We start from the raw sequence: 111,076 nt of genomic DNA on the forward strand, positions 1-111,076 counted from the left end.
GCGACGATGAAACCATCAAGACGCTGAACGACGGCGAGTTGATGGAGCTTGGCAAGAACCTGAGCCACGGCGTGCCGATCGCAACCCCGGTGTTCGACGGCGCCAAGGAAGCCGACATCGAGGAGATGCTGAAGCTCGCGGGCTTCGACGCCTCCGGCCAGTCGACCGTCTATGACGGCCGCACCGGCGATGCCTTCGACCGCAAGGTGACGGTGGGCTACATCTACATGCTCAAGCTGCACCATCTGGTCGACGACAAGATCCACGCGCGTTCGATCGGACCGTACTCGCTCGTCACCCAGCAGCCGCTGGGCGGCAAGGCGCAGTTCGGTGGCCAGCGCTTCGGCGAAATGGAGGTGTGGGCGCTGGAAGCTTACGGCGCGGCCTACACGCTGCAGGAAATGCTGACCGTGAAGTCGGACGACGTCGCCGGCCGTACCAAGGTGTACGAGGCGATCGTGCGCGGCGACGACACGTTCGAGGCGGGTATTCCGGAATCGTTCAACGTGCTGGTCAAGGAAATGCGCTCGCTCGGCCTCAACGTCGACCTGCACAATTCCAAGGTGGGGCCGGCGACCACGTCCGAGGCGGCTGAGTAACGCTTAAAGATTCCATGTCCGGCCAGGAGCGCGAAGCATGTCTTCGCGCAGATCGGCCGGGCATTCGCGCTCCTCTCGGACGTTGGGCGGGGCGCGCACCAAAAAAGAATTTCGAATTTGCTGCCGGTGACGATCGGCACGCGAGGAGAAGACGATGAACCAAGAAATTATGAATCTCTTCAATCCGACGACCCCGGCCCAGGTCTTCGACCAGATCCGGATCTCGATTGCGTCCCCGGAGAAGATTCTGTCCTGGTCCTACGGCGAGATCAAAAAGCCGGAGACCATCAACTATCGGACCTTCAAGCCGGAGCGCGACGGCCTGTTCTGCGCCCGCATCTTCGGGCCGATCAAGGATTACGAGTGCTTGTGCGGCAAGTACAAGCGGATGAAGTACAAGGGCATCATCTGCGAAAAGTGCTCGGTCGAAGTGACGCTGTCGCGCGTCCGGCGCGAGCGCATGGGCCATATCGAACTGGCCGCGCCCGTTGCCCACATCTGGTTCCTGAAGTCGCTGCCGTCCCGCATCGGCCTTCTGCTCGACATGACGCTGAAGGATCTCGAGCGGATTCTGTACTTCGAATATTACGTCGTGCTCGAGCCCGGCCTGACCGCGCTCAAGGACCGTCAGTTGCTGTCGGAAGACGAGTACCTGAAGGCGCAGGACGAATACGGCCAGGATTCGTTCACCGCCATGATCGGCGCCGAAGCGATCCGCGAACTGCTGAAGGGGCTTGAGCTCGAAAAGCTCGAGCAGTCCCTGCGCGCGGAAATGCACGAGACCGAATCCGACATCAAGCACAAGAAGCTCGCCAAGCGGCTGAAGATCGTCGAGGCCTTCCGCTATTCCGGCAACAAGCCGGAGTGGATGATCCTGACCGTGGTGCCGGTGATTCCGCCGGACCTGCGTCCGCTGGTGCCGCTCGACGGCGGTCGCTTCGCGACGTCGGATCTCAACGACCTCTACCGCCGCGTCATCAACCGCAACAACCGTTTGAAGCGGCTGATGGAACTGCGCGCGCCCGACATCATCATCCGCAACGAAAAGCGCATGCTGCAGGAGGCCGTCGACGCATTGTTCGACAACGGCCGCCGCGGCCGCGTCATCACCGGCGCCAACAAGCGGCCGCTGAAGTCGCTGGCCGACATGCTCAAGGGCAAGCAGGGCCGCTTCCGGCAGAACCTGCTCGGCAAGCGCGTCGACTATTCGGGCCGCTCGGTGATCGTGGTCGGTCCCGAACTGCGCCTGCATCAGTGCGGCCTGCCGAAGAAGATGGCGCTCGAACTGTTCAAGCCGTTCATTTATTCGCGGCTCGACGCCAAGGGCCTGTCCACCACCGTGAAGCAGGCGAAGAAGCTGGTCGAGAAGGAGCGTCCCGAGGTCTGGGATATTCTCGATGAGGTGATCCGCGAGCATCCGGTGCTGTTGAACCGCGCGCCGACGCTGCATCGCCTCGGCATTCAGGCGTTCGAGCCGGTCCTGATCGAGGGCAAGGCGATCCAGCTCCATCCGCTGGTTTGCGCCGCGTTCAACGCCGACTTCGACGGCGACCAGATGGCCGTGCACGTTCCGCTGTCGCTGGAAGCGCAGCTCGAAGCGCGCGTCCTGATGATGTCGACCAACAACATCCTGCACCCGGCGAACGGCCAGCCGATCATCGTGCCGTCGCAGGACATCGTGCTCGGCCTCTACTACGTGTCGATCATGCGCGAAGGCCTGCCCGGCGAGGGCAAGATCTTCGGCGACATGGCCGAACTCGAGCACGCCCTGCATTCGAAGGTCATCCACCTCCACACCAAGATCAAGTACCGGTGGGAGGGCACCGACGAAACCGGCAAGACCACCAGGCGCTGGATCGAAACCACCGCGGGCCGCGTCATGCTCGGCACCTTGCTGCCGAAGAACCAGAAGATCTCGTACGACATCATCAACAAGCTGATGACCAAGCGCGAAATCTCCGGCGTGATCGACCAGGTCTACCGTCACTGCGGCCAGAAGGAGACGGTGATCTTCTGCGACCGCATCATGGCGCTCGGCTTCTACAATGCGTTCAAGGCCGGCATCTCGTTCGGCAAGGACGACATGGTGGTGCCGCACTCAAAGTGGAAGATCGTCGACACCACCCGTACGCTGGCGAAGGATTTCGAGCAGCAGTACAATGACGGCCTGATCACCCATGGCGAGAAGTACAACAAGGTGGTCGACGCCTGGTCGAAGGCGACCGAAGAAATCGCCAAGGAGATGATGAAGGAAATCTCCTCGACCAAGAAGACGCCGAAGGGCGCCGACGCCGACATCAACTCGATCTACATGATGGCGCATTCGGGCGCGCGCGGCTCGCCGGCCCAGATGCGTCAGCTCGCCGGTATGCGCGGCCTGATGGCGAAGCCGTCGGGTGAAATCATCGAGACGCCGATCATTTCCAACTTCAAGGAAGGTCTGTCGGTGCTCGAATACTTCAACTCGACCCACGGCGCCCGCAAGGGCCTCGCGGACACCGCGTTGAAGACCGCGAACTCCGGTTACCTGACCCGCCGTCTGGTCGACGTGGCGCAGGACTGCATCATCACGCAGGACGATTGCGGCACCAAGCTCGGCATCAAGATGCGCGCCATCGTCGATGCCGGCACTGTCGTCGCTTCGCTGGCGTCGCGTATCCTCGGCCGCACCACGGGCGAGGACCTGCGCGATCCCGCGACCAACAAGGTCGTGGTCAAGCGCGGCACGCTGATGGAAGAGACGCATGTCGACGCCATCCAGCAGGCCGGCATCCAGGAAGTGAAGATCCGTTCGGCCCTGACCTGCGAACTCGTCAACGGCATCTGCGGCAAGTGCTACGGCCGCGATTTGGCCCGCGGCACGCCGGTCAACCACGGCGAGGCGGTCGGCGTCATCGCCGCTCAGTCGATCGGTGAACCCGGCACGCAGCTGACGATGCGCACGTTCCACATCGGCGGCGCGGCGCAGATCAACGAGCAGTCGTTCGTGGAGTCGAACTTCGACGGCAAGGTGACCATCAAGAACAAGGCCATCGCCCGGAACAGCGAAGGTCATCTGGTCGCGATGGTTCGCAACATGGTGTTTGCGATCACCGATGCCGACGGCACCGAGCGTGCGACCCACCGCATTCAGTACGGCGCGCGCGTGCACGTCGATGAAGGCGACATGGTCAAGCGCGGCCAGCGCATCGCGGAGTGGGATCCGTACTCGCGGCCGGTTCTCACCGAAGTCGAAGGCACCATCGGGTTCGAGGATCTGGTCGAAGGCCAGTCGATCTCGGAAACGCTGGACGAATCGACCGGTATCGCCAAGCGCGTCGTCATCGATTGGCGCGCGTCGCGGGGCGGGGCGGATCTGCGCCCGGCCATCGTCGTCAAGGGCAAGGACGGCAAGGTGCTGAAGCTCGCACGTGGCGGCGATGCCCGCTACATGCTGTCGGTCGACGGCATTCTGTCGGTCGACGTCGGCGCCAAGGTCAAGGCCGGCGACATCCTGGCGCGTATCTCCACGGAAAGCGCCAAGACCCGCGACATCACCGGCGGTCTGCCGCGGGTGGCCGAACTGTTCGAGGCCCGCAAGCCAAAGGACGCGGCGATCATCGCGGAAATCGCGGGCACCATCCGCTTCGGCCGCGACTACAAGAACAAGCGCCGCATCTCGATCGAGCCGATGGACAAGACCGAGGAGACCAGGGAGTACCTGATCCCGAAGGGCAAGCACATCCATCTGCAGGACGGCGACATCGTCGAAAAGGGCGATTTCATCGTCGAAGGCAATCCGGCTCCGCACGACATCCTGGCGATCAAGGGCATCGAGGAACTCGCTGCCTATCTGGTCAACGAAATCCAGGAAGTCTACCGGCTGCAGGGCGTGCTCATCAACGACAAGCACATCGAGGTGATTGTCCGTCAGATGCTGCAGAAGGTCGAGGTCACCGACCAGGGCGACACCGACATGATCTCGGGCGAGCAGGTCGACAAGATCGAGTTCGACGCGCTCAACCTGAAGGCCAAGGAAGAGGGCAAGAAGCCCGCCACGGGAACGCCGGTTCTGCTCGGCATCACCAAGGCGAGCCTGCAGACCCGCTCGTTCTTCTCGGCGGCCTCGTTCCAGGAGACCACCCGCGTGCTCACCGAAGCCGCCGTCAACGGCAAGGTGGACCCGCTGGAAGGCCTCAAGGAGAACGTCATTGTCGGCCGGCTGATCCCGGCGGGCACCGGCGCCTCGATGGCCAAGATCCGCGAAGTCGCGGTCAAGCGCGACAAGCTGATCCTCGACGAGCGCGAGAAGCAGGCGACGATCGTGCCGACCGCTCCGGAAGCGGAGCCGCTGGCCCTGCCGCCGGCGGAGTAAGGGTTCCGTTCCACCTGGTTCCTATCAACAACAAAAGCCGGCTGCGAAGCCGGCTTTTCCTTTTTTGACGGCGCGACCCGTGCTTCACCCATAAGGGTGATACGTGCTACCAGCTCACGGTGTGCAGTCCGGCCATGTTGACGATCCCCTTCGATTCCCCATGAACGCATCAATTGATCCAGAACGCCTGATCGATCGCATTTATGAGGCCGGACTCATCCCCTCGCTTTGGCCAGCCCTGCTTGGCGAACTCGGTGCGGCGGTCGGCGGCAATGGCGGTTTTCTGTTCGGCGTGCGGGATGGCTACACAAGCGCGGTCAATTCTGTCGAATATGACGCGCTCATGCCGGTTTTCCTGACAGAGGGATGGAGCGAACGCGATCCTAACCTGCCGCGCGCCATCGCGCTGAATCGTGCAGGCTTCGTCACTGACTATGACCTCCTCTCGGAGGAGGAGATTGCGACCAACGAAGTCTACTGCAACTTTTACCGCAAACATGGCCTCGGCTACCGGGCCGGGACGATCATTCCGATGCCGAGCGGCGATTCAATCGCGATTGTGCTGCCGCGGCATCAGGATCACGGCCCGGTGCCGCAACAGGTCGTCGATCTGCTGGATGGATTGCGGCCGCATCTGGCCCGGGCTTCCCTTGCAGCAAACCGCCTTGGCTTCGAGCGCGCACTTGCTCAGGTTGATGCATTGCAGGCGCTCGGCCTGCCGGGCGCGGTGCTGCGCGGGCCCGGCCGGGTGTTCGCGGCGAACGGCCTGTTCGATACGCTGATGCCTTCGCTGTTTCAGGATCGCGCCCAGCGCGTGATGATGACGGACGTTGCGGCGGATGCGCTGCTCGCCGAAGCGCTCGGTACGCTGCCTCTTGCCGGCAGCCGGACCGTGAAATCCATACCGGTCGCCGCGACGGTGGATCACGTGCCGATGGTGCTGCATGTCATCCCGGTACGCGGCGCCGCCCGCGATATCTTCACCCAGGCCACCGCGCTGCTGGTGGTGACGCCGGTCGACCGCGCCGCGGTGCCGACCGCGGAAGTCCTGCAAGGCCTGTTCGACCTGACACCGGCGGAAGCGCGCGTGGCGCGAGGCATTGGCCAGGCCGAAACCGTTGATGCACTTGCCGACGCGACAGGCGTCAATCGGGAGACGGTGCGCAGCCAGCTCAAGGCCGTGCTGTCCAAGACCGGCCTGTCGCGCCAGCAGGAGCTGGTCAGCCTGCTGGCCGGCAAGGCGTTCCGTGGCGGTTAGACAGCCGCGCCCAGGGCTGCGGAGGTGGACCCTCCGGGCGCCCGTGCCGACGGAATAGGGCTTCCGCAAGAATACGGTGCGAAGACAAAAGGCCGGCACAAGCCGGCCATTTTGCTGCTTTCTTTCATTGCTGCGTTGCGAGGACCTGCTTTGTTCATCTTCCCTTCAGGGTGAAAAGCGATTTTGGTAATGTGGTTTAGACCGGCTGCTTCCCGAAGGCAGGGGGCCGGAGGGCGACGGAAAAGACATGTTGGATCTTGCAATCGTAGGCGGCGGCCCGGGTGGGCTGATGAGCGCGTGGTACTTGAAGAAAAAGCTCGGCGATCTCTGCCGCGTCACGATCTACGAGGCATCCGACCGGGTCGGCGGCAAGATCGTCTCGCGGAAGTTCGATTCCGCGCCGGCGATGTATGAGGCCGGCGTCGCCGAAATCTACGATTATTCGATGACCGGCCCGGATCCGCTGCGGGAACTGATCCAGCATTTCGGCCTGCAGACGATACCGATGGACGCCGAGCAGGTGCACCTCGATGGCGAGCTGCTCAACGACGTGCCGGGCATGCGCCGCAAGTATGGCGAGAGGACCGCGGCTGCGATCGAGGCGTTCCGCAAGCGCTGCAGCGATATGGTATCGCCGATCGAGTATTATGAGGGCGTCGGCGCCCACGACAACGAGCATCCCTGGGCCTACATGACCTGCGAGGAAGTGCTGGACGAGGAGGTCGACGATCCGATCGCCAAGCGCTTCTTCAAGGTGATGGCACGTTCCGATATCGCGACCGAAAGCCACAATACCAACGGGCTGAACGCGCTGAAGAACTTCGTGATGGATGTCGACGGCTATATCGGCCTGTATTCGATCCAGAACGGCAATGAGCAGTTGATCGAGTGCCTGCGCTCGGAAGTCGATGCCAACATCCAGCTCAATCACCGCGTGCTCAAGGTCGGCAAGACCGATAGCGGCCGCTATCAGCTCAACATGATGAACGGGAAGGGGCCGGAGACACGGGATTTCGATCTGGTGCTGATGTGTCTGCCGCATTCTTGGCTCGCCACCATGCGCTGGGATGGCGAAGAGCTGCGCAAGTCGATGGTCAAGCACGTCGCCTATTTCGACAAACCGGCGCATTATCTGCGGGTTTCGATCCTGTTCGACGAACCGTTCTGGGGCGAGAAGATACAAGGCGCCTGGTTCATGTCGGAAGCGTTCGGCGGCTGCTGCGTCTACAACGAAGGCGCACGCCATGACGTCGGCCGGCACGGCGTGCTGAACTGGCTGATCGCCGGTTCCGATGCGCTGGCATATGCCAATCTGAGCGACCAGGAACTGATCGATGCCGCGTTGAAGTCGCTTCCGGCGTCCTTCGGCGACGCGCGCGACCATTTTCTGGAAGGCAAGATCCACCGCTGGCTGTCTTCGGTGAATGCGCTGCCGGGCGGCCTGCCGGTGCGCGACGTCATGACCAACCACCGGCCGGAGCCAAAGCAGCATCCGGGAATCGTCGTGGTCGGCGACTATCTGTTCGATTCGACGCTGAACGGCCTGCTCGACTCCTCCGACGCCGCCACCGATATCATCTTGACCGAGATGATGCGGCTGCGCCGCGCCCGCGCACAAGAGGACGGGATATCGTCCGACAAGATCGACCGCAGCTATTTCGAGAATTACCGTGGCGTCGGCCCCTACAGCGAAGTCTGGAGCCGGTTTACCGATCCGGCCTATCTGACGGACCTGATCAAGATCGTCTGGAACAGGGCCAAGGGCTACAAGCTGCTGGTTGCCGGCTCCGCCAGCGGCGAACTGGTCGGCGCGCTGCGCGAGCGCGGCATCGATGCCTGGGGTATCGAAAACAACAAGGCGATCCACGCCAAAACCCCGAAGGCGCTGAAAAAGTACAACAAGCTCGGCTCCATCGTCGACATGCCGTTCAAGGATGGCGAATTCGATTTCGTGTTCGAGACCAGCCTGTGTCACGTCGCCGAAAAGCAGGTCCCGCGGGCGGTGCGCGAACTCAACCGCGTCGTGAAGACCGGGCTGCTGTTCGGATCGGTGACGTCGGACATGGCCCCCGCGCTGATCGACCGTTACGACCTGTTGCGCGGCGTGAAGAAGCTCGGCACCTGGTGGGAATGGTCTGAATTGTTCTTCGGCAGCGGCTTCGACCTCTCGATGCACCGCCGCGACTGCACCGATGCGGTGTGGGCGGCGACGCTGGCTGCCAACAAGGGGCCGGGGCAGTGGTACGCCGACGCCGACAGCCTGCGCTATTCGTTCTTCGACAAGGTCGAATCGGACGATTGAGGTCCGAACGGTGTATTAAGGCGCGACCGGCTCTGATGAATCAGCGCGGGTTGCGCCAAATGTTTGCCGAATTGATCCCGATCGCATAGAATCCGCACGGGTAGCGCTCGCCGCTGCCGCGTTCGATTTGCGGTCAAGCCGGCCGTGCAGCATCGGTTGGTTTCATGGCGCCCAAGCCTCCTTCCTCGGATGATCTGAATCCCGCGCCGGCGGACGATCCTGAGCTGACGAAGAAGCTCGTGTTGGAGGCTGTCGCGCCGCTTTCCGGCGGTAAGGGGGCCGGCGCGCCCCCCGACGATGACAAGGACGACCAAAAGGACGAGCTGGAGCTCGACGACGATGATGATGACGAGGACCTCGTCGTCTTCACCGCCAAGGAAGCCGCCGGCGCGATGGCGACCATCTACGGCTTCGTCAGGCCGTATCTCGGCAATTACAGGAAGCTGCTCGTCTTCGTGACCTTCGGCGTTCTCGTTGAGACGCTGTTCAACGTCATCATGCCGCTGAGCCTCAAATTCCTGATCGACGACGCGCTCGGCGAAGAGGACTTTCAGGCGCTCTACAAGATCCTCGGCGTGCTGGCGGTCGCCGGCATCATCACCTCGATTATCGCGGTCTGGTATGAACGCTGGGATGCGCGGCTGGCGGCGTGCATCATTGCCGACGTGCGGAGCCGGCTGTTCGAGCACGTCCAGAACCTGCCGGCGTCGTATTTTGCCCGCACCAAGCGCGGCGAGATTCTCTCACGCTTTTCGATCGACCTTGCGGCCTTCGAAGGCTCGGTCAAGACCTTCGCCAACAGCGCGGCGCTGCCGTTCCTGGAACTGATAGCCGGCATCATCCTGATGCTGTTTTTGAACTGGCAGCTCGCGGCAGTCGCCTTGCTGGTATTCCCGATCACGCTGATCGGGCCGCGGATCCTGACGCCGAAGGCGGTGCAGGCGAATTACGAGCAGAAGCTCAACGAATCGGCGCTGCTCGGTACGGTGCAGGAAAATGTGGCCGCGCAGGCGGTGATCAAGGCGTTCAGCCTGCAGCGCCGCACGCTGGGTTGGTTCACCATGCGCAACCAGGAAGTGCGCATCAAGACCGCGTCCGCCGTCTTCCTCTCCACGATGGTGGAGCGCACCGTCACCATTTCAGTATTGCTGCTGCACCTCGTGGTGCTGGCGATCGGCGCCTATCTCGCCACCAAGGGCCAGATCACCATCGGCACCTTCGTCACCTTCGAGAGCGCGTTCTGGGAGGTGTCCTACAACATCGCCCATCTGATGCATTTCATTCCGGTGTCGATCCAGTCGGCGGCGGCGGTGCGGCACATCCAGGAACTGCTGGATGAGCCGACGCGGGGCGCCGATCGCCCGGGCGCGCCCGATATGCCGCGCATCACCAACGACATCACCTTCGACCGCGTTACCTTTGCTTACGAGGGCAGCGACACGCCGGTGCTCGACAATTTCAGCCTCAAGCTCGGCGTCGGCAAGCGCATCGCGATCGTCGGCCCCAGCGGCTCGGGCAAGAGCACGCTGCTCAACCTGATCCTGCGTCTTTACACGCCGGACGAGGGGCGCGTGGCCATCGACGGCGTCGATATCCGCCGCGTGACCCGCGAATCCCTGCGCAGCGGTATGGCGGTCGTGTTCCAGGAGAACATGCTATTCAACATGTCGATCCGGGAGAACATCCGGCTCGGCAAGGAAGGCGCCAGCGACGAGGAGGTCGAGGAAGCGGCGCGCAAGGCCGAGATCCACAGCTACATCATGAGCCTGCCGCAGAAATACGACACGCCGGTCGGCGAGCGCGGCGACACGCTGTCGGGCGGCCAGCGCCAGCGCATCGCAATCGCGCGCGCGATCATCCGCAATCCCTCGCTGCTGCTGCTCGATGAGGCGACCTCGGCGCTCGATCAGACCACGGAAGCCGCGATCAACCGCACGCTTCTCAACGTGGCGGAGGGCCGCACCATGATCTGGTCGACCCACCGTCTGACGTCGGTGGTCGAGATGGACGAGATCATCGTGATTTCAGGCGGCAAGGCGATCGAGCGGGGCTCGCATACGCAGTTGCTCGCGGCCAACGGCGTTTATCGCAAGCTCTGGGACGACCAGGGCCACAGGCAGCATGACGCCGCCGGTCAGGCCGACGACGACAATGAAGACGACGACGATGATGAGGATGACGACGAGGAGTGAGCGCGGCGGCTTGACCCCGCGCTGATTCCGTTTCGCATCCGCCGCAGGGCGCCTTCACCGAACCACGCCAGGAAGCGCGCCCAGCGCTGCGCACGCCAGTAGAGCCCGTTCTCGATCGTGAGCTTGCGGAAGCTTATGGCTTTCGCCATCGACCAGGTATCGCAAGCCTGCTTGACCGGATCGTCGTAAAAGGAAGCGATCTTGTCCGCGCCCATGCCCTCGGTCGCAAGCCAGGCGGGGATATGGACGTTGCAGAGCTGGGCTATGTCGGTGAACACCTTGTCGGTGCCGGTGCCGGTAACCGGGCAGGTGGCCGCAAAGGCGTCGCCGACCAGCACGACGCCCGCTTGGCGATGGCCGGTTGAGACATAGAGATCGGCGGGCCTGATCTTGACGTCGCCGGCAACGCCGTATTCGCCGGTGATGCGGCGCAGCCTGGGCAGCGCGGCGTTCATGGTTTCGACCGGCCTGTGACGCATCTCGCGCAGCCAGGGGTCGTCGACCTCGCGGTAGACGAAAAGGTTGGCCCGCATCCGGCTTCCGACAGGGAAGAGCGTTACATAGGCGACGTGCTCCTTTACCCGTTCCGAAAAATAGGTGAGGGCGGGAAATTCGAAGGCCGGGCGTCCGACCGGCACCAGGTTGAATCCGATCGAGATGGAATGGCTGACGCTGAGGACCTGGCGCTCGATGCCGAGATTGCGGCGCAGCCCGACACTCAGGCCATTGGCCAGCACCACCAGCCGCGCCGAGATGGTTTCGCCGTTGGACAGCGTGAGATTCTGCCGCTCTGCGCTGGTCGAGACATCGGTCACCTTGGCGTAGATCAGTTCGGCGGGGGACGGGATTTCGGCGCGGATCGCGCCGATCAGCGCGTCATACATGATGCCGTATTGGCGGCTCGGCTTCTTGTCGAGCAGGTAGCCGAATCGCGCGATCCAGTTTTCGCCGTCATGGGTGGCCGAGCGAAGCACCGAATCGGCGATTCCGGTCTGATAAAAACGATCGAGCTGCTCGTCGCCGCTGATTTTTTCGACGCGGAAGTCGAATGGATAGACCTGATGCGGATCGATCAGAACCGTCGGAATTCCCGCACGTCCAAGCATGGCGGCCGCGGTCGAGCCGGCAAGGCCGCCGCCGATGATCGCGATATCGGTATACTTCATGGGGGATTCCCGGTCTCGAAGCGGTAGTTTTGCGCCCCGAAAGGCAAACAAAAGCTTAGCCGGGAAAAAGTGGAACCAGTATTTAGTGTTTTTGGATATTTTTATCCGGGTAAAATTAGCGGCTGGCGCGACTCAAGTGAGGGCGGGGCACCGCTATTTCGAGCTTGCCGAATTCGCGCGAAGCACTGAATCCGCAGACGCCATAGGCGTTTCCAGCGTTCTCGTTTCGCTTGACTTAGCTATCCACCGCTTATAGAAGACGGCCACTTAACGACAGGCGGTGAGCAACGCCAGCGTCGGAACGGAACACCCTTTCAAATCCTTACGGAAGTTTCCTAAAGGACCTGGACGGGCACCAACCTCGACGAATGCCGCTCAAACGCTGTCGATCATATTGCTAGGCAATGCCAGGACGATTTTAGTTCTCTTGAGCACGTCCTCTTGAGAGTGAACTCGGATGCATGACCACGGTAGCAGGCCGGACAGCGAACGCTGATCGGCCTTTATTCGCGGTCCTCTGCGGCGTCGAAGCGCTTTCCGCTCAGCGATGGGTGGTTGGCGCGATTTCGCTTTGCGTGGATGTTTTTCACGCAAGGCGGGCCGAACGGAACGGCTAGTTCCGAGAAGAATTTGCGAAAGCCATTCTAGGTTTCGCGCGAACTAAAGGGTGAAGGCTGACATGCCGACGATCAACCAGCTGATCGCAAAACCGCGTGCGGTGCAGAAGTCACGCAAGAAGGTGCCGGCGCTGCAGCAGTCGCCGCAGAAGCGCGGCGTTTGCACGCGCGTCTACACCACGACCCCGAAGAAGCCGAACTCGGCGCTTCGTAAGGTTGCCAAGGTGCGCCTGACCAACGGCTTCGAAGTGATCGGTTACATCCCGGGTGAAGGCCATAACCTTCAGGAGCACTCGGTGGTCATGATCCGCGGCGGCCGCGTCAAGGACTTGCCCGGCGTGCGCTACCACATCCTCCGCGGCGTCCTCGATACCCAGGGCGTCAAGAACCGTAAGCAGCGTCGTTCGAAGTACGGCGCGAAGCGTCCGAAGTAAGCGGGAACAGATCAGATGTCTCGTCGCCATTCTGCTGAAAAGCGTGAAGTGAATCCGGATCCGAAGTTCGGGAACGTCATCATCACGAAGTTCATGAACTCGATCATGTACGACGGCAAGAAGTCCGCCGCCGAGAGCATCGTCTACGGCGCGCTCGCCATGATCGAAACCAAGACCAAGCAGGGCCCGCTGCCGGTTTTCGAACAGGCGTTGGAAAACGTCATGCCGACCATCGAAGTGCGGTCGCGTCGCGTCGGCGGCGCCACCTACCAGGTGCCGGTCGAAGTGCGCTCGGTTCGCCGCCAGGCGCTGGGCATTCGCTGGATCATCACGGCAGCGCGCGATCGCAACGAAAAGACGATGACGGAGCGGCTTTCGGCCGAGCTGCTCGACGCATCGAATAACCGGGGGAACGCCGTCAAGAAGCGTGAAGACGTGCACCGGATGGCGGAAGCCAACCGCGCCTTCTCGCACTATCGCTGGTAACGGCGAAACACGGATTTTAAGGAACAGCCCATGCCCCGCGTTCATGCCATAGAGAATTACCGCAACTTCGGTATTATGGCGCATATTGATGCCGGCAAGACCACGACCACCGAGCGCATCCTCTATTACACCGGCAAGAGCCACAAGATCGGCGAAGTGCACGAAGGTGCCGCGACGATGGACTGGATGGAGCAGGAGCAGGAGCGTGGCATCACGATCACCTCCGCTGCGACCACCGCATTCTGGAACGGCAAGCGTCTGAATATCATCGACACCCCCGGCCACGTCGACTTCACCATCGAAGTCGAGCGTTCGCTGCGCGTGCTCGACGGCGCCGTGTGCGTGCTCGATTCCAACCAGGGCGTCGAACCGCAGACCGAAACCGTCTGGCGTCAGGGCGACAAGTACAAGGTTCCGCGCATCGTCTTCGCCAACAAGATGGACAAGACCGGCGCGGACTTCTTCAAGTGTCTCGCCGACATCGTTGACCGCCTCGGCGCCAAGCCGATCGCGATCCAGCTTCCGATCGGCGCCGAGAACAATTTCAAGGGCCTCGTCGACCTCGTGAAGATGCAGGGCATCATCTGGAACGATGAATCGCTCGGTGCGAAGTTTGACTACGTCGATATTCCGGCCGACATGGTCGACCAGGCCAAGGAGTATCGCGAGAAGATGGTGGAAGCCGCCGTCGAGCTCGATGATGACGCCTTGGCTGCCTTCCTTGACGGCAAGGAGCCGGACGAGGCGACGCTGAAGCGGCTGATCCGCAAGGCCGTGCTGACCGGCGCGTTCTATCCCGTGCTGTGCGGTTCGGCGTTCAAGAACAAGGGCGTGCAGCCGCTGCTCGACGCCGTCGTCGACTATCTGCCGTCGCCGGTCGACGTGCCCGCGATCAAAGGCATGGATGATGACGGCAACGAAGTGCTGCGCAAGGCCGACGACAAGGAGCCGCTCGCTCTGCTCGCGTTCAAGATCATGGACGACCCGTTCGTCGGCACCATCACTTTCTGCCGCATCTATTCGGGCGTCCTGCAGAGCGGCACCGGTGTCGTCAATTCGACCCGCGAAAAGAAAGAGCGTATCGGCCGTATGCTTTTGATGCATGCGAACAACCGCGAAGACATCAAGGAAGCCTATGCCGGCGACATCGTCGCGTTGGCGGGCCTGAAGGAAGCGCGCACCGGTGACACGCTGTGCGATCCCGACAAGCAGGTGATCCTCGAAAAGATGGAATTCCCGGAGCCGGTGATCGAAATCGCGATCGAGCCGAAGTCGAAGGCCGACCAGGAAAAGCTCGGCGTGGCGCTGGCCAAGCTCGCCGCCGAAGATCCGTCGTTCCGCGTGTCGACCGACCAGGAGTCCGGCCAGACCATTCTCAAGGGCATGGGCGAACTCCATCTCGACATCAAGGTCGACATCCTCCGCCGCACCTACAAGGTGGACGCCAACATCGGCGCGCCGCAGGTGGCGTTCCGCGAGCGGGTCACCAAGCGCGCTGAAGTCAAGTACACGCACAAGAAGCAGACCGGCGGTACCGGTCAGTTCGCCGAAGTGTCGATCATCGTCGAGCCGAACGAGCCCGGCAAGGGCTACGAGTTCGAATCGAAGATCGTCGGCGGCGCGGTGCCGAAGGAATACATCCCCGGCGTCGAAAAGGGCCTCAACAGCGTGATGGGCTCGGGCGTGGTCGCCGGCTTCCCGGTGGTGGACGTCAAGGTCCAGCTGGTCGACGGCAAGTATCACGACGTCGACTCTTCGGCGCTGGCCTTCGAAATCGCATCGCGCGCGGCATTCCGCGAAGCGCTGCAGAAGGGCAAGTCCGTTCTGCTCGAGCCGATCATGAAGGTCGAGGTGGTGACCCCGGAAGACTATACCGGTTCGGTCATTGGCGACCTGAATTCGCGGCGCGGCCAGATCCAGGGCCAGGACATGCGCGGCAACGCCAACGTCATCAATGCGATGGTGCCGCTCATGAACATGTTCGGGTACGTGAATAACCTGCGCTCGATGAGCCAGGGACGCGCGACCTTTACGATGCAATTCGATCACTACGCTGAAGCGCCGGCGAACGTGTCGGCAGAAGTCCAGAAGAAGTTTGCCTGATTGTCGTTGGTTCAAAGCTAACGACTGAACGGAGAGTCAAATGGCCAAAGCAAAGTTTGAACGTAATAAACCGCACTGCAACATCGGAACCATCGGTCACGTCGACCATGGCAAGACATCGCTGACCGCAGCGATCACCAAGGTGCTGGCTGAAACCGGCGGTGCGACGTTCACGGCGTACGACCAGATCGACAAGGCGCCGGAAGAGAAGGCGCGCGGCATCACGATCTCGACCGCCCACGTCGAATACGAAACCACCAACCGGCACTACGCCCACGTCGACTGTCCGGGCCACGCCGACTACGTGAAGAACATGATCACCGGCGCAGCCCAGATGGATGGCGCGATCCTGGTCGTGTCGGCCGCCGACGGCCCGATGCCGCAGACCCGCGAGCACATCCTGCTCGCCCGTCAGGTCGGCGTTCCCGCGCTCGTCGTGTTCCTGAACAAGTGCGACATGGTCGACGATCCGGAACTGCTCGAACTCGTTGAGCTCGAAGTTCGCGAACTGCTTTCGAAGTACGAATTCCCGGGCGACACCATTCCGATCATCAAGGGCTCGGCGCTGGCCGCCCTCGAAGACAAGGACAAGGCGCTCGGTCACGACGCGATCCTCGAACTGATGAAGCAGGTCGACGCGTACATTCCGCAGCCGGAGCGTCCGATTGACCAGCCGTTCCTGATGCCGGTCGAAGACGTGTTCTCGATCTCGGGTCGCGGCACCGTTGTGACCGGTCGCGTCGAGCGCGGCATCGTCAAGGTCGGCGAGGAAATCGAAATCGTCGGTCTGCGCGACACCCAGAAGACCATCGTCACCGGCGTCGAAATGTTCCGCAAGCTGCTCGATCAGGGCCAGGCCGGCGACAACATCGGTGCGCTGCTCCGCGGCACCAAGCGTGAGGAAGTCGAGCGTGGCCAGGTGCTGTGCAAGCCGGGTTCGGTCAAGCCGCACACCAAGTTCAAGGCTGAGGCCTACATCCTGACCAAGGAAGAGGGCGGTCGTCACACCCCGTTCTTCACCAACTACCGGCCCCAGTTCTACTTCCGCACCACCGACGTGACCGGCGTCGTGCATCTGCCCGAAGGCACCGAAATGGTGATGCCGGGCGACAACATCGCGATGGAAGTGCACCTGATCGTGCCGATCGCGATGGAAGAAAAGCTGCGCTTCGCGATCCGTGAAGGCGGCCGCACCGTCGGTGCCGGCGTCGTCGCAAGCATCATCGAGTAAAGAGAAAACGAAAAGCGGATAGCGAATGGTTTCATTCGCTATTCGCCGCTCACTACTCGCATCAAGCGACGAAGAAAGAGACAACGGCAATGAACGGCCAAAATATTCGCATCCGTCTCAAGGCGTTCGACCATCGTATCCTCGATACGTCGACCCGCGAGATCGTGAACACGGCGAAACGTACCGGTGCCCAGGTTCGCGGTCCCATTCCGCTGCCCACCCGCATCGAGAAGTTCACCGTCAACCGTTCACCGCACGTCGACAAGAAGAGCCGCGAGCAATTCGAGATGCGCACCCACAAGCGCCTTCTCGACATCGTCGATCCGACCCCGCAGACCGTCGATGCTTTGATGAAGCTCGACCTGGCCGCCGGTGTCGACGTCGAGATCAAGCTCTAAGATTTTCAGGATCGTCCGAAGTTAGCGGACAGAAAGAACAGGAAGCACGCCGATGCGCTCCGGAGTGATCGCACAAAAGGTCGGGATGACGCGGGTCTTTACGGAGACCGGCGAACATATTCCTGTGACCGTGCTGAAGCTGGGCAATTGCCAGGTGCTGGGCCACCGCACGACCGAGAAGAACGGTTATGTTGCGCTGCAGCTCGGTTCGGGTACCCGCAAGACCGTCTATCTGCCGAAGGCAGAGCGCGGCCAGTTTGCGGTCGCCAAGGTCGAGCCCAAGCGTAAGGTCACCGAGTTCCGCGTGTCGGAAGACGCGCTGATCCCGGTTGGCGCCGAGATTCAGGCGGACCATTTCGTGGTCGGCCAGTTCGTCGACGTCACCGGCACCTCGGTCGGTAAGGGTTTTGCCGGCGGCATGAAGCGCTGGAATTTCGGCGGTCTGCGCGCCACCCACGGTGTGTCGGTGTCGCATCGTTCGATCGGTTCGACCGGCGGACGTCAGGATCCCGGCAAGACCTTCAAGAACAAGAAGATGCCCGGTCACATGGGTGTCGATCGCATCACCACGCTCAATCTGCGTGTGGTGCAGACCGACGTCGAGCGCGGCCTGATCCTCGTCGAAGGCGCCGTTCCCGGCTCCAAGGGCGGCTGGATCTCGGTGCGCGATGCTGTCAAGAAGCCGCTGCCGAAGGAAGCTCCGAAGCCCGGCAAGTTCAAGGTTGCCGGCGGTGAGCAGGCTCAGGCTCCGGCCGAGCAGGAGGGCGCGTGAGATGGAACTGAAAGTCACGACCCTTGAAGGCAAGGAAGCTGGTTCGGTCCAGCTCTCGGACGCGATCTTCGGCCTCGAGCCGCGCGCCGACATCATCCAGCGTTGCGTGCAATGGCAGCTCAACAAGCGCCAGGCCGGAACGCACAAGACGCAGGGTCGCGCCGACGTCTGGCGCACCGGCAAGAAGATGTACAAGCAGAAGGGCACCGGCGGCGCCCGTCACGGCTCGGCCCGCGTGCCGCAGTTCCGCGGCGGTGGCCGTGCGTTCGGTCCGGTGGTTCGCTCGCACGCGACCGACCTGCCGAAGAAGGTGCGCGCGCTGGCGCTCAAGCATGCCTTGTCGGCGAAGGCCAAGGACGGCGGCCTGATCGTGATCGACAATGCGCAGGTCAAGGACGCCAAGACCAAGGCGCTGGTCGGTCATTTCTCAGGGTTGGGCCTGACCAATGCGCTGATCATCGACGGCGCCGAGGTGCATGCCGGTTTCGCGACCGCTGCGCGCAACATTCCGAATATCGACGTGCTGCCGATCCAGGGCATCAACGTCTATGACATTCTGCGTCGTCAGAAGCTCGTGCTGACGAAGGCGGCAGTCGATGCGCTGGAGGCGCGCTTCAAATGAAGAATATCGATCCGCGCCATTACGACGTGATCGTCGCACCCGTCGTCACCGAAAAGGCGACGGTTGCGTCCGAGCACAACAAGGTCGTGTTCAGGGTCGCCAGCAAGGCGACCAAGCCGCAAATCAAGGAAGCCGTCGAAAAGCTGTTCGACGTCAAGGTGAAGCGTGTGAACACGCTGGTCCGCAAGGGCAAGACCAAGGTGTTCCGCGGCAATTTCGGTTCGCAGTCGGACGTGAAGCGGGCTGTCGTGACCCTCGAAGAGGGCCACCGCATCGACGTCACTACCGGACTATAAGGCGACACAGCGATGGCATTGAAAACATACAATCCGACGACGCCGGGCCAGCGCCAGCTGGTGATGGTCGACCGTTCGGCGCTCTATAAGGGCAAGCCGGTCAAGGCGTTGACCGAGGGCAAGATCAGCAATGGCGGCCGCAACAACACCGGCCGTATCACGGTGCGTTTCCGCGGCGGTGGCCACAAGAAGGCCTACCGCATGGTGGACTTCAAGCGGAACAAGGTCGACGTTCCCGCCGTCGTCGAGCGGCTGGAGTACGATCCGAACCGCACCGCGTTCATCGCGCTGATCAAGTATCAGGACGGCGAGCAGGCCTACATCCTGGCGCCGCAGCGTCTGGCTGCGGGCGACACCGTGGTTGCCGGCAACTATGTCGACGTCAAGCCCGGCAATGTCATGCCCATGGGCAACATGCCGGTCGGCACCATCATCCATAATATCGAGATGAAGATCGGGAAGGGCGGCCAGATCGCGCGTTCGGCCGGCACCTACGCCCAGATCGTCGGCCGCGACCAGGACTACGTCATTCTGCGCCTGAACTCGGGCGAGCAGCGCCTGGTGCACGGCCGTTGCCGCGGCACCATCGGTGCGGTGTCGAACCCCGATCACATGAACATCTCGATCGGCAAGGCCGGCCGTACCCGCTGGCTCGGCTGGCGTCCGCATAACCGCGGCGTCGTCATGAACCCGATCGACCATCCGCACGGCGGCGGCGAAGGCCGCACCTCGGGCGGCCGCCACCCGGTCACCCCGTGGGGCAAGCCGACCAAGGGCAAGAAGACCCGTTCGAACAAGTCGACCAATCGATTCATCCTCCTAAGCCGCCACAAGCGGAAGAAGTAAGGAACGCCGGACATGGTACGTTCAGTCTGGAAAGGCCCGTTCGTCGAAGCCTCTCTGCTCAAGAAGGCAGATGCTGCGCGCGCGTCGGGCCGTCACGACGTCATCAAGATCTGGAGCCGCCGCTCGACCATCCTGCCGCAGTTCGTCGGCCTGGTTTTCGGCGTCTACAACGGCCAGAAGCATGTGCCGGTATCGATCAACGAGGAAATGGTGGGTCACAAGTTCGGCGAGTTCTCGCCGACCCGTACCTTCCATGGCCATTCTGGCGACAAGAAAGCCAAGAAGGCTTGAGGAATAGACGATGAGCAAACCAAAGCGCGAACGTGTCCTCGCGGACAACGAGGCCAAGGCAGTTGCCCGGATGCTGCGCGTCAGCCCGCAGAAGCTCAATCTTGTCGCGCAGCTGATCCGCGGCCGGAAGGCGTCTTCTGCGCTCGCCGACCTGCAGTTTTCGCGCAAGCGGATCGCGGTCGACGTCAAGAAGTGCCTGGAATCGGCGATCGCGAACGCCGAGAACAACCACGACCTCGAGGTCGACGATCTCGTCGTCGCCGAGGCGCATGTCGGCAACGGCATCGTGATGAAGCGTTTTTCGCCGCGCGGCCGTGGCCGTTCGGGCCGTATCTACAAACCATTCTCGCAGCTGACGATCGTTGTGCGTCAGGTCGAAGCCGAGGCGAGCGCTTAAGCGCGCAGGAGAAAACGATGGGTCAAAAGATCAATCCAATCGGACTGCGTCTCGGCATCAACCGCACGTGGGATTCCCGTTGGTTCGCCGGCAAGAACGAGTACGGCAAGCTGTTGCATGAAGACGTCAAGATCCGCGAGATTCTGCACAAGGAACTCAAGCAGGCGGCCGTCGCCCGCATCGTGATCGAGCGTCCGCACAAGAAGTGCCGCGTGACGATCCACTCGGCGCGTCCGGGTGTGGTGATCGGCAAGAAGGGCGCCGACATCGACAAGCTGCGCAAGCGGGTTGCCGACATCACGGCTTCCGACGTCGTCATCAACATCGTCGAAATCCGCAAGCCGGAGCTCGACGCTACCCTGGTCGCCGAATCGATCGCCCAGCAGCTCGAGCGCCGCGTCGCTTTCCGCCGCGCCATGAAGCGGGCGGTGCAGTCGGCGATGCGTCTCGGCGCCGAAGGCATTCGTATCAATTGCTCGGGCCGTCTCGGCGGCGCCGAAATCGCGCGCATGGAGTGGTATCGCGAGGGCCGCGTGCCGTTGCACACGCTGCGCGCCGACGTCGATTACGGCGTGGCGACCGCGTTCACCACGTTCGGTACCTGCGGCGTCAAGGTCTGGATCTTCAAGGGTGAGATCCTCGAGCACGATCCGATGGCCCAGGACAAGAAGATGGCCGAAGGCGACACCGCACGTCCGCGCCGCGACGCAGCGTGAGACATCAGAAGAAGGTTTGAGGGCTTAAAGCCATGATGCAACCAAAGAAAACGAAGTTCCGGAAGGCGCATAAGGGCCGTATCCACGGCGTTGCGACTTCGGGTGCGACGTTGTCGTTCGGTCAATTCGGCCTGAAGGCGATGGCGCCCGAGCGCATCACCGCCCGCCAGATCGAAGCCGCGCGCCGCGCGCTGACCCGTCACATGAAGCGCGCCGGCCGCGTCTGGATCCGCGTGTTTCCGGACCTGCCGGTGTCGAAGAAGCCCGCCGAAGTCCGCATGGGCTCCGGCAAGGGTACGCCGGAACTGTGGGTGGCGCGGGTCAAGCCGGGCCGCGTGATTTTCGAGATCGACGGTGTCACGGTGCAGACCGCCAAGGAGGCGCTCTCGCTCGCCGCCGCCAAGCTGCCGATCAAGACGCGCTTCGTCGCGCGCATTGCGGAGTAACCGTCATGGCCCCGATGAAAGTTGAAGACATCCGCGCGATGAGCGACGACCAGAGGGAGGACGCCGTCCTCAATCTGAAGAAGGAGCGTTTTAATCTGCGTTTCCAGCGCGCCACCGGGCAGCTGGAGAACACCTCGCGGCTGCGTGAAGCCCGCCGCGACATCGCCCGCATCAAGACCATCGCCGCGCAAACGCGCGCGAAGAAGAAGTAAGAGGCCGTATTATGCCGAAACGTACCCTTCAAGGCGTGGTCGTGAGCGACAAGCAAGCCAAGACGGTGGTGGTGCGCGTCGATCGCCGCTTCACCCATCCGATCTACAAGAAGACGATCCGCCGCTCCAAGAACTACCACGCGCACGACGAGAACAGCGAGTTCAAGCCGGGCGACATGGTGTGGATCGAGGAGAGCAAGCCGATCTCCAAGTTGAAGCGCTGGACCGTGGTCCGGGGCGAGCAGAAGAAAACCGCCTGAGTTCGTTCGGCTTGGCCGGACGGGTAATCAGGAAAAATTTTAGGCGCTAATTCGAGCGCAACAGAAAGAGGACGAGGTGCATCAATGATTCAGATGCAGACCAACCTCGACGTGGCCGACAATTCAGGCGCACGCCGTGTCATGTGCATTAAGGTGCTCGGGGGCTCCAAGCGCCGCTATGCCACCGTGGGCGACGTTATCGTCGTGTCGATCAAGGAAGCGATTCCGCGCGGCAAGGTGAAGAAGGGCGATGTGATGAAGGCCGTCGTGGTGCGGGTCCGCAAGGACATCCGCCGCGCCGACGGCTCGGTCATCCGCTTCGACCGCAACGCCGCCGTGTTGATCAACAACCAGTCGGAGCCGGTCGGCACCCGTATCTTCGGGCCCGTGCCGCGCGAGCTGCGCGCCAAGAACCACATGAAAATCATCTCGCTTGCGCCGGAGGTGCTGTGATGGCTGCCAAGATCCGGAAAGGTGACAAGGTCATCGTGCTGAACGGCCGCGACAAGGGCCGCACCGGCGAAGTATTCGAGGTCCGCCCCGCCGAGAACAAGGCGCTGGTGCGCGGCGTCAACCTGGTGAAGCGTCACCAGAAGCAGACCCAGAACCAGGAAGGCGGCATCATCTCCAAGGAGTCGCCGATCCACCTGTCCAACATCGCCTATGTCGGCAAGGACGGCAAGCCGACCCGCGTGGGCTTCAAGATTCAGGCTGATGGCAAGAAGGTACGTATTGCCAAGAGCTCGGGAGCAGAGATCGATGGCTGATACCGCTTACACGCCGCGGCTGCGCGCGCAATTCGACAAGGAAATCCGCGGCAAGCTGACCGAACAGTTCGGCTATGCCAACGTCATGCAGGTGCCGCGGCTGGACAAGGTCGTGCTCAACATGGGCGTCGGCGATGCCGTCAACGACCGCAAGAAGGCCGAGACCGCGGCTGGCGAACTGACCCAGATCGCCGGCCAGAAGGCGATCGTGACCTATTCGCGCGTTGCGATCGCGACCTTCAAGCTGCGTGAAAACCAGCCGATCGGCTGCAAGGTCACGCTGCGCAAGGCCAAGATGTACGAGTTCATCGATCGTCTCGTGAACGTGGCGCTGCCGCGCGTGCGCGACTTCCGTGGCCTCAATCCGAAGAGCTTCGATGGTCGCGGCAATTACTCGCTCGGCCTCAAGGAGCACATCATTTTCCCCGAAATCGATTTCGACAAGGTTTCGGAGGCCCGCGGCATGGACATCACGGTCTGCACCACGGCGAAGACCGACGACGAGGCGCGTGCCTTGTTGACCGCATTCAATTTCCCGTTCCGGCAGTGAGAAGCCACTAAAGCCTCTCAAACGCGGAAACCCAGGAGCCAAAGCATGGCAAAGAAGAGTTCGATCGAGAAGAACAACCGGCGCAAGCGGATGACGAAGAACGCCGCCCCGCAGCGTGCGAAGCTGAAGGCGATCATCGCTGACAAGACCCGGCCGATGGAAGAGCGGTTCGCGGCGACGCTGAAGCTCGCCCAGATGCCGCGCAATTCGTCGGCGACGCGCATCCGCAACCGCTGCGAACTGACCGGCCGTCCGCGCTCGATTTATCGCAAGAACAAGCTTTCCCGCATCGCGCTGCGTGAACTCGGCTCCAAGGGCCTGGTTCCCGGGCTCGTGAAGTCGAGCTGGTAAGGAGGGTCGTCAAGATGTCAACGCACGATCCGATCAGCGATCTCATCACCCGCATCCGCAACGCGCAGATGCGTTCGAAGTCCAAGGTTTCGACCCCGGGCTCGAAGATGCGCGCCAGCGTGCTCGAAGTGCTGAAGTCCGAGGGCTACATCCGCGGCTACGCCAGTGTCGAACATGCCTCGGGCCGCAGCGAGCTCGAGATCGAGCTGAAATATTTCGACGGCGAGCCCGTCATTCGCGAGATCGAGCGGGTCTCCAAGCCGGGCCGTCGGGTTTACGCCTCGGTGAAGAACCTGCCGCGCGTGAACAACGGTCTCGGTATTTCGGTGTTGTCGACGCCGAAGGGAATCATGGCTGACCACGCCGCGCGTGACGCGAATGTGGGCGGCGAAATTCTCTTCACGGTGTTCTGAGGAAGGATTTAGAGCCATGTCACGTGTTGGCAAACGGCCTGTGGCGGTCCCGTCCGGTGTGACGGCGAGCGTCGAAGGGCAGACCGTCAAGATGAAGGGGCCGAAGGGTCAGCTTCAGTTCGTCGTGCATGACGACGTTGAAGTGAAGTTCGAGAGCGGCGAGGTCAAGGTCGCACCGAAGTTCAAGACCAACCGGGCCCAGGCGATGTACGGCACTGCGCGCGCGCAGGTCGCCAATCTGGTCGAGGGCGTCACCAAGGGTTTCGAGAAGAAGCTCGAGATCACCGGCGTCGGTTACCGTGCTGCGCTGCAGGGCAAGAGCCTGCAGCTCGCGCTCGGCTACAGCCACGACGTCGTCTACGCGATCCCGGAAGGCATCACCATCGTGGTGCCGAAGCCGACCGAGATCACGATCACGGGCACCGATTCCCAGCGCGTCGGCCAGGTCGCCGCGGAAATCCGCGCCTACCGTCCGCCGGAGCCCTACAAGGGCAAGGGCGTGAAGTACGCCAACGAATTCATCTTCCGCAAGGAAGGCAAGAAGAAGTAACGGAGCCGGTCATGTCACTCAAGGTCACGAATGCCCGGCGCAAGCAGCGCGTGCGGAACTCGCTGCGCCGGACCGCCAATGGACGTCCGCGTCTGTCGGTGTTCCGTTCGTCGAAGCACATCTACGCCCAGGTCATCGACGACCTGAAGGGCGAAACGCTCGCTTCCGCCTCGTCGCTGGAAAAGACCATGCGCGATGGCGGCAATACGGGCGCCAACATCGATGCGGCCAAGGCCGTCGGTAAGCTGCTGGCGGAACGCGCCGTGCAGAAGGGCGTCAAGGAAGTGGTGTTCGATCGCGGTCAGTATCTCTATCACGGGCGCGTCAAGGCGCTCGCGGATGCGGCCCGCGAGAGCGGCCTCAGCTTCTAACGAACCGTTTTGGATAATTACGAGGACAGGGGCTTTACTCCCCTAAAGATTGGAAAACACCATGGCAGGTGAACGCGAACGCGGCGGACGCGAACGGAGCAGGGATCGCGAAGAGCGCGACAGCGAGTTCGTCGACAAGCTCGTCCACATCAATCGCGTGGCGAAGGTCGTCAAGGGCGGCAAGCGCTTCGGCTTTGCGGCGCTGGTCGTGATCGGCGACCAGAAGGGCCGGGTCGGTTTCGGCCACGGCAAGGCGCGCGAAGTGCCCGAGGCGATCCGCAAGGCGACCGAGTCGGCGAAGCGCAACCTGACGCGCGTAGCACTGCGCGAAGGCCGCACGCTGCATCACGACATCGCCGGCCGCCACGGCGCCGGCCGCGTCTACCTGCGCGCCGCTCCGGCCGGTACCGGCATCATCGCCGGCGGCCCGATGCGCGCGGTGTTCGAAACGCTCGGCATCCAGGACGTGGTGGCGAAGTCGATCGGCTCGTCGAATCCCTACAACATGGTTCGCGCCACCTTCGACGCGCTGAAGCATCAGGATTCGCCGCGTTCGGTGGCCGCACGCCGCAACATCAAGGTGTCCACGCTGCAGTCGCGCCGCGTCGGCGGCGATGCCGAAGTGGTGGCTGAATAACCGGCGCGATTTTCAAGCGCTCTTTGGAGTTAAGAAGATGGCCAAGGCCGCAAAGACGATCAAGGTCGAGCAGACCGGCAGCGCGATCCGCCGCCACCACTCGCAGCGTGCGACGCTGATCGGCCTCAAGCTCAACAAGATCGGTCGTGTCACCGAGCTGCAGGACACGCCTGCAATTCGCGGCATGATCGCCAAGGTTCAACATCTCGTCCGCGTCGTCGGCGAGAAGTAAGATCGGAGCATGATCCCGAAAAGCGGGTACCGGTTTTCGGCTAAGATCATGCTCCAAGGATAAGGGAAACTAACGATGAAGCTCAGCGATATCGCCGACAACGCCGGCTCGCGCAAGAAGCGCATGCGCGTCGGCCGTGGCATCGGTTCGGGCAAGGGCAAGACTTCGGGCCGCGGCGGCAAGGGCCAGACCGCGCGTTCGGGCGTGCGCATCAAGGGCTTCGAGGGCGGCCAGATGCCGCTGCATCGCCGCCTGCCGAAGCGCGGCTTCAACAATATCTTCCGGCTCGACTTCGCCGAGATCAATCTCGACCGGCTGCAGGAGGCGATCGACGCCAAGCTGGTCGACGCCAAGGAAACCGTCACCGTCGAATCGCTGGTGAAGGCCGGCGTGATCCGTCGCGCCAAGGACGGCCTGCGGCTGCTCGGCCGCGGCGAACTCAAGGCCAAGCTCGCGATCGAGGTGCATGGCGCCTCGAAATCCGCGGTCGCGGCGGTCGAGAAGGCCGGCGGAACGGTGAAGATCCTGGCCCCGGCCAAGAAGGACGAAGGCGAGGCGGCGTAACATCTGCGTCATCGCCCGTTTTGTCGCGGGCGATCCGCACGTGAGAGCAATGGACTTATCGAAGCCGAGCACCAAATAATGTCCGGCGTCTGCCGATCGCCCCGGGGGAGGGGCGGCGGTTTGAGGGGCGGCGGGAGAAAGCCTGAACATGGTCTCAGCAGCAGAACAACTTGCGGCAAACCTCAATTTCGGCGCCTTGGCGAAAGCCGACGAACTGAAGAAGCGCATCTGGTTCACGCTGGGTGCGCTGCTTGTTTATCGGCTCGGCACCTATATCCCGCTGCCCGGCATCGATCCCGCGGTCTGGGAGCAGGTGTTCAAGTCGCAGGCCGGCGGCATTCTCGGCATGTTCAACATGTTCGCCGGCGGCGGTATCAACCGCATGGCGATCTTCGCGCTGAACATCATGCCGTACATCTCGGCATCGATCATCATCCAGCTCCTGACGACGGTATCGCCCAAGCTCGAAGCCTTGAAAAAGGAAGGCGAGGCGGGACGCAAGACGCTGAACCAGTATACCCGCTACCTCACGGTGGTTCTCGCCACGTTCCAGGCCTACGGCATCGCGATCGGACTTCAGGGCGCCGGCAACGTCGTCAGCGACCCCGGGATGTTCTTCCTGATCTCCACCACGGTCACGCTGACCGGCGGCACCATGTTTCTGATGTGGCTCGGCGAGCAGATCACCTCGCGCGGCATCGGCAACGGCATTTCGCTGATCATTCTGGCCGGCATCGTCGCCGAGCTGCCCTCGGCGCTGGCCAACATGCTGGAACTGGGACGCCAGGGCGCGCTGTCGACCGCCCTGATCCTGGTCGTGATCGTGATGGCGGTCGCCGTGATCGCCTTCATCGTGTTCATGGAGCGCGCGCAGCGCAGGCTCCTGATCCAGTATCCGAAGCGACAGGTCGGCAACAAGATGTTCGAGGGCCAGTCCTCGCATCTGCCGCTCAAGCTCAATACGTCAGGCGTGATCCCGCCTATCTTCGCCTCGTCGCTGTTGCTGCTGCCGGCCACCGTCGCAAACTTCAACGCCGGCCAGGGCCCGGAATGGTTCCAGTGGATCAACACCCAGCTCAGCCACGGCCGTCCGCTGTTCCTGATCCTCTACCTGAGCCTGATCGTGTTCTTTGCGTTCTTCTACACCGCGATCGTGTTCAACCCGACCGAGACCGCCGACAATCTGAAGAAACATGGCGGCTTCATCCCGGGCATCCGGCCGGGCGAGCGCACTGCCGAATATATCGATTACGTGCTGTCGCGCGTTACCGTGCTCGGCGCGATCTATCTGGCGATCGTCTGTCTGATTCCCGAGATCCTGATTTCCTACGCGTCGGTCCCGTTCTATTTCGGCGGCACCTCGCTCCTGATCGTCGTCAGCGTGACCATGGATACGGTGGCGCAGGTGCAGGGCTATCTGCTGGCCCATCAGTATGAGGGGTTGATCAGGAAATCCAAGCTGAGGGGCCGCCGCCGCTGATCTCGCGGAAACGCTGCGGTCTGAATTTCAATAAGAGGGTGTGCGGCATTTCGCTCACCAAGCCGGGGGGCGAAAAGTCATGAGATTGATCCTTTTGGGTCCGCCGGGTGCGGGTAAGGGAACCCAGGCACAGCGGCTGGTTCAGAAGTACGGCATCATCCAGCTCTCGACCGGCGAGATGCTGCGCGCGGCGGTCGCATCCCAAACGCCGGTCGGCCTGCAGGCCAAGGACATCATGGCGAGCGGTGCGCTGGTGCCGGATGAGATCGTGATCGGGATCATCTCCGACCGTCTCGACCAGCCTGACATGAAGAACGGTTTCATCCTCGACGGCTTTCCCCGCACGGTGCCGCAGGCGGCCGCCCTCGACGAATTGCTGAAGAAGAAGCACATCAAGCTCGACGCCGTGGTCGAACTGCGCGTCAACGAGAGCGCGCTGCTGGACCGCGTCGAGACGCGCGTCGCCGAGATGCGGGCCCGTGGCGAGGAAGTGCGAATCGACGACACCCCGGAAGTGCTGTCGAAGCGGCTGGCGAACTACCGTTCGCTGACCGAGCCGCTGATTCACTATTATTCCGAGCGCCGGAAGCTCCTGACGGTCGACGGGATGATGACCATCGAGCACGTCACCCGCGAGATCAACCGGATCCTGTCCGCGATCGGCGCGGTGGAACCCAGAGCGGCGGCGCCGGCCCGGAAGGCCAGGGGAGCCGCCAGGAAGACTGCCGGGCTCGCGGGCAAAAAAGCCGCCAAAACCGCCAAGAAGGCCGTCAGAACGGCCCGTAAGGCCACCAAACCGGCTTCCAGGGCGGCTAGTAAGGCCGCTTCGCTGGCCAAGGGGCGGGGAACCGCCAAGGCCAAAAAGGCAGCAAAAAAGACCACTTCGAGGCCTGCCAAAAAGGTCACGAAAAAGCGAGCTAAGCGATAGAGGCGGTTGACGAAACCGAGTTGAATCCTTTAATAAGCCCCGCATCCAAGTCGGATAGTTTTTGACGATGCCGGGCCCCGAAGCAGATGAGGGGAAGGGCGTCGTGTTCGCGTTTGCGGAAACCTGCCCGAGATAGCAAGAACTTAAGGCCGGCCCATGAGGGATCGGCGACAGGAGAGAAGTCCGTGGCCCGTATTGCCGGCGTGAATATCCCGACCAACAAGCGCGTTCTGATCGCGCTCCAGTACATTCATGGCATCGGCCAGAAGAACGCGGCCGAGATCGTCGAGAAGGTCAAGATCCCGCTGGATCGTCGCGTCAGCCAGCTGAGCGACCAGGAAGTCCTGCAGATCCGCGAAGTGATCGACCGCGACTACCTCGTCGAAGGCGACCTTCGCCGTGAGACCGGTATCAACATCAAGCGGCTGATGGACCTCGGCTGCTATCGCGGCCTGCGTCATCGTCGCGGTCTGCCGGTGCGCGGTCAGCGCACCCACACCAACGCGCGCACGCGCAAGGGCCCGGCCAAGTCGATCGCCGGCAAGAAGAAGTAATTTTTCGAATAGCAGATGGTGAGCAGCGAATAGAACTATTCGCCGCTCACCGTTCGCTTCTTAGGTGTAGCCGCTGGCAGTACGGCGGCGTTTGAGATCACAGGAAGGTTTTAGGTAATGGGCAAGGAAGCCACCCGCGTACGCCGTCGCGAACGCAAGAACATCGCCTCGGGCATCGCGCACGTCAATTCGTCGTTCAACAACACGACCATCACCATCACCGACGCGCAGGGCAACACCATTGCCTGGTCGTCGGCCGGCACGATGGGTTTCAAGGGCTCGCGCAAGTCGACCCCCTATGCCGCGCAGGTCGCGGCCGAAGACGTTTCCAAGAAGGCGCAGGAACACGGCATGCGCACGCTGGAAGTGGAAGTTGCCGGCCCCGGTTCGGGCCGCGAATCGGCGCTTCGTGCGCTGCAGGCGGCGGGCTTCACCGTGACGTCGATCCGCGACGTGACGACGATCCCGCACAATGGTTGCCGTCCGCGCAAGCGCCGGCGCGTCTGATGTTCGATTGCGGGCGGTTTTGCTGCCCGCAGTCGCTTTTGGAATTTTCCGCGGACTGATCCGCGATCTCCAACGCCGGTGATTTGAAGGCAGATCGACTGGCCCATGGGTGACAAAGTGACGATCCAGAAAAATTGGCAAGAACTTATTCGACCGAACAAGCTGCAGGTATCGCCGGGCACCGACGCGACCCGGTTCGCGACTGTGGTCGCCGAGCCGCTCGAGCGCGGCTTCGGCCAGACGCTCGGTAACGCGCTGCGCCGCATCCTGCTGTCGTCGCTGCAGGGCGCCGCCGTGCAGTCGGTGCACATCGACGGCGTGCTGCACGAGTTCTCCTCGATCGCGGGCGTTCGCGAGGACGTCACCGACATCGTGCTCAACATCAAGGACATCTCGATCAAGATGCAGGGCGAAGGCCCCAAGCGCATGGTCGTCAAGAAGTCCGGCCCGGGCGTTGTCACCGCCGGCGACATCCAGACCGTCGGCGACGTCGTGGTGCTCAATCCCGACCTGCAGATCTGCACGTTGGACGAGGGCGCGGAAATCCGCATGGAGTTCACGGTCGCCGCCGGCAAGGGTTATGTCGCCGCCGAGCGTAACCGGCCCGAGGACGCGCCGATCGGCCTGATCCCGGTCGACAGCCTGTTTTCGCCCGTGCGCAAGGTCTCCTACAAGGTCGAGAACACCCGCGAAGGCCAGATCCTCGACTACGACAAGCTGACCATGACGATCGAGACCAACGGCGCGATCTCGCCGGAGGACGCGGTGGCTTATGCCGCCCGCATCCTGCAGGACCAGCTCAACGTGTTCGTGAACTTCGAAGAGCCGCGCAAGGAAGTGGCGCAGGAGATCATCCCCGATCTCGCCTTCAACCCGGCGTTCCTCAAGAAGGTCGACGAACTCGAACTGTCGGTGCGTTCGGCAAACTGCCTGAAGAACGACAACATCGTCTACATCGGCGACCTCGTGCAGAAGTCGGAAGCGGAAATGCTCCGCACCCCGAACTTCGGCCGCAAGTCGCTAAACGAGATCAAGGAAGTGCTGGCCCAGATGGGTCTGCATCTCGGCATGGAAGTGCCGGGCTGGCCGCCGGAGAACATCGACGAGCTCGCCAAGCGCTTCGAAGATCACTACTGATCGAATAACAAGCCAGAGCGCGATGATGTTTCGTCGCGCTTTTTAACGGGCGAACGCAGGCAGCCCACCTGAGCAACAAGTCCGACGAACCGTCGCGACGAATAGAAGGAATAGTTCAATGCGTCACGGCAAGGTTCATCGTAAGCTCAACCGCACCGCCGAGCATCGCAAGGCGATGTTCGCCAACATGTGCGCGGCGCTGATCAAGCACGAGCAGATCGTCACCACGCTGCCGAAGGCGAAGGAATTGCGCCCGATCGTCGAGAAGCTGGTCACCCTCGGCAAGAAGGGTGGCCTCGCCATGCGCCGCCAGGCGATCTCGGAAATGCGCGACAAGGATCAGGTCAAGAAGCTGTTCGACGTGCTGGCGCCCCGCTACAAGGACCGCCAGGGCGGCTACACCCGCATCATCAAGGCCGGCTTCCGCTACGGCGACAACGCGCCGATGGCCGTGATCGAGTTCGTCGACCGCGACGTCGATGCCAAGGGCCAGGACTCCGGCCCGGTGCAGGAAAAGGAAGCCGAAGCGGCGTAAGCTCCGCCTACATTCGTTTCGAAAGCGGCGCCCCCCGGGGCGCCGCTTTTTATTTGCGCATCTGACGCGCGCTGGCTGCAATTGTGATCGTATCCGCCGCTCCCGATATCGCTGTCATCAACGATGGAGATGACGGATGAAAATCGATCTTTCGGGCAAGACGGCGCTGGTGACTGGCTCCACCTCCGGTATCGGCCACGCAATTGCCAAGGGCCTCTTGGCTGCCGGCGCGGACGTGGTGATCAATGGCCGGACGCAAGCCAAGGTCGATGCCGTGGCTGCCGCGCCCGGCAAGACCGCTGATAAGGCCGGCGGCAAGGTGCGGGGAGTTGCCGCTGATGTCTCGACGGCGGCGGGATGCAAGGCCCTGGCTGCGGCGCTGTCTGATGTCGACATTCTCATCAATAACGCCGGCATCTTCGAGCCCAAAAACTTCTTCGATATTCCGGATGAAGACTGGAGCCGCTTTTTCGATGTCAACGTGATGTCCGGCATCCGTTTGTCGCGCGCCTACATGCCGGGCATGCTGAAGCGGAATTGGGGCCGTATCGTTTTCATCGCCTCGGAGTCGGCGCTGATGATTCCCAGGGAGATGATCCATTACGGCATGACCAAGACGGCGCAGCTCGCAGTTTCGCGCGGCCTTGCCGAGTTGACCCGGGGTACCGCTGTTACCGTCAATTCAGTGATGCCGGGGCCGACCATGTCCGAAGGCGTCGAGACTTTCGTTGCCGATCTCGCCAGGCAGAACGGCCAGTCCGAGCAGGATGCGGCCGCGCAGTTCATCAAGCAGCATCGCCCCGGATCGCTGATCCAGCGCTTTGCCAGCGTCGAGGAGATCGCCAATATGGTGATCTACGTCAGTTCGAAAGAGGCTTCCGCCACCAACGGCGCCGCGCTGCGGGCAGAAGGCGGATTGATTCAGACCATCGCGTGAGGTGCGAGATGTCGGCCTATATTATTTCCGAAGTCGATGTGCGCGATGCGGCAAGCTTCGAGGCTTATCGCTATGGCGGCCGCTATCTGGTCCGCGGCGGCGGCGCAAACTTGATCGAAGGCGGCCCGCCGCCGAAAACCATCATTGTCGTCGAATTTCCGACGATGCAACGTTTACGCGAATGGTACGCATCGCCGGAATATGCGGAGGCCTGAAAGTGCGGCAGACGGCGCTCGATCGCCGGCTGATCTTCGTTGAGGGCGTCGCGCCAGTTTGAGCTTGCAGTGCAATGTCGCGCTGAAAGCGGCGCGTCAGCGATATCTTTGCATGTTCAATGTGTTGCGGTGCTCCATTCTGCTCGGAACAAGAGCGTGAAAAATCTGTTTTTCCCGTAGCCGCGCTGACGCGGTTTGAGGAGGAACTGATGAAGAAGCTGTTCATACTTGCGGCCGCCGCTTCGCTGCTTGCGACGATGGCGAATGCTCAGACGACGACCGTAGAAACTACGACCGGCGCTGCGGGCGCTACGATTAGGATCGAGCCGGAATATCGCACCAAGATCAAGAGCTATGTGACCGAGCACAAGATCCGTCCGGTGGAAACACGGGAACGGATCGTGGTTGGCGCCACGGTGCCGACCGACGTCGAACTCGCGCCGGTGCCTTCGGATTGGGGCCCGTCAGTGACGAAGTATCGCTATGTCTACTCGAACGACCGCGTGATGCTGGTTGATCCCAGCACACGCACCGTGGTGCATGAAATCGACTGACGCGCGCTTGCCCTACCAATCAAAAAGGGCCGCCATGTTGGCGGCCCTTTCGATTCGATGCATCACCAGCGACGCCAGTAGCCGCCGTAGTACCGCGGACCATAGAATCGCGGACCGCCATAGTAGGCGTACGCCGGGCGGATCACGCGACGATAGCGAACCACGGGATAGTAGGGATCGCCGTAATACCCACCATAGTAAGCCGGCGCGTACCCGCCGTAATAGCCCGGGTAGCCGCCATAATATCCGTAACCCGGACCATAGGCGTAAGCGCTGGATGCGATGCCGCCGATTATCGCTCCCGCCAAAAGTCCGCCGGCCAAGCCTGGTCCCCATCCCCCTCCGCGCCAGTGGGCTTCCGCCGGCGATGGCGCCGTTACGGCCGTCATGCCCAGGACCGCCGCAGCAGCCAGAGCTAAAGGTGCTTTCCTCATGGACCACTCCTTTCCTTAAAGACAGACGCCAGCCACATTACATTCGAGCGAAGTTCATTCTTTTGCAAAAACAGACATTCGCTAAACACATTCGAGTGAAGTTCGTTGCCTAAGTGCCGGCTTCCAAACGGCTTTGGCGGCAGATTTAATTTTCATGAATGGGTGTTCAGGCGACGGGGAAGGGAGACGCCGTCGCGAAGCACCATTTTTTCACGGTCCGGAACCCGTTGCAGCGCGAGAATACTGCTCGCGCTGCGCTGCGAACATCGGCCATCACGCCAGGCCGATCTTGCCGCGCGACACGCCGGTTTCCAGCAAGCGAGCCACGGACGAATATCGCCTCAGTCGAAATCCAGAAAACCCGGCCGGCCGGAAATCGGCGGCTGGCGGCGCAGCCAGGCGAGATCGGGGACGGGGCGGGCCGTCTCCGGATTGGCGGCAAGCAGCGCCTCGATCTCGCGGGCAACGGCAAGCGTTGCGACATCGCCGCCGCGCGGGCCGATGATCTGGATACCGAACGGCAATCCGGCGCCGTCGCGGCCGGCCGGTATCGCCACCACCGGATGTCCGGCATTGGTGACGGCATAGGCCAGCGCCAGCCAGTGGAAATAGCTTTTGGTCGGCGTGCCGTCGATCATGGCTGGGTAGAGCTCCGACCACGGCCGCGGGCTGATCGTGACCGTTGGCGCGATGACAAAATCATGCTCGCCGAAGAATGTCTGCCAGCTCCGATAGAGCGCGGTCTGCAGCGACAGCGCACGCGCCACGTCGAGCGCGGAATAGCCGAGCCCCTCGGCAACATTGTCGCGAATATTGGGACCCACTCTGTCCGGATATTTCTCGGCGAGTTCACGGTGACGCCCCAGAAATGCAACGGCGCGCAGGATCCGGAACACCTCGTCGGCATGGCTGCAATCCGGATGGGTCCATTCGAGGCTGCGAAATGCCGATCCGAACGTCGCGAGTTTCTTCTCGAACGTCTCGGCGATGGCGCGCTCCGTCGGCGCAAATCCGAAATCGAATGTCGCTGCGATCCGCGAGGTAGCGAGATCGACCCTTGGCGGATTGCGATAGGTCTCGCGCACGGGCGTTCCGCCGGCGTGAAGGATGGCCGACAGCGGATCGCGCGCGTCGCGATCCAGCATGCAGGACAGCATCAGGCACGCGTCCGATACATTTCTCGCCATCGGTCCAAGCTGCGAGATTTGCAGCCAGGCCATGTTGCGGCTGTTGCTGGCGATCAGCCCGGGCGAGGGGCGGAAACCGACGACACCGCAAAACGCGGCGGGGTTTCGCACTGAGCCTCCCGTGTCCGAACCGGTCGCGAGCGGCACCATGCCGGTGGCAAGCGCCACCGCCGATCCGCCGGATGAACCGGCGGCGGAGCGTTCGGGATCGAACGGATTACCGGTCGCGCCATGAAGCGCGTTGCGGGTGTTGCCACCCGCGCCCCATTCGGGGACGTTGGTCTTGCCGACGACGATCGCGCCCGCGCGCTTGAGCATTGCGACGATTGCCTCGTCCTCGGCCGCGATGTTGTCCGCGAATAGCACGCTGCCAAAACTCGTCGGCAGCCCCTTGGCGTCGATCAGGTCCTTCACCCCGAGCGGAAGCCCGTGCAGCGGGCCGAGCGCATCGCCGCGCATCACGGCAGCCTCGCTCTCCCGCGCCGCTGCGCGCGCGGACTCGAACGAGCGTGCGATGACCGCGTTGACGGCGGGATCGACCTCTTCGATCCGCCGGATGCAACTGTCCATCAGTTCGACCGGCGAAAGCTTGCGCTCGCCGATCAGCGCCCGGGCCGTTACCGCGGGCAGATCGCACGGCTCGGTCATATCAGGATTACTCTTCCTTGATCCCGCCCTTGCGGGCCAGTTCCTTCATCTCGGCCGTTTCCCTGGCGATGAAACCCGGCCAGTCCGAATAGCGCTTGAAGCCGGCTTCGTACCCGACCTTCTTAAAGCGCTCGATCACCGCAGGGCTTGCGATCGCCTCTTCCAGCACCGAGGTCAGCCGATCGCGAATGGCCGGCGGGACTCCCTTCGGCACGACCACGGTACCCCAGGAGACAAGGTCGATATTGGGATAACCGAGTTCGGCGAGCGTCGGAACGTCGGGAAGGAACTGCGAGCGCTTGGCGGAGAACACCGCCAGCGGGCGAACCGTGCCGGCTTCGATCTGCGGCCTGATCGCGATCACGGTATCGACGTGGTACTCGATGTGCTTGCCCATCAGGTCGTTCATCGCCGGCGCGCTGCCCCTGTAGGGCAGGTGCACCATCTTGATGCCGGCACTCGATTTGAACAGCTCGCCGGCAAAATGCGAAATGGTCGCCACGCCAAAGGAAGCCAGCGATAGCTTGTCTGGATTGGCCTTGGCCGCCGCAACCAGCGCAGCAACGTCCTTGATCGGATTATCGCGATTGGTGACCAGCACCATCGTTATGGTGCCGGTCTGGGCGATCGGCTCGAAATCCTTCGCGCTGTCATACGGCACATTCTCCTTCACCGCATTCTGCAAGGTGAAGGTCGAATTCGAGCTGGAGAACAGGGTGTAGCCATCGGGAGCGGCGATGGCGACCTCCTTGGCGGCGATCGTGGTGCCGCCGCCGGGGCGATTGATCACGATGACGGGCTTGCCCAGACGGGTCTCGAGCTCGCCGGCAAGGATGCGCCCGACGACGTCGGAGGCGCCGCCTGCCGGAAAGGGCACGATCAACTGCAGCGGTTTTTCGGGGTAGCTACCTTGCGCTGTTGCGATCGAAGCACAGCCCACCACACAGGCCGACGCTATCGCGGCCGTCAGAAACATCCGTATCATGTCGAAACAGGTCTCCTGTCTTCCGTGTTCCCCGGCAATTCGCGCCGGGGTTTTCGGCGACAGCCGGCCCGGATCGATGAAACAGCGTCCCTTGAATCGACGTCCCGATCAACCCTGTTGTTGGGCTGCTACCATCCCTCCAGCACGATTTTGCCCCGCGATTTGCCTGACTCTAGCAACGCGTGCGCCCGCTTCAGATTGGCCGCGTTGATGGTGCCAAAAGTCTGGTCAAGGGTGGTGCGCAGGACGCCTTTGTCGATCAGGTCTGCCACATCGTTGAGCAGATGATGCTGGGCGATCATGTCAGCCGTCTGGAACGACGAGCGCGTGAACATCGATTCCCAATGGATCGAGACCGCTTTGCCCTTGAACGCGCTGACGGTGAATTCCGGGGGATCGTCGATCAGGCCGAACTTGCCCTGCGGCGCGATGAAATCGGCGATCGCCTTGTAGTGCTGGTCGGTGAAGGTGAGGCTCGCGACCAGCGCCACCGGCGGCACTTTCAGCTTCTCGATCTGCGCCTTCATCGGTTGGGAATGGTCGATCACGGCATGCGCGCCGAGGTCGAGGCACCATTTTTGCGACTCCGGCCGCGTGGCGGTGGCGACCACCGTCAGCCCGGTGAGGCGGCGCACGAGCTGGATCAGGATCGAACCGACGCCGCCGGCGCCGCCAGTGATCAACAGCGTGCGCGGATCGACGCTCTTCCCCGGCACGGCGCCGAGTCGGTCGAACAGCAACTCCCAAGCGGTGATCGAAGTGAGCGGCAGCGCGGCGGCCTGCGCGAACGAAAGCGATTTCGGCTTCTTGCCGACGATCCGTTCGTCGACCAGATGAAATTCCGCATTCGTGCCCTGACGCAGGATCGAGCCGGCGTAGAATACTTCATCACCCGGCTTGAACAGGGTTACGTCGGGACCGACGGCATCGACGATTCCGGCGGCGTCGTAGCCGAGGATTTTGGTCTCGCCCTCTGGCGGGGCGGCGCGCTTGCGGACCTTGTAGTCGACCGGGTTGGCCGAGATCGCCTTGACGGCGACCCTGATGTCGCGGCCCTTCGGTTCCGGCTTGGCGGTTTCGAAATCGATCAGCGAATCCGCGTCCTCAATGGGGAGCGATTTTCGGTATCCGACGGCTTTCATGCCACGTCTCCTGCCTGTTTGAACGGGTGGATGCCTAACTGTCGCGCTAGCATCAAATTGGCAAGTACTGTAAATTCGGGGAACTAGTCCCTGTTTGTATACTATTGGGAAAAATCCATGAAACGGCGGAATTTTGCCCACCGGCCGGGTTGCGCGGTCGAAGCAACGCTCGATCTGATCGACGGCAAGTGGAAGGGCGTCATCCTGTTCCACTTGCAGGCCGGCACCCAGCGGTTCGGGGAGTTGCGGCGGCGGATGCCCGGGATTACCCAGCGCATGCTGACCAAGCAGCTTCGGGCGCTCGAGGACGACAAGCTAGTGATCCGCAAGGTCTATGCCGAGGTGCCGCCGCGGGTGGAATACACGCTGTCGGACATTGGCGAGAGCCTGCGGCCCGTGATCGAGACGCTGCGGGCGTGGGGCGAGGGCCACCAGGAACGGCTATCCTGCGCGCCTGCACCGGACGCCGTCAAAACGCCCGATCGTGCGGCCTGACTGCCGGTATTGTATCCACGTTATCTTCTCTCGTTGCCGCCTCGCATCTATATGTGAGGCGCCAAATTCCAGGATTTTCGCATGAATTTGATCCGCTTCTTCGCCCTGCTGCTGGCCTCGGCAGCCGTTGCAACGCCTGCGCCGGCGCAGGACCGGCGCGTGCCGTCCTCGGGCGCCGAGCTCCGGCTGTCCTACGCGCCGATCGTGCAGCGCGCGCAGCCGGCAGTGGTGAACGTCTATGCCGCCAAGACCGTGCAGAACCGCAACCCGCTCTTGGACGACCCGGTCTTCCGCCGCTTCTTCGGCGTCCCCGGCCAGCAGCCCGAGCAGATGCAGCGCTCGCTCGGATCGGGCGTGATGGTCGATCCCACAGGCCTCGTGGTCACCAACAACCACGTCATCGAGGGTGCCGATCAGGTCAAGATTTCGCTCGCCGACAAGCGCGAGTTCGAGGCCGAGATCGTGCTCAAGGACAGCCGCACCGATCTGGCCGTGCTGCGCGTGAAGGACGGCAGGGAGAAATTCGCCACGCTGGAGTTCGCCAATTCGGATGAACTGCTGGTCGGCGACGTCGTGCTCGCGATCGGCAATCCCTTCGGCGTCGGCCAGACCGTCACCCACGGCATCGTTTCGGCACTGGCCCGCACCAAAGTCGGCATCACCGACTACCAGTTCTTCATCCAGACCGATGCGGCGATCAATCCCGGCAATTCCGGCGGCGCGCTGGTCGACATGACCGGCAAACTCGTCGGCATCAACACCGCGATCTTTTCGCGCTCCGGCGGCTCGCAGGGCATCGGCTTTGCTATCCCGGCCAACATGGTGCGCGTGGTGGTGGCGTCGGCCAAGAGCGGCGGCAAGGCCGTCAAGCGGCCGTGGCTGGGCGCGAAACTGCAGGCGGTGACGCCCGAAATCGCCGAGACGCTGGGGCTGAAACTGCCGAACGGCGCCCTGGTCGCCAATGTCGCGCCGAACAGTCCGGCTGCCCGCGCCGGGCTGAAGCCTTCGGATCTGATTGTAGCGATCGAAGGCCAGACGATCGACGAGCCTAACGCGTTCGACTACCGCTTCGCTACAAGGCAGCTCGGCGGCGCTGCGCAGATCGACGTGCAGCGCGCCGGCAAGACCGTGAAATTGACGGTGCCGCTGGAGACGGCACCCGACACCAACCGCGATGAAATCGTGCTCACCGCGCGCTCGCCGTTCCAGGGCGCCAAGGTCGCCAATATTTCGCCGGCGATTGCCGACGAGCTGCATCTGGATTCCCAGACCGAGGGCGTCGTGGTGATCGATCTCGCCGATGGCGGCACTGCGGCCAGCGTCGGGTTCCAGAAGGGCGACATCATCCTTGCGGTCAACAGCCAGAAGATCGCCAAGACCAGCGACCTCGACAAGGCGTCGAAAGTATCGTCGAGGCTCTGGCGCATCGTCGTGGTGCGCGGCGGCCAGCAGATCAACGTGACGCTGGGCGGATGAGCCCGAAACAACCTCGCGAGGCGACCAACCTCTTCGCCGCGGCGGGGATGGAGCAGGATGCGCCGCGTCCGCTGCCCGACCGGCTGCGCCCGCGCACGCTCGCCGACGTCGTCGGCCAGGATCATATCCTTGGTGCCGACGGCGCGCTGACGCGCATGCTGGCGACGCGCACGCTGGGCTCGCTGGTGTTCTGGGGGCCGCCCGGCACCGGCAAGACCACGGTGGCACGGCTGCTGGCTGATGCCACCGAACTGCATTTTGAGCAGATTTCGGCAGTGTTTTCCGGCGTCGCCGACCTCAAGAAGGTGTTCGACGCGGCGCGCGCCCGCCGCGAGATGGGCAAGGGCACGCTGTTGTTCGTCGACGAGGTGCATCGTTTCAACCGCGCCCAGCAGGATTCGTTTCTGCCCGTGATGGAAGACGGCACCGTGGTGCTGGTCGGCGCCACCACGGAAAACCCGTCGTTTGAACTCAACGCCGCGCTTCTGTCACGGGCGCGGGTGCTGGTGTTTCATTCGCTCGATGCCTCCGCGATCGAAAAACTGTTTGCGCATGCCGAAAAGATCGAGGGCCGGAAACTACCGCTCGATCCGGAGGCGCGCGCCGTGCTGGTGCGGATGGCCGATGGCGACGGTCGCGCCGCGCTGACGCTGGCCGAAGAGGTCTGGCGCGCCGCGCGCAAGGATGAAATCTTCAACGCCGCGCAGCTGCAGGAAATTTTGCAGCGCCGCGCGCCGATCTACGACAAATCCGCCGACGGCCATTACAATCTGATCTCCGCGCTGCACAAATCGGTGCGCGGCTCCGACCCGGATGCGGCGCTGTATTATCTCGCGCGCATGCTGGATGCCGGCGAGGATCCGCTGTTCCTGGCGCGGCGCGTGGTGCGGATGGCGGTCGAGGATATCGGCCTTGCCGATCCACAGGCACTGGTGATCTGCAATGCCGCCAAGGATGCGTTCGATTTTCTTGGGTCTCCCGAAGGCGAACTCGCGATCGCGCAGGCCGTGATCTATCTCGCCACCGCGCCGAAATCGAACGCCGCCTACAAGGCCTTTGGCGCTGCGATGCGCACGGCGAAGGAGGGCGGTTCGCTGCTGCCGCCAAAACATATTCTCAATTCGCCGACCAAGCTGATGAAGTCGGAAGGCTATGGCTCCGGCTATGAATACGACCACGACGCGCCGGACGCGTTCTCCGGGCAGGACTACTTTCCGGAAGCGCTGGGGCGGAAAACCTTCTACGATCCGCCGGATCGCGGTTTTGAGCGCGAAATCCGCAAGCGGCTGGATTACTGGGCGAAGTTGCGAAGGGAACGTGAGCGCGAATGAACAGTTTCGGGAACTATCTTGCACAGACCATTCGCGCCACGGCCTTTGTGGCGGCGCTGGCGTCCACGCTTGCGGCTGCTGCCGAGACCGTCGAGGTCGTGCCGGGCGTGCAAGTGACGAAGCGGACATATTCCGCGCCGGTCAACGAGCAGCCATTTTTTGGATTCGCGGTCAAGAGTCCGGAGGAGAAGGCCGCCGATGAAAAATTTGTAGACGCCATCGTGGGAGCCGCCGGTTCGCGTGAAAAGGCTTTCGACGAAACGACTATGCGTGGCTGGAGAGCGATAAATACCGGCAAGATCAAGGAAGCCGCGGTGCGATTTAATCAGGCGTATCTGATTTTGCCTGAACAGAGCCGCGTCTATCATGGCTTCGCGGTGGTTGCCCAAGCGCGATTCAATGACCTGGATGCCGCGGACGAGTTCTTCAGGATCGCGCTGGAGCGGCCCAACCCGGTAAAGGCCCTCAAGGCCGATTATGGCCGCTTCCTGCTGGTCGCCAAACGGCCGCGCGATGCGCAGTCCGTGCTGGAGCAGGCGGTCAAGGACGCGCCGGATTTCGGCGACGCCTGGACCAATCTCGCCTGGGCGCGCTTCCAGAACGGCGACGCGGCGGCGGCCTGCGCGGCGGCGGAGGAGGCTGCCAAGCGCCGTCCGTCCAACAATTCCATGGGCGATCTGACGGCGGTCAGAAACGTCGCGCAGTGCAAGTAGCTCGAGTGCAAATAGCTCGAGCCGCTTGGACCAGCCGGGCGACGCGGTTGTCATGCCGCAGCCGAAACGGCGCATCGGCAATGCCGCTGAACCGCGCCGTTCGCTGCAACGTCTTTCGCGTCAAGCCGACCTTACTTCGTAGACACGAATGCTCGAAATGTAGGGGTTGCCTTGGGCCATCTTCTCGGCGTCGTCGAGATTTGCCGCGTTGACGATCGTGAAGCCGGTGATGGAGTCGGGCCCGAGCGAAAGGTCCTTCGTTCCGCCCTTCGAGATTTCGCGACCATTGCCGAAGCCGCCCATGTCAACGGTATGCGGCTTGGTTGCTTCAAACCATTTGCCCCAGGCAGCCATGATTTCCGGGGTGGGCTTCTCAAATCCGTAATGCAACAGCACAAACTTCTTCATGCTCGACTCCTCTTCACCGATAGGGGCATTTGCTTTCTCTTCGGGGATTTCGCCTTCGGCGCGATAGCTTCGGCATACCGCAGCGAAAGATTGATCCAGGATGCGCGCCTGCGCGGGTCGGCCATCAGTTCGTCGGGCAATCGCACATATTCACGCATCGGCCGGCCCGGCATGGGCTCGAAGCGCCGTTCGCCGAATTCGGCGCTGAACCGGGCGCGATCCTTCTCCGATAGCCGTATAATGAAATCGTTCTGATGCAGCCCGATAAAGAGGTTTCCGTTGGCGAAGGCCGCCGGGTAGCCGAACATCTTGCGGCGGGAAACGCTTGTGCCTGACGGAACCGACTTCTCGAACAGATCGATCAGCGACCGTGGTGATTTCGTCCAGGCCACCGGTCCCTCCCGTCAGTTTGCAGCGGGCGCGATACGCCGGCGATCCGCGAGGTCGAACAGAAGGGGAAGCTTGCGGACGAGCGCGATTGTGCCGCTTACTCTGGCGCGCTTCGCCTCAATCGCATCCTGAAGCGATACGCTCATGCCGACAATCTGCAGCACCGCGTCGAACGGGGCTTCCAGCGTCCCCTTGCAATCGGTGAGGCCTCTCTGAATCGTTGTCCCGACGCCGCTGCCCGCGACGGTGAAGCCGGCCGATTTCTTGCCATGGGTGACCACGAGGCCGACCCTGATTTCCGGCACGGGTGAGCGCTTCGCAATGGCATCAAGGCCGAGCAGCACCCAATCCGGCTCGAACGTGTCGCCCGGCACCGGCGGAAACAGGAAGCGGCCGCCCCAGCGGATCAACTCCCGGATCGCGGGCTGAATCTCCCGGCCGATCTCCGTCAGCTCGTACACCTGCGCATTGACCGGAGGCGGCAAGGCGGTCCGCCGCACGACGTTGCATTCGGTCAGGGCGGTGAGGCGCGTTGTCAGCAAGGTTGGGCTCATGCCGTCAAGATGATCCAGGAGATCGCCAAATCGCTTCGGCCCGAGAAGAAGCTCCCGAATAATCAGGAGAGTCCATCGCTCGCCGATGATTTCCGCCGCGCGGGCAAGCGCGCAGAATTGCGGATAGTGAAGGTTGCTCATGCCTCTAGGTCGGTTTCCTCCGCATCATCTTCGGTAGGCAAGCGCGATCAAGGGCCCCACGATGGCGAATTGGAGGATCGTGAACGCGGTTTCGAGCAGCACAAAATCTGGCACCGAAACCATCACATTCTTGGCTCCGACCGCGAGCGTGGTGAATGACCACGACAGCAGGCCCGCGCCAAGACCATACAAGAGCCCGTCCTTCACGAAGGAGCCGCTACTTTGCATGAATACGCGCGGGAACAACCACGAGAAGATCGCGCCCTGGATGATCATCGAAGCCAGTCCGAAGGCGATCACCGGCTCGTCGCGATAGATCTGTAGCGCGTGGTACTTCTGCTCGAACAGGACGAGATGCCAGACGAAGGCGATCGGAAAGGACGGAAGCAGATAGGCGGCAAATCCAAGCCAAAAGCTGCGGACGCCGGTTGGGCGGGCGACATCGGATGCTGCTGACATCGGAAAGCTCCAGCTCACTACATTTTTTATAGTACATACTATAAAATCTGGAGTCAAATCGCGGCAGCTTCGCTGTAACGGCGTTCCGGGCGCAAGGCCGTAATGCGCCCTGAACTCCGTCGCTATTTTCCGGTCTTCACGAATTCCAGGATCTGATCGGTCAGCCGGGTGTCGGCGGTGTTGATCGAATACACCTCGGACATGTGGCTGTGCTGCGGCAGCAGGAAAGTGCGCGCGCATCCGCCAGCGCGTTTGCAGCTTGCATCTTTCGCTAGATCGAATTGCAGCACGAAGCCTTCCGGATCCAGTTCGGCGGCAGCCATCATCAGCGGGATATCCGTTGTTGCCAAACCGGACAGCGAGGATCGTTCGGCGTAGCGTGCGGGATCGGCGCCGAAATAGGCGCGCCCGGTATCGGCGAGCGGTGTCGCGGTCAGGTCGTAAATTCCCGAGAGCATGATCGCGCCGGCCAGGCCACCACCCTTCACCTTGTGGAATTCGGGATGCGAGACATAGTTTGCGACGTGAACCGCGCCGGCGGAATGTCCCATCAGGTAGATGCGCGCGGGATTGCCGCCACGCTCGCCGATCTTGTCGGTGATCCACTTGACCGCGGTGGCGATATCCTCGGTGCCCGCCGGCCAGGGTGCCAGTGGCGCGAGCCGATAGGTGACGTTGACGCCAACGAAGCCGCTCCTTGCCGCCCATAGCATGATGTTGTCGTAGAACGGGCTGGTCGGTGTGGTCCGCTTGTTGCCGCCGACGAATGCGCCGCCATGGACAAAGATCAGCACCGGCCGGGCCGACGTCGCCGTATCCGGCACGAAAATGTCGAGCAGATTGCGATCGGCCGGACCGTATTTGACGTCCCGCTCGACCTTGACGCCCTGATAGGGCTCTTTTTCCTGCAGCGGCGCGTAGAGCTCCACGGTCTTCGGCGGGTCGATGACGCGGCCGAGTTCCAGGAGCTTCCAGGCCAGATCCTCCGGCATCTGCGCCCACGTCGTGCTAGCGACCATTGCCGCCAGAACGGTCAAAGCCGATCTTGGTAATTTCATCCGGACTACCCCACGTTTCTTGGTTGTTTGGCCTAACTTGGCCGATCCGGTGCCTGATTTGTACTGAATTCGCCGTGACGATTCGCTGCTTTTGCGCTACGCAACCGCATAACTTTCGGAGCCGCAGCCATCATGAGCCGACGCGTCAAGAGACCTCTCCGCCCCGCGGGCGATCGCCCGAAGGGCGCGCGTCCTTATCGAGGCTCGTCAGCCGAGCGGCCGGCGGCACATCGCCCGGGCGGCAAGCCTCCGGCGCGGTTTCCGGCTTCGCCGCCCCGTGCGGCGAAGCCTTTTGTGCCTGAGCCCGAGAAGATCGTCGCCGAGCTGCCGCCGCTCCCGACCAAGGTTCAGACCGTCGTCGTCACCGCCGATGAGAACAACATGCGCGTCGACCGCTTCCTCGAGGCGCGCTTTCCGGGGCTTTCGTTCTCCCACATCCAGCGCATCGTTCGCAAAGGCGAGCTGCGCGTCAACGGCAAGCGCGCCGACAGCAAGGATCGGCTCGAAGAAGGCCAGAGCGTTCGCATTCCGCCGCTCAAGCTCGACACGCCGAAAGGCGCGGGCCCGCTGTCCGAAGCCGCCACCAAAACACTGAAGGCGCTGAAGGAGATGATCATCTTCGAGGACGCCGACGTCATCGTGCTGAACAAGCCGGCGGGGCTTGCCGTGCAGGGCGGCTCCGGCATCACGCGAAATGTCGACGACATGCTGGAAGTGATGCGCGACGCCAAGGGACAGAAGCCGCGGCTGGTGCACCGGCTGGACCGGGAAACGTCGGGCTGTCTGCTGATCGCGAAAACCCGCTTTGCCGCGACCGCCTTGACCGGCTCATTCCGCCATCGCTCGGCGCGCAAGATTTACTGGGCGCTGGTGGCCGGCGTGCCGAAGCCGAAGCAGGGCCGCATCTCGACCTATCTTGCCAAGGAAGAGAGCGAAGAGGACAGCATCATGCGGGTGGCAAAACACGGCGACGAGGGCGCAAGCCACGCGGTGACCTACTATGCCGTGGTCGAGACCTCCGCTCAAAAACTGGCCTGGGTGTCGCTGAAGCCGGTCACCGGGCGAACCCATCAATTGCGCGCCCATATGGCCCATATCGACCACGCCATCGTCGGCGATCCCAAATATTTCAACAAGGAGAACTGGGCGCTGCCGGGCGGCCTGCAGAACCGGCTGCATCTGCTGGCGCGGCGGATCGTGATCCCGCACCCGCGCGGCGGCGTCATCGACGTCAGCGCGCCGCTGCCGCCGCACATGCTGCAATCCTGGAATCTGCTGGGACTGGAGCACGACCGGTTCGATCCGATCGAGAACGCGCCGGAGGAATAACACAGATACGTGACCCGCGGGTCTGCGCAACAACTGTCAAACCGGAAGCGCACGCATCGGGTATGGTTCGGCGGTGTCATCCAATTGAGGGCTCCGCATGATTGGAAATCTGCTCCGCACCGCGCTTTTCCATTGCCTTCTTGCGGCGACCGCCGGCATCGGCGCTACGGCCAACGCGCAGACCCTCGCCCTCGTCGGCGGCAAGGTCTACGCGTCGCCTGACGCCGCGCCGCTCGACGATGCGGTCGTCGTCACGGCTAACGGCGTCATCACCTCGATCGGAAGCCGCAGCGACGTACAAATTCCCTCCGATGCGCGCATCATTGATTGCGCCGGCATGACGGTGGTTGCGGGCTTCTGGAACAGCCACGTCCACTTCACGCAAGCGGTATGGAAAAACGCAGGCTCCGCTCCCGCCGCACCGTTGCAGGAGCATATGCGGGAGATGCTGACGCGGTGGGGTTTTACGACCGTCTGGGATATTGGCTCCGACCCAAGCGATACCCTGCCGTTGCGCCGCCGGATCAATTCCGGGGAAGTGCCGGGCCCAGATATCCATGCGGCGGGCAGTGTCTTTCCGAAAGGCGGCCATCCCGCCTATCTGCCACCGGAGATGCAACTCCCCGAAGCTGCGACGCCCGACGAGGCCGCGCAAATGGCGCGCGGCTATCTGCGGGCGGGCCTCGACGGCGTAAAGCTGTTCACCGGCTCCTTCAAGGGCTCCGGCAAGCCGGTCGTGAATATGGATCCGGCCATCGCCAAGGCAGCCGTCGATGTGGCGCATGCCGTGGGCAAGCCGGTATTCGCCCATCCGCAGAACATGGCGGGCGTGGACGCCGTGATCGCGGCCGGCGTCGACATCATGGCTCACACGGTACCCGGCGAGCCGGTCTATTCGCCCGAGCAACTCGCGCGGTTCAAGCAGCAGGGCATTGCCCTGGTTCCGACGCTGTCGCTGTTTGCAAAACTCCCGGTCGCGCCCGATATCGCTGCGCGCCTCGTTACGACGACCGTCAATCAGGTCAAGGCGTTTTCCGACAATGGCGGTCCGGTCCTGTTCGGCACCGATGTCGGCTTCACCACGATCTACGACACCACGCTCGAATATGAGCTGATGCACCGCGTGATGTCCGCGCGCCAGATCCTGGCGTCGCTGACGACCAACCCCGCGCAGTATTTCAAGGCCGCGAAGAAGGGGCGGGTCGAGAAGGGATTTGACGCCGACGTCGTAGTGCTCGACGGCGATCCCACAGCCGACGTCACCAACCTCGCCAAGGTCGCCTACACGATCCGGGCGGGCAAGGTGATCTATCAAAAGCCGTGACGTCGGTTGGAACCCGGTATCCGCGTTGCCTCCGGAACCAGCATCGCAGGATGTTGCCGCAACTTCCTCATCGGCTTTATTTGCATCCACCGTTATCGTATTGTCAGACCTGAGTTTATCACCGCCCGCGGGAAGCCGAGCACGAGATGCGTGAACTATTCGATGAATTCGCCGGACATTCGCCGCTCGATCCGGAGGAGGCGGTGCGACGCGCCACGCGCACTCCCCGGCGCAAGCGCTTCTACAAGGAGGCCGGCACGGCCGCGGCCGATGGCGGGTTTGCCGTCACGCTCGACGGCAAGCCGATCCGCACGCCTTCCGGCCGGCAGGTCGTCGCGCCGGCCAGCGCCATCGCGGAAGCGATCGCTGCGGAATGGAATGCCCAGGGCGAGACCATCGATCCCCTGACCATGCCGCTGACGCGCTTTGCCAACAGCGTCGCCGAGATCACCGATCGCGTCGATGCCGTGGCTGACGATGTCGCAAAATACCTCGGCACGGATCTGCTGTTCTATCGCGCCGGCCATCCTGAGGCGCTGGTCGCGCGCGAAGCCGCGCATTGGGACCCGGTACTGTCCTGGGCCGCGAACGAACTCGGCGCCCATTTCATCCTGTCCGAGGGCATCGTGCATGCCGCCCAGCCGCCGCAGGCGATCAAGGCCGCCCGCGGCGTGTTCCCGGCCGACCCCTGGTCCGTGGCCGCCCTGCATGTGGTGACGACGCTGACGGGCTCGGCGCTGCTGGCGCTGGCGCTGCTGCATGGCGTCCGCGATCCCGATCAGGTCTGGGCGGCTGCCTATGTCGATGAGGATTGGAACGCCGAAAAATGGGGCGTGGACGAGGAGGTGGCGGCCCGCCGGGCCGCCCGGCTGGTCGATTTCCGGGCCGCGGTGCGCATTCTCAAGGAATTGAATCCCGGCGCGCCTTCCTCGCGCTGAGGTCGGCTTCCGCCGGCCGCGAATCGGGGCGATGTGCTAGTATAAGTTGCACGTATCGGCATGGTGACGGCGCATTGTCTGGACAATCGCGCGTCGTATTGGGTTTGCGTCTTGCCTTGGCGCAGGTGCAGCAACCTCAAGACGAAACGATTGTTGCCGCGAGTTGCGCTCATCAAAATTGTTGACCGCGGATCTGCGAATGACCGTTTTCAAACCGGGAAATCTCGTGGTGCTGAAATCCGGTGGTCCGGTAATGACCGTGGATGCGGTGAACACCGATATTTTCGATGACAACAAAGTCACGGGGATCGTCTGCGTCTGGTTTGTCGGCGAGAAGCTTGAGCGCGTACGGTTCGGACAGGATGCGATTGAACCCGCACGATTGCAAAAGACCTCTTCAAGAAAACGAAAGGCGCGTTTGGGGGAGGTCGCCGGCGAATACAAGATGGTTCTTGATGAGATGGTCGCCGCCATGAACACCCCGGCGGATACCGGGGGTGAAGTTTCAAGCAAGGTGGCCAAACGGCCAAAGTCCGCAAACACCGTTGTTGAACAACCGGAGACCGCGCCGGCTCCCAAGGGTGTCGCTGCCTGACGGGGTGCAAGTGGAATTGCCGCTACTAACGGGCCTGAGCGGGCAGAGTATTAACGAGAGGTTTACGACGCCGGGTTAGTCTCCAGTCTGGCCGAGACCTCAAAACATGGCGATATCAATCAATCCCGTTCTCCCGGTGCTATCCGCCCAAGAGGCTGGCGGCATTGCGCCCGAGCTTGTGCTGCAGCCGGGAAGCGTGGTCAACGCGCAGGTCCTGAAGGTGTTGTCCGCCGATCTGGTGCGGATTGCGATCGCCAGCCTCTCGATCGACGTGGCCTCGGAAATTCCGTTGCAGCAGGGCCAGAACCTGCAGCTTGCGGTCATGCAGACCAAGGATGGCGGCATCCGCCTCGCATTGCTGGGGCAGGGCGGCGATGCCGCGGCCGACGCCGTTACCTTGTCACCCGATGCGCTGGCCGATGCCGCAGTCAATCGGCCGGCCATCGTGTCACCGAAGAACGTGCTGACGCCGCTGGAGCGCATAGCCGTCTCCACAGCCGCGCAAGCCGCGGTCACCGAACAGGACAGCCTGGCGCCGCTGTTTGCCAATCTCGGCGCGGCGGTTTCTTCCAGCAACCTGCCGCTAAAATTGCAGGCGGCGATTGCGCAGGTGCTGGCGCAACAGACCAGCCTCGACCAGAACCTCGACGGCGGCGACATCAAGACCGCGTTCCAAAAGTCTGGAATCTTCCTCGAGGCGTCGCTGGCGGCGGGTTCAGTTCCCCCGAGCGGCGTTCCCGATCTCAAGGCCGCGCTGATTGTGCTTCGCCAGACCCTGCAGTCGGCGCTTGGTAGTAACGCAACGCCGGCGACACCGGCCGGGGCGCAACAAGCCGCGCCGCCGCAGGCCGCCGCCGCGAGCCTTGCACCGTCTTCGTCGCCCACCGTCGATATGCCGGAAATCCTGCTGCCGCAGGCACGGTTGGTGGTCGCCGAAAACCTCGCGCTGGCCGGCCAGGCCGCCCGCAATCCGCTTGCGGCGGCGTTCGACGCCGGACCTTCGGCCGGTGCGACCTTGAACCTGCTGCAGGAAGCGCTGCAGGAGCTTGGCACCCCGGCGCGGATAGCCGCCACGCCGAAAGACGTTCGAGGCAGCGACGTGGCCTTCCACACCAACACGCCGCCGCCACCCGTCCGCGGCGCGCTTCCGGCCGCGCAGCCAATTGCATCGCCGACGCTTGCGCCGCATGCGCCGCTAGAGGCAACCGCGCATCACCTGCTCGATGACACCGATGCCGCCATCGCGCGGCAAACCCTGCTGCAGGTGGCGTCCTTGCCTGATCGTATCGACACTTCGGCGCCGAAGGCCGACATGAATGCGCCGCGCTGGAATTTCGAAATTCCGTTCGCGACGCCGCAGGGCACGGCGATGGCGCAGTTCGAGATTTCCCGCGATGGCGGCAGCGAGGAAGTCGAGGCCGCCAAGCGGGTGTGGCGGGCGCGCTTTTCGCTCGACGTCGAGCCGGCCGGCCCCGTTCACGCGCTGATATCGCTCACCGGCGAGAAGACCTCGGTGCGGATCTGGGCGGAACGGCTCGCGACTGCAGAGCAATTGCGCGCCGGCGCATCCGACCTGAGCCAGGCGCTGAGCCGGGCCGAACTTACGCCCGGCGACATCGTGATCCGCGACGGCGCGCCGCCGCAGCCCGCGCAAGCCGCCCGTGCCGGGCATTTTCTGGACCGCGCGCTATGAGCGTCGAGACCAAAAGCAAGCTCGCGGTCGCGCTGCACTATGACAAGACCGGCGCCCCGCGCGTCGTCGCCAAGGGCAAGGGCGTCATCGGCGCGAAGATCATCGAACTCGCCCGCGAACATGACATCCCGATCGAGGAGAACGAGGTGCTCGCGGGCGCCTTGTCCCATGTCGAAATCGGTGACGAAATTCCGCCGGATCTCTACAAGGCCGTCGCCGAAGTGCTGGTCTTCGTGCTGCGGCTGTCGGGGCGGATCCGCTGATTGCGAGAGCTTTTCGCGCGAGCGGACGGCCTCCTTGCGCCGGGAACACGGATCAAACTAAAGGCCCGCTTGTCATTGTTTTACCACGATGCCATTTGCATCGTTTCTGCCTCCTCAACCAAGCTCGGATACCATCGTGATCAATCGTCGTCATGCGCTCGGCCTTCTCACCGCCGCGAGCATTCTTCCGTCCCGCAGTTTCGCCAATGTCTCCTACCAGCGCAGCGAGTTTCGCGACGATCTGGCCAAGCGGTTTTTCGACCTCGGAACGACAGGAACCTTCGTCGCCTACAAGGTGGACGACTACCTGATCATCGCCAGCGACAAGGTGCGCTCGGGCGAGGGCAGGCTGCCGGCTTCGACCTTCAAGATTCCGAATTCGATCATCGCGCTGGAGACCGGCGTGGTCGAGGACCCTGACAAGGACGTCTTCAAGTGGGACGGCGTGACGCGCAGCATCGAGCCCTGGAACAAGGACCACACGCTACGCTCTGCGATCGCGGTGTCGGCGGTGCCGGTCTATCAGGAAATCGCCCGCCGCGTCGGGGCCGAGCGCATGCAGAAATATCTCGACCTGTTCGACTATGGTAACCGCGACATCGGCGGTGGCATCGACCAGTTCTGGCTCACCGGAAACCTTCGCATTGATCCCATTCAGCAGATCGACTTCGTCGACCGGCTGCGGCGCGGCGTGCTGCCGGTGTCCAAGCGCAGCCAGGAACTGACACGCGATATCCTCACGGTGACGAAGGTCGGCGACGCCACCATCCGCGCCAAGAGCGGCCTTCTGGGCGCCGAGCAAGGCAAACCGTCATTGGGCTGGATGGTCGGCTGGGTCGAGAAGGGCGCTTCCACCACCGTGTTCGCGATGAACATGGATTGCAAGGAGCAGAGTCACATCGCGGCGCGCATGACGGTGGTGCAGCAATGCCTCGCCGACATCGTGGCGATTTGACGAACCGATCCACGCAGACTTTACTGGCACGCAGGAGTACGCCGGACTGGCGTCACTCGCCGCTATGGGGCTCTGCATGTTGTCTCGCCGCTCGGTCGTGCTGGGAGGGTTGGCGCTTTCGCTTGGGCCCGCCCGCGCCTGGGCACAGGCGTCGTCGGAAGAGAGCGTCGCAGCCGTTCTCAGGGAGCGCGTGGATGTCGGGCGCGAAAGCCTGGGGCTTGTCGCGGGCCTTCTTGATGGCGACCGGCGCAGCATTTTCGCGCATGGGCAGTCCGGTTCTGAAAATAATCGGCCACTGGACGCCGATACGGTTTTCGAGATCGGTTCGATCACCAAGGTGTTCACCGCGTTGCTGTTTGCCGACATGGTGGTGCGTGGTGAAGTCTCGCCCGGCGATCCCGTGGCCAAATTTCTGCCGCGCGACGTGCACGTGCCCGAGTTCGATGGCAAACCCATCACGCTGCTCGATCTTGCGACCTATACGTCGGGCCTGCCGCGCTTGCCCTCCAACTTCAAGCCGGCTGACAAGAACAATCCTTATGCGGACTACACGGTCGGGCAGCTCTACGATTTTCTAGCCGGTTACAAATTATCGTTTGCGCCCGGAACGCATTATGAATACGCGAATCTCGGCTTCGGCCTGTTGGGCCATGCGCTGGCCTTGCGTGCGGGCTCGAGTTACGAGGAACTCGTCGTCTCGCGCATTTGCGCACCGCTCGGAATGGACAGCACCCGCATTGCACTGTCGCCTTCCATGAAGGAACGCCTGGCGCGTGGTCACGACGCCAGCCTCGCGCCGGTGGCAAACTGGGACATTCCGACATTGGCGGGCGCCGGTGCGCTCCGCTCGACGGCGAGCGATCTCTTTACGTTTCTGGACGTGAGCTTGGGTAACCGGCGCACGCCGCTGGCGGCTGCCATGGAGATGACCTTCGCCGAGCGCCGGCCGACCGGCCAGGGTACGCCATTGGTCGGGCAAGGCTGGTTTATCTCGACCCTTCACAATGATGAGATCGTCTGGAAGGATGGCGGCACTGGCGGCTACGCATCCTTTGTCGGATTTTCGACGAAGAGCAGGCGTGCCCGCATCCTGCTGTCCAATGCCGCCGACTACTCGGCCAATACGCGTGCGGGCATGCATTTCATCAATGCCGCTTACGCGCTTCCCAGGCTGCGCCGACAGGTGCCGGTCGATCCGCAAATTCTCGCAAGCTATGCCGGCCGTTATGAGGTGACGCCGACCTTCATCCTGACGGTGCGCCCCGACGGCGGACGGCTGTACATTCAGGCGACGGCACAGCGCGAGTTCGAGGTCTTCGCCGAGAGCGAGGCCGAGTTTTTCTATCGCGTGGTCGATGCGCAGGTCAGCTTTGCCCGGCCGGAAGGCGGCGTGGCGCCGTCGCTGACGCTGCATCAGAACGGCAAGGACATGCCGGGCGAGCGGCTGCCGTAAGGCTGGATCGCCGTGCGCCGGATCGCCTCGCCGATATCGCTAACGCCGGCTCAGCGCGAGCGAGACGGACGTGATGTTGGTGCCCTGAGGCTGGATGGACACCGTCTGGCGTCCGCCACGCGTCGTCAACGACAGGCTGGCCGAGAAGCTGTCGCCTCTTGCTGCAGCCTGGACGTGATCGCCGGACGCGCGTCCAGAAAGGGTACCGGATGCGTTGCGGCTCGCTTCGCTCCATGAACCCGAGATCGCGCCGCCACGGTATTCAACGTCGCTTGCGAGATCGAAATTATAGCTTGGGCTGGCGCACCTCAGATTGAGCCGAAGCTGCTCGCCGCTTCCGGCGACGTTGTATGTCGCGCGGCAGCGCAATTGCTCTTGTTGTCCGTCGCTAGTGCTGAGAACACCGCCGCCGGACCACGTACCTGCCATGGCGACGAAAGGCGAGACAGGTGCGGCCACGGCTGCGCCTAAGGGCAGGCATAACACCGTAAACAGCAGCGCCTTTTGGGTAAAACTGGATCCAGACATCTTGATGGCCTCCATTTCGGTATGGCCATCAACGCCAGAACTGCAAACGAGTTCATTGGTTCACCGCCGCCTGACTTGTGGGGCGGGTTCCATCACGCCGCCGCTACCCCAGCTTCAACAGCGCCTGCAGGAATTCGCTCACCGCTTTGCGCGCTTCCTGGGCGGTCGCCGGATTGCCGCCGACATGCGGATTGAGTTCGATGCAGGCGTCCTGGTAGGTGAAGGGCGCCTTGGTATCGTCGTTCACCAGAACGCCGCCTTCGCCCTCCCTGAGGCGGCAATTGCGTGCCGACTGGGCGTTGGTCGAAACGGCGACCGTGCTGAGGCCGAGCAGGCCGGCATCGAAGCCATGTGCGGAATCCGGATATTCCGTCAGCACCGCATCGCGTTTGGCTTCCTGCAGGCGGGCGAGATAACCCTTGCAGCTTGCGACCGGGTTATAGTCGTCGGGCGTGCCATGGTAGATCCGGATCGGACGCGCGACCGTCTCGGTGTCGGCGGTATAGCTGGTCGAGCAATCCGGATAGAACGGAATGTAGGCGGCAAACTGCGCGCCGGACTTGTTCCAAAGCTTGTGGAAGCGTTCGAGGCTGGCGTAGAGCGCGGCTTGTCCGCCGCGCGAAAATCCCATCAGTACGATCCTTTCAGGGTCGACGCGCGGATGCCTGGCGAGGATCTCCATCGAGCGGTAGATGTCGACGATGAAATTGAGCCGGCCGAGCAGGGCCTGATTGGGGCCGACCGCCGTCAGGCCACGGCCACTGAACCCGTCGATGACGAAGGTGGAAATCCCCATCGCATTGAAGTGTCGCACCCACGGATCCATGCCGGCGCCGACGCCGCTCGAGCCGTGCATCAGCACCACGACGGGGAGTTTTCCGCTGCCTTGCGCGATGCGGAATTGGCCGGCAACCGTGACCTGCTTGCCGTTGGCGTCGCCGATGAGGAATTGCTGGTCGGAAATCGTCAGCGACGGAATTGCGTAGATTTCGGTGCGTGCCGCGACGTCCTTCGGCATCGATTGCGCCGAGGTTTCGATGCAGGTGAACAACAGTCCCGTGCAGAAAATCGCAGCCGCAGCCGCGACGCGCCAATCCATCAGCATCAATCCCCCCAAATTTTATTGCTGTCCTGTGGGCAGCTTTGGGTGGGACTACATCAAGCGGTCAATCGGCTGTCAATTCGCAAGCTTCCCGATCCGCCCCATATGGGTGAAGCCAAAACCGCTGGCATATTTCAGGCCGTAGCCGAGCGCGCGGTCGAAGCCGATATGGGCCAGCCAGATCATGGCGATCGAGAGAATGAGCGGCGAGGCGGTGGCAAATCCGGTCGTCATGATCGCGACAGGCGCGAGGTAGCTGTGCACGGTGTTGTAGATGAGGGCGCCAAAACGCGGTCCCGACAGGTAGGCCGCAAAGCTGAGGTCCGGCGCGAAGAACAGGATGGCATAAACCCACCAGTCGCCGTCCCAGATATAATAAAGCAGCGTCATGCCGATAAAGAGCGCTAATCCCTCCAGCCGGAGCACCGTGCGCACGCCCCCGGTGACGGCGCCTGAGGTGTCGGCGCTAGCAGTATCGGTCATTCCGTTCCCCTGATCAGGATGCGGATATAGGGTTCGCCGGGCGGCGGTACCAGAGGCTGGAAGGGTGTTTCCGGATCGGAAAATGCCGTGTTAGAAGGCCCTTAAATCGGCACCAAAGGCGGGCGGGAGCAGCATGAAGGACATCCTGGACACCCTCGAAGAACGGCGCGCCGGCGCCAAGCTCGGCGGCGGCGAAAAGCGGATCGAGGCGCAGCACGCCCGCGGAAAATTGACCGCGCGGGAGCGCATCGAACTGCTGCTCGACAAGGGCTCGTTCGAGGAATTCGACATGTTTGTCGAGCACCGCTCGACCGAATTCGGCATGGAGAAGAGCAAAGTGCCGGGCGACGGCGTCGTCACCGGCTGGGGCACCGTCAATGGCCGCAAGACCTTTGTCTTCGCCAAGGATTTTACCGTGTTCGGCGGCTCGCTGTCGGAAACCCACGCGCTGAAGATCACAAAGCTTCAGGACATGGCGATGAAGGCGAGGGCGCCGATCATCGGCCTCTACGACGCCGGCGGCGCGCGCATCCAGGAGGGCGTGGCGGCGCTCGCGGGCTATTCCTACGTGTTCCGCCGCAACGTCATTGCCTCGGGCGTGATCCCGCAGATCTCGGTCATCATGGGCCCCTGCGCCGGCGGCGACGTCTACTCGCCGGCCATGACCGACTTCATCTTCATGGTGAAGAACACCTCTTACATGTTCGTCACCGGGCCCGACGTGGTGAAGACCGTCACCAACGAGGTGGTCACGGCCGAAGAACTCGGCGGCGCCTCGGTGCACGCCACGCGCTCCTCGATCGCCGATGGCGCGTTCGAGAACGACGTCGAGACGCTGCTGCAGATGCGCCGGTTGATCGATTTCCTGCCATCCAACAACACCGACGGCGTGCCGGAATGGCCGAGCTTTGACGATATCGAGCGCGTGGACATGTCGCTGGATACGCTGATCCCCGACAATCCGAACAAGCCCTATGACATGAAGGAGTTGATCCAGAAGGTCGTGGATGAGGGCGACTTCTTCGAAATCTCGGAAACCTTTGCCCGGAACATCGTCACCGGCTTCGGCCGCATCGCCGGCCGCACCGTCGGCTTCGTCGCCAACCAGCCGATGGTGCTGGCGGGCGTGCTCGACTCTGACGCCTCACGGAAGGCCGCGCGCTTTGTCCGCTTCTGCGACGCCTTCAACATCCCGATAGTGACGTTCGTCGACGTGCCGGGCTTCCTGCCGGGCACCGCGCAGGAGTATGGCGGCCTGATCAAGCACGGCGCGAAACTGCTGTTCGCCTACTCGCAATGCACCGTGCCGCTCGTCACTATCATCACCCGAAAAGCCTATGGCGGCGCGTTCGACGTGATGGCGTCCAAGGAAATCGGCGCCGACATGAACTACGCCTGGCCGACCGCCCAGATCGCCGTGATGGGCGCCAAGGGCGCTGTGGAGATTATCTTCCGTGCCGACATGAACGATCCCGATGCGATCGCCAAACGCACCAAGGAATACGAAGACCGCTTCCTGTCCCCCTTCATCGCGGCCGAACGCGGCTATATCGACGACGTCATCATGCCGCATTCGACGCGGAAGCGGATCGCGAGGGCGCTGGCGATGCTCAGGGATAAGAAGGTCGAAATGCCGGCGAAGAAGCACGACAATTTGCCGTTGTGATGGGGCGTAGTAGCAGGGGCGGTAATTGGCCGATATAATCAGTGTCATTCAAAAGCCGGAGTGGTGGTTCTCCACCATTTTGGTAGCCGTAATTGCCAATGTAGCAGCCAACTACATATACGATTGGCTTCGATCGCATTTGTCTGGCCAATGGCTACGGATTTTAAGATTTACTTACTCAACTGTCCTGTTGGGAGCATTAATTGCCTGTTCGCTAGTTATGCCCATGAAACCACAGGCGCGCTTCACCATTATTAGTGGTAGCGCGTTAGCGTTCGGATTCACTCTGCTCGAAGAAGTTGGTTTTACGAAAGAGGCTCTATCCGGAAAGTTCCTATTTATGCAGGCGATGACGGTTGCATCTCTCTCTTCGTTGGTTTTTTTGGAGCCGAACTTTCGAAATGCATGGGAGTCGAAGGACACAGTTTGGTTTGCCTCACAAATCTTTGCGGTAATCTGGCTCTCGATCGGTATTTCGGGCATAATCAGCTTAATCTCTATGCGACAGCAAATCAGGAAGAGGCGAGGCCTGAAGTAAGGCAGCGCGTAGGGCGGGTAGTCCTACTGAGTCAGACGGTCGCAGTGATTAAGATCGGCCATTCGGCATCTCCATGTCCTGGTTCAAGCGAAGGACGGCCGAAGGGCTCGCGTTCCGACATGAGTGACAAGTTTTTTCATCACCGCAGGCCAAGCGCGCAGGGTGGGTTAGCCGACCTATCCGCCGTAGCTCGAAGAGCGAAGGCGGAAGGCGTAACCCACCAAAATGTCGATATGCGGCTGGTGCAGCGGCGTGTTGTCGGGCGGGCTACACGCTTCCGCCTTCGCTCTTCCCGAGCTTCGGCGGACGCGCTAACCCGGCCCGCATTGTTCTACAGCGAGAGGCGCTAGGCCGCCTTGTTTTGCTGCTTCATGAATTCCGTCGCGCGCTTCTTGAGCTCAGCGGGCGAAACGTCCTCGACGTGGGTGCCGATGTGCCAGTGATTGCCGGCCGGGTCCGTCACGCCGCCGCTGCGGTCGCCGTAGAACATGTCCGAAGGCTCCATCACCGACGTGCCGCCGGCCTTCAGCGCCATCTGGTAAACCGCATCCACATTGGGCACGTAGACGTGCAGCATGGCCGAAGTGGCCTTTGCGCGCTCGGAAGCATCGGCAATCATCACGACGGAATCGCCGATCTTGAGCTCCGCGTGCATGATCTTGCCGTCGGGCCGCATCATCGGCTCGAACACGAATTGTGCGCCGAATGCGTTCTTCATGAACTGGACGATCCTTTCCGCGCCGTCGACGACGAGATAAGGCGTGAGGGTGTGATATCCTTCAGGAACGGGTTTTACTTTAGTTGCCATCGCGGTCTCCTGTGGTTTGGATGACGCCTGCAGCAGAACGACCCAACATTCCCCTTGGTCCTTTGAATTTTCACGCGGTTGTTTGTAGAAAGTGTGACAATCTCATTGCCGCGACAGTGGGTCTGCGGGCGCTCGCGCTAACGGGTTCCGCGTTATATTCATGCTCGGAGCAATAGGAACTCGCGCTGAGCATCTCTCAACATCATGAAGGCTCGGCCTAGCGCGACACCAGCGGAACGAAATCGTATTCGCCGACCCCTTGCAGAACCAGGAAGGTGAGCGACGTCGTGCCGCCGTTGGTCACCAGATGCGGTCGCGCAGGTTTGACGACATAGACTTCGCCGGGCTGCAAATTCACTTCTTCTTTCGGATCCTGTAGGAACAGCCGCATGTAGCCTTCCAGGACGTAAAAAGTATCTGACACATTGGTGTGGGTGTGCCACGGCACCTTCTGGGTTGCGGAGAGCTGCAACTCCGTAATGCGAAAGCCGGGGCGCGCGGCGTGCTCGGCGCGACGCTCGACTTCGTACAGCGGACTGGCGTCCTTGACTGGCTGCGGCTGGTTCATGATGGCCTCCCTCGGATCATCCGCCCCCAACGCGTGGTGATGCGCGATGATAGCCTTGCGCTGGCCTTCACGAAATGGGCAGTGTGCAGGATGGGTAGAGCGAAGCGAAACCCATCGGCGTCATACGCCGGTGTTGATGGGTTTCGCTTCGCGAAACCCATCCTACGAAGCTGAGACTGCCGCCGCCGTTCACTCCAGATTGTTCTTCTTCTGCTGCTCGCCGTCCCGAAGGCGCTGCGCGATCGCCGTTCGCCTCGGTATCAGCGCGGCCTCGTCCGCGAGTCGCTGCGCGAGATCGGAGTGATATTGCTGCACGACGTCGAGCACGGCGTCCTTGGCGAGCCTTCGATGGTACTCGGCAAGGAATCTGTGCAGGTCAGCGAGTTGTTCGTCGTCCATGGGCATCGCGCCTCAGCCGCTATCCCCAAATATACCGCAACCTGTTGATCCCGCGCCAGCTTTCGACGCGCTCAATCGTCGCCCGCGAGCGAGGCCAGATGGTCACGGCTGCCGCGGCAGGGCCCGCATCGGCGGCGCGCCGCCCGATCCGTTAACCCTCTGTTAACCATGCCGGCCTAGCCTGCGGTCATTGCCTGTTACCACTAGCGGATTACCGCCCGGTTCGTTCGGGGAGAACAGCCGATGTCCGTTGAGACTCTGACCTATGACGCCCTCGGCGCCCGCCTGAACATCTCGCCCGTGGCCGCCCGTTCGCTTGCCAGGCGGCTCCGGCTGCCGCGCTCGCTGTCGGACGACGGCAAGGCGCTGGTGAGCGTTGATCTCGCCGAAATAAGGCACACGCCACAGCCGCCGGGCCGTCGCCAGGCAGGCGCCGTCGCCCAGCTGACGGCCAAGATCGTGGCACTGCAGGCCGACATCGTGCACCTCGAAGCAATGGCCGCCGGTCACCGCGCTGATTTCGAGCGCGAACGCGAGCGCGCGGAACGCCTGGTGACCGAGCTGCTGCAGGCGGCTGCCGAGACCACGGCCGCCCGAGAGGCGGCTGCGCGGCTTGAGGGGGAGGTGGCAGTCCTGCGGGCCCGTGCCCGAACTGACAGCTCGATCGACAAGACGGAACGCCGGCTGGGGCAGCTCGCCGCGACCCTGGTGGAATCAGACCGCAAGGCGGCACGTGGATAGCTATCCCAGTCTTCTCATTCCGCAGCGTCGCGGAGCAATCGTGGGGCAATAATGTCTAGCACTGATATCCGCGAGTTGAAGGCGCGCATTATTGTATGCGGGGTCGGCGGCGCCGGTGGCAATGCCGTCAACAACATGATCGAGGCCGGGCTCGAAGGCGTCGACTTCATCGTCGCCAATACCGATGCCCAGGCGCTCACCAGTTCGAAGGCCGGGCGCCTCATCCAGATGGGCAGGCAGGTGACCGGCGGTCTTGGCGCCGGCGCGCAGCCCGACATCGGGCGCGCGGCAGCGGAAGAGGCCGTCGAGGTGGTCCGCGAGCAATTGAACGGCGCGCACATGGTGTTCGTCACCGCCGGCATGGGCGGCGGCACCGGCACGGGTGCCGCCCCCATTATCGCCAGGACCGCGCGCGAACTCGGCATCCTCACCATCGGTGTCGTCACCAAGCCATTTCAGTTCGAAGGCCAGCGCCGCATGCGTTATGCCGAAGCCGGCATCACGGAGCTGCTGAAGGAAGTGGACACCCTCTTGATCATCCCGAACCAGAACCTGTTCCGGGTCGCCAACGAGAAGACCACATTTTCGGACGCCTTCGCCATGGCCGATCAAGTGCTTTATTCGGGCGTAGCCTGCATCAGCGACCTCATCGTCAAGGAAGGCCTGATCAATCTCGATTTTGCCGACGTTCTCTCGGTCATGCGCGAGAAGGGCAAGGCCATGATGGGCAGGGGCGAGGCCTCCGGCGACAAGCGCGTGCTCAACGCCGCGGTGGCCGCGATTTCCAATCCGTTGATCGAGGATCCCTCGATCAAGCGCGCCAGCGGCCTGATCGTCTCCATCACCGGTGGCAGGGACCTGACGCTGTTCGAGGTTGACGAGGCCGCCACCCGCATCCGCGACGAGGCCGATCCGGACGCCAACATCATCGTCGGCGCCACCTTCGATGCCAGCCTCGACGGCGTCGTCCGCGTCTCGGTGGTGGCGACCGGCATCGATAATCTCGGCGCGGCGCGCGAGCGCCAGCCGGCGGAAAGCTCACTGACGGACCTCGCCAGCCGGCTGAGCAACGACAGGCGCCGAACCGCAGAGCGGATCGAGCGCAGTGTATCGCCACCGCGATTTGAGAATCCGTCGATGCTCCCGGTGGCGGCCCGCCACCCCGAAGTGCGACCGGCAAGGCCGGTCGCGGAACATGCGCGACCGATGGCGCCGCAGCGCCTCGATCCGTTCGGCCGCGCCGCGCCCGTACGCAACCCGGTCGAGGAAAAGGTTCTCGATATCCCGGCCTTCCTGAGCCGCAAGGCGAACTGAGCGGTGCTGCCGCGGGCCCTGGTCTTCTCCCAGGCGGTTCCTGAAGGGCTGTTGCCCTATACTTTCCATCCTCCAGCCTTGCTTTGGTCAAAACGGCGGTAGGGAGTGTCCACAATCCGACGATCGCCCGTTCAGTTGACGGCAAAACTGGGAGGAGGCGCCCATGGAGTCCTCGGCGAACACCAAGCAAACCGATTCTCGCAATGTCAGTCCGGGCGATGTTAGTCCGGGATTGTCCACGCAAGGACTGTCCACGCAAGGACTGTCCACGCAAGGACTGTCTACACAAGGACTGTCTACACAAGACTTGGAGCTGGTCGCGCGCGCCGATGAACGGCTCGCACATGCTTATGAGCAGATCGCCAGCGCGGATGAGCAACTCGCGCGTATCAATGAACAGATTTCCAGGATCGAGGACGACGCTGCGCGGAAGCAGGCCGTGAACAAGCTTCGTCGGCCGTCGCGTGGCAGGCCGGCGCTGCGCGGCTTCATCGGCCTGCTGCTGACAGCGGGCATCTGTTTTGCCGCTTTCGTTTCGCAGTCCTATGGCGAGACGGCCAGGCAGATGATCTCGCGGTGGGCGCCGCAACTGGCTTCGTCGTTGCCCTCGGCAACACCGGAGCTCGCCGCCCAGCAGAGCCCGCCGCCTGTTCAGGTGGCTGCGGCGGACGCGGCAATTTCGCAATTGTCACCTCCGGCTCAGACCGCGCCGCAAGACGCGGCACCCGCCGCGATCCCACCCGAGGTGACGCAGTCGCTCCAAACGATGGCGCGTGATCTCGCAAGCGTGCAGCAGGAGATCGGGCAGCTCAAGGCCGCCCAGGAAGCATTGGCCCGCGAAAATGCCAGGACTGCCGAACAGCTCAAGGCGAGCCAGGAACACCAGGAGCAAATGGCGCGCGCGATCTCCAGCGCCTCCGAGCAGAATCTGCGGCTCAGGACATCAGTGCCGGCATCTGCCGCGACATCAGCGGCGACATCAGCCAATCCGCCACTGCCGGTTGCCAACCCTGCGCGTAAGCTTGCGTCGAGTAAGCCCGTGTCGACGCTTCCGCCGAAGCAAGCCAGAGCGCAAGCGCGGGCGCCAGTGCAGTTGCAGTCCCGACAACAGTAGTTTTCATAGGCGCCGCCGTCCGCCGAAGACGGCGTCGCCTCTGTCGCTAGTCGCGTTATTTTCCAGCGCTCGGAATATGCCAGTCGCAAATGCCATTCATTGGGTTGGCGCGCCTAACGCGAATTTCGGTAAGTGCGCCAATCTGTCCCGGCCTTGGCGTGTGGCGGTAGCCGGACGATGCGCTACGCTCCCTGAAAAATCAGGGAGGAATCAATGTCAGTGAGAATCAATCGCCGTCACTTCATCGCTGCCGGTACGGCGGCCGCCGCGATGCCTTTGCTCGCGCGCAGCGCCTCGGCGCAAGCCGCGTGGCCGTCGCGGAATATCCGGATGGTCTGCAGCTACCCGGCGGGCGGGCAGACCGATCTGCTGGCGCGCGCCTTCGGCGATTTCATCTCCAGGCAGGTGGGGCAGAACGTCATCAACGAAAACAAGGCGGGCGCCTCCGGCTCGATCGGCGCGGCGGACGTCGCGCGCGCGGCGCCGGACGGTCACACCATCCTGTGCTCCATCTCGGCCACCTATATGATGAACCGGGTTATGATGAAGAATCCCGGCTACGACATGGATAGAGACCTGACGCTCGTCAGCATCATTCCGGGCGCCGGGCTGCTCCTGGTTGCGAGCTTGGCGTCCGGCGTCAAATCGCTGGACGATTTCGTCGCTTTCGCGCGCAAGAAGGGCCAGGTGAACTTCGGCACCTATAGCGCGGGCTCGGCGCCGCACATGACCATCAACGAACTCAACAAGCAGTATGGTCTCAAGATCGAACCGATCCACTACCGGGGCGAAGCGCCGATGTGGACGGGGCTGCTGGACGGCACGCTCGATGTCGCGATGGGCAGCTACACGGCAGCCCAAACCGTCCTGCAAGGCGATAAAGGCGTTGTGTTCGCGGTGAGTTCGAGGAAGGTCGCCGCGATCCCTGATGTCAAGACCCTGCCCGAACAAGGCGCGACATCGAAGTTCTTCACCCTGAGCGGCTTCACCGGATGGGCGGTGCCGAAGGCCGTGCCGCAACCGATCGTCGAACGGCTGTCGGAACTGTGCGTGGCGGCCAATGGCGATCCGAAGGTGAAGGAAGTTCTCGCCACTTTCGCGCTGGATCCGGCGCTCGGCTTCAAGGAAAGCAATGCGCTGTATCAGCGCGAATTGCCGGCCTGGATCGAGAGCGCACAGGCGCTCGGCCTGGAGCCCGCCTAGCGCGAAAGCCGATCAGCGGGTAGGGTGGGTTAGGCGAAGCCGTAACCCACCGGCCGAACTGACCACGTGTCGAGACTTCGGTGGGTTACGCTGCGCTAACCCACCCTACGAAACGATACATTGGTGCCCGATCTTGAATGTGATGGCTGAGGACGACCCGACCGACGAGATTTCGCTCATCGAGGAGCGGCTCGAGGAGCTTGCCGAAGTCTCGGAGCGGTGCCGAAAGATCATTCTGTTTTCCAAGACGGCCATCGCCGGCGGCGCAGCCTTGCTGCTCGTGATGATGCTCGGCCTGTTCGGCTCCAGCCAGGTCGTTGCCCTAGGGTCGATCGCCGCGGTGCTGGGTGGAATCGTCTCGCTCGGATCGAATGTCAGCACGCTGCGGCAGACCAGCGACGCCATCAGCGCCGCCGAGGCGCTCCGTTCGGATCTGATCAGCCGGATCGATCTCCGGGTGGTCGGTGATAGCCCCATGAAACTGAGTTGACGTTCGAACGAGTAGGGTGGGTTAGGCGAAGCCGTAACCCACCGGCCGACCCGACCGCGCGTCGAGACTTTGGTGGGTTACACTGCGCTAACCCACCCTACAAAGCTTTTGTCGCCCTCGCATTCATGTCGGTCAGGCCGCGAGGGCAGGCGCGGCTTTCTTGCTACGATAGACGCCGTAGCCGATGCCGGCGAAGCCGAGCAGCATCATCGCCCAGGTCGAGGGTTCTGGAACAGCCGAGGTTACGGAATAGGTGAGGATGGCATCGAACTCAATCTCGGTCGGGCCGGTTGATGACGTTAGGCTGCCGGAAATTCCTGTGCCGGTATCGTTTATAATAAAGGACAGTGTGTTCTGACCGACGAGGAAGCCGCTTGTCACGTCATCATGGGGCAGGCCATTCCCTGACGTGAATAGAAACGGATCATTCGCGCCGCCGCCCGTGAAAACGAAAGACCCAGGACCCGCGCCAAAAATGCCGGTGTTGCCTACTGTGGTGCCATTGAGCTGCAGGATGGCGCGATCGTCAGCGTTGAACGTGGTAATGGTGAGCTTCGCGTTTGTAAAACCACTAGGTAGACTAAAGCCAAGGTCAGCAGTGTAAAATGAAGTAAGAAAGCTGTTGTCGAGGGAATAATTTAAATTAACAGTCTCCGCCGAGGCAGAACACATTCCCACCGCTGCGAAGAGAATAGCGGCGGCACAGGTCTTGATTGAAAGCATTTTTCAGTCTCTCCTCAATGAAAGTCTTAAAGTGATTTGAGTAAACGCCAGAGTTTGTCGGTCGCTCGGGAAATCAGCGCGACCGAGGGTGGCCTTTTGCATTCATCTGGATCAGGCGGTGAGGGCTGCCGGCGCGGCTTTCTTGCGGCGATAGACGCCGTAGCCGATGCCGGCGAAGCCGAGCAGCATCATGGCCCAGGTCGAGGGTTCGGGCACGGCGCCGACCTGCGCGGTCAAGCCCACCCCATCGAGCACGAAGAACGGACCCCGGCCGAATCCCGTGTCGCCGCGCGAGAATGCGAAAGTGATTTCGTGGCTGCCCGCCGACAACAGCGTGTTGCCCGTATAGCTGCTGAGCAGCTTTGTCGATGCCGGCGATCCGCCGCTCGATGAATCGAAGATGGGAAGATCGGAAGCCAGGATCACCCCGTCGATGCTCATTGCGAATGTGAGGGCGACGTCGTTAGACGTGTTGGTGGACTCGGAGCGCCCGGCCTGAAACGCGTAGTTGAACAGGCCGGCGCTGGCTAAGGTGAAGGATTGCGAAAGCGTGCCGCTTGCCGAACCGAAAAAGCTGTTCAGTGAGATCTGCGCAACCGATGATCCGTCGGTAGCGTTCCCGGATCCGAGCGACGATACGATGATGCCGTTTGTCGCTACCCAGGGTGAACTGGTTCCCTCAAAGCTGCCGTTCGTCAAAACGTCTGCGCGGGCTGCCGGCATGCTGCCCAACAGTATCATCGAGGCGAGCAAGTAATTCTTGAACATTTTCATTTACCGAAATCTCCTACTTTCAAAATACGTCGATGCAAGAAAGGCTAGAAGATCGATGTGATGCGATCCATAGGCCCGTGCCTGACGTGGCGTTCGGTCGCTACATCAAATGATGTACGGCAGGGCCGGCTGTTGCAGTTATTGGGCACGGCGATACACTGTCTTGATTACGGTGTGCTCCAAGGCAGTTTCAATTCATCCATTTTACCGCGGGGGCGGGGGCTTGATGAACCAGGACGAATTGCTCGTCATCATCGAAAAGATCTATGAGGCCGCGACCGACACGAGCCGGTGGCCCGTCGTCCTCCAGACCATCGCCGACGCCTTTGGCGCACAGGATGCGTCGCTGAGCGCGGTCTCGCCGGTGGCCGTGCCCTGGCTGGTCGCGCCGCGGACCGATCCCTCGTTCTTGCAAAGCTACGGGCAGCATTACCACCCGCTCAACCTGTTCTGGGACCGGATGACGCGCGTGCCGGTCGGCACCGCGGTCACCGACCGCATGGTGCTTCGCCAGGAAACCCTTCGCGCCAGTCAATTCTACAACGAGTGGTCGCGGCCGCAGAGCTATCTTTCGGTGATGGGGGCGACGCTTCTCGTCGAGGATCAATGGCGCTTCGAGTTCGTCGTTCCCGGCAAGAACGCGTTCGGGCCGGAGCAGATCAAGCTCTACGATGCGCTTGCGCCGCACCTCAAGCGCGCGGTGCAGCTCACCCACCGCCTGCAATCCGCGGAGCTCGATCGCGCTTATTCGCACGGTGCGCTCGACAGTCTCGATCGCGGCATGCTGATGGTCGACTCCAGGGCGCGCGTGCTGTTCGCAAACCAGGCGGCAAAGAAATCGTTCAACGCCGGCCTGAAAGTGGTCGACGGTGTACTGTGCGGCACGAAGCCGTCGGAAACCGCGCGGCTTCATCTGGCGATCGCCGATCCCTTCAACAATGGCGGCTGCAACGAGATCGCTATTTCGCGAGATTCGGATCGCGCGCCGCTGTCGCTCACGGTGATCCCGCTGCGGCATCGCGTCGAATGGATCGCGCGGCAAGAGCAGGCGGCGATCGTCTTCGTCAGCGATCCTGAAGATATCGCCGGCCAGCGGCATCAGGTGTTGCAGCAGCAGTTTGGCCTGACGCGCGCCGAAGCCGCCCTGGTCGAGGAAATGCTGAAAGGCGGCGACATGCCTGATGTCGCGGCCCGGCTCGGAATTGCGCCGGCGACGGCGCGAACGCACCTGCATCGCATCTTCAGGAAGACGAGAACGACGCGCCAGTCAGAGCTGGTGCATCTGGCGTTGTCGCCGGGGCGAGGAAGCGGCGGCGCGTAGGTTGGGTGGAGCGCAGCGATACCCATCAATAACGGCTGTGACGCTGATGGGTTTCGCTGCGCTCTACCCATCCTACCAAGCCTCCTCACTTTATCCCCGTACAACTCGCGTAGAACGTCGTCGTCGCCGGCCAGTCCGAGAACATGCCGCGCACGCCGACCTGCTTTGCCAGCACGTCCAGCACCGTCAGCGTATCGCCGTCGCGATCGACCACTGATTTGATCGATTTGTGGTAGAAGCCGCCGCCCTTGTGCAGCGGGCCGTCGCGTTCCAGCGACCAGCCGATCAGGTCGAGGCCGGCGGCCTTCGCCGCCTTGGCGTATTCGGAGGGGACGATCTCGCGCTTGTCGTTCAGCGTCAGCATGGTCCAGATCGGCGGGCCGAGGATCGCGACGCCTTGCGCCTTCAACTCCGCCATCGAGGGTTTCCAGGTGTCGGGCTTATTGGGATCGAGGCCCTGCTTCTCGTAGCGGTCCTCGAGATACACCGCCTGCGCCCCGAACGCCGGCTCGGTCTTCACCCAATAGAGCACGTCGGCGAGATTAAAACTTTGCGCGAACACGTCGCCCGGGGGAATGCCGGCTTTCTTGTAGGCGTCCAGCATCTGGCTCGCGTATTTCTCCTGCGTGTAGTCGCCGTCGAACGGCATCGGCACTTCCGGCGCCTTCAATTCCGGCGTGAATTTGGCGCCGAGGCTTTTGATCAGCGCGATGCTCTCGTCATGCGTCATCAGCGTGCCGGAATTGGCGTAAAGATCCGTGCGCCAGCGCGGCGTGCCGTTCTGGTATTCCTCCAGCGTCTTCGCATCCGGATAGAAGCCGTCCATCTTCGCGGTGAGCCGACGGAACTCGGCGAGCGTGATGTCAGAGGTGCAGCACTTTGCCGAGGCCTTCTTGCCGGTGGCGGGATCGGCCGGGCTGAATCCTTGCGAGCATTTGGCGGCAAGCTCCGGCACCGTCAAAATGTTGGTCGTGGTGTGCAGGTCGCACTGCGAATGGCGGCAGACCAGTTCGCGGTCTTTGGTAAAGGTCACGTCGCACTCGATGATGCCGGCGCCCATCCGGGCGGCCGCGACATAGGACTCTTTCGTATGCTCTGGGAATTCCAGCGCCGCGCCGCGGTGGCCGATGGAGAAGTCGGTCTTGCGAAACGGTCCGGTGCACTGGCTGAGCTGTTGCTTCAGCGGCCCGTCCTTCATCTTGTCGACCAGGTAGAACGGCCGCGGTCCGATCTGCGGCTCGCGCGGCAGCATGATCTCGTCTGCAAGGACGGAAGCGGTTGCCGCTAACAGGCAGAGGGCTGCGAGAAGGGCGGAGCGATGGCGGGCAGGCATGGGTGGCACCTCGGAAAACGCGTTGCGCGCGGCCTTGATATCACGGAGCATGTGACAGTTGCGTGTGGCCGGCAACCGGTGTCCCATGCGCCGAACAAAAACAATGCCCGGGAGGAAATCCAATGCCCGCAGCCTTTTTCGTCGTCCGCGCCACCGTGACCGATCCGGCCAAGCGCCAGGCGTTCGACACCTGGTATTCGCGCGAGCATCTGCCGGATGCGATGAAATCGTTCGGGGCCGTGAAGGCATGGCGCTACTGGAGCGTCACCGATCCATCGCTGCACCAGGCGATGTACCAATTCCCCGACAAGACTGCGCTCGACCGCGCGATCGAGGGGCCGGAGATGAAGCGCTTGATCGCCGATTTCAACCGCGACTGGCCGGACGTGACGCGCACGCGGGATATGCTGGTGCTTGCCGAGGAGCGCGTGGCGTAAGACGGTAGTCGTTCCCGCGAAGCTTGTCCGGCGTAGCTCGCAGAGCGAAGCCGGATCACACGCGCGCGCGATGCAAAAATGCTGCAGCGGCGACAAATGTTCCGCTGCGAGTAGCAGCGCCACGAAAATAATTCCGGATCGGCTTCGTTCGCGGCAATGCTGAACGCGCAGTTCACCGCGCGTTCATCTAGGCAGCTTGAAACTCTCTTCTTCGCACCCAGCAGACGGAGGAGGAGATGTGATGGAACGCCGCCACTTTCTGAAACTCGCCTTTGGAATTGCCGCGGGCGGTGTCGCGCTTGCAGCGAGCGCGCAGGCCGCGCCGCTGATGCCGGCGCCGCTCGCTGACGACGCCAAACTGCCCGTCAATCCTGATGCCCAACCCGCCGTCACGTCGGGCGAGGAGGTCGATCGCCTCACACCCGAAGAAGTGCGCTGGGGCCGTGGCCGCGGCCGTCATCGCGGCTGGGGCCGCCGGCACTGGGGCTGGCGCCGCCGCCGCTGGCGTCGCAGGTATTGGGGCTGGCATCGCCGCCGTCGTTGGCGCCGCCGCTACTGGCGCCGTCGTCGTTACTACTGGTAAGTCGCCGTCAGGGATTGTTCAGAGCGTTTTCCCGCGAAGCATGCCCTCGGACTTGATCCGTGGGTGGAGACCGGTTCGCGTCAAGAAAACGCGTCAAATCAAAAATTGAAGGCCCGTTCCGATTCTATCGGGACGGGCTTGCAAGGAATAAAAAAAGCCCCGCGCGAGCGGGGCTTTTGTCATACTTGGGGAATGTCAGTAAGCGCGGCAGCGTCCATACCGCCACACGGTGCCGTAGGGGCAACCGCGGCCGGGCCGCACCACGACGACCGGAGCTGCGGGCCGCACCACTACGACCGGGCCTGGACGAACCACAACGGCCCGCCGATTGGGTTGGCAGCCGCCATAGGGGCCACGATGCCAGCCGGGGCCGCATCCGCCTGCGGCTTCCGCCGCGCTGAAGCTGGCAACGGTGCCCAAGGCCAAAACTGCTGCGAAAAGGTACTTCAATGTTTTCTCCCGTTCTTGGCCGCGAGGCGGCACGGTCGGAACCTAGTCACGAACACCTGAATGGAACATGAATGTCGTGATTTGTCATGGGGCGACGGCTAGAAATCCGAGCACCAGTTCGCTGTATCTGGCCGGTGCCTCCAGAAATACCAGATGGCCGGTATTCGCCACCACCTCGGCCCGGCCCTTGGCCATCCTGGCGGCGAGCGCTTTGGCGAGCTCGGCGTTCTGCCCCATTTTCGCGCGCAGCGCTTCCGGCGCATTCGCGCGTCCCGGCGCGTTGTGATCGTCGGCGCCCATCACGAACAGCGTCGGCTGCGTGATCAGCGGGATCTCGTGCACGACGGGCTCGCGGTAGATCATCTGCGCCGAGCTGACAAAGGCGCGCAGCCAGCGCGGATATTCGGCGCTGCCCTTGATGTTGAAACGCGCGTCGATGAACGGTGTGACCTGTTCGGGCGGCAGCTTTAGCGCGTAATTGGTCTCGAGCTGCTTGCGATAGCCGTCCGCGGTGAGTTTGTCCTCGTTCTCCAGGATCTTCTCGGTCGGCGTCGGCGGCACGTAGTGCCGATAATCCTCCAGGCCGATGGGAGCGGTCAGCACCAGATGCGCGATCCGGTCGGGCCAGGCGCGCGCGATCCGCACGCCCAGCATGCCGCCGAGCGAATGCGCCACGATATCGGCCTTGGCGATGTTGAGATGATCGAGCAGCGCGATCGTGTTGCGCGCCAGCGTATCGAAATGCAGATCGCCTTGCGGCTTGGAGGATTTGCCGAAGCCGATCTGGTCCGGCACGACCACGCGATAGCCGGCATCGCTCAGCGTCTTGATCACCGGCGCCCAATAGCTCGATGGGAAATTGCGGCCATGCAGCAGCACCACGGTGCGGCCGTTCGGCTGCCCGGGAGCTACGTCCATATAGGCCATCCGCACCTGTTCGCCGTCGTTCACCAGCGGCAGCAGGTGGACGGGGTAGGGATAGGAAAAACCTTCGAGCCCGATGCCGTAGGGCTCGCGCGTCGCGGGTTCGGCTGCCCGCGCGCAGGAGAGGCCGCCCACGATAAGAGAAAAGCAGATAATGATCGCGCGTCGCATCGCAGGCTCCATCGTTTGGGATGCGGCCTTATTGATGCGATGAAAGCGCGCCGTAAAGCCGGCGCGGCTTCACGTTTTGCGGAGATCAGGGCCGCTCCTGATCGTTTCCGAACAGCGCAGCAAACCGCTTTTCACCGGTGCGCGTAAAATTCACGACGCGGCTGCCTGGCGTCGGATCGCGCGCTGCCCAGTTGAGTTCGGTGAACCGGTTCATCACGGCGGCCCCCAGCGTGCCGGCGAGGTGATGGCGGCGTTCGCTCCAGTCGAGACAGGCCTTGCACACCGGCCGGCGCGGATGCACCAGCGCCTCGGCATCGATCTGCAACGCCTCGGCCATGAAGCGCTTGCCCTCGCCGGTGAGTTCGATGTCCTGTTTTGTTTGCCGGACCAGCCGCTGCTTGCGCAGGCTGTCGAGCATCTGCACGCCGAGATCGCCGGCGAGATGATCGTAGCAGATCCGCGCCCGCCGCAGCGCCGGCTCCTTCGGCCCCGTGCGCACGCGGGTGTGACCGGCGCGCTCGGCGAGGCCCGCAAGGCCTTCGAGCACATGCGCGACGTCGGGGCCGGTGAGGCGGTAATAGCGGTGACGGCCCTGTTTTTCAGGTTCGATCAGGCCGCCGGCTTCGAGTTTCGCCAGATGCGAACTCGCGGTCTGCGGCGTGATGCCGGCCTGGTGCGCCAGCTCGCTCGCGGTCAGCGCGCGGCCGGTCATCAGCGCGGTCAGCATGTTGGAGCGCGCGGGATCGCCGACGAGCGAGGCGACCATGGCGATGTCGGGGCCTGCTTTCATAGTTCGATGATAGCCGAAGCATTGACGTCGATCAAGTGGGTATTGTCACGGCTGCAACACCAGGCTCCGTCATTGCGAGCGAAGCGAAGCAATCCATGCCGCCACGAGTGGAGGAATGGATTGCTTCGTCGCTTCGCTCCCTTGCGCAAACGCTTCGCGTTTGTCGCAGGCAATGACGGTGCAGAATTATTGGAGAACCTCATGACCATCACCGTTTTCATCCGCTACCAGCTCGATCCGTTCAAACGCGCCCAGTTCGAGCAATACTCAAAAAACTGGCTCACCATCATCCCGAAATGCGGCGGCGACCTGCTCGGCTACTGGATGCCGCATGAGGGCACCAACAACATCGCGTTTGCGCTGATCTCGTTCGAGAGTCTCGCCGCCTATGAAAGCTACCGCGCACGGCTGCGCGCCGACAGCGAGGGCATGGCCAATTTCAATTTCGCCGAGGAGAACAAGTTCATCCTCACTGAGGAGCGGACCTTCCTGCGCAAGGTCGTGGCGTGAGGCGTCTGGCAGAACAGGCGTTGCGTTCCTATCTACGCGGCGCCAACAAACATTGAGGGGAGCGACCCATGCTGACACCTGCTGACAAACGCGCCGCGTTCAGGACATTGCACGAGAGCGGATGCTTCATCATCCCCAATCCCTTTGACGTCGGCAGCGCGGTAGCCTTGCAGCATCTCGGCTTCAAGGCGCTGGCTACCACCAGCGCGGGCTTTGCCTGGACGATCGCCAAGGCCGACAACCGCGTCACCGTCGACGACGTCTGCAACCATCTGGCCGCGATCTCTGCGGCGGTCGATATTCCTGTTAATGCCGACTTCGAGGACGGCTTTGCCCACGAACCGGACAAGGTCGGTGTCAACGTCGCCCGCGCCGTGAAGACCGGCGTGGCCGGCCTTTCGATCGAGGATTTTACCGGAGACAACGCAAAACCGCTGTTCGATCGCGCGCTTGCGATCGATCGCATCAGCGCGGCGCGCAAAGCGATCGATGCCGACAATAGCGGCGTCTTGCTCACCGGCCGCTGCGAGGCGTTTTTGCGCGGGCAGAAGGATCTGACGCTTGTGATCGACCGGCTCACCGCCTATGCCGAGGCGGGCGCCGATTGCCTCTATGCGCCCGGCATCACGACGGCTGAAGAGATTTCGGCCGTGGTGAAGGCGGTCGCGCCAAAACCCGTCAATCTCCTGGTCGGCGCGGCCGGCCCGTCGCTGAAGGCGGCCTCTGATCTCGGCGTGCGCCGGATCAGCGTCGGCGCCTCGCTGGCGCGGATGGCATGGGCCGGCTTCATGAAGGCATCAAAGGAGATGGCGGAGCAGGGGACGTTCACCGAATTCGCGAACGGCTATCCCGGCGGCGAACTCAACAAGATGTTCAGCTAGCGCCAAAGTCAGCGAGCCACAAAAAGCAGCGGGCCGGTCGGCCCGCTGCGCGTTGTTTCGGATGATGACCGTTACTGCTTGGCCGGCGCGTTGTCCGCAGGCGGCGTGGTCGACTTGTTCATGTCCGTGCTGGGCGGAGATGGCGGCGTCGGGCGATTCGTCGCCGCACCCGTGGTCGTACCCGGATCGGCGTTGCTGCGCGGCGTTACGTCACGCATGCCCGGAGGCGCCGCAGGGTTAGCCGGCTGCGTCTGCTGCGCGGTCCGGTTCTCCGGCGAGGTACCCGCCTGGTTCACGGTCGTATTGTTGAGACCATAGAACAGCGCGCCCAGCACCACCGCGATGGCAACGGCGAACATCGCGACCTTCGCGCCGCTGGGAGGACCCTCACCGAGGCCGGGATCGGCCTGCAACTCATTGTCGAGACTGTTGAGGCGGGCCTGATGGCGGATTTCTTCATCGCTCAGGCCGGGGCGATAGGGATCGTTCGGATTGGGTTGGTAAGCCATGAATGGGTTCCTCCGTTAGCATCCCGAAGACAATGGCTGGCGCGCCCGGATGTTCCGCGCCTGTGTTGCAACTCCGTAATGTTGGAACCTCAGTTCCCATGTGAAGTAGCGCCGCGCTCGCGGCGTGATGCGCCGCTGATCCGGGGTCCGTGGCACGGCTTGGGTCCCGGCTCTGCGGCGCACCGCGTGCGCGGGACACGATCATTTGCGCCGCGCTTTCGCGACCTGATCAGCCGTCACCAGCGGCGCCGCATTGCCCCAGGAATTGCGGATATAGTTCGTCACGTCGGCAATCTGCTGGTCGGTCATCTTCGCGGCATAGGCCGGCATCGATCCCTTGTTCGGCGCGCGCGGCGTCGTCACGGTTTCCGCGCCGTCGAGGATGATGCGCAGCGTGCTCAAGGCGTCGGCGGACTGCATATTGGCGTTGCCGGGCAGCGGCGGGTAGATTCGCGGCGCACTTGAGCCGTCCTCTTCGTGGCAGGCGATGCAAGCGCCGTCATAGAGTTTTTTGCCTTCTGCCATTTGCGCCGGCGAGGGCGGGGTGACCTTCGGTTCCGGCGCGCCGGCCGGCAGACCTTTCAGGTAAATCGCGATGGCTCTGACATCCGCATCGCTCATCTTCGAGGTCGAATTGACCACGACCTCGGACATCAGCTCGCCGGCATGGCTCCTGGCGTTGCGGCCGCTCTGCAGATACTCGGTGATGTCCTCCACGCTCCAGGATTTCAGGCCGCTACGTTCAGCGCCGTCCAGCCGCGGCGCGAACATGCCGTCGACGCGTCCGCCGCCATACTTCTGGCCGCGCTTGTCTGCGCCGAGCATGTTCTTCGGCGTATGGCAGACCCCGCAATGCGCGACGCCTTCGACCAGGTAGCGCCCGCGATTCCACTCCGCGCTCTTCTGCTGGTCGGGCATCAGAATGCCGGGCTTGAAGAACAGCCAGTTCCAGCCGCGCATGACGACGCGATAGTTGAACGGAAAGCGCAGCTCCGGCGCGCGGGGCTCGTTTCGCATTGGCGCCAGCGTCGCCAGATAGGCGCGAATAGCGAAAATGTCCTGGCGCGTCAGCCTGGTGAAATTCGGATAGGGGAAGGCCGGGTAATAGCGCGAGCCGTCGCGCGCCACGCCGAAGCGCAGGGCGCGGTAGAAATCGTCATCGCTCCAGGCGCCCAAGCCCGTCGCGCGATCCGGCGTCAGATTGGGCGTGTAGATGCCGCCGAACGGGGTATCGATCCGCTTGCCGCCGGCGAACGGTTTTGCGGGATCGGCGGTATGGCAGCTCGCGCAGTCGCCGGCTTCCGTCAGCGCCTTGCCGCGCGCTATATCCTCAAGCGTTGGCTCAGCTTTGGATTGGGCATGGCTTTCGCTGACCGCGAAGACCTCACCGCCCGCGAACGCAGTGCACAAAAGCATGGCAGCGAGAATCGTCCGCATCATCCGGCGTGGTCCCTGCACCATCTGGCCTCCCGGGGCGTTATAGCGCGAAAGCGGACAGGGGAGGGATGTCATGCCGTTTCGCGCCGAGGCTCCCGGACGACACAAACCGAAAAGCGGTGCCGTTATTCCCGGCACGAAGTTGCGATCTTTGAAAGCGCGGCTCCGGGGGCGAGATTTGTAGTGCGTCCGCTGAAAAATCCGACATAGACTGGTTCTAACAAGCTCAGATGACTAGCTAAAAACAGTCATCCCGATCCAGGCTCAAGAGGGTGCAATGGGAATCAACCAGGGTCCGATCAGTCTCGATCAGAAATACACCCAAGGTACGGGGCACATCTTCCTGACCGGCATCCAGGCGCTGGTTCGGCTGCCGATGGCCCAGATCCGCCGCGACCGCGCCGCGGGGCTGAACACCGCTGGCTTCATTTCCGGCTACCGCGGCTCGCCGCTCGGCGGCTACGACCAGCAGCTCTTCGCCGCGCGAAAACACCTCGAACAATACAACATCAAGTTTCAGCCCGGCGTGAACGAAGACCTCGCGGCGACCGCGATCTGGGGTTCGCAGCAGCTCAACCTTTCGCCCGGCGCCAAATATGATGGCGCGGTCGGCATCTGGTACGGCAAGGGCCCCGGCGTCGACCGCTGCGGCGACGTCTTCCGCCACGGCAATACGGCGGGCTCGGCGAAAAACGGCGGCGTGCTCTGCCTCGCCGGCGACGACCATGGCGCCAAATCCTCGACCGTTCCCCATCAGTCGGACCACGCCTTCATCTCCGCGCTGATGCCGTATCTCTATCCTTCCAGCATCCACGAAATCATCGAGATGGGCCTGTTGGGCATCGCGATGTCGCGCTACTCCGGCTGCTGGGTCGGCATGAAGGTGATCACCGAGACGGTGGAGACCACCGCCGAGATCGACCTCTCCGACGAGATGACGCCGTTCGCGATCCCGACCGATTTCGAGATGCCGCCGGGTGGACTCAACCTGCGCTGGCCCGATGATCGCTATGCGCAGGACCTGCGCCTGCAGGATTACAAGGGCTATGCTGCGATTGCGTTTGCGCGCGCCAACAAGATCAACCGCATCACCATGGATTCGCCGAATGCCCGCTACGGCATCATGGCATCGGGCAAGAGCTACGAGGACATCCGTCAGGCGCTGCGCGAACTCGGCATCACCGAGGAAGTCGCCGCCAAGATCGGCTTGCGGCTTTACAAGATCGGCATGCCCTGGCCGCTGGAGCCGGAAGGCGTGCGCAATTTCGCCATCGGCCTCGAGGAAATCTTCATCGTCGAGGAGCGCCGCGAGATCGTCGAGAATCAAGTCAAACAGGAGCTGTTCAATTGGCGCGACGACGTCCGTCCCCGCATCGTCGGCAAGATGGACGATCACGACAAGCGTTTTCTCACTTTCGCCGCCGAGCTTAGCGTCGCCTCGCTCGCAAGCTCACTGACCGAACGCCTGCTTCGACTTAATCTCAATCCCGAAATCGCCGCGATGCTCCGCGCCAAGGCCGACTGGTTCAACGGCCGGCAGGCGACCCAGATGCAAGCGGTCGCCCCCGTCACCCGCACACCCTATTTCTGCTCCGGCTGCCCGCACAACACTTCCACCAAGGTGCCCGAGGGCAGCCGCGCCTTTGCCGGCATCGGCTGCCACTTCATGGCGCTGTGGATGGACCGCTCGACCGAGACCTACACCCATATGGGAGGCGAGGGCGTGCCGTGGGTAGGCGTCGCGCCCTTCACCAAGGAAGAGCACGTATTCGCCAATCTCGGCGACGGCACTTACTTCCACTCCGGCAGCCTCGCGATCCGTCAGGCAATCGCGTCAGGCGCCAACATCACCTACAAGCTTCTCTACAACGATGCGACCGCCATGACCGGCGGCCAGCATGTCGACGGCGAATTGTCGCCGCAGCAGATCACCTTCCAGCTTCACGCCGAAGGCATCCGCAATATCTATCTCGTCTCGGAAAACCCGAGTGCCTATCCGGCGTCCGACATCGCGCCCGGGGTCAACGTCGCGCATCGCGACGAACTCGACACTGTCCAGAGGACCTGCCGCACGCTGAAGGGCACCTCGGCGATCGTCTTCGTGCAGACCTGCGCCGCCGAAAAACGCCGCCGCCGCAAGCGCGGCCTGATGGAAGATCCGGCGCGCCGCGTCATGATCAATCCGGCCGTCTGCGAAGGCTGCGGCGATTGTTCTGTGCAGTCGAACTGCATTTCGGTGGAGCCGTTGGAAACCGAGATGGGCCGCAAGCGCACCATCAACCAGTCGACCTGCAACAAGGACTATTCGTGCCTGAAGGGCTTTTGCCCGTCCTTCGTCACTGTCGATGGCGGCAAGCCGCGCCGCCGCGCGCCGGCCAACCTTGGCGACGCCGGGCTTGGTGACATCGATCTGCCCGAGCCGGCCTCGTTTCCGTCGCTGGAGCGGCCCTACAACATCGCGGTCGGCGGTGTCGGCGGCACTGGCGTCTTGACCATCGGCGCGCTGCTCGGCATGGCCGCGCATATCGAAGGCAAGGCCAGCATGATCCTCGACATGTCCGGCCTCGCGCAAAAGGGCGGCGCGGTGCTGAGCCATGTGCGTCTGTCAGAACATACCGCCGACGTCACCTGTTCGCGCATCGTCACCGGCACCGCCGATCTGGTGATGGCGGCCGACGAGGTGGTCGCCGCGGCCAAGGACACCATCACGCTTTGCGAAGCCAGCCGCACCGTCGGCGTCATCAACACCCACGTCATTCCGACGGCCGACTTTATCCTCAACCGCGATTTCAATTTCCAGAGCCGCAAGGTCAACCACGTGCTGGAGACCGAGCTGCGCAAGGACTCTTCCTTCTACGACTTCACCAAGCCCGCCGAAGCGCTGCTGGGCGATTCCATCGCCACCAACATCATGATGCTGGGCTACGCCTACCAGAAGGGCCTGCTGCCGCTGTCGGCGAAGGCGATTTTGCAGGCGATCGAGGTCAACGGCGTTTCGATCAAGATGAACACGCAGGCTTTCCAGCTCGGCCGTCTCGCCGCCGCCGATCCGGCTCGGCTCGAGGCGATGATGAAGGGCCAGGACGAGGTTGTTGCGCCCAAGACGCTGGATGCGATGTCGCTCGACGAGATCATCGCCCACCGCAGCGCGCACCTCGCCGAATATCAAAATGCTGCGCTCGCCGAGCGCTATCGCAGCCTCGTTAAGCGAGTGCGCGATGCCGCCACCGATGGCGGCTATGGCGAAGCGTTGCCGCGGGCGGTCGCGATCAACTACGCAAAACTGCTCGCCTACAAGGACGAGTACGAAGTCGCGCGGCTGTTCACCGACGGAAAATTCGAAAAGCAGCTCCGCGACCAGTTCGAAGGCGACTTCAAGTTCAACTTCAATCTGGCGCCACCCATCCTCGGCGGCGGCCTCGATGCACTCGGCCGGCCGAAGAAGCGGGCCTTCGGCGCGTGGATGATGCCGGCGTTCCGGACGCTGGCAAAACTGCGCTTCCTGCGCGGTACGCCGTTCGACATCTTCGGCTACAGCCCCGACCGCAAGCTCGAGCGCGACCTGATCGCAGGCTATGAAAAGGACGTCGCCACCGTGCTCGGCCTGCTGTCGCCGGTGACCCACGATACTGCCGTCGAGATCCTCTCGCTGCCCGACCGCATTCGCGGCTACGGCCCGGTGAAGGAGAAGGCGGTGCAGGACGCCAAGGCCCGCTACGCCCAACTCGCCGCCGACCTCGTCAACCCGCCGCCGGCACCGCGGCAACTCGCAGCGGAGTGATTGCGTAGGGTGGGCGTGGGCAAAGGCGCACTTGCGCCGTGCCCATCATCTCTCGACGGTCGTTGTCCGGAATGGTGGGCACGCTTCGCTTTGCCCACCCTACAAAGCGCCGCCTCAGTACAGCCTTTCCCTGTTGGCTGTCTCGATGATGGCCTGCATTTCGTCGACGCTTTTTTGCGGCTTGGCGTGGGCGACCAGCGTTTCTGCAAAAGATGGCACGTCTGCCGGGTCCTCCCACGTATCAGGCTGCCAGAGGCCGGATCTGATCATGCACTTCGGGCAGTGTGAGAAGACCTTTTCCACCCCTACGACCAGGACGTGATTGGGCGCCTTGCCATTCACCTTCATCATATCTCGGAGGGACTCGTCTCTTACGATAATTGCCTTCCCGCTCACGCGAAGAGTGTGCGTCACGCCCGGAATGAGGAAAATTAGTCCGACGTTCGGATTGCGTAGCACGTTACGGAAGGTATCCAAGCGACGGTTGCCGAGCCGGTCGGGAATCGCAAGGGTGTGCTCGTCCAGAACTTTCACGAAGCCGGCAGAGTCGCCCTTGGGTGAGATGTCGAGCAAGCCGGCCTCGCCTGCGGAGGCAACGAAGGCGAATGGCGCGCGCTCAATGAACGTGCGTGCAATGTGGTCGATAGCTGTGATGACCTTAGCCAACGAATGGCTGGGGGGGTCGCCGACGACGGCCCGGAGCTCCGCCTCGCTCGCGACGACTTCGCGGAAACGTTCTCGCAACTCACTAATCGCAGCCATGCCGCAATCTCCCCCTACTTGAAGTGTCAAAATCTATCCTACGAAAGCGAACGTGTCGATGTTCGGCAGCACTGCGTAGGGTAGCAAAGGCGCTCTTCGCGTCGTGCCACCGTCCAACGCTCCGCTCGCGAATGGTGGGCACGTTTCGCTCTACCCACCCTACGGCGCTAGGGCGTGAACCCAAAAAGTACCAGCGAACTGCCCAGTTGAGTCAGACCTTGTCTCCAGAGCTTCGATGGGGTGTAGTCGTCATCAGCTTGTCACTGCGTTGACGCATTGCCTGCTTCACAACAGCAACGGGTTAGCGGATGGACCAAGCCCTCGCCGATATCGGCATCATCTCTGCCTATCGCTTCGCGGGCGACGGCTCCGCGACGAAGCTCGACGTCGCCAACCTCGATGCGGAACTCGCGGATCCGCACGGCTGGCTTTGGCTGCATTTCAATCTGTCCAACCGTCGCTGCCACGACTGGCTCGCCAGGAGTGCTGCGCTGTCCGATGTCGCGCGCGAGACCCTGATCGATGCCGACGAGCATATCCGCCTCGATATTTTCGACGAGGAGATCGCCGGCGTTTTGCCCGACCTGCATCAGGAGTTCATGCAGGAGGGCGACGATCTCCTGCGGGTCCACTTTGCGATCTCGTCGAAGCTGATGGTCACCGCCCGGCGCAAGCCGCTGCGCGCGATCGAGCTGACACGGCGTGCGATCGATAGCGGCCGCAAGTTTCCCACCCCGGTGTCGCTGTTCGATGCGATCGTCGACCAGTTCGCCGATGTGATCGGACGCTATTCGGCGGGCCTCGGCGACGAGCTCGACATCGTCGAGGATCATGTCCTGCACGACGAGATCGACGAAGAGCGATTGCGGCTCGGCCGCGTGCGCCTGCAAGCGATCCGCACGCGGCGGCAGCTCTCGCAGATCCGGGCGCTGTTTCACCGCATGGAGACGCGCGAGGACGTCGAATCCGAAACCCTGCTGTCGGCAATGCGCAAGCTTGCGCAGAAGTTCGACGCGCTCGACTACGAGTTCAGCGCGGTCTATGAGCGCGCGCGGCTGCTGCAGGACGAGATCGCCGGCCGCATGACGGCGATCACCAACCGCCGCCTGTTCACGCTGTCGGTCCTGACCGCGTGCATGCTGCCCTCGACGCTGGTCACCGGCTTCTTCGGCATGAACACCAAGGACATGCCGTTCCAGGACGGCGACGGCGGCACCTGGTACGCGCTTCTGATGGTGATCGCCGCGGGAGCACTGACCTGGTGGCTGCTCAGGCGGACCAAGGCGCTGTAGGCCCGATCATGGTGTGCCTGTCGCCTCCGTCGACACGCCCGCGAAGTAGGCATCGCCGCGGCTATGCCGAACATGGTCCGTGCTCGCGTCATGCCGCGACTTGCGTCTCAACAAAGACCAGAGCAGTTGCGTGGGGTGGGTTTAGCTAGCAAAGCGAACCCACTATTTTTCCTATGAATCGTGGCATGATAGGGTACGCCTGCGTTCACCCATCATGACCCGATGTGATTCATGCTTACAGCCCTTGATGCCGACCCTGGACGACTGGACCAACACGAGCAAAGCTTCGTTCAGCAAATTCGCGAACATGGCTGGTTCGGCGCGCATGTCGGGGCAGACGACGTAGGGCCTGGTTTCTCCTACACAACCGGCTACTGGCTGAAGTTCAGCTTTCCGGAGGTGATACTGTTCTCAATGTCGAAAGAGACTGCCCAGGATACGTTTTGGCACATCTATCGCGAACTCGAAGCGGGGCGACGCCTGCCCGTTGGCGAACCAACCGGCGAGATATTTGGGAATGCAGCAGCGGTACTTCTCCCGGTGGCGCTTGAGCAGTATGAAGCCCACCTTGGCTGGAGCAGATGGTTTTATGGAAATGACAGTTTCGAGTGTCTCCAGCTTGTGTTTCCGGATCGAGGCGGAGAGTTTCCGTGGACGTCAGGATCGTCAGCGGATTTCCGAACTGCTCAACCCGATCTAACCGTCGGCAATTGGTTTGGCCTGCGCGCTCGCCAAAACTGATCGCCCGTCAGGGCAAATCACGTCCAAAAATACGCCAAAACCCGCTGCGCCAAAAAACGAATTTTACCCGCCATTTCAACGTGATTTGGGTCGTCCAGATTGCGCGGCAAAAATATATTGCTTCTCAATTTCCCCCAAATCAGCTCCATCTTCGCGCCATCCCGCCTCATGAAGAGGGGCGTACGCGTCGTCACGATACGTGGAGTGCGGGTTGCGGTGGACGCGATAGCGTTGCGCGCGCGAGGCATTGCAGGGCGGTCTCAGGCTTTGTGCTTGAGACTGTGAGCGATTGATCCGCGCAGGACGAGCGGCGCAGTTCGCGTACGGCAAAAGCGTGTGGTTCTGGCACCCGTGGCTGGTGTCAAATCGGCGGAGGTTTTCGCAAGCCCAACCGGGTTCGCAAAACCGTCAATTCGCCGATGACGGAGGCAAGAGGAATTCGTCTCCGGGGAGAGCGCGCCATAAGCCATCAAACCATTGCGCAGGGAAGGCCGGATGCTCTCCGCTGGACCTGTATGCTCGTGTGCGCACTTCTTTGTGCCATTGCACACGAGACCGCGGGTGCAGCGCGCACCCGGTCTTCCCTGCGCCCTCTATCTCGAAGAGGGTCGAGCGGCCAGCTACAACTCGGGCGCGTCGCGCCGCGAGAACGCACCGGCATATCCGCCTCTCACGCCCTGATATGATGTCCGCGGATAATCATCCCGGCTTGAGTCCGGTCGCTGCCTGTCTCGCCCTGCGGAATATCTCGGCGCTTGCCAAGGCAGCCCTGACAGGCCAGAAAAAACCTGGAAGAAGAAACGCCAACGGAGAACGATTTGACCATCAAGGGCAAAGCCTACATTGCCGGGATCTACGAGCATCCCACCCGGCACGCACCCGATAAATCAACCGCGCAGTTGCACGCCGAAGTCGCCAAGGGGGCGATCGAGGATGCCGGGCTGACCAAAGCCGATATTGACGGCTATTTCTGCGCCGGCGACGCCCCTGGCGGCCTTTGGCCGATGGTCGATTACCTCGGCCTCAAGGTTCGCCATATGGATTCCACCGAGACCGGCGGCTGTTCCTATTTGATCCATCTCGGCCACGCGGCGGAAGCGATCGCGGCGGGCAAATGCTCGATCGCGCTGGTCACGCTCGCCGGCAAGCCGCGCACCGGTGTGATGCCGCCGCGCGCCGCAGGCGCGGAAGCCGATTTCGAGGCGGCCTATGGGGCCACCACCCACAATGCCTACGGCATGTGTGCCATGCGCCATATGCACGACTACGGTACCACAAGCGAACAGCTCGCCTGGATCAAGGTCGCGGCTTCCCATCACGCCCAGTACAACCCGCACGCGATGTTGAAAGAGGTCGTCACCGTCGAGGACGTCATCAACTCGCCGATGATCTCGGACCCGCTGCACCGCATGGATTGCTGCGTCGTCACCGATGGCGGCGGCGCGATGATCGTGACGACGCCGGAGATCGCGAGGAGCCTGAAGAAGCCGCTGGTGCGGCTGATCGGCCATGGCGAGGCGATGAAGGGCCCGCGCGGCGGCAAGGATCTCGACCTGACTTATTCCGCCGGCGTCTGGTCCGGCCCGCGCGCCTTCGAGGAAGCGGGCATCACGCCAAAGGACATCAAATACGCCTCGATCTATGACAGCTTCACCATCACGGTTTTGATGCAGCTCGAAGACCTCGGCTTCTGCAAGAAGGGCGAGGGTGGCAAGTTCGTCTCCGACGGCAATCTGATTTCGGGCGTCGGCAAGCTGCCGTTCAACACCGACGGCGGCGGCCTCTGCAGCAACCACCCGGTCAACCGCGGCGGCATGACCAAAATTCTCGAGGCGGTCCGTCAGTTGCGCGGCGAAGCCCATCCGAAGGTGCAGGTGCCGAATTGCGACCTCGCAATCGCCCATGGCACCGGCGGACTTCTCGGCGTGCGTCACGCCGCCTCAACCTGCATTCTGGAGCGCGTTTGATGGCTGAAACGAAAAAATATCCGGCGCCGGTGACCAATCCCGAGACCGCGCAGTTCTGGGAAGCGGCCAAGGCCGGCAAGTTCATGATCAAGCGCTGCACCGCCTGCGGCGAGCCGCACTACTTCCCGCGCTCGATCTGCCCGTTCTGCTTCTCCGACAAGACGGTGTGGGAAGAAAGCTCGGGTGAAGCCACGATCTACACCTACAGCCTGATGCGCAAATCGCCGACCGGGCCGTATGCGATCGCCTATGTCACGCTGAAGGAAGGCCCGTCGTTGCAGACCAACATTGTCGATTGCGATCTTGAGAAGCTGAAGATCGGCCAGAAGGTGAAGGTGGTGTTCAAGCCGACCGACGGCGCGCCATTGCCGTTCTTCACGGCGGCCTAGAGTCCTCCCTTCTCCCCTTGTGGGAGAAGGTGCCTTCGCTGAAAGCGAAGGCGGATGAGGGTTCTCTCCGCGAGCACTGTGCTTGCGGAGAGAACCCCTCACCCAAGCGAGTTTGTGGCTAGCGCCGGTGATGCCCTCTCCCACAAGGGGAGAGGGCGCAGCAACAGGCGCCGGTGAAGAAAGATTTCGGGAGAGAGAGTTCAAACATGCCGATTAATTACGAACAGCTCATGGCCCTGAAAAATCTCGGCCAGAAATACGCCTATACCGACCGCGAGGTGATGCTCTACGCCTACGGCATCGGCATGGGCGCCGATCCCATGGATGAGAAAGAATTGGCTTACGTCAACGAAGGCACGCTTACGCCGCGTCCCCTCAAGGTCGTGCCGACCTTCGCCTCGGTGGCGGCATGGGGCGCCGGTCCTGGCGAGATGAATCTCAACCGCGTGATGGTGGTCGACGGCGAGCGCGACATCACGTTCCACAAGCCGCTGCCGGGCGCGGCCAAGATCACGGCCGACTCGACCGTGCTCGACGTGTTCGACAAGGGCAAGGACAAGGGCGCCGTCATCCGGCACCAGACCGTGCTGAAGGATGAGAACGGCGAGAAGCTCGCCACCCTGGTTGCTTCGCGTTTTGCGCGCGGCGACGGCGGTTTTGGCGGGCCGTCCGAAGGCCAGCCCGAGCCGCACAAGGTGCCGAGCAGGACTCCGGACAAGATCGTCGACATCACGACGCGACCGGATCAGGCGCTGGTCTATCGCCTCTGCGGCGACCGCAATCCGCTGCACTCGGATCCCGAGTTTGCGAAGAAGGCCGGCTTTCCGCGGCCGATCCTGCACGGCATGTGCACCTACGGCATCACCTGCCGCGGCGTGCTGCAGACCTATGCCGACTACGATCCGTCCGCCTTCAAGCAGCACGTCGCGCGCTTTTCGTCGCCGGTGTTTCCCGGCGAGACCGTGACGATCGAGTTGTGGAAGGACGGCAATGTCGTCTCGTTCGAAGCGAAGGTGAAGGCGAGAGGCGTCACGGTCATCAAGAGCGGCAAGACGGTGCTGGGGTGATATTCCCGTCATTCCGGGGCGATGCGTAGCATCGAACGCGGAATCTCGAGATTCCGGGTCTGGTCCTTCGGACCATCCCGGAATGACGGCAACTAACTGGGAGAAACACCATGGGACTACTCGACGGCAAGGTCGCCATCATCACCGGCGCAGGCGGCGGGCTCGGTGAGGCCTACGCTAAGTTGTTCGCGCGCGAGGGCGCGGCGGTCGTGGTCAACGACCTCGGCGGTCCCCGCGACGGTTCCGGCGCCGACGTGTCGATGGCGCAGAAGGTGGTCAACGCGATCAAGGAAGAGGGCGGCCGTGCCGTCGCCAACGGATCCGACATCTCGACCGTCGCAGGCGGACAATCCGTGTTCGAGGAGGCCATCAAGAATTTCGGCCGCGCTGACATTCTGGTGAATAACGCCGGCATCCTCCTCGACGAGACATTTGCAAAAGCCAAGGAAGCCAACTGGGACAGGGTGATCAAGGTGCACCTCAAAGGCACCTTCTGCTGCACCCAGCCGGTGTTCAAATGGATGCGCGAGAACGGCGGCGGCGTCATCGTCAACACGTCCTCGACCTCGGGCCTGATCGGCAATTTCGGCCAGACCAATTACGGCGCCGCCAAGGGCGGTATCTGGGGACTGTCGAACGTGCTGGCCATTGAAGGCCGCAAATACAACATCCGGATCTGGACGCTGGCCCCGGGCGCACTGACCCGCATGACCGCAGACCTGCCGCGCTATAAGGAGAACCCCGGCGCCGCGCTGGGCCCGGACGGCATCGCGCCGGCCGTGCTATACATGGTCAGCGATTTGTCGGGCGACCAGACCGGCAAGGTGCTCGGCGTTTCCGGCCCGCGCGGTGTGCGGGAGATGCGGATGATGGAAATGGAGGGCTGGACGCCGCCGTTTACGGGGTGGAAGGCTGAGGATATCGTTACCCACGCCAAGGACATCTTCTTCTCCGAGGAGGATATCAAGAAGTCGGCGCGGCGATTCAAGTAAATGTAGATGTCATTCCGGGGCATGCGAAGCATGAACCCGGAATCTCGAGATTCCCCGGTGCGCAATTGCGCACCTGAGGTCTGGTGCTGGCGCACCATCCCGGAATGACCAAAGAGGATAGACGCACAAATGACCAAACTCACCGCCCAGGCCGCCGGCACCTTCGCCATCGCGCCGACCCCGTTCCACGATGACGGCCGCATCGACGAGAAATCCATCGATCGGCTGACCGACTTCTACGCCGAAGTCGGCTGCGACGGCGTCACCGTGCTCGGCATTCTGGGCGAGGCACCGAAGCTCGACGCGGCTGAGGCCGAACAGGTCGCGGTTCGCTTCGTTAAGCGCGCCAAGAACATGCAGATCATCGTCGGCGTCTCGGCGCCGGGATTTGCCAGCATGCGCTCGCTGGCAAAGGCCTCAATGGACGCCGGCGCCGCTGGCGTGATGATCGCGCCGCCGCCGAACTTGCGCACTGACGACCAGATCACGGGCTATTTCAAGCAGGCGCAGGAAGCGATCGGCGACGAGATCCCCTGGGTGCTGCAGGACTATCCGCTGACGCTCAACGTCATTTTCACGCCGGCCGTGATCCGCAAGATCGTGATGGACTCGCCGTCCTGCGTGATGCTTAAGCATGAGGACTGGCCCGGCCTGGAGAAGATCTCCACGCTGCGCGGCTATCAGAAAGACGGCTCGCTGCGGCCGTTGTCAATTCTGGTCGGCAATGGCGGGCTGTTCCTCGATTTCGAAATGGAGCGCGGCGCCGACGGCGCCATGACCGGTTACGCTTTCCCGGAATTGCTGATCGACGCCGTAAAACTGTCGAAGGCCGGCAAGCGCGATGCCGCGCACGACCTGTTCGACGCCCATCTGCCGCTGATCCGCTACGAGCAGCAGCCGGGCGCAGGCTTGGCTGTGCGCAAATACGTGCTGCAGAAGCGCGGCATCATCTCGTCCAGCGCGCAGCGCAAGCCCGGCGCGACGATTACGGCAACCGCAAAGGCCGAGGTTGATTATCTGTTGTCACGGGTGGCGCGCGTCGACCGCCGCGCCAATCTGCAACCGCAATCCAGCGCGGCAGGCTAGTCTAATGGCCGAAGCCGTCGCCCCGCGTCCCGCATCCACCATCCTGCTGCTGCGCGACAGCGCTGCCGCCAAGGAGGTCGAGGTCTTCATGATGGTTCGCCATTATGAGATCGACTTCAATTCCGGAGCGTTGGTGTTCCCCGGCGGCAGCGTCGACAAGGGCGACAAGGAGATCATCGCGACACCGGCCCTGTATTCCGGCGGCGAGGGGCTCGACGAGGCCACGCTAAGCTTCCGCATCGCCGCGATCCGCGAAACCTTTGAGGAGAGCGGTATCCTGTTGGCGCGGCCGAAGGGGTCTAAGGCGCTGGTCGATGCCAAGCGCGCGAGCGAAATCGAGGCGGCGCATCGCGCTGAACTCTGCGACAGCAAGATCACTTTCCTGAAGGTGCTGACCGATAACGGCATGGTGCTGGCGCTCGATGAACTCGTGCCCTATGCGCACTGGATCACACCCCAAGGTATGCCCAAGCGGTTCGACACCTGGTTTTTCCTCGCCGCCGCACCGCCGGAACAGGTCGGCGCCCATGACGGCAAGGAATCCACCGATTCGATCTGGGTCTCACCGCGCGAGGCGCTGGAGGGCGGCGAGAGCGGTCGCTTCAAGCTGCCGTTCCCCACCACGCGCAACCTGATCAAGCTCGGCAAGCACGCGAGCGTAAAGGCGGCGCTCGACGACTCCAGAGGTAAAGCCGTCGTCACCGTGACGCCTGTCATGACCCGGAACAATGGCGGCCGCCAGCTCCGGATTCCCCTCGAAGCCGGTTACGACGGCGAGGTGTTCGAGGTCGGCTCGGTCGGCTGACGCGTCCGTCGCGCGCGAAGCCCCCGCCGTGGGCGAAAGCTGCATCCACACTTCGGTGCATAACGAAGTATCAACGGGCGTCCGGCTGTAGTGTCCGTCCCGGAATTGATCGAGACCGGGAAAAGACGGACATGGACGATAGCCATCCCAAGCGCGCCAGCGCGGCGACCGAACTGGCGCTGCTGTTTGCACTCGCGACGCTGTGGGGGGCGTCCTACACCTTCATCCGGATCGGCGTTGCGACCATCCCGCCGATCACCCTGATCGCGTGCCGCACGCTGATTGCCGGATTGCTGTTGCTGGCCATCATGCGCTGGCGCGGCGTGAGAATGCCCGTCGATGCCACGACCTGGCGGCGCTTCCTGTTCCAGACCTGCCTCAACAGCGTCATCCCCTGGACGATGGTTGCCTGGGGATCGCGGACGCTGGATGCGGGGGTGGCAACCATCCTCAACTCCACGGCGCCGATATTCACGTTTTTCCTGACGCTCGCCATCACGCGCCATGAGGCGGTGACGTCACGTAAGCTGCTCGGCGTCCTCGCCGGGATGGCCGGCATCTGCCTGATCGTCGGGATGCAGGCGCTGGCCGGCTTCGGCGAGGAGCTGACGGCCCAGCTCGCGATGGTACTTGCCGCCATCGCTTACGCCGGCGCCGCCATCCTCGGCCGGGGGTTCAGGGATCTCGACCCGATTGTGCCCGCGGCGGGATCGTTGCTGTGCGGCGCGGCGATCCTGATTCCCGTGAGCCTGGTACTGGAGCGGCCGTGGACGCTGCAGCCGTCGGCCGGTTCGATGCTGGCGCTGGCAGCGCTCGCGGTGTTTTCCACCGCGCTCGCCTTCGTGATCTATTTCCGCCTGATCCGGACCCTGGGATCGGTCGGCACCACGGCGCAGGCCTATCTGCGCGTGCCGATCGGCGTCGCGGTGGGCGTGGTTTTCCTCGGCGAGCAGTTGAGTTCGACCGCCTGGATCGGGCTTGCCTGTGTCGTCGTCGGCGTCGCCGCGATGACAATTCCGGCGCGGAAGACGAGACCGGTCGGGGAGGCTGCCTGAACGGGCTTCACGTCAGGAAGGCGTCGACCTGCGCCTGGTCCTGGTCGTAGACCCAGCATTCGGACAGCAGTCCGTCGTGCACGGCATAGACCAGAAGGCGCTCGACGTCGGCCGTCCTGCCGTCGCGCTCGAAACGCTCGCGGACCAGCAGCGCGCCGCGGTCGGGTCCGGCCATGACGTCGATGATAGCGAGCAGCCGGCGATTGGTGCGCCTTGTGACCTCGGCGAGGATGCCGAGCGCGCCGACCTTGCCGGCGTGGTCGCCGGCCAGCGGGTTCCGACCGAAATAGTGCAGCGTGAAGTCGTCATGATAACAGGCGGCAAGCGCTGCACGGTCGCCAGCGAGCCATGCGCTCGCGTAGCGGCTGACGACCAGTCGTGTACGCTCGATCGCGGCCTGGTGCTCGATCTCACACCGGTTATTTGCCATCGTTGTCCATCTCAGGGGATCATTGCCATCCCTGACAGTAGGTCCGCCTGGCAATCCGGGCTTTCAAGAACTGGCTATGCGCGCAATGACGGCAGCGAAACTGATCGGGTGGGGCGCACGGGTGCTGTATCTGGGTCCGGCCTTCGGGCTGGCGCCGCACCGGAATGCGACCGCCGTCCTTGCCGTCGGCCTCGATGCGCCGCTCGAAGTCGCTGACGATCCGGCGGATCGCACGGCGCATTATCGCGCAGCCCGCAGCGTGCTGATCCTGCCCAACAGCCTGCACCATTTGCGCATCGAACGGGGCCGGATGGCATTCCTCTATGTCGATCCGTTGGGGCGCGACCTCAAGGCGCTGATCGCGCGGATGACGAATGCAACGCCGCGGGCTGCCTTCGACCTCAGGGAAGAGTCCGGCGTGATCGAAATCATGACCGGTCTGGCCGAAAGCCGGATCGCGCCGCAGGATGGACGCGCATTGCTCGGCGAACTGCTGGGTGTGGGGACGCGCGGGAAAACCAGCGCGCGCATCGCCGCAGCCCTACGGCATATGCGGGATGAACCGCAGCACGCCCACCGGCTGACGACCCTGGCGGCGCGGGCGAGCCTGTCGCCATCGCGGTTTTTGCACCTGTTCAAGGCGGAGACCGGGGTGCCGCTGCGGCGCTACCGTATCTGGAACCGGATGGGCGCGGCGCTTCGCGCCAGCGGCGAGGGCGCCTCGCTTACGGAAGCGGCCCACGCCGCCGGCTTTGCCAGCTCGGCGCATTTTTCCAGCGCATTTCGCGACATGTTCGGCATGATGCCGTCGGATCTGGCGAGGGCGCTGAGGCCGGGGGCGATCCAGGTGTGAGCGGGCTGTGACCGGGCTGCGGTCCGTTTGGCCCTGAGGAAGCCGGGCTGTATACCGCCATTAACCACCGGCCGGCATGTTCCCCACGGCCCGAAATACATCGTATATTGCGCCCGACAGGAGCCCGGCCCGACCAACATGACCGCCGAAACGCCGCCGAATTCGCTGCCGCCGCGATCGTTCTCGCTTTCGATCGGCCAACTGACATTCGGCAGTTTCATGCTGGTGCTGGCGGTGATCATCATCACCTCGACCGCCAGCGTCATCGCCATCCGCCACATCGATTCGACCTTTGCCGAGCTGCAGCGGCTGCAGAGCGTCGGCGACCTTGCCGAGGACATCGACCGCCGCATGAACGAATTGCGGCTCGCCGCGCGGGATTTCGTCACCGACCCCGGCAACCAGTCGCTCCAGGTCGGCGAGGCCGCGATCTCGCTCGGCGAAGTCCTGAAGAAGACGCGGCTGGAACTCGCTCCCGAGCAGCAGGACATGATCGACGGCGTCACTGAGCGCCTGGCGACCTACCGCATCGGGATCGAGCGGATTTCCGCGCTGATCAACCGCCGTGCCGAATTGATCGTCGCCTTGCCGCCGTTGCGCGAGAAATTCGATGCCGCGATTGCCGAGGCGCTCGATCCCGCGATCGCATCGGCATTGCTTCTGAGCCAGAGCCGGATCACCTCGGCGCTGCTGGCGAATAACCCGTCGGCGGCCGAACAAGCGGCGCAAAACATGCGCTCCATGACGATCGCGGATCCGAACCTGCGCGCGGTAGTCGACGATTATGCGCAGGCGATCGCCAGCATATCGAAGCGCGAAGGGCAGATATCTGACATCGACAAGGAAGTGCTGGGCGAGGAGGGCCGCCTGATTCAGCGTGTGACGGAATTGCTGCGCGAGGTCAGTGACCGGCGGGGTCGCGTCCTCTCGCGTGATTTTGCCAGGACGCTGGCGGAAGCGAAGTGGCAGAGCATCGTGCTTGGCACCGCCGGCGTGCTGATCGGGATATTCGCGTCATTGCTGGTGGTTCGCCGCACCGTGCGTCCGCTAGGCGCGATCGCAACCTCGATCCGCGCGGTGGCCGGCGGCGAAAAGAACGCCTCGATCCCGGCGACCGACGTGGACAACGAGATCGGTGACATTGCCCGCGCGGCCGAAGTATTCCGGCAAACGCTGGTCGACGCAGACGCGGCGCGCGAGGCGGCGGTGCGCGCGCTCGCCGAACAGCGGCTTGCCGAGGAAAGTTACCGCAAGCTGTTCGAGTCCTCGGTCGACGGAATTTACGTCACGACGCCCGGCGGCACTCTGCTGAACGCCAACCCGGCACTGGCGCGGATGATGGGCTATGCCACGCCGCAGGATCTGATCAACGGCATCGGCGACATCGCGGGTACGGTCTATGTCCATCCCGAGGCGCGGGCGGAATACGAGCGGCTGATGCAGCGCGACGGCATGGTCCGTGAGTATGAGTACCAGGTTCAGACGCGCAACGGCTCGGTGCTGTGGCTCTCCGACAGCGCGAGCGCCGTACACAACGAGGCCGGCGTCATCGTCCGCTACGAGGGAACGGTGCGCGACATCACCGACCAGAAGCGCGCCGAGGATGCGATCGCCGAAGGCCGCCGCTTGCTGCAGATGGTGATCGACACCGTGCCCGCGGTCATCAACGTCAAGGACAAGGAGCTCCGCTACGTCCTGATGAACCGCTATATGGCCGGCATTTTCGGGGTCGAGCCGGGGGATGCGATCGGCCGCACCACCGCTGACCTGATGTCGCGCTATGGCGCCGAAAAGACCGACGAGCCTGACAAGCGGGTGTTGGCGGTCGGCAAGGAACTCGGCTTCTACGAGGAGGAATACAGGGATGCGTCCGGCCATATGCGGCAATGGCTGGTCAACAAGCTGCCGATCCTCGATGCGGCCGGCGAGATCGAGAACATCGTGACCGTTGCGCTCGACATCGGCGAGCGCAAGCGCGTCGAATCCGAGATGCGCAAGGCCAAGGATGCGGCGGAGGGCGCGTTGCGCAATCTGCGGGAGACGCAGAATTCGCTGATCGAAGCTGAAAAACTCGCCGCCTTGGGACGGCTGGTGGCCGGCGTTGCCCACGAGGTCAACAACCCCGTCGGCATCAGCCTGACGGTTGCGTCGGCGCTGGAGCGCAAGACGTCGAACTTTACGGCCGAGGTCGCCCGCGGCGAACTGCGGCGCTCCAGCCTGAACGATTTTCTCGAGACCAGCCGCGATGCGTCATCGCAGCTGGTCGCCAACCTCAACCGCGCCGCCGAGCTGATCCAGTCGTTCAAGCAGGTCGCCGCCGACCGCAACTATTCCGACCAGCGCTCTTTCGACCTCGGCGATCTCACCGAGCAGGTGGTGATGAGCCTGCGGCCCGGCCTGCGCAAACACAATCTGACGCTCAATGTCGAGTGCCAGCCCAACCTGATGATGAACAGCTATCCTGGGCCCTACGGACAGGTGCTCACCAACCTGTTCCTCAATTCGGTGGCGCATGCGTTCCCGGACGGAAAGCCCGGCACGGTCGATATCCAGGTGCGGGAGTCCGGCAAGGACAATGTCGAGATCATCTTTTCGGATAACGGCATCGGCATGAGCCTCGACGTCCGCCGCCGCGCCTTCGATCCGTTTTTCACCACGCGTCGCGATCAGGGCGGCACCGGGCTCGGCCTGCACATCGTCTACAGCATTGTGACGACGCGGCTCGGTGGCCGGCTTGATCTCGACTCGCAGCCGGGCGGCGGCACGCGCATTCAGATGATCCTGCCGCGCACCGCGCCGCTGGAACAGGCAGCGGAATAGGGAACTGCTAGTTGATGTCAGCCAGCTTGTGCAGCGTGGCGCCGAAGATCTGGCTCGCTTTGCCGACCAGCGCGGTTCCATTCATGCTGCCGCGGGTGTCGGTGAAAGTTCCGGATACGCCGATGCCGACGGGATTAGGTCCGCCGAACAGCGGGTTGTCATTGTCGCGCGGGGTAGTGTGGCGCTGCACCAGGACCTCGCCCTTGAAGGTATCGCCCTTGACGGTGTAGCTGCCGGTATAAAACAGATAGGCGTCGCCGCCGAGGATCTGGCCGTCCCGGAACAGAATGACGCCGCTGCCCTTGCCGATGCGCCCATCCAGCAGGGTGACGTGGATCGAATAGAGCCCGTTCTTCATGACGTCCCAGATGCCGGCCGCCGCGCCCACGGAAGCCGGTCAAGGAGTTATGCCAAAGTGCGGCATGCACCGTCAACGCGTCAGGTTGCCTGCCAATTCCCCCGTACAGGAAGCAAACGCTAAGCGTACCACTCCAACGTGATGCGAGGGTGATGGACGATGGGCCGAATCAAGTTGGCCCGCGAAATGCATAGTTCAGTATGGCACCGGCCGGCGGGTGCTGGAGCAAGAAAAACAGGTGACCAACTGGATCAATTCCGGCGGCCACGTGCCGCACCCATACATCGGGAACAGCAACCGTGAAACTACGGGCCGTCATCGCGCGGGCCGCTGGAAAAAGTGGATGATGATCGGCAGCGTGTTGATGTTGCCGCTCGCCGCCGATCGCGGCGAGGCCCGCGATCCCGACGGGCGCTATGCCAACTCACCGCTGAAGCAATGGTTCGACAGTCTGAGAAGCGGCAAGGGGCCGTGTTGCTCCGATGCCGATGGATATGCGCTGAGCGATGTCGATTGGGAGTCCGGCAACGGGCATTACCGCGTGCGGATCGACGGCGAATGGCACGAGGTGCCTGACGACGCCGTGATCACCGAACCGAATCGCGTCGGCCGAACCATGGTCTGGCCGATGCGTGGTTATCAAGGATTGAGCATCCGCTGCTTCATGCCGGGCAGCATGACCTGAGCAACTATCAATCCTCATCTCAGGAATAAGCGCTCTTGCGCTTATTCCTGAGGAGCCGCGCCAGCGGCGTCTGGAATGATGCAGGCCCCGCTTGTGGCCTCATGGTTCGCACGGCGATGCGCAGCGTCGTCCGGAGACGCGCGTGCCGCGCTCCTCACCATGAGGATCAAGCGACGCTCACGCGTATTTCTTGTCGCGCTCCAGCAGCTCGATCGAAATGCCCTGCGGCCCGCGGATGAAGCAGATGCGTACGCCGGGCCGGATGGTGGTCGGCTCCTTCGTGAACTCGACGCCCTTGGCCTTGATCTCGGCGGCGACCGCGTCGATGTCCTTTACCGTCAGGCCGAAATGGTCGAGACCCTGATAGGGCGTCATCGGCGGGGTGTTGACGCCGTCGCCGGCGGCGACGGGTGCGATGAACACATTGGCGCCGCCGAGCTTGACGTCGATCCGCCCGGGACCACGGATGATCTCGCCGCCCAGGATGTCTTCCAGCCAGGCCGCTGTGGTCTCGGGATCGGGACTGCGCAAATGGACATGATCCCATGTGACGGTCGGCATTTCGGTCTCCTCATTATTGTTGTGCGGCATTGTTGTTGCGGCGCTCGAGGCCGGTTGCGGCGCGGCCAATGTAGCCGCCGCGCATCCGCAATTCCATCCCGGTTGGGCCGCCGCCGCAATATTGTCGAGGTGGCATGAAACCATTTCTGCTCTGGGTGATTGTTGACGGGCGGCGGGATCCGTACAGCGGCGGTCGTGACAGAAGCCGTACGGGGAAACGCCCGTAGGGCTTTTTTCGTGCGCGGCACGGCAATCGCCGGCGCTGCCGGGTGAGGGCGCGGCTATGAGAATCGCCGGGTGGTCGTTCGGGAAGTCCGAAGCACGGCTCGCCGTGCTACCGGCCATCGCCATCGCGGGCTGCGCCATATGGTTGATGCTCCCGCAAGCAAGCGATGCCGAGGGGCATGCCACCGCAAACCCGCCTGAAGTCACCCGCGTCACGGAAGATACATCCCGCAACGATGACACGGCCGGGACCCAGGCGACCCTGTCGAGCCCGGCGCCGACCGATGCCAACCCGGCTGCCGCGCCTCTCGACATCGCGCCGCCGGAAACGGTGGAGCCCGCCACGTCGCCGCTCGACGGCCTGAAAATTATTTCGCAGTCGTGGCGAAGGGGCGGACTGGGCTCGAAAGCGCTGGTGACCTTCACGCTCCGCAACGCCAATGACTACGCGGTGAGGGATATCGAAATCGCCTGCAGTTTCGCCCGCCGGGACGGCAGCCACCTGACCGACCGCAGGCGTATCATTCCCGATACCGTGAACATGAAGAGCCGGAAGCGCTACGCCGGCATGCTGGTCGGGTTCGTCAACGTCAACGCAAATAAGGCGAAATGTTCAGTGGTTACAGCCAGCCGTATTTAACCCTGTGCGAATCAAACGCGCGCTCCCGCACCCGAAAATGTGATCGCCGCCTTTGAACCTTGTCGGTGGGGTAGGAACTAACTGGTGTATCGCCCGTTAGGCGATTGAACCGCGCGGTGCTCGCGCGGGGGGAGCGAGATCGATGCCCGTAGCGCGTTATTTCCTGTTTGTCGGCGGAGTGCTGCTCGCGCTGTTGTTGGCGATCGATGCACTCGTCCCGCAGCAGGCCGTCGTGGCCAGCCAGACCGCTCCTTCGGTCGACAAGACCGTGGTTCGCATTCGTTCCGACCAGAAGCCGCCGGAGCGGGTGGTTTATGACACCAGCCTTCCGACCATTGTTCCACCGACTGTGACGGCCCGGGTCGTTGCGCCGTCGGTGCCTGCCTCGGCCGATGCCACCGCCCAGGCCCGCGCGCGGGAGACGTTTGCCCAGTTCGTGCCCCCGGAGGCGAAGAAGCCCGAGCCGCAGGTTCAGCGCAAGCGCAAGATCGCCAAGAGCCGTCAGGCGCCGCCGATGCAGTTCGCGCAGCCGCCGCAAATGCGGGTCGCGCAGCAGTCGCATTTCGGCTTCTTCGGCGGTTCGAACTGGAACAGCACCTGGTAGGGTGCCCCGCCTGATTTAGTTAGCGCGGCAGCTTCGGAATCTTATCCGCAAAACCGTTGTAGCAGGTCAGCCGCTCGTCTTCCTCCTTGAGGAAGCGGCAGTCATTGACGCCCTTCGCTGCCGGCGCCTTCGGCTTGGGCTGCGGCGCATAAACGGCGTCGTAGCAATTCAGCCGTTCCTTGGTCGCATCGTCGATGTCCTGGCAGGCCTGCAACTTCTGGGCGACCGATAGGGGCTTTTCCTTCTTGCCCGCAGCAGCTTTCTGCGACCCGACCACAACCAGCGGTTTGCCGCCAATGGTCGGAGGATTGGCGGGGGCGGTCCCCTGAGCCAGCGCCGCCGCCGGATACAGGATCGCCAGCGTCAGGATGATCTTTCTCATGTGAAATGTCCGAATAGCCGCAAGCCGAACGAGCGCGCCTGGAGAGACCAGAAACTCCCGAGCCCTCGGAATCGAAGTCCCGCCGCGCGCCTGCGTTCTCTAGCATCATCCCCGAGCGTCTGTCTAACTTGTTGATTTAATAGCCATTCAATTGCGCCTGCGGCGGCCCGGAGGGCCGGACCTTGCTTGACGTCTCGTTGCCCCGGACCGCTCCGGCTTGTGGTCGACACACCCCATCGCCAGCTTTGTAGTCTAGTGGGCACTCCCTTGGGCGGTCGCGTGGGCGGCGCCGGAGCATTTCGCTGGCCCGCAGAGGGAGAGCATCAATGTCTGATCCGCAACGTCGGGAGTTTCTGGCCGCCGCAGGCATTGCCTCGCTGGCAGCGCTGGGCGGAGCGCAGCCGGCCGCCGGCGGCGATCCGAGCTTCATGAACAATGTTCCGGACCCAACGCTCGCGGGCAAGGATCTGCCGACCTTCAAATTCGCGCTGGAGAAGTCGGACGGCAAGGTCATCGGCAACAGTTACGGCAAGGAGGCGACGGTTGCGCAATTGCCGATCTCCAAGGGGATCGCCGGCGTCTCGATGCGGCTTGAGCCCGGCGCGATGCGCGAGCTGCATTGGCACGCCACCGCGGCGGAATGGGCGTTCGTTCTCGAGGGCCGCGTCCGCACCACCGTCGTTGACCCAGGTGGCCTCGCCGAGACCAACGATTTCGATCCCGGCGACGTCTGGTACTTCCCTCGCGGCCATGGCCACATGCTGCAATGCCTTGGCGACAAGCCCTGTCACTTTATCCTGATCTTCGACAACGGCTACTTCTCCGAATTCGGCACCTTCAGCATCACCGATTGGGTCGGACATACGCCGCCGGCGCTGCTGGCGAAGAATTTCGGCCTGCCCGAAGCAGCGTTCGCAACGTTTCCGAAGGAGGAAGTGTATTTTGCGCGCGGCAATCTGCCGCCTGCCGAGCCGTCGAAGCCGCTGCAGGGCTGGAAGCTGCCGCCGCAGACCCACAAATACCGCCTGCTGGCGCAGCCGCCGCATGCGACCTATCGGGGCGGCCGCGAGTGGCGCGTCGATTCCTTGAGCTTCCCGATTGCGAAGACGATCACGGGCGTCGTACTCGATCTCGATCCCGGCGCGCTGCGGACGCTGCACTGGCATCCGAACGCCGACGAGTGGCAGTACGTCGTCGAGGGTGAGGTGAGTGTCACTCTGTTCGGCTCGCACGGGCGCTACCGGGTCGAGCGATTGCAGAAGGGCGACGTCGGCTACATCCCGCAAGGCTATGGTCATTCGATCGAGAATGTCGGCAGCGGACCCGCGCGCATCCTGATCGGATTCAATGCCGGCATCTACGAGACCATCGACCTGTCGCAATGGATCGCGGCAAATCCAAAGGATGTGCTCGCCACGAATTTCGGCCAGCCGGCGGAAGTGTTCGGAAAATTCCCGGATCGCGACGTGTTCATCGCCGGCAAGGATGGCGCCCGATAGGAGAGGGCCGCCAAGCCTGGATTAACAAGCGTGCATTAAAACGTCGACTGATCTATCTCGTGGCGCAATTGCGTCCGTGTGCTGTCGCGCCGATCTAGCGCAGGCGGTAGGCGTCAAATGCGTGAGCCAGGAATATGCCGATGCTGACGAAGATAAGGAATGCCGTCACGACCTCGGTCATAGCCTTCCTCCCTGTATTGTCATGCCGAGAAGGGCACGCTTGAGGAACTCGCGGTAGATGAGGTTGAGGACCGATACAAACATGATCTAACCCCGTGGTTTGATGGATAACACCGTAGGGGGCCTTTGTTTCCGGAGGACTTCGCGGCGGATCGAAATGGTTTCGTTGCGCCGCCCGCGGATCACGGAATCGCGACGGAACTGGAACTGCCGATGTTCATCGTCCGCCCTTTTCTCGCCATCCTAGTTCAGGAGACCTGCGAGACGCGCTTTGCGAAAGCCGTGTTCCCAAAGGTCCGATGTGAACGTCCGACATTTGCTGCAAAACGAGACTTCTGCGTCCCGCCGCGCGTTCCTGCGCGGGATTGCGTCCTCAGCCAGCGTGCTCGCGCTCGGCGGTTGCGCCAGCTTGGGCGCGACGGGCGCGCGTTACGATGCTGCGTCGCTCTCGGCGGAGCCGACATTGCTCGTCGCAACCACGCGCAAGCCGGTGAACGGCGGGCGGACGAAACCCTGGTTCGGGACGGAGCGCGCGACAAGGATGACCGTCGGCAGGGCGAAGCTGGTGCCGCCTGACGAGAGCCGCTTCTCGCTCGCCGCAGCCGGTATTGGCGATTGGCGTCTCGATGGGGTCGAGCCGGTGTCGGGAGAGGTCAGCGATCTTCTGGCCAGCGGCGGAGGCGACGTCCTGATTTACGTGCACGGTTTCAAGCAGACATTTGAGACAGCGGCGCTCGATGCCGCACATCTCGCCGATGGCATCAAATTCCGCGGCCAGACGATGGTCTTCTCCTGGCCGTCCAAGGCGGGATTGTTCGACTACGCCTATGACCGTGAGAGCGCGATGTGGTCGCGCGATGGCTTCGAACGCGTGCTCCAATCCGCCGTCACTGCTCCCGGCGTCGGCCGCGTTCACATCGTCGCGCACAGTATGGGCACCATGCTGACACTCGAAAGCCTGCGCCAGCTCTATGCGCGAAATGGCGACAGCGTTACGGACAAGATCGGGGCCGTGGTGTTTGCCTCACCTGACATCGATATGGACGTGTTCTCGTCGGCGGTTGTCCGCATCGGTCTGCTCGGCCGCAAGATCACCGTCGTCGCCGCGACGAACGACCGCGCTCTGGCGCTGTCGGGACGACTGGCTGGCGGGATGACACGGGTCGGCGCCGCCGAGAAGGCCGCCATCGAGCAACTCGGGGTGCGCGTCATCGATGCCTCCGAGGCCGGCTGGGGCATCATCAACCACGATTTGTTCCTGTCCAATGCGGAGGTGCGGCGGGTGATACGCCGCTCGATTGATACCTCAGCCGCGTAAAGCGGGCGCTCATACGCTGTCTTCGACGCGTTAGCGAGCGGTTAACCAGCCGCGCAGCGCGTCGGAACCGGCAGAGCATCGATTTTAAGGGTTTTGCGGCACCGTCAACGAGGTTAGGTCCTTGTTGGCTGCCTCATGAACAATATTGCGAAGTTATTTCGGATCGATGTCGAAAATCACGAGTTGATGGGCGCGCAGCTCGCGGCGTTTTCGCGGCAGGTGCCGTTGCTCTATTTCATCCTGAGCGTGAATTCGATTGCATTGGCGTTTACCCATTTCGGCATCGCGCCCTCAAGCCTGACCGTTGCGTTTCCCGGCTTTCTGGTCGGGGCTTGCGCGATCCGTTGCCTGATCTGGCTGCGGCGTCGTGGCCGTCGCTCCTCGCAGAGCAGGCGAAAACGGAAAACCACAGATTCGTCGTCGGCGTGCTCGATCTCGACGGCTTCAAGGCGGTCAACGATCTCTACGGACACGGGGTCGGCGATCGGGTGTTGAAGGAAACCGGTCAGCGCCTGCTGGAGCTTTCCGATGACACGCAATTCATCGCGCGTCTCGGTGGCGACGAGTTCGGAATCATCGTCGATGCGGGCCTCGATCCCGAGGCCGTTCTTGCGGTCGGCTCAAAAGTCTGCTCCGCCTTCGACGCGCCGTTTTCCGTCGCCGGGATCGTCGCCAAGATCGGCGGCTCGGTCGGATTTGCACTTGCGCCGGATGCCGGCACGACAGCGGAACTGCTCTACGAGCGCGCCGACTACGCGCTCTACCACGCCAAGGCGAGATACCGTGGCCAGCCGGTGATCTTCTCCAGGGAGCATGAAGTCGAAATCCGCAAGCTCAGCACCATTGAGCACACGTTGCGGCGGATCGATCTCGACGCGGAACTGTCGTTACACTTTCAGCCGATCGTCAATGTCGGGACGGCGCGGCTGGTCGGCTTCGAAGCGCTCGCGCGATGGCATAATCCCGAGCTCGGCGATGTCGCTCCTGACGTCTTCATTTCGGTCGCGGAGCGCACTGAACTGATCGGGACGATCACACAGGTCCTGTTGCGCAAGGCGCTGGCCGCAGCCCACTCCTGGCCGGAGGATATCTTCCTGTCCTTCAATCTGTCGATGCGCGACCTGATCTCGCAAGTCACCATCCTGCAGACCGTGGCTCTCATCGAAGGCAGCGGCATCGATCCCCGCCGCATCATCATCGAGGTCACCGAGACGGCGTTGATGCAGGATTACGAGCGGGTGCAGGATTCGCTCAGGATTCTGCGATCGATGGGATTGAAGGTGGCGCTGGACGATTTCGGATCGGGGCAATCCAGCCTGAGCTATGTCCATCAATTGTCGCTGGACAAGATCAAGATCGACCGGGGCTTCATTCGCAATATCGCGACGCAGGACAACGCCCGCAACATCGTCAAGACGGTGATCGACCTTTGCCGCAACCTGAAATTCGACTGCGTGGTCGAAGGTGTGGAAACGGCCGAGCAGGTCGAGATCATCGGCCGTCTCGGTTGCTCGACGATGCAAGGCTATTTCTTTGCGAAGCCGATGCCGCAGGGTGAGGTCGAGAGCTTCATCGCTAGCTACCGCATGTCGGATCATCCGCGACTCGCCGCCGCGGCCGGGTGAGATTTGATCGACACCTGGTGTCGTAGCGCCGTTGCCGCACAGTGCAGCGGAATCGCACCGCAACATGATGGCGACAACCTGTCATTGATCGCGCGGGCCGTCGCAATGTCACCACGCTGTCACCCTTAATGTCGCCAAATTGACGGAACATTTATTCGTGGCCGGCACGAAGGTGCCCGGTCTCGCCTCGAACTGCTCAACGCTTGAACTGCTCAACGTGCGCAACGCCGACCGGTTGTCGGCGCGCGACGCTTTGCGGATAGGTCGTGGAGATACAGGGCGGCGCCGGGCGCTTGCCGGCGATCCGAATTATTCAGTTGATACAGAGGAATAAGAATCATGCGTCAAGCAACATCGAAGGCCACGGCAGGTTCGAGCGCGAACCGCCGACAGGTGCTGTCACTCGCGGCGGGCATAGCCTTGCTCGCGGGCGTCACCACGGCTCACGCGCAGAGCACGGGTATTGCCGCCTGTGACGACTTCCTGACCAAGTACGACGCCTGCGTCGTCTCCAAGGTTCCTGAGGCACAGCGCGCGATGTACAAGACGCAGATCGACCAGACGCGCAAGGCGTGGGTCGACATGGCGAAGAATCCGTCGGCGAAGGCGACCATGGAATCGACCTGCAAGCAGACGCTGGATGCGACGAAGGCCTCACTCACGGCGTATGGCTGCTCGTTCTGATCGGCGTGCGCCGCTGAAAAGGAATGGTGCCGAGTAGGCGCCATTCCTTGACGGCGGCGGGCGAGACGGGGGGCGACGATACCGGCGAGGCGCTCTTCCGGAACTTTGGCCGAAACGACGTGTGCACCGCCGGCACGCGATTCACGATCAAGCGGCGCGTCGTCAAGGTGCGGTCTGCAAACTTCTCTTTATGCCATTAACCACTTGTTAACCATAACGCCCCAGCATTGCCCCTCTAGAGAGTCGCCACGGGCTTTTGGTCCGAGGCGCGATTGATCGTTCATCTTGGGGGCGGGCTGAGGCTCGCGGGGCTCCAAGGAGTAACGTCATGTCGTCACCTGGCGTACGACACCAGGCAAGTCTGCTTTCCGAATTCGTCCTGGCGATTTTCGGCGCGCTTGGTTTGGGTCTCCCGATTGCGGTTGCGATCATCTGGATTTGTTCCTGATTGGCATGCCCGCTGGTTTTTTAACGGCGCTCGGCTGTGAGGGGCGCGGTGGGCTGCGGCCGATGAAAGGGCCACAGTCTCCTCGGACCGCATCTCAGATTGCAGATGCGATCAGTCCGACCCTCATATCCTTGGCGAGATACACGCATGCGTCGTCGGCAAACACGCTGCCGTCAGCAATGCCAATAGCCAGATTGCCACGCCTTACGAGGCGCATGTTGACTTCGTAGCGCACGCGCTTGACGTCTGGCGTTATATGCCCCCGGAACTTGACCTCGCCGACACCGACGGCGCGGCCCTTGCCCGGCGAGCCCGACCAGCCAAGCCAATAGCCGACGATCTGCCACATGGCGTCCAGACCCAGACATCCCGGCATCACCGGGTCGCCGGGAAAGTGGCAGTCGAAAAACCAGAGGCTAGGGGTTACATCCAGTTCGCCGATGACATGGCCCTTGCCGAATTCGCCGCCGTCCAGGCTGATCTCGGTGATACGGTCCATCATCAGCATGGGCGGCGCCGGCAGCTGGGCATTGCCCGGGCCGAAATAACCGCCTTCGCTCGATCTGAGCAGATCTTCCTTGGTGTAGGACGATTGCGGCGCGTGAAAGTCGCGAGGGTTGGACAAGACAAACTCCTTCGGCGTTTGGCTGGCGCTAGCTCGGCGTCAGGCGACTTTGTCGCGTTCGTTTTTTCCGATGCCGGCGCCAGCCGTCAGGCGCAGGGCTCCGGCTATGAAGGCCCAAATTTCATCCGTGAGTTTCTCCGGATCGGGTCGCGCTTCGCTGATCAGGGCCCCGATCAGGGCCTGGCGAATTCCGCCGATCATGAGCGCGCTTGAGGGTCACCGGGGCGGAGCCTTCGCCTTCAGCCCGATCTCGACTGCCTCTCGCGCCAGCCTTTCTGCTCTAAGGCGTTTGTGGTTTGCATGGAATTCTGGCTCGGCTTGGCTGTCCGATATCGTCTGCCTCGACGAAAGTGGGTGGAGAGCCCGTCGCTCGAGTTCGTCCGCAACCTGTTGCTCGGCAGACCGCTTCGGCTTGATCATTTGCTTTTTCCCTTCAGCCCGAGTTCGACCAGGCGGGGCATTGGCTAATATGTCAGGGGTAGCACTCGTTGCAAAATCGCGCCGAGGCAAATGAGCACCACGAGCAACTTGAGCAGATTTGCTAGTTTGCTGTCGGTGGCGAACTTGTCGATGGCCCAAAAGCAGATTGCGCCGACGACGACGATAATTAAAACCCCTATCAAAACTGAAATCATGTCGCCCTCGTTGTGCTGCTGAACTTCATTTCCTCTTCGCCTTGAAGGCTTTGGTTTTTGGGGGCGGTGGCCCCGCAGCCTCCCTTACGAGCCGCTCTGCCTTCAGACGCTCGCGGTTATTAGAGAATGCCTTCTGCACGATCTCGTGCTCAGTCATTGCGTTCTTGGCATCGACTTGGCGAAATGCCTTACGCGCATCGCGCTCGGCTTTGGTGGGCGGCTTTGTCATTTCTTCGCTTTCATCCTCAGCTCCGCTAAGGCAACGCGCGTCACTGCATCAGGCTGGCTCATCTCGACTTCGGCGGATCAGTCGCACTAGCTCAATTCTGCCGCACTGTTCGCAGCGATATTGAACTAAGTCGCTGCCTGAGGATTCAGGGGTAGAGCTCGAAATCTTCATCGTTACCTTACATACTATGCAGGTAAGGAGATCGACCAGCGGGCTCTTATCGTCGTTCGCATTGTTCACTTCGCCTTCAATCCGAGCTCGACCAGCCGGCGGATGACTCAGGTGGCGTCCGTGACCTTCCCCTTACCGTCGCAGGACTTGCACTTGACGGGATAGATTTTACGACCTGGCTGCACTGGTTGCATCACGACAGGGTAGCCCGTTCCAGTGCAGGCCGGGCAGGTGTGCTCTTTGATCTTTGGTGTCATATCGAACCTTTCATGGCCTGATTGGCGGCCCTGCGCGGAACAGTGAAATCGCCTACGGCCTCTGCAAAACGACCCAGATCAGGAAAACCAGGGCACCAATAATCCAAAGAAGGGCCTTGGGATCTTGGGTCCACTTCCAGTCCTTCATTTCGCTTTGGCCTTCAGCCCCAGCTGTATAAGCCTACGGTGCGAAACTAGAACCCCGCCGCAACCGGGAGGAAGCTGACGTGGTGCGGACGGAGCGCGGTTTTGGGTGATGGTCAACAGCATAAAGAGGTTTCGGATTCGCGCGTTGCTCAGTATGGACCTCAGACCGCGTATAGCAGGACAGCAGTCACTGCAAAAAGCATGACGGTCTTCCAGACGATAGGCCGAGGAGTGAATGCCATTAGGTTCAAGTGACTGGGCAACGAATCGTTCCTGCCGGCGGCAACGAAGCGAGTCTAGCTCACAGGCTTAAGTTGCTCAAAAAGGCTGAGAGATCCGACCGTAACGGTGGCGAGACCAGCAAGCGTCCAAGCCAAAGGAGAGCCTGCCGCAATCGTTCCGGCAACGACCCAGATCCCGCAAGCAGTTATTCCAACAGAGATTAGATACGCGACAGCGGTTTCCATTTCGGTCCCTCCAAGTATGGGCCGAGAACTGCTCATTTAGGTGGTTAAAAATCGAGAGATACAAGCCGCTCATGAACGGAGGAATCGCTTTCGATTTGTTGCGCTCTGCGGAGCAATTCGTCCCGCCGGACTCCAGGCGGCGTGCCGCGAGCTTCCTTGCGCAGACGTTCTACGCGAGCGTATGGCGCCTGATCAAAGCTATATACTTGATTGAGAGAAGCTTGGTCCATGGAGCCGCACCATTGAGTTAGAGGAAGGCTCGCGCGGTCCCGTTACGCCGGGCTTGTGTTGTACAACATCGCCGCGACGATGAGCAGCACAAGAAAAATCGGCAGCAACACTGGTGGTACCAGCCACTCCCGAAAATTGATTGAAGAGGACTTTGACATTTGACCGCCTTAGTTGAGGCGGGAGCACAAACGCTCTCAGTCACCGATAACAGCCTAGGGGCGGGCGGCGATTAGTCTCTGTAGGCCCTTCCGGCCCAAATAGCGAGAAAACAATTCTCACTTCCGCTTTGGCGTTGACCTGTCTACCCGCACATCGCGGAATTCCTCCGGTCCCTTGAGGAGCCGGCGCTTCCTCGTCGTCAAGTTGATCGTCCCGGCCGAGGTTATGGCGGCCGTTGCATACATGGCCGCGGCCACGGATCCGACACGCGCATCTCTCGAACTTCTGGCGCTCGAACCACGCATGGCGAATTGAGGAGGCGAGCTCGCCGGTTCAAACCCGGCGGGCTTTCGCGTTTCCGAGAATAAAAAATGAAACAACCGTGTTGCGTCCATGGTTGCGCGGACGGTGCGGTACTAGACGGGAAAGTCTGATATTAAAGGGTTTTCAAAGGCACAAAGCGCAACACGGATTTTCATAAAAGAACAAACGCAAAGCGCAAAAATTTCTTTGATATCAAGCAGAAGCATTGGCGCGCTCGGAGAGATTCGAACTCCCGACCCTCGGAATCGAAATCCGATGCTCTATCCAGCTGAGCTACGAGCGCCTGCGGTCTGCCGATTATCAGACTTGGCCCGGCAGGGCCAGCGGCGGAATGTCAGTAACAGGGATACCGCCGGCGGTCCTGGCCGATATAGGCGGCGGCGCCCTGGCGGCAGAGGACGGTAGAGGGACCGTCGTAATAGGCGAAGGTGCCGGGCTGCAGGCCGGGGCCGTAATTGTGCAAGTAGCTGATCGGGTAGGGCAGCCCCCAATTCTGCAGGTGGTGCCGATTATGGCGGGCGTCGGCCAGACCTGGGGCCAGGGTCGCGGTGGCGAGGAGGGCGGCGGCAACGAAAAACTTCGCTTTGGTCATTTCGATTCTCCGGAAGTTTCACCAGAAACAGGTGCGAATTCGAGCTGAGCGGATAGCCGTTGGTATGAAGAAAAGCGCGTCAAAACAATATGATAGACGCTGAACCTCTGATTCGATCGGAGCCTGTATTCCCTGACATTTTGGCTGATCTGATTTCGCATTCTAGGAGAAGCGGGTAGAAAAGCTGCGAAAAAGCCACCCTAACGCGCCCATTTTTGGCCTCAAGGGATGCTTAACGAATTCCCAACACAGTCCGGCCAAAGTTTTGCTGTCCGGTCCTGACTCTACGGGCCGACTTATCCCGCGTCTGACAAAGGCTATCCGGTTCCCGATCGACCCATGCGCATCACGCCCCTTGCCCTGCTGTCCCTCTCGGTTCTGGTCGCGACGCCAGCGCGCGCCGACCTGCATATTAGGCGCGATCACGGCGGATATGTCGAGGAGTACAAGGCCAAGTACAAGCGCATCCGCGACCGCAAGGAGCGCGTCATCATCGACGGCATCTGCAACTCGGCCTGCACGCTGGTGTTCGGCATCGTGCCGATGAATAAGATCTGCGTGACCCCGAAGGCGAGCCTCGGTTTCCACCAGGCCTATTACGACAAGGCGTTCACCTTCGGCATGAAGGTCACGAGTTTGGAAGGGACGTCGGACCTGATGTCCTATTACCCGGACACCGTGAAAGACTGGATCCGCCGCAATGGCGGGCTCACCACCGAGATGAAGAAGATCAAGAACGGCGGCGAGTTGTGGAAGATCGTCGATGCCTGCCCGGAAGAGTGGTGATCGCGGCGAGTTCCGCGCCCTGGATTAGTCTTTGGATTAGTCTTTCCGGTTGGCTTCTCCGTCCGCGATCAGCAACACCGACACTTTTGATTTGCTGAGAATCGCGGCGGCTACGCCGCCAAAGTTCAGCGCATCCCCCTTCATCCGATCGACCCCCAATACGACGAGGTCGGCGCCGCTGGTCTCGATCTCCTGCAAGATGGCCTCTTCAGGAGCCGCATTCGCACGCAGCGTCGTTCTGACATCGACATCATAGCGGGCCGCTGCCGTGGCGGCGTCTTTCAAAATACCTTCCTCGCGCGCGAGTGACATGCTGGCGCCGCGCCGGCGCGTGCCTTTGTCCCTCGTCGTGGACACATAAACCACCCTGAGTGGACAGGGGCTCGAGCGCGCCAGCGCGCCTGCGACCTCCGCACCGCGTCGCGATACGGCACTTCCGGAAACCGGAACCAGTATCCTGAACTCCGCACTCGCGGGTTGCTTGAGGTGGACGCCCTTTGCCGCAACGAGAGCAACAGGCCCCTTGAAGCCCGAGGCGACGTCTTCGACTTGCTTGTCGAAGCCGTCTTTGCCCAAGACATTCTCCATTCCGACAACGAGAAGATCGAATCCCTTTCGCGCCTCCTCCTCCACGGCATCGGCGGCCTTTTGAGCCCGGGCACGCGTCGTTATCTCGACGTCGCCCACGCTCTCTTGGTCGGCCTCTGCGATTTTCGTGGCGGCTTCTCTTACGACCGCTTCGTGGCTCTCTTCATCCTGGCGCGTTCCTTCCTGTTGCTTTGCACGGGCACCTACATGAAGAACCGTAATTGGCAGGCCACGCGTTCCTGCGAGCAGGCCCGCGACACGAGAGGCAAATTTCGCATTCGCGCCTTCATCCACGGCGAGCAACAGGCGCTCGAGATTGGCGACAAAATCCTTTTGCTCGAACTCCTCGCGCTCAAGGCGCGCCTTTTCATCCTTCCCGAGCGGAAGACGGGAAAGCGCGCCGCGAAGCATCGGCGGCATCGCCATGGTGGTGAGGATCGCCATCGTCACGATCATCGAGAACAGGTTTTGGCTAAGGACTCCCATGGAAAGACCGATGGTGGCGATGATGACTTCGGTCGAGCCGCGCGCATTCATTCCGCTTGCCAGCGCGTAGGATTCCCTTGGCGTGAGCCCACCAAGCGCTCCGCCCGCAAACGCGCCGCCGAATTTTCCGAGGCTGGCGATGAGCACCAGCGCGCCCGTCAGCATGAGCAGACCAGGATCCCGAAGCACGGTCAGGTCCGTGCTCAGGCCGGCCATACCGAAAAACACTGGCATGAACAGACCCGTGATCAAGCCGCGCAAGCGCTCGTCGATCTGCCGCGTCAGGATCGGCGATTCGCCGACCAGGATGCCGGCGACGAACGCGCCGAGCACGGTGTGAACCCCGATCAGGTGCGTCATCATCGCCATCGTGCTCATCAGGAGCAGGATGACGGTGATCACCGCGGCTGAGCTCACCAGATAATCGTTGGTCCAGCGAATCAGACGGAATACCAGCCGTCGACCGACAGTGAAGCTGATGGCCAGGAAGAGAAGGGTACCAAGCACGGCCTGACCGACGGAAGAAACATCGAGCGTGCCGTGCGATGCCAGACTGAAGATCATGGCGATGATGATCCAGCCGATGGTGTCGTCGATGATGGCTGTGGCAACAATGATCTGGCCGACATTCCGCCGCATGAAGTTCATTTCGCGCACGACCACCGCGACGATTTTTACCGACGAGATCGAGAGCGCGGTACCGAGAAACAGCGAGGCCACGAGGCGGGCTTCGGGATGCGGAAGCAGGCTCTGCGGCAGAACCTGGCCGAGCGAGAAGCCGCAGATGAATGGGACCACGATCCCCGCAATCGATACCGAGGCAGCCGCACGGCCTACCTTGCGCACCAACTTGAGATCCGTTTCCATCCCCGTCAGCAGCAACAGCAGCAGGATGCCGAACTGCGCTATGCCCTCGATCAGCGCTTTCTGTTCGGGCGAGGGGGGAAAGATCGCCGCGTGCGCGGCGGGCCAGACCCATCCGAACAGGGAAGGGCCAAGCAACAGGCCGCCCAACAGTTCGCCGATCACGGATGGCTGGCCGATCCGCTGCATGATTTCGCCGAGCCCGCGTCCAACCGCCACCAGGAGTGCGATCTGGGCAAGCAGCAGGAATTCGGACGGATGGGCTGATTTTTCTCCCTCGGCGCTGGCGATGGTTGTCATCAGCAGGAATGCAGCGAGCGCCCACAAGGTTCGCGACCGGCACCATCTGATTGCCATCGCTTAATTCCCCAAAATCCGCGAACCGGAAGTTTGGATTCCGTGCCTTCCCGGGGTCAATTGCCTTCATGCCGATTGGTTTCAAGCGGCTAATGGACCTTTGGCATGAGGGGCAGTGCCGATCGCTGTATCGAACGCGAATCCGGCCGCGCGGCGTTGGCAGCTGAACGAATGTCTGGCGCCTGGATCGCGGCCGGGGTGGTTGCGCTCGGCAGCCCGGCGCGATCAGTCCTTGCCGCATGGCATATGATCGGGCAACAGGGGCGCAAATGACTGGCGACTTCGAAAAAATGGCCGCGCGCGCGGCGCCGGCGATTTTCGTCGTGCTCTGGAGCACGGGCTTCATCGGCACCAAATATGTGCTGAACAATGCCGAGCCACTGACCTATCTCGCGATCCGCATGGCCTGCGTCGTGGGGCTGATGGCGATCATCGTGGCGATCGCGCGGCCACGCTGGCCGGATCGCGTCGGCATCGCGCACAGCGCCGTCGCCGGCATTCTGGTGCATGGAATCTATCTCGGCGGCACGGCGATCGCGATCGCGCATTCGATTCCGGCGGGGCTCTCGGCATTGATCCCAGGGCTGCAGCCGATCCTTACCTCGACGCTTGCAAGCCGCTGGCTCGGCGAACGCGTCACGCCACTGCAATGGGGCGGATTGCTGCTCGGGCTCGCCGGCGTCGTGCTGATCCTGCACGACCGGCCGATGAGCGGCGAGGCGGGTTGGGGATGGCTCGCCTCGGCCATATCGCTGGTCAGCATCACCTTGGGCACGCTCTACCAGCGCCGCTACTGCAGCACGATCGACTGGCGTTCCGGCAATCTCGTGCAATACGTCGCGGTGACGATTTTCTTCGGCCTCGGCGCATGGCTGTTCGAGACCAATGTGGTGCACTGGACCACCGAGTTCATCCTGGCGCTGACCTGGCTTGCCGTGGTGTTGTCGATCGGGTCGATCGGACTCTTGTACTGGCTGATCCGCCGCTCGGCCGCAACGTCGGTGGCGAGCCTGTTCTATCTGGTCCCGGCCGTGACGTCGCTGATGGCGTATGTGCTGTTCGGCGAGAAGCTCGACGCGGTTTCGATTGTCGGCATGATCGCCTGTGCTGCCGCGGTGCTGGTGGTCAACCGCCGTTCAGTTTGAAGTAGAGCTCTCGACCTTCATGCACGTATAAATTTCATGAGGCTTATCAATATTTTCTCTGGGTTGTGCCTATTAAGGCGATCGTAAGCAAAACGGGTCAGATTAGGCGCGATTTTGGGGGATTTCTCGTATGACCACGCAATCCATTGGAAAGTTCCTGCCGGCGCTCAAGCTGCGGCTCGGCACCAAGGCCGTTATCTCGGCCATCCTTCTGATTGCGGTCAATACCGCGCTGGTGGTGGGAGCGGCCCATTGGTCGCTTACCTCCGAGTTCGGCGATCGGGCGCTGCGGGACATCGAGGTCAACCTGCGCACGCTGGGCCTGGCGTTCGCCGAAACCTACGGCGACGCCAAGCTTACGATCAAGGACGGGGCCGTCGCCCGCGCCGAAATTTCCAAAATGCCGGAGTTCAAGGACCACGCGATCGTCGATCGCGCGGTGAGCTATACCGGCGGCAACGCGACCCTGTTCGTCTATGACGAGGCGAGCAATCAGTTCATCCGCCGCTCCACCAACCTCAAGAAGGAGAACGGCGACCGCGCAGTCGGCACCCAGCTCGCGCCCGACCACCCCGGACAGGCGGTCGTACGCCGCGGCGAGGCCTACAAGGGGCCGGCGACGCTGTTCGGCAAGAGCTTCATGACGGGCTACTACCCGATCGTGAATCCCGCCGGGAAAGTGATCGGACTTCTCTTTGTGGGAATCCCGATGGCGC

General features: G+C 62.5%; 121 protein-coding genes, 1 tRNA gene and 1 pseudogene (2 of these 123 only partly in view). 85 read left to right on the plus strand and 38 right to left on the minus strand.

What is annotated here, in order from left to right:
• The 5 genes from rpoB to C7G61_RS21450 all read left to right on the plus strand — a co-directional run.
• Positions 1–599, plus strand: the 3' end of a protein-coding gene (gene rpoB, locus C7G61_RS21430) for a DNA-directed RNA polymerase subunit beta (protein ID WP_108518059.1). 3,520 nt of this gene lie to the left of the window's left edge; the window shows 599 of its 4,119 coding nt (coding positions 3,521–4,119); the start codon falls outside the window, past its left edge; the stop codon is at positions 597–599.
• 154 nt (positions 600–753) lie between these two features.
• Entirely contained in the window at positions 754–4,953 is a 4,200-nt protein-coding gene (gene rpoC, locus C7G61_RS21435; RefSeq protein ID WP_108518061.1) for a DNA-directed RNA polymerase subunit beta', read from the plus strand.
• Positions 4,954–5,113: 160 nt separating this feature from the next.
• Positions 5,114–6,211 (plus strand): helix-turn-helix transcriptional regulator, encoded by a 1,098-nt coding sequence (locus C7G61_RS21440; RefSeq protein WP_108518063.1) that lies wholly within the window; start codon positions 5,114–5,116, stop codon positions 6,209–6,211.
• Between the two features lie 247 nt (positions 6,212–6,458).
• A complete protein-coding gene (locus C7G61_RS21445; protein WP_108518065.1) occupies positions 6,459–8,513 on the plus strand; it encodes an FAD-dependent oxidoreductase in 2,055 nt (684 codons plus the stop codon).
• Between the two features lie 164 nt (positions 8,514–8,677).
• The gene (locus C7G61_RS21450; RefSeq protein WP_108518067.1) at positions 8,678–10,705 is read left to right on the plus strand and encodes an ABC transporter ATP-binding protein; all 2,028 of its coding nucleotides are present in this window, start codon (positions 8,678–8,680) and stop codon (positions 10,703–10,705) included.
• Here C7G61_RS21450 and C7G61_RS21455 read toward each other — a convergent pair.
• Positions 10,648–11,871 carry an FAD-dependent monooxygenase gene (locus C7G61_RS21455; RefSeq protein ID WP_108518069.1) on the minus strand — a complete coding sequence of 408 codons (1,224 nt, stop codon included), beginning with the start codon at positions 11,869–11,871 and terminating at the stop codon, positions 10,648–10,650. The genes C7G61_RS21450 and C7G61_RS21455 overlap by 58 nt on opposite strands.
• 679 nt (positions 11,872–12,550) lie before the next feature.
• Between C7G61_RS21455 and rpsL the strand changes: the two genes are divergently transcribed.
• The 34 genes and pseudogenes from rpsL to C7G61_RS21625 all read left to right on the plus strand — a co-directional run bounded on the left by rpsL (position 12,551) and on the right by C7G61_RS21625 (position 33,280).
• A complete protein-coding gene (rpsL, locus tag C7G61_RS21460; protein WP_108518071.1) occupies positions 12,551–12,922 on the plus strand; it encodes a 30S ribosomal protein S12 in 372 nt (123 codons plus the stop codon).
• A gap of 15 nt (positions 12,923–12,937) precedes the next feature.
• The gene (gene rpsG / locus C7G61_RS21465; protein WP_108518073.1) at positions 12,938–13,408 is read left to right on the plus strand and encodes a 30S ribosomal protein S7; all 471 of its coding nucleotides are present in this window, start codon (positions 12,938–12,940) and stop codon (positions 13,406–13,408) included.
• Between the two features lie 30 nt (positions 13,409–13,438).
• A complete protein-coding gene (fusA, locus tag C7G61_RS21470) occupies positions 13,439–15,511 on the plus strand; it encodes an elongation factor G (RefSeq protein WP_108518075.1) in 2,073 nt (690 codons plus the stop codon).
• Between the two features lie 40 nt (positions 15,512–15,551).
• Positions 15,552–16,742, plus strand: coding sequence for an elongation factor Tu (tuf, locus tag C7G61_RS21475; protein ID WP_108518078.1), 1,191 nt, complete (start codon positions 15,552–15,554; stop codon positions 16,740–16,742).
• 89 nt (positions 16,743–16,831) lie between these two features.
• Positions 16,832–17,140 (plus strand): 30S ribosomal protein S10, encoded by a 309-nt coding sequence (gene rpsJ / locus C7G61_RS21480; protein WP_002712302.1) that lies wholly within the window; start codon positions 16,832–16,834, stop codon positions 17,138–17,140.
• Positions 17,141–17,192: 52 nt separating this feature from the next.
• Positions 17,193–17,912, plus strand: a complete 720-nt coding sequence (gene rplC / locus C7G61_RS21485; RefSeq protein WP_108518080.1) for a 50S ribosomal protein L3 — start codon at positions 17,193–17,195, stop codon at positions 17,910–17,912.
• Between the two features lies 1 nt (position 17,913).
• Complete coding sequence (gene rplD / locus C7G61_RS21490) at positions 17,914–18,534, plus strand: 50S ribosomal protein L4 (protein WP_108518082.1); 621 nt, start codon at positions 17,914–17,916, stop codon at positions 18,532–18,534.
• Positions 18,531–18,830, plus strand: a complete 300-nt coding sequence (locus tag C7G61_RS21495) for a 50S ribosomal protein L23 (RefSeq protein ID WP_108518085.1) — start codon at positions 18,531–18,533, stop codon at positions 18,828–18,830. The genes rplD and C7G61_RS21495 overlap by 4 nt, the downstream gene beginning before the upstream one ends.
• A gap of 12 nt (positions 18,831–18,842) precedes the next feature.
• Positions 18,843–19,676 carry a 50S ribosomal protein L2 gene (gene rplB, locus C7G61_RS21500; RefSeq protein WP_108518087.1) on the plus strand — a complete coding sequence of 278 codons (834 nt, stop codon included), beginning with the start codon at positions 18,843–18,845 and terminating at the stop codon, positions 19,674–19,676.
• 12 nt (positions 19,677–19,688) lie between these two features.
• Positions 19,689–19,967 (plus strand): 30S ribosomal protein S19, encoded by a 279-nt coding sequence (rpsS, locus tag C7G61_RS21505; protein WP_108518089.1) that lies wholly within the window; start codon positions 19,689–19,691, stop codon positions 19,965–19,967.
• A gap of 10 nt (positions 19,968–19,977) precedes the next feature.
• The gene (gene rplV, locus C7G61_RS21510) at positions 19,978–20,364 is read left to right on the plus strand and encodes a 50S ribosomal protein L22 (RefSeq protein ID WP_108518092.1); all 387 of its coding nucleotides are present in this window, start codon (positions 19,978–19,980) and stop codon (positions 20,362–20,364) included.
• Between the two features lie 17 nt (positions 20,365–20,381).
• A complete protein-coding gene (gene rpsC, locus C7G61_RS21515) occupies positions 20,382–21,080 on the plus strand; it encodes a 30S ribosomal protein S3 (RefSeq protein WP_108518094.1) in 699 nt (232 codons plus the stop codon).
• A gap of 32 nt (positions 21,081–21,112) precedes the next feature.
• Positions 21,113–21,526 (plus strand): 50S ribosomal protein L16, encoded by a 414-nt coding sequence (gene rplP / locus C7G61_RS21520; RefSeq protein ID WP_025588649.1) that lies wholly within the window; start codon positions 21,113–21,115, stop codon positions 21,524–21,526.
• Positions 21,527–21,531: 5 nt separating this feature from the next.
• Positions 21,532–21,738 (plus strand): 50S ribosomal protein L29, encoded by a 207-nt coding sequence (rpmC, locus tag C7G61_RS21525; RefSeq protein WP_108518096.1) that lies wholly within the window; start codon positions 21,532–21,534, stop codon positions 21,736–21,738.
• Positions 21,739–21,749: 11 nt separating this feature from the next.
• A complete protein-coding gene (rpsQ, locus tag C7G61_RS21530; protein WP_057843583.1) occupies positions 21,750–21,998 on the plus strand; it encodes a 30S ribosomal protein S17 in 249 nt (82 codons plus the stop codon).
• Between the two features lie 84 nt (positions 21,999–22,082).
• Complete coding sequence (rplN, locus tag C7G61_RS21535) at positions 22,083–22,451, plus strand: 50S ribosomal protein L14 (RefSeq protein WP_011473865.1); 369 nt, start codon at positions 22,083–22,085, stop codon at positions 22,449–22,451.
• On the plus strand, positions 22,451–22,765 hold the full coding sequence (gene rplX / locus C7G61_RS21540; RefSeq protein ID WP_108518098.1) for a 50S ribosomal protein L24: 315 nt from the start codon (positions 22,451–22,453) through the stop codon (positions 22,763–22,765). The genes rplN and rplX overlap by 1 nt, the downstream gene beginning before the upstream one ends.
• Complete coding sequence (gene rplE / locus C7G61_RS21545) at positions 22,758–23,315, plus strand: 50S ribosomal protein L5 (protein WP_108518100.1); 558 nt, start codon at positions 22,758–22,760, stop codon at positions 23,313–23,315. Before rplX ends, rplE begins: the two co-directional genes overlap by 8 nt.
• A 45-nt stretch (positions 23,316–23,360) precedes the next feature.
• Complete coding sequence (rpsN, locus tag C7G61_RS21550; protein ID WP_108518102.1) at positions 23,361–23,666, plus strand: 30S ribosomal protein S14; 306 nt, start codon at positions 23,361–23,363, stop codon at positions 23,664–23,666.
• A 14-nt stretch (positions 23,667–23,680) separates the two neighbouring features.
• Positions 23,681–24,079, plus strand: coding sequence for a 30S ribosomal protein S8 (gene rpsH / locus C7G61_RS21555; protein ID WP_057834252.1), 399 nt, complete (start codon positions 23,681–23,683; stop codon positions 24,077–24,079).
• Between the two features lie 16 nt (positions 24,080–24,095).
• Positions 24,096–24,629 (plus strand): 50S ribosomal protein L6, encoded by a 534-nt coding sequence (rplF, locus tag C7G61_RS21560; RefSeq protein WP_108518105.1) that lies wholly within the window; start codon positions 24,096–24,098, stop codon positions 24,627–24,629.
• An 11-nt stretch (positions 24,630–24,640) separates the two neighbouring features.
• Positions 24,641–25,000, plus strand: coding sequence for a 50S ribosomal protein L18 (gene rplR, locus C7G61_RS21565; RefSeq protein ID WP_108518107.1), 360 nt, complete (start codon positions 24,641–24,643; stop codon positions 24,998–25,000).
• Positions 25,001–25,061: 61 nt separating this feature from the next.
• The gene (gene rpsE / locus C7G61_RS21570) at positions 25,062–25,637 is read left to right on the plus strand and encodes a 30S ribosomal protein S5 (RefSeq protein WP_028349043.1); all 576 of its coding nucleotides are present in this window, start codon (positions 25,062–25,064) and stop codon (positions 25,635–25,637) included.
• 37 nt (positions 25,638–25,674) lie between these two features.
• Positions 25,675–25,869, plus strand: a complete 195-nt coding sequence (gene rpmD, locus C7G61_RS21575; protein WP_057849116.1) for a 50S ribosomal protein L30 — start codon at positions 25,675–25,677, stop codon at positions 25,867–25,869.
• A 75-nt stretch (positions 25,870–25,944) separates the two neighbouring features.
• Positions 25,945–26,433, plus strand: coding sequence for a 50S ribosomal protein L15 (gene rplO / locus C7G61_RS21580; RefSeq protein WP_108518109.1), 489 nt, complete (start codon positions 25,945–25,947; stop codon positions 26,431–26,433).
• Positions 26,434–26,581: 148 nt separating this feature from the next.
• Positions 26,582–27,913 carry a preprotein translocase subunit SecY gene (gene secY, locus C7G61_RS21585; protein WP_108518111.1) on the plus strand — a complete coding sequence of 444 codons (1,332 nt, stop codon included), beginning with the start codon at positions 26,582–26,584 and terminating at the stop codon, positions 27,911–27,913.
• 79 nt (positions 27,914–27,992) lie between these two features.
• On the plus strand, positions 27,993–28,841 hold the full coding sequence (locus C7G61_RS21590) for an adenylate kinase (RefSeq protein ID WP_108518113.1): 849 nt from the start codon (positions 27,993–27,995) through the stop codon (positions 28,839–28,841).
• 185 nt (positions 28,842–29,026) lie between these two features.
• Positions 29,027–29,395, plus strand: a complete 369-nt coding sequence (gene rpsM, locus C7G61_RS21595; RefSeq protein WP_025588626.1) for a 30S ribosomal protein S13 — start codon at positions 29,027–29,029, stop codon at positions 29,393–29,395.
• Positions 29,396–29,512: 117 nt separating this feature from the next.
• A complete protein-coding gene (gene rpsK, locus C7G61_RS21600; RefSeq protein ID WP_006021048.1) occupies positions 29,513–29,902 on the plus strand; it encodes a 30S ribosomal protein S11 in 390 nt (129 codons plus the stop codon).
• 105 nt (positions 29,903–30,007) lie between these two features.
• Complete coding sequence (locus tag C7G61_RS21605) at positions 30,008–31,039, plus strand: DNA-directed RNA polymerase subunit alpha (RefSeq protein WP_108518115.1); 1,032 nt, start codon at positions 30,008–30,010, stop codon at positions 31,037–31,039.
• A 118-nt stretch (positions 31,040–31,157) separates the two neighbouring features.
• Positions 31,158–31,574: a 50S ribosomal protein L17 gene (gene rplQ / locus C7G61_RS21610; RefSeq protein WP_108518118.1), complete on the plus strand. Its 417-nt coding sequence runs from the start codon at positions 31,158–31,160 to the stop codon at positions 31,572–31,574.
• Positions 31,575–31,710: 136 nt separating this feature from the next.
• Positions 31,711–32,511 (plus strand): SDR family NAD(P)-dependent oxidoreductase, encoded by an 801-nt coding sequence (locus C7G61_RS21615; protein ID WP_108518120.1) that lies wholly within the window; start codon positions 31,711–31,713, stop codon positions 32,509–32,511.
• An 8-nt stretch (positions 32,512–32,519) separates the two neighbouring features.
• Positions 32,520–32,788, plus strand: a pseudogene (locus tag C7G61_RS21620) (DUF1330 domain-containing protein).
• A 147-nt stretch (positions 32,789–32,935) separates the two neighbouring features.
• A complete protein-coding gene (locus C7G61_RS21625; RefSeq protein WP_108518123.1) occupies positions 32,936–33,280 on the plus strand; it encodes a DUF1236 domain-containing protein in 345 nt (114 codons plus the stop codon).
• 62 nt (positions 33,281–33,342) lie between these two features.
• On the opposite strand, the gene C7G61_RS21630 is transcribed toward C7G61_RS21625, so the two are convergent.
• The 4 genes from C7G61_RS21630 to C7G61_RS21645 form a co-directional block, all read right to left on the minus strand.
• A complete protein-coding gene (locus C7G61_RS21630; protein ID WP_108518126.1) occupies positions 33,343–33,714 on the minus strand; it encodes a hypothetical protein in 372 nt (123 codons plus the stop codon).
• A gap of 341 nt (positions 33,715–34,055) precedes the next feature.
• Positions 34,056–35,549, minus strand: a complete 1,494-nt coding sequence (locus tag C7G61_RS21635; RefSeq protein ID WP_108518129.1) for an amidase — start codon at positions 35,547–35,549, stop codon at positions 34,056–34,058.
• A gap of 7 nt (positions 35,550–35,556) precedes the next feature.
• Positions 35,557–36,534 carry a Bug family tripartite tricarboxylate transporter substrate binding protein gene (locus C7G61_RS21640; protein ID WP_108518132.1) on the minus strand — a complete coding sequence of 326 codons (978 nt, stop codon included), beginning with the start codon at positions 36,532–36,534 and terminating at the stop codon, positions 35,557–35,559.
• 128 nt (positions 36,535–36,662) lie between these two features.
• Positions 36,663–37,676, minus strand: a complete 1,014-nt coding sequence (locus C7G61_RS21645; protein ID WP_108518135.1) for a zinc-binding alcohol dehydrogenase family protein — start codon at positions 37,674–37,676, stop codon at positions 36,663–36,665.
• Positions 37,677–37,793: 117 nt separating this feature from the next.
• Between C7G61_RS21645 and C7G61_RS21650 the strand changes: the two genes are divergently transcribed.
• From C7G61_RS21650 to C7G61_RS21665, 4 genes are all read left to right on the plus strand, one after another.
• A complete protein-coding gene (locus C7G61_RS21650; RefSeq protein ID WP_108518138.1) occupies positions 37,794–38,171 on the plus strand; it encodes a winged helix-turn-helix transcriptional regulator in 378 nt (125 codons plus the stop codon).
• A gap of 81 nt (positions 38,172–38,252) precedes the next feature.
• On the plus strand, positions 38,253–39,647 hold the full coding sequence (locus tag C7G61_RS21655; RefSeq protein ID WP_108518141.1) for a DegQ family serine endoprotease: 1,395 nt from the start codon (positions 38,253–38,255) through the stop codon (positions 39,645–39,647).
• Positions 39,644–40,978: a replication-associated recombination protein A gene (locus tag C7G61_RS21660; RefSeq protein WP_108518143.1), complete on the plus strand. Its 1,335-nt coding sequence runs from the start codon at positions 39,644–39,646 to the stop codon at positions 40,976–40,978. Before C7G61_RS21655 ends, C7G61_RS21660 begins: the two co-directional genes overlap by 4 nt.
• Positions 40,975–41,691, plus strand: coding sequence for a tetratricopeptide repeat protein (locus C7G61_RS21665; RefSeq protein WP_108518145.1), 717 nt, complete (start codon positions 40,975–40,977; stop codon positions 41,689–41,691). The genes C7G61_RS21660 and C7G61_RS21665 overlap by 4 nt, the downstream gene beginning before the upstream one ends.
• A 120-nt stretch (positions 41,692–41,811) precedes the next feature.
• Here the strand turns inward: C7G61_RS21665 and C7G61_RS21670 are convergent, their stop codons facing one another.
• The 5 genes from C7G61_RS21670 to C7G61_RS21690 all read right to left on the minus strand — a co-directional run bounded on the left by C7G61_RS21670 (position 41,812) and on the right by C7G61_RS21690 (position 44,701).
• The gene (locus C7G61_RS21670; RefSeq protein ID WP_108518147.1) at positions 41,812–42,099 is read right to left on the minus strand and encodes a YciI family protein; all 288 of its coding nucleotides are present in this window, start codon (positions 42,097–42,099) and stop codon (positions 41,812–41,814) included.
• Complete coding sequence (locus C7G61_RS21675; protein ID WP_108518149.1) at positions 42,096–42,491, minus strand: TfoX/Sxy family protein; 396 nt, start codon at positions 42,489–42,491, stop codon at positions 42,096–42,098. The genes C7G61_RS21670 and C7G61_RS21675 overlap by 4 nt, the downstream gene beginning before the upstream one ends.
• Before the next feature lie 12 nt (positions 42,492–42,503).
• Positions 42,504–43,184: a winged helix-turn-helix transcriptional regulator gene (locus tag C7G61_RS21680; RefSeq protein WP_108518152.1), complete on the minus strand. Its 681-nt coding sequence runs from the start codon at positions 43,182–43,184 to the stop codon at positions 42,504–42,506.
• 24 nt (positions 43,185–43,208) lie between these two features.
• On the minus strand, positions 43,209–43,643 hold the full coding sequence (locus tag C7G61_RS21685) for a hypothetical protein (RefSeq protein ID WP_108518155.1): 435 nt from the start codon (positions 43,641–43,643) through the stop codon (positions 43,209–43,211).
• 122 nt (positions 43,644–43,765) lie between these two features.
• Complete coding sequence (locus C7G61_RS21690; RefSeq protein WP_108518158.1) at positions 43,766–44,701, minus strand: alpha/beta hydrolase; 936 nt, start codon at positions 44,699–44,701, stop codon at positions 43,766–43,768.
• Between the two features lie 132 nt (positions 44,702–44,833).
• Between C7G61_RS21690 and C7G61_RS21695 the strand changes: the two genes are divergently transcribed.
• From C7G61_RS21695 to C7G61_RS21730, 8 genes are all read left to right on the plus strand, one after another.
• Positions 44,834–46,030 (plus strand): RluA family pseudouridine synthase, encoded by a 1,197-nt coding sequence (locus tag C7G61_RS21695; protein ID WP_108518160.1) that lies wholly within the window; start codon positions 44,834–44,836, stop codon positions 46,028–46,030.
• 97 nt (positions 46,031–46,127) lie between these two features.
• Positions 46,128–47,354 (plus strand): amidohydrolase family protein, encoded by a 1,227-nt coding sequence (locus C7G61_RS21700; protein WP_108518164.1) that lies wholly within the window; start codon positions 46,128–46,130, stop codon positions 47,352–47,354.
• Between the two features lie 146 nt (positions 47,355–47,500).
• The gene (locus tag C7G61_RS21705) at positions 47,501–48,292 is read left to right on the plus strand and encodes an ATP12 family chaperone protein (protein ID WP_108518167.1); all 792 of its coding nucleotides are present in this window, start codon (positions 47,501–47,503) and stop codon (positions 48,290–48,292) included.
• Between the two features lie 199 nt (positions 48,293–48,491).
• Positions 48,492–48,887 (plus strand): DUF2158 domain-containing protein, encoded by a 396-nt coding sequence (locus C7G61_RS21710; RefSeq protein WP_108518169.1) that lies wholly within the window; start codon positions 48,492–48,494, stop codon positions 48,885–48,887.
• 106 nt (positions 48,888–48,993) lie between these two features.
• Entirely contained in the window at positions 48,994–50,580 is a 1,587-nt protein-coding gene (gene fliK, locus C7G61_RS21715) for a flagellar hook-length control protein FliK (protein ID WP_108518171.1), read from the plus strand.
• On the plus strand, positions 50,577–50,843 hold the full coding sequence (locus C7G61_RS21720; RefSeq protein WP_108518173.1) for an EscU/YscU/HrcU family type III secretion system export apparatus switch protein: 267 nt from the start codon (positions 50,577–50,579) through the stop codon (positions 50,841–50,843). The genes fliK and C7G61_RS21720 overlap by 4 nt, the downstream gene beginning before the upstream one ends.
• Positions 50,844–50,931: 88 nt before the next feature.
• Complete coding sequence (gene blaOXA, locus C7G61_RS21725; protein ID WP_420836779.1) at positions 50,932–51,798, plus strand: class D beta-lactamase; 867 nt, start codon at positions 50,932–50,934, stop codon at positions 51,796–51,798.
• A gap of 76 nt (positions 51,799–51,874) precedes the next feature.
• Complete coding sequence (locus tag C7G61_RS21730; RefSeq protein WP_190241911.1) at positions 51,875–53,251, plus strand: serine hydrolase; 1,377 nt, start codon at positions 51,875–51,877, stop codon at positions 53,249–53,251.
• Between the two features lie 39 nt (positions 53,252–53,290).
• Here the strand turns inward: C7G61_RS21730 and C7G61_RS21735 are convergent, their stop codons facing one another.
• From C7G61_RS21735 to C7G61_RS21745, 3 genes are all read right to left on the minus strand, one after another.
• Positions 53,291–53,794: a hypothetical protein gene (locus tag C7G61_RS21735; RefSeq protein WP_244608400.1), complete on the minus strand. Its 504-nt coding sequence runs from the start codon at positions 53,792–53,794 to the stop codon at positions 53,291–53,293.
• 88 nt (positions 53,795–53,882) lie between these two features.
• Complete coding sequence (locus tag C7G61_RS21740) at positions 53,883–54,884, minus strand: dienelactone hydrolase family protein (RefSeq protein WP_420836780.1); 1,002 nt, start codon at positions 54,882–54,884, stop codon at positions 53,883–53,885.
• Positions 54,885–54,956: 72 nt separating this feature from the next.
• Positions 54,957–55,364: a DUF4260 domain-containing protein gene (locus C7G61_RS21745; RefSeq protein WP_108518181.1), complete on the minus strand. Its 408-nt coding sequence runs from the start codon at positions 55,362–55,364 to the stop codon at positions 54,957–54,959.
• Between the two features lie 133 nt (positions 55,365–55,497).
• On the opposite strand from C7G61_RS21745, the gene C7G61_RS21750 reads away from it, so the two are divergent.
• Positions 55,498–57,030, plus strand: coding sequence for an acyl-CoA carboxylase subunit beta (locus tag C7G61_RS21750; protein WP_108518183.1), 1,533 nt, complete (start codon positions 55,498–55,500; stop codon positions 57,028–57,030).
• Between the two features lie 25 nt (positions 57,031–57,055).
• Positions 57,056–57,568: a hypothetical protein gene (locus C7G61_RS43995; protein ID WP_145963663.1), complete on the plus strand. Its 513-nt coding sequence runs from the start codon at positions 57,056–57,058 to the stop codon at positions 57,566–57,568.
• 346 nt (positions 57,569–57,914) lie between these two features.
• Here C7G61_RS43995 and C7G61_RS21760 read toward each other — a convergent pair whose 3' ends face one another.
• From C7G61_RS21760 to C7G61_RS21770, 3 genes are all read right to left on the minus strand, one after another.
• Positions 57,915–58,376 (minus strand): VOC family protein, encoded by a 462-nt coding sequence (locus C7G61_RS21760; RefSeq protein WP_108518187.1) that lies wholly within the window; start codon positions 58,374–58,376, stop codon positions 57,915–57,917.
• A 217-nt stretch (positions 58,377–58,593) separates the two neighbouring features.
• Positions 58,594–58,944: a cupin domain-containing protein gene (locus C7G61_RS21765; protein ID WP_108518189.1), complete on the minus strand. Its 351-nt coding sequence runs from the start codon at positions 58,942–58,944 to the stop codon at positions 58,594–58,596.
• 189 nt (positions 58,945–59,133) lie between these two features.
• Positions 59,134–59,343 carry a hypothetical protein gene (locus C7G61_RS21770; protein ID WP_145963664.1) on the minus strand — a complete coding sequence of 70 codons (210 nt, stop codon included), beginning with the start codon at positions 59,341–59,343 and terminating at the stop codon, positions 59,134–59,136.
• 243 nt (positions 59,344–59,586) lie between these two features.
• Here C7G61_RS21770 and C7G61_RS21775 point away from each other — a divergent pair, with 243 nt between their 5' ends.
• From C7G61_RS21775 to C7G61_RS21795, 5 genes are all read left to right on the plus strand, one after another.
• Positions 59,587–60,084, plus strand: a complete 498-nt coding sequence (locus C7G61_RS21775) for a hypothetical protein (RefSeq protein WP_108518193.1) — start codon at positions 59,587–59,589, stop codon at positions 60,082–60,084.
• A 51-nt stretch (positions 60,085–60,135) separates the two neighbouring features.
• The gene (gene ftsZ / locus C7G61_RS21780) at positions 60,136–61,398 is read left to right on the plus strand and encodes a cell division protein FtsZ (RefSeq protein WP_244608401.1); all 1,263 of its coding nucleotides are present in this window, start codon (positions 60,136–60,138) and stop codon (positions 61,396–61,398) included.
• Positions 61,399–61,705: 307 nt separating this feature from the next.
• Positions 61,706–62,512: a hypothetical protein gene (locus tag C7G61_RS21785; RefSeq protein WP_244608402.1), complete on the plus strand. Its 807-nt coding sequence runs from the start codon at positions 61,706–61,708 to the stop codon at positions 62,510–62,512.
• A gap of 213 nt (positions 62,513–62,725) precedes the next feature.
• The gene (locus tag C7G61_RS21790; RefSeq protein ID WP_108518199.1) at positions 62,726–63,715 is read left to right on the plus strand and encodes a Bug family tripartite tricarboxylate transporter substrate binding protein; all 990 of its coding nucleotides are present in this window, start codon (positions 62,726–62,728) and stop codon (positions 63,713–63,715) included.
• A 142-nt stretch (positions 63,716–63,857) separates the two neighbouring features.
• Positions 63,858–64,205 (plus strand): hypothetical protein, encoded by a 348-nt coding sequence (locus C7G61_RS21795; protein WP_108518201.1) that lies wholly within the window; start codon positions 63,858–63,860, stop codon positions 64,203–64,205.
• A 132-nt stretch (positions 64,206–64,337) separates the two neighbouring features.
• Here C7G61_RS21795 and C7G61_RS21800 read toward each other — a convergent pair whose 3' ends face one another.
• The gene (locus C7G61_RS21800) at positions 64,338–64,928 is read right to left on the minus strand and encodes a PEPxxWA-CTERM sorting domain-containing protein (protein WP_108518203.1); all 591 of its coding nucleotides are present in this window, start codon (positions 64,926–64,928) and stop codon (positions 64,338–64,340) included.
• Positions 64,929–65,039: 111 nt separating this feature from the next.
• Positions 65,040–65,702, minus strand: a complete 663-nt coding sequence (locus C7G61_RS21805; RefSeq protein ID WP_108518205.1) for a PEPxxWA-CTERM sorting domain-containing protein — start codon at positions 65,700–65,702, stop codon at positions 65,040–65,042.
• A 226-nt stretch (positions 65,703–65,928) separates the two neighbouring features.
• On the opposite strand from C7G61_RS21805, the gene C7G61_RS21810 reads away from it, so the two are divergent.
• Positions 65,929–67,023 carry a LuxR C-terminal-related transcriptional regulator gene (locus C7G61_RS21810; protein ID WP_190241912.1) on the plus strand — a complete coding sequence of 365 codons (1,095 nt, stop codon included), beginning with the start codon at positions 65,929–65,931 and terminating at the stop codon, positions 67,021–67,023.
• Positions 67,024–67,108: 85 nt separating this feature from the next.
• Here the strand turns inward: C7G61_RS21810 and C7G61_RS21815 are convergent, their stop codons facing one another.
• A complete protein-coding gene (locus C7G61_RS21815; protein ID WP_108518409.1) occupies positions 67,109–68,356 on the minus strand; it encodes a glycerophosphodiester phosphodiesterase family protein in 1,248 nt (415 codons plus the stop codon).
• A 122-nt stretch (positions 68,357–68,478) separates the two neighbouring features.
• On the opposite strand from C7G61_RS21815, the gene C7G61_RS21820 reads away from it, so the two are divergent.
• Together C7G61_RS21820 and C7G61_RS21825 are read left to right on the plus strand one after the other, a co-directional pair.
• The gene (locus C7G61_RS21820) at positions 68,479–68,793 is read left to right on the plus strand and encodes a hypothetical protein (protein WP_108518209.1); all 315 of its coding nucleotides are present in this window, start codon (positions 68,479–68,481) and stop codon (positions 68,791–68,793) included.
• A 241-nt stretch (positions 68,794–69,034) separates the two neighbouring features.
• Entirely contained in the window at positions 69,035–69,376 is a 342-nt protein-coding gene (locus tag C7G61_RS21825; RefSeq protein ID WP_108518211.1) for a twin-arginine translocation signal domain-containing protein, read from the plus strand.
• 195 nt (positions 69,377–69,571) lie between these two features.
• Here the strand turns inward: C7G61_RS21825 and C7G61_RS46125 are convergent, their stop codons facing one another.
• The 3 genes from C7G61_RS46125 to C7G61_RS21840 form a co-directional block, all read right to left on the minus strand.
• A complete protein-coding gene (locus tag C7G61_RS46125) occupies positions 69,572–69,826 on the minus strand; it encodes a GCG_CRPN prefix-to-repeats domain-containing protein (protein WP_108518213.1) in 255 nt (84 codons plus the stop codon).
• Positions 69,827–69,910: 84 nt separating this feature from the next.
• Positions 69,911–70,921: an alpha/beta fold hydrolase gene (locus C7G61_RS21835; RefSeq protein WP_108518215.1), complete on the minus strand. Its 1,011-nt coding sequence runs from the start codon at positions 70,919–70,921 to the stop codon at positions 69,911–69,913.
• A gap of 85 nt (positions 70,922–71,006) precedes the next feature.
• The gene (locus C7G61_RS21840; RefSeq protein ID WP_108518217.1) at positions 71,007–71,711 is read right to left on the minus strand and encodes an ArsR/SmtB family transcription factor; all 705 of its coding nucleotides are present in this window, start codon (positions 71,709–71,711) and stop codon (positions 71,007–71,009) included.
• A 201-nt stretch (positions 71,712–71,912) separates the two neighbouring features.
• Between C7G61_RS21840 and C7G61_RS21845 the strand changes: the two genes are divergently transcribed.
• The gene (locus C7G61_RS21845) at positions 71,913–72,221 is read left to right on the plus strand and encodes an NIPSNAP family protein (protein ID WP_108518412.1); all 309 of its coding nucleotides are present in this window, start codon (positions 71,913–71,915) and stop codon (positions 72,219–72,221) included.
• A 68-nt stretch (positions 72,222–72,289) separates the two neighbouring features.
• Positions 72,290–73,102: an isocitrate lyase/PEP mutase family protein gene (locus C7G61_RS21850; RefSeq protein WP_108518219.1), complete on the plus strand. Its 813-nt coding sequence runs from the start codon at positions 72,290–72,292 to the stop codon at positions 73,100–73,102.
• Between the two features lie 71 nt (positions 73,103–73,173).
• Here C7G61_RS21850 and C7G61_RS21855 read toward each other — a convergent pair whose 3' ends face one another.
• Positions 73,174–73,611 carry a hypothetical protein gene (locus C7G61_RS21855; RefSeq protein ID WP_108518221.1) on the minus strand — a complete coding sequence of 146 codons (438 nt, stop codon included), beginning with the start codon at positions 73,609–73,611 and terminating at the stop codon, positions 73,174–73,176.
• Positions 73,612–73,812: 201 nt separating this feature from the next.
• On the minus strand, positions 73,813–75,048 hold the full coding sequence (locus C7G61_RS21860) for a cytochrome c (protein WP_108518414.1): 1,236 nt from the start codon (positions 75,046–75,048) through the stop codon (positions 73,813–73,815).
• Between the two features lie 277 nt (positions 75,049–75,325).
• On the opposite strand from C7G61_RS21860, the gene C7G61_RS21865 reads away from it, so the two are divergent.
• Positions 75,326–78,829 carry an indolepyruvate ferredoxin oxidoreductase family protein gene (locus C7G61_RS21865; RefSeq protein ID WP_108518223.1) on the plus strand — a complete coding sequence of 1,168 codons (3,504 nt, stop codon included), beginning with the start codon at positions 75,326–75,328 and terminating at the stop codon, positions 78,827–78,829.
• Positions 78,830–78,943: 114 nt separating this feature from the next.
• Here the strand turns inward: C7G61_RS21865 and C7G61_RS21870 are convergent, their stop codons facing one another.
• On the minus strand, positions 78,944–79,591 hold the full coding sequence (locus tag C7G61_RS21870; protein WP_108518225.1) for an MSMEG_1061 family FMN-dependent PPOX-type flavoprotein: 648 nt from the start codon (positions 79,589–79,591) through the stop codon (positions 78,944–78,946).
• 308 nt (positions 79,592–79,899) lie between these two features.
• Here C7G61_RS21870 and C7G61_RS21875 point away from each other — a divergent pair, with 308 nt between their 5' ends.
• Together C7G61_RS21875 and C7G61_RS21880 are read left to right on the plus strand one after the other, a co-directional pair.
• On the plus strand, positions 79,900–80,883 hold the full coding sequence (locus C7G61_RS21875) for a transporter (RefSeq protein WP_108518227.1): 984 nt from the start codon (positions 79,900–79,902) through the stop codon (positions 80,881–80,883).
• 231 nt (positions 80,884–81,114) lie between these two features.
• Positions 81,115–81,624 carry a DUF4262 domain-containing protein gene (locus C7G61_RS21880; RefSeq protein WP_108518229.1) on the plus strand — a complete coding sequence of 170 codons (510 nt, stop codon included), beginning with the start codon at positions 81,115–81,117 and terminating at the stop codon, positions 81,622–81,624.
• 17 nt (positions 81,625–81,641) lie between these two features.
• On the opposite strand, the gene C7G61_RS47040 is transcribed toward C7G61_RS21880, so the two are convergent.
• Entirely contained in the window at positions 81,642–81,773 is a 132-nt protein-coding gene (locus C7G61_RS47040; RefSeq protein WP_274542284.1) for a hypothetical protein, read from the minus strand.
• A gap of 669 nt (positions 81,774–82,442) precedes the next feature.
• Between C7G61_RS47040 and C7G61_RS21890 the strand changes: the two genes are divergently transcribed.
• The 7 genes from C7G61_RS21890 (at position 82,443) to C7G61_RS21920 (ending at position 88,985) form a co-directional block, all read left to right on the plus strand.
• Entirely contained in the window at positions 82,443–83,591 is a 1,149-nt protein-coding gene (locus C7G61_RS21890; protein ID WP_108518233.1) for a thiolase domain-containing protein, read from the plus strand.
• Complete coding sequence (locus tag C7G61_RS21895) at positions 83,591–83,980, plus strand: Zn-ribbon domain-containing OB-fold protein (RefSeq protein ID WP_108518235.1); 390 nt, start codon at positions 83,591–83,593, stop codon at positions 83,978–83,980. Before C7G61_RS21890 ends, C7G61_RS21895 begins: the two co-directional genes overlap by 1 nt.
• Positions 83,981–84,186: 206 nt before the next feature.
• Positions 84,187–85,047, plus strand: a complete 861-nt coding sequence (locus C7G61_RS21900) for a MaoC/PaaZ C-terminal domain-containing protein (protein WP_108518237.1) — start codon at positions 84,187–84,189, stop codon at positions 85,045–85,047.
• A gap of 110 nt (positions 85,048–85,157) precedes the next feature.
• On the plus strand, positions 85,158–86,039 hold the full coding sequence (locus C7G61_RS21905) for an SDR family oxidoreductase (RefSeq protein WP_108518240.1): 882 nt from the start codon (positions 85,158–85,160) through the stop codon (positions 86,037–86,039).
• A gap of 129 nt (positions 86,040–86,168) precedes the next feature.
• Positions 86,169–87,125 (plus strand): dihydrodipicolinate synthase family protein, encoded by a 957-nt coding sequence (locus C7G61_RS21910; protein WP_108518242.1) that lies wholly within the window; start codon positions 86,169–86,171, stop codon positions 87,123–87,125.
• Between the two features lie 4 nt (positions 87,126–87,129).
• On the plus strand, positions 87,130–87,930 hold the full coding sequence (locus C7G61_RS21915; protein WP_108518245.1) for an NUDIX hydrolase: 801 nt from the start codon (positions 87,130–87,132) through the stop codon (positions 87,928–87,930).
• 131 nt (positions 87,931–88,061) lie between these two features.
• The gene (locus C7G61_RS21920; RefSeq protein WP_108518247.1) at positions 88,062–88,985 is read left to right on the plus strand and encodes a DMT family transporter; all 924 of its coding nucleotides are present in this window, start codon (positions 88,062–88,064) and stop codon (positions 88,983–88,985) included.
• Positions 88,986–88,992: 7 nt separating this feature from the next.
• Here C7G61_RS21920 and C7G61_RS21925 read toward each other — a convergent pair whose 3' ends face one another.
• Positions 88,993–89,415, minus strand: a complete 423-nt coding sequence (locus tag C7G61_RS21925; RefSeq protein WP_108518250.1) for a nuclear transport factor 2 family protein — start codon at positions 89,413–89,415, stop codon at positions 88,993–88,995.
• Between the two features lie 85 nt (positions 89,416–89,500).
• Between C7G61_RS21925 and C7G61_RS21930 the strand changes: the two genes are divergently transcribed.
• Both C7G61_RS21930 and C7G61_RS21935 read left to right on the plus strand, forming a co-directional pair.
• Positions 89,501–90,268 (plus strand): helix-turn-helix domain-containing protein, encoded by a 768-nt coding sequence (locus tag C7G61_RS21930; RefSeq protein WP_244608403.1) that lies wholly within the window; start codon positions 89,501–89,503, stop codon positions 90,266–90,268.
• 138 nt (positions 90,269–90,406) lie between these two features.
• Positions 90,407–93,088: a PAS domain S-box protein gene (locus C7G61_RS21935; RefSeq protein ID WP_108518254.1), complete on the plus strand. Its 2,682-nt coding sequence runs from the start codon at positions 90,407–90,409 to the stop codon at positions 93,086–93,088.
• Positions 93,089–93,095: 7 nt separating this feature from the next.
• On the opposite strand, the gene C7G61_RS21940 is transcribed toward C7G61_RS21935, so the two are convergent.
• A complete protein-coding gene (locus tag C7G61_RS21940; RefSeq protein ID WP_025590730.1) occupies positions 93,096–93,446 on the minus strand; it encodes a GrlR family regulatory protein in 351 nt (116 codons plus the stop codon).
• 238 nt (positions 93,447–93,684) lie between these two features.
• On the opposite strand from C7G61_RS21940, the gene C7G61_RS21945 reads away from it, so the two are divergent.
• Complete coding sequence (locus C7G61_RS21945; RefSeq protein WP_420836783.1) at positions 93,685–94,131, plus strand: hypothetical protein; 447 nt, start codon at positions 93,685–93,687, stop codon at positions 94,129–94,131.
• A gap of 177 nt (positions 94,132–94,308) precedes the next feature.
• On the opposite strand, the gene C7G61_RS21950 is transcribed toward C7G61_RS21945, so the two are convergent.
• Both C7G61_RS21950 and C7G61_RS47045 read right to left on the minus strand, forming a co-directional pair.
• On the minus strand, positions 94,309–94,692 hold the full coding sequence (locus C7G61_RS21950; RefSeq protein WP_108518256.1) for a VOC family protein: 384 nt from the start codon (positions 94,690–94,692) through the stop codon (positions 94,309–94,311).
• Between the two features lie 13 nt (positions 94,693–94,705).
• Positions 94,706–94,828, minus strand: coding sequence for a hypothetical protein (locus tag C7G61_RS47045; protein ID WP_274542285.1), 123 nt, complete (start codon positions 94,826–94,828; stop codon positions 94,706–94,708).
• Between the two features lie 195 nt (positions 94,829–95,023).
• Here C7G61_RS47045 and C7G61_RS44760 point away from each other — a divergent pair, with 195 nt between their 5' ends.
• Positions 95,024–95,557 (plus strand): hypothetical protein, encoded by a 534-nt coding sequence (locus tag C7G61_RS44760; protein WP_190241913.1) that lies wholly within the window; start codon positions 95,024–95,026, stop codon positions 95,555–95,557.
• A gap of 142 nt (positions 95,558–95,699) precedes the next feature.
• The gene (locus C7G61_RS21960; protein WP_108518258.1) at positions 95,700–96,161 is read left to right on the plus strand and encodes a hypothetical protein; all 462 of its coding nucleotides are present in this window, start codon (positions 95,700–95,702) and stop codon (positions 96,159–96,161) included.
• A 19-nt stretch (positions 96,162–96,180) separates the two neighbouring features.
• Here the strand turns inward: C7G61_RS21960 and C7G61_RS21965 are convergent, their stop codons facing one another.
• Positions 96,181–96,543, minus strand: a complete 363-nt coding sequence (locus tag C7G61_RS21965; RefSeq protein ID WP_108518260.1) for a hypothetical protein — start codon at positions 96,541–96,543, stop codon at positions 96,181–96,183.
• 326 nt (positions 96,544–96,869) lie between these two features.
• Between C7G61_RS21965 and C7G61_RS21970 the strand changes: the two genes are divergently transcribed.
• From C7G61_RS21970 to C7G61_RS21985, 4 genes are all read left to right on the plus strand, one after another.
• Positions 96,870–98,042, plus strand: a complete 1,173-nt coding sequence (locus C7G61_RS21970; RefSeq protein ID WP_108518262.1) for a cupin domain-containing protein — start codon at positions 96,870–96,872, stop codon at positions 98,040–98,042.
• Positions 98,043–98,523: 481 nt separating this feature from the next.
• The gene (locus tag C7G61_RS21975) at positions 98,524–99,540 is read left to right on the plus strand and encodes an alpha/beta hydrolase (protein ID WP_108518264.1); all 1,017 of its coding nucleotides are present in this window, start codon (positions 98,524–98,526) and stop codon (positions 99,538–99,540) included.
• 344 nt (positions 99,541–99,884) lie between these two features.
• Positions 99,885–101,165 carry a putative bifunctional diguanylate cyclase/phosphodiesterase gene (locus C7G61_RS21980; protein ID WP_145963665.1) on the plus strand — a complete coding sequence of 427 codons (1,281 nt, stop codon included), beginning with the start codon at positions 99,885–99,887 and terminating at the stop codon, positions 101,163–101,165.
• A gap of 339 nt (positions 101,166–101,504) precedes the next feature.
• Positions 101,505–101,849: a hypothetical protein gene (locus C7G61_RS21985; protein WP_108518269.1), complete on the plus strand. Its 345-nt coding sequence runs from the start codon at positions 101,505–101,507 to the stop codon at positions 101,847–101,849.
• A gap of 542 nt (positions 101,850–102,391) precedes the next feature.
• Here C7G61_RS21985 and fabA read toward each other — a convergent pair.
• The 6 genes from fabA to C7G61_RS22020 form a co-directional block, all read right to left on the minus strand.
• Positions 102,392–102,922, minus strand: a complete 531-nt coding sequence (gene fabA / locus C7G61_RS21990) for a bifunctional 3-hydroxydecanoyl-ACP dehydratase/trans-2-decenoyl-ACP isomerase (protein WP_108518271.1) — start codon at positions 102,920–102,922, stop codon at positions 102,392–102,394.
• A gap of 39 nt (positions 102,923–102,961) precedes the next feature.
• A complete protein-coding gene (locus C7G61_RS44765) occupies positions 102,962–103,123 on the minus strand; it encodes a hypothetical protein (protein ID WP_190241914.1) in 162 nt (53 codons plus the stop codon).
• Between the two features lie 263 nt (positions 103,124–103,386).
• Entirely contained in the window at positions 103,387–103,557 is a 171-nt protein-coding gene (locus C7G61_RS44770) for a hypothetical protein (protein ID WP_190241915.1), read from the minus strand.
• Between the two features lie 25 nt (positions 103,558–103,582).
• Positions 103,583–103,786 (minus strand): hypothetical protein, encoded by a 204-nt coding sequence (locus tag C7G61_RS22000; protein ID WP_108518276.1) that lies wholly within the window; start codon positions 103,784–103,786, stop codon positions 103,583–103,585.
• A gap of 1,962 nt (positions 103,787–105,748) precedes the next feature.
• Positions 105,749–105,825: transfer RNA gene (locus C7G61_RS22015), tRNA-Arg, on the minus strand.
• Positions 105,826–105,876: 51 nt separating this feature from the next.
• Entirely contained in the window at positions 105,877–106,134 is a 258-nt protein-coding gene (locus C7G61_RS22020) for a hypothetical protein (protein WP_108518284.1), read from the minus strand.
• A 339-nt stretch (positions 106,135–106,473) separates the two neighbouring features.
• Between C7G61_RS22020 and C7G61_RS22025 the strand changes: the two genes are divergently transcribed.
• Positions 106,474–106,920 carry a hypothetical protein gene (locus C7G61_RS22025; RefSeq protein ID WP_108518287.1) on the plus strand — a complete coding sequence of 149 codons (447 nt, stop codon included), beginning with the start codon at positions 106,474–106,476 and terminating at the stop codon, positions 106,918–106,920.
• A 36-nt stretch (positions 106,921–106,956) separates the two neighbouring features.
• Here the strand turns inward: C7G61_RS22025 and C7G61_RS22030 are convergent, their stop codons facing one another.
• Positions 106,957–109,215: a cation:proton antiporter domain-containing protein gene (locus tag C7G61_RS22030; RefSeq protein ID WP_108518289.1), complete on the minus strand. Its 2,259-nt coding sequence runs from the start codon at positions 109,213–109,215 to the stop codon at positions 106,957–106,959.
• A 269-nt stretch (positions 109,216–109,484) separates the two neighbouring features.
• Here C7G61_RS22030 and C7G61_RS22035 point away from each other — a divergent pair, with 269 nt between their 5' ends.
• Positions 109,485–110,360 carry a DMT family transporter gene (locus tag C7G61_RS22035; protein WP_108518290.1) on the plus strand — a complete coding sequence of 292 codons (876 nt, stop codon included), beginning with the start codon at positions 109,485–109,487 and terminating at the stop codon, positions 110,358–110,360.
• 130 nt (positions 110,361–110,490) lie between these two features.
• Positions 110,491–111,076 carry the beginning of a methyl-accepting chemotaxis protein gene (locus C7G61_RS22040; RefSeq protein ID WP_108518291.1) on the plus strand. The gene runs 1,151 nt beyond the window's last position, so 586 of the gene's 1,737 nt are visible here — the first part of the coding sequence; the start codon lies at positions 110,491–110,493; the stop codon falls past the right edge of the window.

Origin of the sequence: Bradyrhizobium algeriense, from assembly GCF_003062295.1 — a bacterium.
GTDB classification, from domain to species: domain Bacteria; phylum Pseudomonadota; class Alphaproteobacteria; order Rhizobiales; family Xanthobacteraceae; genus Bradyrhizobium; species Bradyrhizobium algeriense.

Coding starts and splice junctions, on each gene's coding strand:
- rpmC (WP_108518096.1), top strand. CDS start 21,532: ATGGCCCCGATGAAAGTTGAAGACATCCGCGCGATGAGCGACGACCAG.
- C7G61_RS21920 (WP_108518247.1), top strand. CDS start 88,062: ATGGACGATAGCCATCCCAAGCGCGCCAGCGCGGCGACCGAACTGGCG.
- C7G61_RS21445 (WP_108518065.1), top strand. CDS start 6,459: ATGTTGGATCTTGCAATCGTAGGCGGCGGCCCGGGTGGGCTGATGAGC.
- C7G61_RS21625 (WP_108518123.1), top strand. CDS start 32,936: ATGAAGAAGCTGTTCATACTTGCGGCCGCCGCTTCGCTGCTTGCGACG.
- C7G61_RS21455 (WP_108518069.1), bottom strand. CDS start 11,871: ATGAAGTATACCGATATCGCGATCATCGGCGGCGGCCTTGCCGGCTCG.
- C7G61_RS21685 (WP_108518155.1), bottom strand. CDS start 43,643: ATGTCAGCAGCATCCGATGTCGCCCGCCCAACCGGCGTCCGCAGCTTT.
- C7G61_RS21790 (WP_108518199.1), top strand. CDS start 62,726: ATGTCAGTGAGAATCAATCGCCGTCACTTCATCGCTGCCGGTACGGCG.
- C7G61_RS21705 (WP_108518167.1), top strand. CDS start 47,501: ATGCGTGAACTATTCGATGAATTCGCCGGACATTCGCCGCTCGATCCG.
- C7G61_RS21835 (WP_108518215.1), bottom strand. CDS start 70,921: ATGCGACGCGCGATCATTATCTGCTTTTCTCTTATCGTGGGCGGCCTC.
- C7G61_RS21735 (WP_244608400.1), bottom strand. CDS start 53,794: ATGGAGGCCATCAAGATGTCTGGATCCAGTTTTACCCAAAAGGCGCTG.
- C7G61_RS47040 (WP_274542284.1), bottom strand. CDS start 81,773: ATGGAGCTGATTTGGGGGAAATTGAGAAGCAATATATTTTTGCCGCGC.
- C7G61_RS47045 (WP_274542285.1), bottom strand. CDS start 94,828: ATGCCACCTCGACAATATTGCGGCGGCGGCCCAACCGGGATGGAATTG.
- C7G61_RS21745 (WP_108518181.1), bottom strand. CDS start 55,364: ATGACCGATACTGCTAGCGCCGACACCTCAGGCGCCGTCACCGGGGGC.
- C7G61_RS22030 (WP_108518289.1), bottom strand. CDS start 109,215: ATGGCAATCAGATGGTGCCGGTCGCGAACCTTGTGGGCGCTCGCTGCA.
- C7G61_RS22020 (WP_108518284.1), bottom strand. CDS start 106,134: ATGACCAAAGCGAAGTTTTTCGTTGCCGCCGCCCTCCTCGCCACCGCG.
- C7G61_RS21710 (WP_108518169.1), top strand. CDS start 48,492: ATGACCGTTTTCAAACCGGGAAATCTCGTGGTGCTGAAATCCGGTGGT.
- C7G61_RS21750 (WP_108518183.1), top strand. CDS start 55,498: ATGAAGGACATCCTGGACACCCTCGAAGAACGGCGCGCCGGCGCCAAG.
- rpsG (WP_108518073.1), top strand. CDS start 12,938: ATGTCTCGTCGCCATTCTGCTGAAAAGCGTGAAGTGAATCCGGATCCG.
- C7G61_RS21700 (WP_108518164.1), top strand. CDS start 46,128: ATGATTGGAAATCTGCTCCGCACCGCGCTTTTCCATTGCCTTCTTGCG.
- C7G61_RS21820 (WP_108518209.1), top strand. CDS start 68,479: ATGCCCGCAGCCTTTTTCGTCGTCCGCGCCACCGTGACCGATCCGGCC.
- C7G61_RS21900 (WP_108518237.1), top strand. CDS start 84,187: ATGCCGATTAATTACGAACAGCTCATGGCCCTGAAAAATCTCGGCCAG.
- blaOXA (WP_420836779.1), top strand. CDS start 50,932: ATGCCATTTGCATCGTTTCTGCCTCCTCAACCAAGCTCGGATACCATC.
- C7G61_RS44765 (WP_190241914.1), bottom strand. CDS start 103,123: ATGATCGGCGGAATTCGCCAGGCCCTGATCGGGGCCCTGATCAGCGAA.
- C7G61_RS21925 (WP_108518250.1), bottom strand. CDS start 89,415: ATGGCAAATAACCGGTGTGAGATCGAGCACCAGGCCGCGATCGAGCGT.
- rplE (WP_108518100.1), top strand. CDS start 22,758: ATGGCTGATACCGCTTACACGCCGCGGCTGCGCGCGCAATTCGACAAG.
- C7G61_RS21765 (WP_108518189.1), bottom strand. CDS start 58,944: ATGAACCAGCCGCAGCCAGTCAAGGACGCCAGTCCGCTGTACGAAGTC.
- rpsK (WP_006021048.1), top strand. CDS start 29,513: ATGGGCAAGGAAGCCACCCGCGTACGCCGTCGCGAACGCAAGAACATC.
- C7G61_RS21775 (WP_108518193.1), top strand. CDS start 59,587: ATGTCCGTTGAGACTCTGACCTATGACGCCCTCGGCGCCCGCCTGAAC.
- rpsC (WP_108518094.1), top strand. CDS start 20,382: ATGGGTCAAAAGATCAATCCAATCGGACTGCGTCTCGGCATCAACCGC.
- C7G61_RS21655 (WP_108518141.1), top strand. CDS start 38,253: ATGAATTTGATCCGCTTCTTCGCCCTGCTGCTGGCCTCGGCAGCCGTT.
- rpsJ (WP_002712302.1), top strand. CDS start 16,832: ATGAACGGCCAAAATATTCGCATCCGTCTCAAGGCGTTCGACCATCGT.
- C7G61_RS21805 (WP_108518205.1), bottom strand. CDS start 65,702: ATGAAAATGTTCAAGAATTACTTGCTCGCCTCGATGATACTGTTGGGC.
- C7G61_RS21915 (WP_108518245.1), top strand. CDS start 87,130: ATGGCCGAAGCCGTCGCCCCGCGTCCCGCATCCACCATCCTGCTGCTG.
- ftsZ (WP_244608401.1), top strand. CDS start 60,136: ATGTCTAGCACTGATATCCGCGAGTTGAAGGCGCGCATTATTGTATGC.
- C7G61_RS21950 (WP_108518256.1), bottom strand. CDS start 94,692: ATGCCGACCGTCACATGGGATCATGTCCATTTGCGCAGTCCCGATCCC.
- rplB (WP_108518087.1), top strand. CDS start 18,843: ATGGCATTGAAAACATACAATCCGACGACGCCGGGCCAGCGCCAGCTG.
- C7G61_RS21825 (WP_108518211.1), top strand. CDS start 69,035: ATGGAACGCCGCCACTTTCTGAAACTCGCCTTTGGAATTGCCGCGGGC.
- C7G61_RS21870 (WP_108518225.1), bottom strand. CDS start 79,591: ATGGCTGCGATTAGTGAGTTGCGAGAACGTTTCCGCGAAGTCGTCGCG.
- rplV (WP_108518092.1), top strand. CDS start 19,978: ATGAGCAAACCAAAGCGCGAACGTGTCCTCGCGGACAACGAGGCCAAG.
- C7G61_RS22025 (WP_108518287.1), top strand. CDS start 106,474: ATGCGCATCACGCCCCTTGCCCTGCTGTCCCTCTCGGTTCTGGTCGCG.
- C7G61_RS21930 (WP_244608403.1), top strand. CDS start 89,501: ATGACGGCAGCGAAACTGATCGGGTGGGGCGCACGGGTGCTGTATCTG.
- C7G61_RS21670 (WP_108518147.1), bottom strand. CDS start 42,099: ATGAAGAAGTTTGTGCTGTTGCATTACGGATTTGAGAAGCCCACCCCG.
- C7G61_RS21875 (WP_108518227.1), top strand. CDS start 79,900: ATGGACCAAGCCCTCGCCGATATCGGCATCATCTCTGCCTATCGCTTC.
- C7G61_RS21720 (WP_108518173.1), top strand. CDS start 50,577: ATGAGCGTCGAGACCAAAAGCAAGCTCGCGGTCGCGCTGCACTATGAC.
- C7G61_RS21985 (WP_108518269.1), top strand. CDS start 101,505: ATGCGTCAAGCAACATCGAAGGCCACGGCAGGTTCGAGCGCGAACCGC.
- rplR (WP_108518107.1), top strand. CDS start 24,641: ATGTCACTCAAGGTCACGAATGCCCGGCGCAAGCAGCGCGTGCGGAAC.
- C7G61_RS21640 (WP_108518132.1), bottom strand. CDS start 36,534: ATGATACGGATGTTTCTGACGGCCGCGATAGCGTCGGCCTGTGTGGTG.
- C7G61_RS21935 (WP_108518254.1), top strand. CDS start 90,407: ATGACCGCCGAAACGCCGCCGAATTCGCTGCCGCCGCGATCGTTCTCG.
- C7G61_RS21680 (WP_108518152.1), bottom strand. CDS start 43,184: ATGAGCAACCTTCACTATCCGCAATTCTGCGCGCTTGCCCGCGCGGCG.
- C7G61_RS21440 (WP_108518063.1), top strand. CDS start 5,114: ATGAACGCATCAATTGATCCAGAACGCCTGATCGATCGCATTTATGAG.
- C7G61_RS21660 (WP_108518143.1), top strand. CDS start 39,644: ATGAGCCCGAAACAACCTCGCGAGGCGACCAACCTCTTCGCCGCGGCG.
- rplN (WP_011473865.1), top strand. CDS start 22,083: ATGATTCAGATGCAGACCAACCTCGACGTGGCCGACAATTCAGGCGCA.
- rpsL (WP_108518071.1), top strand. CDS start 12,551: ATGCCGACGATCAACCAGCTGATCGCAAAACCGCGTGCGGTGCAGAAG.
- C7G61_RS21855 (WP_108518221.1), bottom strand. CDS start 73,611: ATGGCTTACCAACCCAATCCGAACGATCCCTATCGCCCCGGCCTGAGC.
- C7G61_RS21770 (WP_145963664.1), bottom strand. CDS start 59,343: ATGGACGACGAACAACTCGCTGACCTGCACAGATTCCTTGCCGAGTAC.
- C7G61_RS21650 (WP_108518138.1), top strand. CDS start 37,794: ATGAAACGGCGGAATTTTGCCCACCGGCCGGGTTGCGCGGTCGAAGCA.
- C7G61_RS21635 (WP_108518129.1), bottom strand. CDS start 35,549: ATGACCGAGCCGTGCGATCTGCCCGCGGTAACGGCCCGGGCGCTGATC.
- C7G61_RS21845 (WP_108518412.1), top strand. CDS start 71,913: ATGACCATCACCGTTTTCATCCGCTACCAGCTCGATCCGTTCAAACGC.
- fliK (WP_108518171.1), top strand. CDS start 48,994: ATGGCGATATCAATCAATCCCGTTCTCCCGGTGCTATCCGCCCAAGAG.
- fusA (WP_108518075.1), top strand. CDS start 13,439: ATGCCCCGCGTTCATGCCATAGAGAATTACCGCAACTTCGGTATTATG.
- C7G61_RS21645 (WP_108518135.1), bottom strand. CDS start 37,676: ATGAAAGCCGTCGGATACCGAAAATCGCTCCCCATTGAGGACGCGGAT.
- rplO (WP_108518109.1), top strand. CDS start 25,945: ATGAAGCTCAGCGATATCGCCGACAACGCCGGCTCGCGCAAGAAGCGC.
- C7G61_RS21730 (WP_190241911.1), top strand. CDS start 51,875: ATGTTGTCTCGCCGCTCGGTCGTGCTGGGAGGGTTGGCGCTTTCGCTT.
- C7G61_RS21800 (WP_108518203.1), bottom strand. CDS start 64,928: ATGCTTTCAATCAAGACCTGTGCCGCCGCTATTCTCTTCGCAGCGGTG.
- C7G61_RS21960 (WP_108518258.1), top strand. CDS start 95,700: ATGCCCGTAGCGCGTTATTTCCTGTTTGTCGGCGGAGTGCTGCTCGCG.
- rpoC (WP_108518061.1), top strand. CDS start 754: ATGAACCAAGAAATTATGAATCTCTTCAATCCGACGACCCCGGCCCAG.
- C7G61_RS21880 (WP_108518229.1), top strand. CDS start 81,115: ATGCTTACAGCCCTTGATGCCGACCCTGGACGACTGGACCAACACGAG.
- C7G61_RS21840 (WP_108518217.1), bottom strand. CDS start 71,711: ATGAAAGCAGGCCCCGACATCGCCATGGTCGCCTCGCTCGTCGGCGAT.
- C7G61_RS21450 (WP_108518067.1), top strand. CDS start 8,678: ATGGCGCCCAAGCCTCCTTCCTCGGATGATCTGAATCCCGCGCCGGCG.
- C7G61_RS21615 (WP_108518120.1), top strand. CDS start 31,711: ATGAAAATCGATCTTTCGGGCAAGACGGCGCTGGTGACTGGCTCCACC.
- C7G61_RS21665 (WP_108518145.1), top strand. CDS start 40,975: ATGAACAGTTTCGGGAACTATCTTGCACAGACCATTCGCGCCACGGCC.
- C7G61_RS21970 (WP_108518262.1), top strand. CDS start 96,870: ATGTCTGATCCGCAACGTCGGGAGTTTCTGGCCGCCGCAGGCATTGCC.
- C7G61_RS22035 (WP_108518290.1), top strand. CDS start 109,485: ATGACTGGCGACTTCGAAAAAATGGCCGCGCGCGCGGCGCCGGCGATT.
- rplC (WP_108518080.1), top strand. CDS start 17,193: ATGCGCTCCGGAGTGATCGCACAAAAGGTCGGGATGACGCGGGTCTTT.
- rpsE (WP_028349043.1), top strand. CDS start 25,062: ATGGCAGGTGAACGCGAACGCGGCGGACGCGAACGGAGCAGGGATCGC.
- C7G61_RS21760 (WP_108518187.1), bottom strand. CDS start 58,376: ATGGCAACTAAAGTAAAACCCGTTCCTGAAGGATATCACACCCTCACG.
- C7G61_RS21630 (WP_108518126.1), bottom strand. CDS start 33,714: ATGAGGAAAGCACCTTTAGCTCTGGCTGCTGCGGCGGTCCTGGGCATG.
- C7G61_RS21690 (WP_108518158.1), bottom strand. CDS start 44,701: ATGAAATTACCAAGATCGGCTTTGACCGTTCTGGCGGCAATGGTCGCT.
- C7G61_RS21495 (WP_108518085.1), top strand. CDS start 18,531: ATGAAGAATATCGATCCGCGCCATTACGACGTGATCGTCGCACCCGTC.
- C7G61_RS21850 (WP_108518219.1), top strand. CDS start 72,290: ATGCTGACACCTGCTGACAAACGCGCCGCGTTCAGGACATTGCACGAG.
- C7G61_RS44770 (WP_190241915.1), bottom strand. CDS start 103,557: ATGATTTCAGTTTTGATAGGGGTTTTAATTATCGTCGTCGTCGGCGCA.
- rplQ (WP_108518118.1), top strand. CDS start 31,158: ATGCGTCACGGCAAGGTTCATCGTAAGCTCAACCGCACCGCCGAGCAT.
- tuf (WP_108518078.1), top strand. CDS start 15,552: ATGGCCAAAGCAAAGTTTGAACGTAATAAACCGCACTGCAACATCGGA.
- secY (WP_108518111.1), top strand. CDS start 26,582: ATGGTCTCAGCAGCAGAACAACTTGCGGCAAACCTCAATTTCGGCGCC.
- C7G61_RS21815 (WP_108518409.1), bottom strand. CDS start 68,356: ATGCCTGCCCGCCATCGCTCCGCCCTTCTCGCAGCCCTCTGCCTGTTA.
- rpsH (WP_057834252.1), top strand. CDS start 23,681: ATGTCAACGCACGATCCGATCAGCGATCTCATCACCCGCATCCGCAAC.
- C7G61_RS21590 (WP_108518113.1), top strand. CDS start 27,993: ATGAGATTGATCCTTTTGGGTCCGCCGGGTGCGGGTAAGGGAACCCAG.
- rpmD (WP_057849116.1), top strand. CDS start 25,675: ATGGCCAAGGCCGCAAAGACGATCAAGGTCGAGCAGACCGGCAGCGCG.
- rplX (WP_108518098.1), top strand. CDS start 22,451: ATGGCTGCCAAGATCCGGAAAGGTGACAAGGTCATCGTGCTGAACGGC.
- rpsS (WP_108518089.1), top strand. CDS start 19,689: ATGGTACGTTCAGTCTGGAAAGGCCCGTTCGTCGAAGCCTCTCTGCTC.
- C7G61_RS21860 (WP_108518414.1), bottom strand. CDS start 75,048: ATGCGGACGATTCTCGCTGCCATGCTTTTGTGCACTGCGTTCGCGGGC.
- C7G61_RS21810 (WP_190241912.1), top strand. CDS start 65,929: ATGAACCAGGACGAATTGCTCGTCATCATCGAAAAGATCTATGAGGCC.
- C7G61_RS22000 (WP_108518276.1), bottom strand. CDS start 103,786: ATGACAAAGCCGCCCACCAAAGCCGAGCGCGATGCGCGTAAGGCATTT.
- rplD (WP_108518082.1), top strand. CDS start 17,914: ATGGAACTGAAAGTCACGACCCTTGAAGGCAAGGAAGCTGGTTCGGTC.
- C7G61_RS21940 (WP_025590730.1), bottom strand. CDS start 93,446: ATGAAGAACGGGCTCTATTCGATCCACGTCACCCTGCTGGATGGGCGC.
- rplP (WP_025588649.1), top strand. CDS start 21,113: ATGATGCAACCAAAGAAAACGAAGTTCCGGAAGGCGCATAAGGGCCGT.
- rpsN (WP_108518102.1), top strand. CDS start 23,361: ATGGCAAAGAAGAGTTCGATCGAGAAGAACAACCGGCGCAAGCGGATG.
- rpsQ (WP_057843583.1), top strand. CDS start 21,750: ATGCCGAAACGTACCCTTCAAGGCGTGGTCGTGAGCGACAAGCAAGCC.
- C7G61_RS21865 (WP_108518223.1), top strand. CDS start 75,326: ATGGGAATCAACCAGGGTCCGATCAGTCTCGATCAGAAATACACCCAA.
- C7G61_RS21605 (WP_108518115.1), top strand. CDS start 30,008: ATGGGTGACAAAGTGACGATCCAGAAAAATTGGCAAGAACTTATTCGA.
- C7G61_RS21905 (WP_108518240.1), top strand. CDS start 85,158: ATGGGACTACTCGACGGCAAGGTCGCCATCATCACCGGCGCAGGCGGC.
- C7G61_RS21895 (WP_108518235.1), top strand. CDS start 83,591: ATGGCTGAAACGAAAAAATATCCGGCGCCGGTGACCAATCCCGAGACC.
- C7G61_RS21965 (WP_108518260.1), bottom strand. CDS start 96,543: ATGAGAAAGATCATCCTGACGCTGGCGATCCTGTATCCGGCGGCGGCG.
- C7G61_RS21740 (WP_420836780.1), bottom strand. CDS start 54,884: ATGCTGATGGATTGGCGCGTCGCGGCTGCGGCTGCGATTTTCTGCACG.
- C7G61_RS21910 (WP_108518242.1), top strand. CDS start 86,169: ATGACCAAACTCACCGCCCAGGCCGCCGGCACCTTCGCCATCGCGCCG.
- rplF (WP_108518105.1), top strand. CDS start 24,096: ATGTCACGTGTTGGCAAACGGCCTGTGGCGGTCCCGTCCGGTGTGACG.
- C7G61_RS21795 (WP_108518201.1), top strand. CDS start 63,858: ATGGCTGAGGACGACCCGACCGACGAGATTTCGCTCATCGAGGAGCGG.
- C7G61_RS21695 (WP_108518160.1), top strand. CDS start 44,834: ATGAGCCGACGCGTCAAGAGACCTCTCCGCCCCGCGGGCGATCGCCCG.